105 protein-coding genes (2 of these 105 running past the window's edge) are annotated in these 115343 nt (G+C 51.2%); 62 read left to right on the top strand and 43 right to left on the bottom strand.

Going from position 1 to position 115343, the window contains the following annotated elements; all coding sequences use genetic code 11:
* Positions 1-115: the beginning of a M24 family metallopeptidase gene (locus ACO0LG_RS04365; protein ID WP_423023704.1), read on the bottom strand. 983 nt of this gene lie to the left of the window's left edge; 115 of the gene's 1098 nt are visible here — the first part of the coding sequence; its start codon is at positions 113-115; the stop codon falls past the left edge of the window.
* A gap of 18 nt (positions 116-133) precedes the next feature.
* Between ACO0LG_RS04365 and ACO0LG_RS04360 the strand changes: the two genes are divergently transcribed.
* Both ACO0LG_RS04360 and ACO0LG_RS04355 read left to right on the top strand, forming a co-directional pair.
* Positions 134-361: a hypothetical protein gene (locus tag ACO0LG_RS04360; protein ID WP_423023702.1), complete on the top strand. Its 228-nt coding sequence runs from the start codon at positions 134-136 to the stop codon at positions 359-361.
* A 302-nt stretch (positions 362-663) separates the two neighbouring features.
* Entirely contained in the window at positions 664-3474 is a 2811-nt protein-coding gene (locus tag ACO0LG_RS04355) for a TonB-dependent receptor (RefSeq protein ID WP_423023700.1), read from the top strand.
* A 54-nt stretch (positions 3475-3528) separates the two neighbouring features.
* Here the strand turns inward: ACO0LG_RS04355 and ACO0LG_RS04350 are convergent, their stop codons facing one another.
* Entirely contained in the window at positions 3529-4035 is a 507-nt protein-coding gene (locus ACO0LG_RS04350; RefSeq protein ID WP_423023698.1) for a helix-turn-helix domain-containing protein, read from the bottom strand.
* A gap of 428 nt (positions 4036-4463) precedes the next feature.
* On the opposite strand from ACO0LG_RS04350, the gene tagH reads away from it, so the two are divergent.
* The 4 genes from tagH to ACO0LG_RS04330 all read left to right on the top strand — a co-directional run bounded on the left by tagH (position 4464) and on the right by ACO0LG_RS04330 (position 8931).
* Entirely contained in the window at positions 4464-5789 is a 1326-nt protein-coding gene (tagH, locus tag ACO0LG_RS04345; RefSeq protein ID WP_423023696.1) for a type VI secretion system-associated FHA domain protein TagH, read from the top strand.
* Positions 5790-5822: 33 nt separating this feature from the next.
* Positions 5823-6587, top strand: a complete 765-nt coding sequence (locus tag ACO0LG_RS04340) for a PP2C family protein-serine/threonine phosphatase (RefSeq protein ID WP_423023694.1) — start codon at positions 5823-5825, stop codon at positions 6585-6587.
* A 79-nt stretch (positions 6588-6666) separates the two neighbouring features.
* A complete protein-coding gene (locus tag ACO0LG_RS04335) occupies positions 6667-8403 on the top strand; it encodes a protein kinase domain-containing protein (protein WP_423023692.1) in 1737 nt (578 codons plus the stop codon).
* A gap of 12 nt (positions 8404-8415) precedes the next feature.
* A complete protein-coding gene (locus tag ACO0LG_RS04330; protein ID WP_423023690.1) occupies positions 8416-8931 on the top strand; it encodes a TssQ family T6SS-associated lipoprotein in 516 nt (171 codons plus the stop codon).
* A 113-nt stretch (positions 8932-9044) separates the two neighbouring features.
* Here ACO0LG_RS04330 and ACO0LG_RS04325 read toward each other — a convergent pair whose 3' ends face one another.
* The gene (locus tag ACO0LG_RS04325) at positions 9045-10256 is read right to left on the bottom strand and encodes a M24 family metallopeptidase (RefSeq protein ID WP_423023688.1); all 1212 of its coding nucleotides are present in this window, start codon (positions 10254-10256) and stop codon (positions 9045-9047) included.
* Between the two features lie 513 nt (positions 10257-10769).
* The gene (locus ACO0LG_RS04320; RefSeq protein ID WP_423023686.1) at positions 10770-13541 is read right to left on the bottom strand and encodes a TonB-dependent receptor plug domain-containing protein; all 2772 of its coding nucleotides are present in this window, start codon (positions 13539-13541) and stop codon (positions 10770-10772) included.
* Between the two features lie 429 nt (positions 13542-13970).
* Between ACO0LG_RS04320 and ACO0LG_RS04315 the strand changes: the two genes are divergently transcribed.
* On the top strand, positions 13971-14885 hold the full coding sequence (locus tag ACO0LG_RS04315; RefSeq protein ID WP_423023684.1) for a collagenase: 915 nt from the start codon (positions 13971-13973) through the stop codon (positions 14883-14885).
* 83 nt (positions 14886-14968) lie between these two features.
* Here ACO0LG_RS04315 and ACO0LG_RS04310 read toward each other — a convergent pair whose 3' ends face one another.
* The 6 genes from ACO0LG_RS04310 to ACO0LG_RS04285 form a co-directional block, all read right to left on the bottom strand.
* Positions 14969-15640 carry a methylamine utilization protein gene (locus tag ACO0LG_RS04310; RefSeq protein WP_423023682.1) on the bottom strand — a complete coding sequence of 224 codons (672 nt, stop codon included), beginning with the start codon at positions 15638-15640 and terminating at the stop codon, positions 14969-14971.
* Positions 15641-15664: 24 nt separating this feature from the next.
* Positions 15665-16114: a group I truncated hemoglobin gene (locus ACO0LG_RS04305; RefSeq protein ID WP_423023680.1), complete on the bottom strand. Its 450-nt coding sequence runs from the start codon at positions 16112-16114 to the stop codon at positions 15665-15667.
* Between the two features lie 33 nt (positions 16115-16147).
* A complete protein-coding gene (locus ACO0LG_RS04300) occupies positions 16148-16996 on the bottom strand; it encodes a DUF3034 family protein (RefSeq protein ID WP_423024414.1) in 849 nt (282 codons plus the stop codon).
* Positions 16997-17165: 169 nt separating this feature from the next.
* Positions 17166-17621 carry a group I truncated hemoglobin gene (locus tag ACO0LG_RS04295; protein WP_423023678.1) on the bottom strand — a complete coding sequence of 152 codons (456 nt, stop codon included), beginning with the start codon at positions 17619-17621 and terminating at the stop codon, positions 17166-17168.
* A 10-nt stretch (positions 17622-17631) separates the two neighbouring features.
* Positions 17632-18525, bottom strand: coding sequence for a DUF3034 family protein (locus tag ACO0LG_RS04290; RefSeq protein WP_423023676.1), 894 nt, complete (start codon positions 18523-18525; stop codon positions 17632-17634).
* A 91-nt stretch (positions 18526-18616) separates the two neighbouring features.
* Entirely contained in the window at positions 18617-19786 is a 1170-nt protein-coding gene (locus ACO0LG_RS04285) for a tetratricopeptide repeat protein (protein WP_423023674.1), read from the bottom strand.
* 296 nt (positions 19787-20082) lie between these two features.
* Here ACO0LG_RS04285 and ACO0LG_RS04280 point away from each other — a divergent pair, with 296 nt between their 5' ends.
* The gene (locus ACO0LG_RS04280; protein ID WP_423023672.1) at positions 20083-21795 is read left to right on the top strand and encodes a diguanylate cyclase domain-containing protein; all 1713 of its coding nucleotides are present in this window, start codon (positions 20083-20085) and stop codon (positions 21793-21795) included.
* Positions 21796-21812: 17 nt separating this feature from the next.
* Here the strand turns inward: ACO0LG_RS04280 and ACO0LG_RS04275 are convergent, their stop codons facing one another.
* A complete protein-coding gene (locus tag ACO0LG_RS04275) occupies positions 21813-24215 on the bottom strand; it encodes an EAL domain-containing protein (RefSeq protein ID WP_423023670.1) in 2403 nt (800 codons plus the stop codon).
* Positions 24216-24271: 56 nt separating this feature from the next.
* Complete coding sequence (locus tag ACO0LG_RS04270; RefSeq protein WP_423023668.1) at positions 24272-24892, bottom strand: methylamine utilization protein; 621 nt, start codon at positions 24890-24892, stop codon at positions 24272-24274.
* A gap of 322 nt (positions 24893-25214) precedes the next feature.
* Here ACO0LG_RS04270 and ACO0LG_RS04265 point away from each other — a divergent pair, with 322 nt between their 5' ends.
* On the top strand, positions 25215-26264 hold the full coding sequence (locus ACO0LG_RS04265; RefSeq protein WP_423023666.1) for a GGDEF domain-containing protein: 1050 nt from the start codon (positions 25215-25217) through the stop codon (positions 26262-26264).
* A gap of 146 nt (positions 26265-26410) precedes the next feature.
* On the opposite strand, the gene yedA is transcribed toward ACO0LG_RS04265, so the two are convergent.
* Entirely contained in the window at positions 26411-27295 is an 885-nt protein-coding gene (gene yedA / locus ACO0LG_RS04260) for a drug/metabolite exporter YedA (protein ID WP_423023664.1), read from the bottom strand.
* A 125-nt stretch (positions 27296-27420) separates the two neighbouring features.
* Between yedA and ACO0LG_RS04255 the strand changes: the two genes are divergently transcribed.
* The 5 genes from ACO0LG_RS04255 to ACO0LG_RS04235 all read left to right on the top strand — a co-directional run bounded on the left by ACO0LG_RS04255 (position 27421) and on the right by ACO0LG_RS04235 (position 31905).
* A complete protein-coding gene (locus ACO0LG_RS04255; RefSeq protein ID WP_423023662.1) occupies positions 27421-27867 on the top strand; it encodes an Lrp/AsnC family transcriptional regulator in 447 nt (148 codons plus the stop codon).
* A gap of 4 nt (positions 27868-27871) precedes the next feature.
* Positions 27872-28810, top strand: a complete 939-nt coding sequence (locus ACO0LG_RS04250) for a LysR substrate-binding domain-containing protein (RefSeq protein ID WP_423023660.1) — start codon at positions 27872-27874, stop codon at positions 28808-28810.
* Positions 28810-29892 carry a sensor histidine kinase gene (locus tag ACO0LG_RS04245; RefSeq protein ID WP_423023658.1) on the top strand — a complete coding sequence of 361 codons (1083 nt, stop codon included), beginning with the start codon at positions 28810-28812 and terminating at the stop codon, positions 29890-29892. The genes ACO0LG_RS04250 and ACO0LG_RS04245 overlap by 1 nt, the downstream gene beginning before the upstream one ends.
* Positions 29889-30587 (top strand): LytR/AlgR family response regulator transcription factor, encoded by a 699-nt coding sequence (locus ACO0LG_RS04240; protein ID WP_423023656.1) that lies wholly within the window; start codon positions 29889-29891, stop codon positions 30585-30587. The genes ACO0LG_RS04245 and ACO0LG_RS04240 overlap by 4 nt, the downstream gene beginning before the upstream one ends.
* A gap of 118 nt (positions 30588-30705) precedes the next feature.
* Positions 30706-31905 carry an acyltransferase family protein gene (locus ACO0LG_RS04235; protein WP_423023654.1) on the top strand — a complete coding sequence of 400 codons (1200 nt, stop codon included), beginning with the start codon at positions 30706-30708 and terminating at the stop codon, positions 31903-31905.
* Here the strand turns inward: ACO0LG_RS04235 and ACO0LG_RS04230 are convergent.
* On the bottom strand, positions 31875-32357 hold the full coding sequence (locus tag ACO0LG_RS04230) for a DUF1348 family protein (RefSeq protein WP_423023652.1): 483 nt from the start codon (positions 32355-32357) through the stop codon (positions 31875-31877). The two genes, ACO0LG_RS04235 and ACO0LG_RS04230, sit on opposite strands and share 31 nt — an antisense overlap.
* A gap of 131 nt (positions 32358-32488) precedes the next feature.
* Between ACO0LG_RS04230 and ACO0LG_RS04225 the strand changes: the two genes are divergently transcribed.
* The 27 genes from ACO0LG_RS04225 to ACO0LG_RS04095 all read left to right on the top strand — a co-directional run bounded on the left by ACO0LG_RS04225 (position 32489) and on the right by ACO0LG_RS04095 (position 66060).
* Entirely contained in the window at positions 32489-33388 is a 900-nt protein-coding gene (locus ACO0LG_RS04225) for a LysR family transcriptional regulator (RefSeq protein WP_423023650.1), read from the top strand.
* 268 nt (positions 33389-33656) lie between these two features.
* On the top strand, positions 33657-34898 hold the full coding sequence (locus ACO0LG_RS04220; RefSeq protein ID WP_423023648.1) for an ABC transporter substrate-binding protein: 1242 nt from the start codon (positions 33657-33659) through the stop codon (positions 34896-34898).
* Positions 34899-35013: 115 nt separating this feature from the next.
* Positions 35014-35838, top strand: coding sequence for a carbohydrate ABC transporter permease (locus tag ACO0LG_RS04215; protein ID WP_423024412.1), 825 nt, complete (start codon positions 35014-35016; stop codon positions 35836-35838).
* Complete coding sequence (locus ACO0LG_RS04210) at positions 35835-36704, top strand: carbohydrate ABC transporter permease (RefSeq protein ID WP_423023646.1); 870 nt, start codon at positions 35835-35837, stop codon at positions 36702-36704. The genes ACO0LG_RS04215 and ACO0LG_RS04210 overlap by 4 nt, the downstream gene beginning before the upstream one ends.
* A 34-nt stretch (positions 36705-36738) precedes the next feature.
* On the top strand, positions 36739-37800 hold the full coding sequence (locus ACO0LG_RS04205) for an ABC transporter ATP-binding protein (RefSeq protein WP_423023644.1): 1062 nt from the start codon (positions 36739-36741) through the stop codon (positions 37798-37800).
* Positions 37801-37876: 76 nt separating this feature from the next.
* On the top strand, positions 37877-38905 hold the full coding sequence (locus ACO0LG_RS04200) for a LacI family DNA-binding transcriptional regulator (RefSeq protein WP_423024410.1): 1029 nt from the start codon (positions 37877-37879) through the stop codon (positions 38903-38905).
* 594 nt (positions 38906-39499) lie between these two features.
* Positions 39500-40954 carry a GH1 family beta-glucosidase gene (locus ACO0LG_RS04195; RefSeq protein ID WP_423023642.1) on the top strand — a complete coding sequence of 485 codons (1455 nt, stop codon included), beginning with the start codon at positions 39500-39502 and terminating at the stop codon, positions 40952-40954.
* 357 nt (positions 40955-41311) lie between these two features.
* The gene (locus ACO0LG_RS04190; RefSeq protein WP_423023640.1) at positions 41312-44011 is read left to right on the top strand and encodes a TonB-dependent receptor; all 2700 of its coding nucleotides are present in this window, start codon (positions 41312-41314) and stop codon (positions 44009-44011) included.
* Positions 44012-44088: 77 nt separating this feature from the next.
* Positions 44089-44919: a glycoside hydrolase family 16 protein gene (locus ACO0LG_RS04185; protein ID WP_423023638.1), complete on the top strand. Its 831-nt coding sequence runs from the start codon at positions 44089-44091 to the stop codon at positions 44917-44919.
* Between the two features lie 87 nt (positions 44920-45006).
* Complete coding sequence (locus ACO0LG_RS04180) at positions 45007-47577, top strand: glycoside hydrolase family 3 protein (RefSeq protein ID WP_423023636.1); 2571 nt, start codon at positions 45007-45009, stop codon at positions 47575-47577.
* Complete coding sequence (locus ACO0LG_RS04175; RefSeq protein ID WP_423023634.1) at positions 47574-48572, top strand: glucokinase; 999 nt, start codon at positions 47574-47576, stop codon at positions 48570-48572. The genes ACO0LG_RS04180 and ACO0LG_RS04175 overlap by 4 nt, the downstream gene beginning before the upstream one ends.
* An 86-nt stretch (positions 48573-48658) precedes the next feature.
* Positions 48659-49876, top strand: a complete 1218-nt coding sequence (locus ACO0LG_RS04170) for a sugar MFS transporter (RefSeq protein ID WP_423024408.1) — start codon at positions 48659-48661, stop codon at positions 49874-49876.
* Positions 49877-49983: 107 nt separating this feature from the next.
* Positions 49984-50445, top strand: a complete 462-nt coding sequence (locus ACO0LG_RS04165) for a hypothetical protein (RefSeq protein WP_423023632.1) — start codon at positions 49984-49986, stop codon at positions 50443-50445.
* A gap of 407 nt (positions 50446-50852) precedes the next feature.
* Entirely contained in the window at positions 50853-54470 is a 3618-nt protein-coding gene (locus tag ACO0LG_RS04160) for an indolepyruvate ferredoxin oxidoreductase family protein (RefSeq protein ID WP_423023630.1), read from the top strand.
* A 289-nt stretch (positions 54471-54759) separates the two neighbouring features.
* A complete protein-coding gene (gene icmF / locus ACO0LG_RS04155) occupies positions 54760-58038 on the top strand; it encodes a fused isobutyryl-CoA mutase/GTPase IcmF (RefSeq protein ID WP_423023628.1) in 3279 nt (1092 codons plus the stop codon).
* A gap of 330 nt (positions 58039-58368) precedes the next feature.
* Positions 58369-58755 carry a hypothetical protein gene (locus ACO0LG_RS04150; protein WP_423023626.1) on the top strand — a complete coding sequence of 129 codons (387 nt, stop codon included), beginning with the start codon at positions 58369-58371 and terminating at the stop codon, positions 58753-58755.
* A 169-nt stretch (positions 58756-58924) separates the two neighbouring features.
* Positions 58925-59164, top strand: coding sequence for a hypothetical protein (locus ACO0LG_RS04145; protein ID WP_423023624.1), 240 nt, complete (start codon positions 58925-58927; stop codon positions 59162-59164).
* Positions 59165-59230: 66 nt separating this feature from the next.
* Entirely contained in the window at positions 59231-59725 is a 495-nt protein-coding gene (locus tag ACO0LG_RS04140) for a nuclear transport factor 2 family protein (RefSeq protein WP_423023622.1), read from the top strand.
* A gap of 15 nt (positions 59726-59740) precedes the next feature.
* Entirely contained in the window at positions 59741-60037 is a 297-nt protein-coding gene (locus ACO0LG_RS04135; RefSeq protein ID WP_423023620.1) for a cupin domain-containing protein, read from the top strand.
* A gap of 84 nt (positions 60038-60121) precedes the next feature.
* Positions 60122-60595: a VOC family protein gene (locus ACO0LG_RS04130; RefSeq protein ID WP_423023618.1), complete on the top strand. Its 474-nt coding sequence runs from the start codon at positions 60122-60124 to the stop codon at positions 60593-60595.
* 155 nt (positions 60596-60750) lie between these two features.
* Positions 60751-61188, top strand: coding sequence for a hypothetical protein (locus ACO0LG_RS04125; RefSeq protein ID WP_423023616.1), 438 nt, complete (start codon positions 60751-60753; stop codon positions 61186-61188).
* Positions 61189-61366: 178 nt separating this feature from the next.
* A complete protein-coding gene (locus tag ACO0LG_RS04120; protein ID WP_423023614.1) occupies positions 61367-61867 on the top strand; it encodes a DinB family protein in 501 nt (166 codons plus the stop codon).
* Between the two features lie 37 nt (positions 61868-61904).
* Complete coding sequence (locus ACO0LG_RS04115; protein WP_423023612.1) at positions 61905-62279, top strand: GNAT family N-acetyltransferase; 375 nt, start codon at positions 61905-61907, stop codon at positions 62277-62279.
* Positions 62280-62464: 185 nt separating this feature from the next.
* Complete coding sequence (locus ACO0LG_RS04110; protein WP_423023610.1) at positions 62465-64507, top strand: PAS-domain containing protein; 2043 nt, start codon at positions 62465-62467, stop codon at positions 64505-64507.
* 74 nt (positions 64508-64581) lie between these two features.
* The gene (locus ACO0LG_RS04105) at positions 64582-64923 is read left to right on the top strand and encodes a zinc ribbon domain-containing protein YjdM (protein ID WP_423023609.1); all 342 of its coding nucleotides are present in this window, start codon (positions 64582-64584) and stop codon (positions 64921-64923) included.
* Positions 64924-64958: 35 nt separating this feature from the next.
* Positions 64959-65597 carry an SGNH/GDSL hydrolase family protein gene (locus tag ACO0LG_RS04100; protein WP_423023607.1) on the top strand — a complete coding sequence of 213 codons (639 nt, stop codon included), beginning with the start codon at positions 64959-64961 and terminating at the stop codon, positions 65595-65597.
* Positions 65598-65628: 31 nt separating this feature from the next.
* Positions 65629-66060, top strand: coding sequence for a nuclear transport factor 2 family protein (locus tag ACO0LG_RS04095; protein ID WP_423023605.1), 432 nt, complete (start codon positions 65629-65631; stop codon positions 66058-66060).
* Between the two features lie 72 nt (positions 66061-66132).
* Here ACO0LG_RS04095 and ACO0LG_RS04090 read toward each other — a convergent pair whose 3' ends face one another.
* From ACO0LG_RS04090 to ACO0LG_RS04065, 6 genes are all read right to left on the bottom strand, one after another.
* Entirely contained in the window at positions 66133-68055 is a 1923-nt protein-coding gene (locus tag ACO0LG_RS04090; RefSeq protein ID WP_423023603.1) for a M64 family metallopeptidase, read from the bottom strand.
* 255 nt (positions 68056-68310) lie between these two features.
* The gene (locus tag ACO0LG_RS04085; protein ID WP_423023601.1) at positions 68311-69798 is read right to left on the bottom strand and encodes a sulfite reductase subunit alpha; all 1488 of its coding nucleotides are present in this window, start codon (positions 69796-69798) and stop codon (positions 68311-68313) included.
* Positions 69799-69804: 6 nt separating this feature from the next.
* The gene (locus ACO0LG_RS04080) at positions 69805-70830 is read right to left on the bottom strand and encodes an FAD:protein FMN transferase (RefSeq protein WP_423023599.1); all 1026 of its coding nucleotides are present in this window, start codon (positions 70828-70830) and stop codon (positions 69805-69807) included.
* Positions 70831-70852: 22 nt separating this feature from the next.
* A complete protein-coding gene (locus tag ACO0LG_RS04075; RefSeq protein WP_423023597.1) occupies positions 70853-71662 on the bottom strand; it encodes a DUF4198 domain-containing protein in 810 nt (269 codons plus the stop codon).
* Between the two features lie 42 nt (positions 71663-71704).
* Positions 71705-72223, bottom strand: a complete 519-nt coding sequence (locus ACO0LG_RS04070) for a DUF2271 domain-containing protein (protein ID WP_423023595.1) — start codon at positions 72221-72223, stop codon at positions 71705-71707.
* Positions 72224-72287: 64 nt separating this feature from the next.
* The gene (locus tag ACO0LG_RS04065; protein ID WP_423023593.1) at positions 72288-72944 is read right to left on the bottom strand and encodes a PepSY-associated TM helix domain-containing protein; all 657 of its coding nucleotides are present in this window, start codon (positions 72942-72944) and stop codon (positions 72288-72290) included.
* Between the two features lie 195 nt (positions 72945-73139).
* Here ACO0LG_RS04065 and glmU point away from each other — a divergent pair, with 195 nt between their 5' ends.
* Positions 73140-74498 carry a bifunctional UDP-N-acetylglucosamine diphosphorylase/glucosamine-1-phosphate N-acetyltransferase GlmU gene (gene glmU / locus ACO0LG_RS04060; protein WP_423023591.1) on the top strand — a complete coding sequence of 453 codons (1359 nt, stop codon included), beginning with the start codon at positions 73140-73142 and terminating at the stop codon, positions 74496-74498.
* A gap of 72 nt (positions 74499-74570) precedes the next feature.
* Here the strand turns inward: glmU and ACO0LG_RS04055 are convergent, their stop codons facing one another.
* Positions 74571-75308: a hypothetical protein gene (locus ACO0LG_RS04055; protein WP_423023589.1), complete on the bottom strand. Its 738-nt coding sequence runs from the start codon at positions 75306-75308 to the stop codon at positions 74571-74573.
* A gap of 343 nt (positions 75309-75651) precedes the next feature.
* Between ACO0LG_RS04055 and ACO0LG_RS04050 the strand changes: the two genes are divergently transcribed.
* A complete protein-coding gene (locus ACO0LG_RS04050; RefSeq protein WP_423023587.1) occupies positions 75652-76701 on the top strand; it encodes a porin in 1050 nt (349 codons plus the stop codon).
* A gap of 72 nt (positions 76702-76773) precedes the next feature.
* Here ACO0LG_RS04050 and ACO0LG_RS04045 read toward each other — a convergent pair whose 3' ends face one another.
* The 3 genes from ACO0LG_RS04045 to ACO0LG_RS04035 are packed head-to-tail and all read right to left on the bottom strand — an operon-like array spanning position 76774 to position 78975.
* Positions 76774-77592, bottom strand: a complete 819-nt coding sequence (locus tag ACO0LG_RS04045; protein WP_423023585.1) for an SDR family oxidoreductase — start codon at positions 77590-77592, stop codon at positions 76774-76776.
* Entirely contained in the window at positions 77589-78344 is a 756-nt protein-coding gene (locus tag ACO0LG_RS04040; protein WP_423023583.1) for a class II aldolase/adducin family protein, read from the bottom strand. Before ACO0LG_RS04040 ends, ACO0LG_RS04045 begins: the two co-directional genes overlap by 4 nt.
* 40 nt (positions 78345-78384) lie before the next feature.
* Positions 78385-78975: an HD domain-containing protein gene (locus ACO0LG_RS04035; protein WP_423023581.1), complete on the bottom strand. Its 591-nt coding sequence runs from the start codon at positions 78973-78975 to the stop codon at positions 78385-78387.
* A gap of 129 nt (positions 78976-79104) precedes the next feature.
* Here ACO0LG_RS04035 and ACO0LG_RS04030 point away from each other — a divergent pair, with 129 nt between their 5' ends.
* The 3 genes from ACO0LG_RS04030 (at position 79105) to ACO0LG_RS04020 (ending at position 81561) form a co-directional block, all read left to right on the top strand.
* A complete protein-coding gene (locus ACO0LG_RS04030) occupies positions 79105-79773 on the top strand; it encodes a Crp/Fnr family transcriptional regulator (RefSeq protein WP_423023579.1) in 669 nt (222 codons plus the stop codon).
* Positions 79774-79853: 80 nt separating this feature from the next.
* The gene (locus tag ACO0LG_RS04025) at positions 79854-80678 is read left to right on the top strand and encodes a substrate-binding periplasmic protein (RefSeq protein WP_423023577.1); all 825 of its coding nucleotides are present in this window, start codon (positions 79854-79856) and stop codon (positions 80676-80678) included.
* A gap of 58 nt (positions 80679-80736) precedes the next feature.
* Positions 80737-81561: a substrate-binding periplasmic protein gene (locus tag ACO0LG_RS04020; protein ID WP_423023575.1), complete on the top strand. Its 825-nt coding sequence runs from the start codon at positions 80737-80739 to the stop codon at positions 81559-81561.
* A 16-nt stretch (positions 81562-81577) separates the two neighbouring features.
* On the opposite strand, the gene ACO0LG_RS04015 is transcribed toward ACO0LG_RS04020, so the two are convergent.
* Positions 81578-82048: an Lrp/AsnC family transcriptional regulator gene (locus tag ACO0LG_RS04015; RefSeq protein ID WP_423023573.1), complete on the bottom strand. Its 471-nt coding sequence runs from the start codon at positions 82046-82048 to the stop codon at positions 81578-81580.
* Positions 82049-82203: 155 nt separating this feature from the next.
* On the opposite strand from ACO0LG_RS04015, the gene glmS reads away from it, so the two are divergent.
* From glmS to ACO0LG_RS03990, 5 genes are all read left to right on the top strand, one after another.
* The gene (gene glmS / locus ACO0LG_RS04010) at positions 82204-84021 is read left to right on the top strand and encodes a glutamine--fructose-6-phosphate transaminase (isomerizing) (protein ID WP_423023571.1); all 1818 of its coding nucleotides are present in this window, start codon (positions 82204-82206) and stop codon (positions 84019-84021) included.
* A 455-nt stretch (positions 84022-84476) separates the two neighbouring features.
* Entirely contained in the window at positions 84477-85808 is a 1332-nt protein-coding gene (locus ACO0LG_RS04005) for a sensor histidine kinase (RefSeq protein WP_423023569.1), read from the top strand.
* Complete coding sequence (locus tag ACO0LG_RS04000; protein ID WP_423023567.1) at positions 85805-86563, top strand: LytR/AlgR family response regulator transcription factor; 759 nt, start codon at positions 85805-85807, stop codon at positions 86561-86563. Before ACO0LG_RS04005 ends, ACO0LG_RS04000 begins: the two co-directional genes overlap by 4 nt.
* Before the next feature lie 140 nt (positions 86564-86703).
* Positions 86704-87747: a S41 family peptidase gene (locus tag ACO0LG_RS03995; RefSeq protein ID WP_423023565.1), complete on the top strand. Its 1044-nt coding sequence runs from the start codon at positions 86704-86706 to the stop codon at positions 87745-87747.
* 305 nt (positions 87748-88052) lie between these two features.
* Positions 88053-88394, top strand: coding sequence for a YciI family protein (locus tag ACO0LG_RS03990; RefSeq protein WP_423023563.1), 342 nt, complete (start codon positions 88053-88055; stop codon positions 88392-88394).
* A gap of 57 nt (positions 88395-88451) precedes the next feature.
* On the opposite strand, the gene ACO0LG_RS03985 is transcribed toward ACO0LG_RS03990, so the two are convergent.
* From ACO0LG_RS03985 to leuC, 4 genes are all read right to left on the bottom strand, one after another.
* Positions 88452-89519, bottom strand: a complete 1068-nt coding sequence (locus ACO0LG_RS03985; protein ID WP_423023561.1) for an alpha/beta fold hydrolase — start codon at positions 89517-89519, stop codon at positions 88452-88454.
* 53 nt (positions 89520-89572) lie between these two features.
* Complete coding sequence (locus tag ACO0LG_RS03980; RefSeq protein ID WP_423023559.1) at positions 89573-90895, bottom strand: 2-hydroxycarboxylate transporter family protein; 1323 nt, start codon at positions 90893-90895, stop codon at positions 89573-89575.
* Positions 90896-91068: 173 nt separating this feature from the next.
* Positions 91069-91707 carry a 3-isopropylmalate dehydratase small subunit gene (gene leuD, locus ACO0LG_RS03975; protein WP_423023557.1) on the bottom strand — a complete coding sequence of 213 codons (639 nt, stop codon included), beginning with the start codon at positions 91705-91707 and terminating at the stop codon, positions 91069-91071.
* Positions 91704-93134: a 3-isopropylmalate dehydratase large subunit gene (gene leuC, locus ACO0LG_RS03970; RefSeq protein ID WP_423023555.1), complete on the bottom strand. Its 1431-nt coding sequence runs from the start codon at positions 93132-93134 to the stop codon at positions 91704-91706. Before leuC ends, leuD begins: the two co-directional genes overlap by 4 nt.
* Positions 93135-93246: 112 nt before the next feature.
* Between leuC and ACO0LG_RS03965 the strand changes: the two genes are divergently transcribed.
* The 3 genes from ACO0LG_RS03965 (at position 93247) to ACO0LG_RS03955 (ending at position 95787) form a co-directional block, all read left to right on the top strand.
* Positions 93247-94167, top strand: coding sequence for a LysR substrate-binding domain-containing protein (locus ACO0LG_RS03965; RefSeq protein ID WP_423023553.1), 921 nt, complete (start codon positions 93247-93249; stop codon positions 94165-94167).
* 230 nt (positions 94168-94397) lie between these two features.
* Complete coding sequence (locus ACO0LG_RS03960) at positions 94398-94952, top strand: hypothetical protein (RefSeq protein ID WP_423023551.1); 555 nt, start codon at positions 94398-94400, stop codon at positions 94950-94952.
* 7 nt (positions 94953-94959) lie between these two features.
* Positions 94960-95787, top strand: coding sequence for a hypothetical protein (locus ACO0LG_RS03955; RefSeq protein WP_423023549.1), 828 nt, complete (start codon positions 94960-94962; stop codon positions 95785-95787).
* Positions 95788-95875: 88 nt separating this feature from the next.
* On the opposite strand, the gene ACO0LG_RS03950 is transcribed toward ACO0LG_RS03955, so the two are convergent.
* Positions 95876-96679 (bottom strand): DUF6602 domain-containing protein, encoded by an 804-nt coding sequence (locus ACO0LG_RS03950; RefSeq protein WP_423023547.1) that lies wholly within the window; start codon positions 96677-96679, stop codon positions 95876-95878.
* A gap of 284 nt (positions 96680-96963) precedes the next feature.
* Between ACO0LG_RS03950 and ACO0LG_RS03945 the strand changes: the two genes are divergently transcribed.
* On the top strand, positions 96964-99162 hold the full coding sequence (locus ACO0LG_RS03945; RefSeq protein WP_423023545.1) for an OsmC domain/YcaO domain-containing protein: 2199 nt from the start codon (positions 96964-96966) through the stop codon (positions 99160-99162).
* Between the two features lie 181 nt (positions 99163-99343).
* Entirely contained in the window at positions 99344-99799 is a 456-nt protein-coding gene (gene arr / locus ACO0LG_RS03940) for an NAD(+)--rifampin ADP-ribosyltransferase (RefSeq protein WP_423023543.1), read from the top strand.
* Positions 99800-100060: 261 nt separating this feature from the next.
* Here the strand turns inward: arr and map are convergent, their stop codons facing one another.
* Both map and ACO0LG_RS03930 read right to left on the bottom strand, forming a co-directional pair.
* Positions 100061-100828, bottom strand: a complete 768-nt coding sequence (gene map, locus ACO0LG_RS03935; protein WP_423023541.1) for a type I methionyl aminopeptidase — start codon at positions 100826-100828, stop codon at positions 100061-100063.
* Entirely contained in the window at positions 100825-101040 is a 216-nt protein-coding gene (locus ACO0LG_RS03930) for a ParD-like family protein (protein ID WP_423023539.1), read from the bottom strand. Before ACO0LG_RS03930 ends, map begins: the two co-directional genes overlap by 4 nt.
* Positions 101041-101288: 248 nt before the next feature.
* On the opposite strand from ACO0LG_RS03930, the gene ACO0LG_RS03925 reads away from it, so the two are divergent.
* Positions 101289-101912, top strand: a complete 624-nt coding sequence (locus ACO0LG_RS03925) for a hypothetical protein (RefSeq protein ID WP_423023537.1) — start codon at positions 101289-101291, stop codon at positions 101910-101912.
* Positions 101913-101934: 22 nt separating this feature from the next.
* Here ACO0LG_RS03925 and ACO0LG_RS03920 read toward each other — a convergent pair whose 3' ends face one another.
* The 5 genes from ACO0LG_RS03920 to ACO0LG_RS03900 form a co-directional block, all read right to left on the bottom strand.
* Positions 101935-102540, bottom strand: a complete 606-nt coding sequence (locus ACO0LG_RS03920) for a response regulator transcription factor (protein ID WP_423023535.1) — start codon at positions 102538-102540, stop codon at positions 101935-101937.
* Positions 102537-103622: a sensor histidine kinase gene (locus ACO0LG_RS03915; protein ID WP_423023533.1), complete on the bottom strand. Its 1086-nt coding sequence runs from the start codon at positions 103620-103622 to the stop codon at positions 102537-102539. Before ACO0LG_RS03915 ends, ACO0LG_RS03920 begins: the two co-directional genes overlap by 4 nt.
* A gap of 115 nt (positions 103623-103737) precedes the next feature.
* A complete protein-coding gene (locus ACO0LG_RS03910) occupies positions 103738-104157 on the bottom strand; it encodes a globin family protein (protein WP_423023531.1) in 420 nt (139 codons plus the stop codon).
* Between the two features lie 45 nt (positions 104158-104202).
* Complete coding sequence (locus ACO0LG_RS03905) at positions 104203-104859, bottom strand: GGDEF domain-containing protein (protein WP_423023529.1); 657 nt, start codon at positions 104857-104859, stop codon at positions 104203-104205.
* A gap of 285 nt (positions 104860-105144) precedes the next feature.
* Positions 105145-106509: a PLP-dependent aminotransferase family protein gene (locus ACO0LG_RS03900; RefSeq protein ID WP_423023527.1), complete on the bottom strand. Its 1365-nt coding sequence runs from the start codon at positions 106507-106509 to the stop codon at positions 105145-105147.
* Positions 106510-106798: 289 nt separating this feature from the next.
* Between ACO0LG_RS03900 and ACO0LG_RS03895 the strand changes: the two genes are divergently transcribed.
* Positions 106799-107317: a globin domain-containing protein gene (locus tag ACO0LG_RS03895; RefSeq protein WP_423023525.1), complete on the top strand. Its 519-nt coding sequence runs from the start codon at positions 106799-106801 to the stop codon at positions 107315-107317.
* 9 nt (positions 107318-107326) lie between these two features.
* Here the strand turns inward: ACO0LG_RS03895 and ACO0LG_RS03890 are convergent, their stop codons facing one another.
* Genes ACO0LG_RS03890 through ACO0LG_RS03880 form a run of 3 tightly spaced genes read right to left on the bottom strand, consistent with a single transcriptional unit; the run spans position 107327 to position 109194 of the window.
* Positions 107327-108262 (bottom strand): DKNYY domain-containing protein, encoded by a 936-nt coding sequence (locus tag ACO0LG_RS03890; RefSeq protein ID WP_423023523.1) that lies wholly within the window; start codon positions 108260-108262, stop codon positions 107327-107329.
* Positions 108256-108834, bottom strand: a complete 579-nt coding sequence (locus tag ACO0LG_RS03885) for a hypothetical protein (RefSeq protein WP_423023521.1) — start codon at positions 108832-108834, stop codon at positions 108256-108258. The genes ACO0LG_RS03890 and ACO0LG_RS03885 overlap by 7 nt, the downstream gene beginning before the upstream one ends.
* Before the next feature lie 57 nt (positions 108835-108891).
* Positions 108892-109194: a hypothetical protein gene (locus tag ACO0LG_RS03880; protein WP_423023519.1), complete on the bottom strand. Its 303-nt coding sequence runs from the start codon at positions 109192-109194 to the stop codon at positions 108892-108894.
* A gap of 399 nt (positions 109195-109593) precedes the next feature.
* Between ACO0LG_RS03880 and ACO0LG_RS03875 the strand changes: the two genes are divergently transcribed.
* Positions 109594-111633 carry a hypothetical protein gene (locus ACO0LG_RS03875; RefSeq protein WP_423023517.1) on the top strand — a complete coding sequence of 680 codons (2040 nt, stop codon included), beginning with the start codon at positions 109594-109596 and terminating at the stop codon, positions 111631-111633.
* A 98-nt stretch (positions 111634-111731) separates the two neighbouring features.
* On the opposite strand, the gene ACO0LG_RS03870 is transcribed toward ACO0LG_RS03875, so the two are convergent.
* Positions 111732-112271, bottom strand: a complete 540-nt coding sequence (locus tag ACO0LG_RS03870; protein WP_423023515.1) for an SH3 domain-containing protein — start codon at positions 112269-112271, stop codon at positions 111732-111734.
* Between the two features lie 242 nt (positions 112272-112513).
* On the opposite strand from ACO0LG_RS03870, the gene ACO0LG_RS03865 reads away from it, so the two are divergent.
* Together ACO0LG_RS03865 and ACO0LG_RS03860 are read left to right on the top strand one after the other, a co-directional pair.
* A complete protein-coding gene (locus ACO0LG_RS03865) occupies positions 112514-113023 on the top strand; it encodes a hypothetical protein (protein WP_423023513.1) in 510 nt (169 codons plus the stop codon).
* Positions 113024-113110: 87 nt separating this feature from the next.
* A complete protein-coding gene (locus ACO0LG_RS03860; RefSeq protein ID WP_423023511.1) occupies positions 113111-113752 on the top strand; it encodes an ABC transporter ATP-binding protein in 642 nt (213 codons plus the stop codon).
* A 9-nt stretch (positions 113753-113761) separates the two neighbouring features.
* Here the strand turns inward: ACO0LG_RS03860 and ACO0LG_RS03855 are convergent, their stop codons facing one another.
* Positions 113762-114100 (bottom strand): cupin domain-containing protein, encoded by a 339-nt coding sequence (locus ACO0LG_RS03855; RefSeq protein ID WP_423023509.1) that lies wholly within the window; start codon positions 114098-114100, stop codon positions 113762-113764.
* Between the two features lie 77 nt (positions 114101-114177).
* Positions 114178-115101 carry a LysR family transcriptional regulator gene (locus ACO0LG_RS03850; protein ID WP_423023507.1) on the bottom strand — a complete coding sequence of 308 codons (924 nt, stop codon included), beginning with the start codon at positions 115099-115101 and terminating at the stop codon, positions 114178-114180.
* Between the two features lie 141 nt (positions 115102-115242).
* On the opposite strand from ACO0LG_RS03850, the gene ACO0LG_RS03845 reads away from it, so the two are divergent.
* Positions 115243-115343, top strand: partial view of an ester cyclase gene (locus ACO0LG_RS03845; protein ID WP_423023505.1) — the beginning only. It continues 439 nt past the right edge of the window; only the first 101 of its 540 coding nucleotides appear in the window; it begins with the start codon at positions 115243-115245; its stop codon lies beyond the right edge, outside the window.

Below are 115343 nucleotides of genomic sequence, written 5' to 3'. Positions count from 1 at the left end.
TAGTGAGATAACGCAGATTATCCAGGGAAAAAACCAGCAAGGCTTGCCGATCTTCGCTAAGCATGCGCTTGCGCAGTTCGCTGAGTCTTTGTTCAAATTCAGCTTTTATAAGCATGCATATGCCCCAGATCAAATGCGTGAGCTTAAAGAGCATATGGTTCACTGTCTTGACGTTTTTGCTGTGCTCACGCAGGGAAATTGGCACAGTAAAAACGATATTCATCTGCTCAAGATATGTGCAAATTTTCATGTATATTTAAAATATATTTATGATATATTAAAAAATGACATGGATAGATTCATGAAAAATGAATGGCTAGGTAGCGTTAAGAAACGGGACAAAGAAGCAGGGCCAGCTTGATAAAAGCATGCAGGGAAATGACTGAACTGTAGATTTTTATTTGGAGTAAGACCATCCCTTTTCATGTTAGCCCTGGCATTTCACAGCATCACCTGAACAAGCACGCAGTTTGAGATCCAGACGGTGTGTGCTGTACATCAGCTAATTCACATAATGGATTAGGGAAAACGGAAAAGCCACAACTTGCCGTGTGCTCAGGCAAGCCTGCAAGCATGTTTCAATTTATATGAAATATCCAAATCAGCAAGCAAGACAGCAAGCAAAAAAATCAAGAAATATTATCCAGATCCGGAGCAGACAAAATGAAAGAAAAAGTATTATCCCATTCACTGAGACTGATGTTCGCCAGCGGACTAGGCTTGAGTATTGTCGCGGGTGCCAGCCAGGCGCAAGATACGATTGCACCTATGCAGCGTGTGGAAGTGACAGGTTCATCCATCAAGCGCATTAATCAGGAAACGGCCTTGCCAGTGCAGACCTTGTCACGCGCTGACATAGAAAAAAGTGGCGCAACCAATGTAGAAAGCCTGATCGCCGCCCTGCCCAGCATGCAGGGTTTTGCTACTGCCAATCAGACCATCAATGGCGGTGGCGGCGGTTTGCAGACTGCGTCTATACATAATATTGGTGCGGCATATACTCTGGTCTTGTTGAATGGCCACAGGCTGGCTTCATATGGTGCAGGCAGTACCGTTAACCTGGCAAGTATTCCCTTGTCCGCGGTTGAGCGAGTAGAAATTCTGACTGATGGTGCTTCAACCCTGTACGGGTCTGACGCGATTGCTGGTGTCGTTAACTTTATCTTGCGGAAAAATCAAACGGATGCTGCCGTTGATTTCAGTTATACCCGTCCGCAAGAGTCCGGTGGAAAATCATATCGCATTGGAATTTCAAAAGGCTTTGGTGATCTCGAAAAAGATGGCTACAACGTTTTGCTGTCGTACAGCCATGATGAGCAGAGCATGCTCAATGCCAATCAACGTTCGTTTGCTGATACCGGTGTCAGAAGATTTTCAGCCAATGGAAAAAACTATGCGACCTGGTTTTTATCAGACAATTCCAGCCCCGCAATCGCACAATTGAATTTTAAGAGCGGTGCTGACCCCATCCTGTTTTCTCCCAATTATTTGAAAGACAAAGTCTGTGGGGCCAACACCTTTCAGGTAGAAAACCGCTGTCGCTACGATTATGCATCTACCGTGCAATTGATCCCGGAATCAAAACGCGACAGCCTGTTTTCTTCACTGAACTATAAGCTTAATAGCGACAGCACTATTTTTGCTGAAGCAGTGGTATCCAAATTCAAGCAAACCGGCCGCTATGCGGCGGCTGCACAACCCTTGAACCTGGGGCTGGACAGCCCCTTGTTCGCCAAATACGTGACACCATACCTGGCGGGTCTGGGTGTCAATCCGGCTGATCTTGATTCAGCAAGGATGCGTCTGCGCATATCTGATGCAGGTGGCCGCAATACTGCCTACACCACGGAAGCACAACATCTGGTGCTGGGTGCAGAAGGCAACGCCTTTGGATTTGACTATAACCTGTCTTACACACATTCCATCTCCAAACGCAGCCGTGATTTCGCCGGTGGGTTTTTGAGCAAGGACAAGTTTTATGCAATAGTCGATAGTGGCCAATATGATCCTTTTGCACCTGCCGGTTCTTCTGCTGCGATTTTAGCACCTGCTGTCTTGCATGAAAACTGGTCAAGCTCCAAGAGTACACTGGATGTATTTAGCCTGCGTGGTTCGCGTGAGCTGTTTGCGATAGGCAGCGGTAAATCGCAACTGGGCCTGGGTGTGGATTTCAGCAAGCAACGCTATGACTACTTTGCCACGCCTATAGGCATGGGCACCAATGCGCTGCAACCAAATTATACCGATGCCCCTTTGGGGGATTCTCCTGGTGATTTGCCGATTGCGGCCAGCCGCAAAAACTGGGGTAGCTTTGCCGAACTCTTGCTCCCAATCAGCAAGCAATTCGATGTGACTGCCGCCTTGCGCTACGATGATTACAGCGCCGTCACCAATACTGCCAATTTTGATGAACAGGGCAAGCCCATCGCCTCTGCCACGCAGGGTAACAAGGCTGACAAGCTGACTTACAAACTGTCTGCTGCTTACCGCGCATTTGATAATCTCTTGTTGCGTGCTTCGTATGGCACGGGTTTCAAGATGGCCAGCATGAGCGATATCACTTCGCCACTGACACACAGCGGCAATACCGGCGGCACTTACCCTTGCCCTGTCAAGTCACCTGATCCGCGTGCTGTGAATTGCATGGGATCTACCCAGTATGACGTGTTGACTGGTGGTAACCGCCTGACGGGTGAAAACGGTTTGAAGCCAGAAGAATCCAAACAAGCCAGCATGGGCATACGCATAGAACCCACATCCAGCCTCTCTCTGGGTCTGGACCTGTGGGATGTCAAGATGGCAAACCAGATTGCGCAATTGCCGGAAGCGATCGTCTTTGGTCACCCCGAGCGTTATCAAAACCTGTTTTCGACTTTCTATGAACCAGGCCAGGGCGGCAATATCCTGGTGGGAACCCTGCCTTCCTACAATATCGCCAATGCGCATTATCGCGGCATAGACTGGGACCATAGCTTCAAGACAGCGACGCCCTTGGGCAAGCTGGCTTTGAACTGGACCGGCACTTATATGCTGATGTCTGACTTTGATATTCCAGGTAGCCCGACGGTGCACAGTGTTGGTCGTTATGATGAAAACAACGCGGTGGCTTTCCGTGTCATCAGCAGACTGGTGGCGACGCTGAAGACGTCAGATATCTTCACCCATGCACTGACGATGAATTATCGCTCCGGTTATCACGATGCCTCGGCCTCTGTGCGTGAAGTGAATGCGAACGGCAGTTTTGGCGACTTTGTCACGGTCAAGCGCGATGTTGCGTCTTACACCACATTCGACTGGCAGACCCGGGCGCAATTGCGCAAGAACCTGGCATTGACTGTGGGCGTGCGCAATCTGTTCAATGTCAACCCGCCTTTGTCACTTAAAGAGGGCAATGGTGACCAGGTTGGTTACGATGGCCGTTATACCGATGCGCTGGGCAGGACTTTTTACCTGACCGGTTCGTATAACTTCTGATCAGGCTTAACTAATCCCTACCCTGAAGAATAGTTTGAGATAAGCAGGGTACGGTTAGTGCTGTAAATTGAAATAGGCGTAAGCCAGGGCTGCCGCAATAAACAGGCAGATATAAATACCCAATGCATAACCCTGGTTTTGCGTGGGGCTGCCAGGGCGGCGGGATTTATCTGTGTTCGCTGCTGCTTGCCGTTTTTTGTCCGTATCTACTGCCGTCAAGGCCAGGATAGGTTCGGGATCGAGTTTGACCAGCTTCGCATAGGCGCGTGTGAAGCCTTTGACTATCGCCGCCTCCGGCAGGGCGGGATAGTCGTCTTTTTCCAGCGCGATGATCTGACGCGGTGCCAATTTCAGTTGCGCTGCCACCTGTTCAATGGACCAGCCCAGGGCTGTGCGGCCAGCCGCCAATTGGGCACCGGGTGAGTTGGCCAGCCTTTGCGCCTCGGCCTCAATCAAATCGGTGGCAATTGGCTGACCCAAACGGGATTCAATCAATTCCTGATAATGAAATGTCCCCGTAACTTCTGACAGAGCAGGCTGACTATGCTCAGTATCTTTCATTACCATTGCCTCATATATAACAATCGTCCTTAAGCGCCACCATTTTGTCAATGGCAGCATACTATAACAGCAATAAAAAGCAGATCATGCTTAAGCTTGCACGGCGGCATCCAAGGTATTTGCCAAGTCTGGAAACCGATATTTAATTGATATCAAGTGTCGTACTTTGTCGCAATGTAAGCTGCAAACAGTAAAACTTGGCCTCCCCGAGTCGCCGATTTGATGATAATCGGGTAAGCTGCGAGTTCATGTTGACATGGCAAGATATTAACTTGGTGGTCATTGCGGCAAATAATCATGCATTTGCGCATTACGGCCATTCATGTTGCCAGGTTCAGCATAAAAAGCACTGTCGTAAGATTATCTCAAACTGCCTGTTCAGGATACTTATTTTATAGGCGATACAAAATGGTTTTGGAGTGCCACTAATGATTAAAATTGCCGTTGTTTCATACAATAACGAAGCACCAGCCGATCCGGTTTCTGCTGTATTCGGCCCGGAACCAGCTACGATGGGACGAAATGTAGAAAATTTCCTCGCACTGCCAGACCCCAAACACTTTGTTTCCCGTACCCAGGCCAATATCTGGAGTACCGGTAGCCGGCACTTTATCCATAACCTCAGCCTCGCCAATCCTGTTTCTATCAATGGAAAGGAAATAGTGGCAGAAACTGATGTTGAATTTCAGGCAGGGGACCAGCTGCAGGTAGGCTTGTATGTATTGCGTGCCGAAGCCGTAGAACATGCCGGAGAACATGCAAAAGAAGAGCAAGCAGTTGAAACTGCCGCTGATACCGTGCTTGGTGAAGCGCAGGCGCAGGACGAAACTGTCGTTGAAGTGCACAGCGATGAAGTAAGCGCAAATGACCAGGCCGACGCCTTGCCTGCCAGCCCCGCGGTGACACGTTTGCCTTCAGGCAAAGACATTCCCCCTGCGCAGCCGCCACAATTCCTGTTGCGTCCGGAAGTAGCCAGTGCGCCAGCAGATGTTGCTGGTACGGACAGCAAGCCCCTGGCTCAGGCTGAAGCTGTAGTTGTTGATGCCGAGCCTGTGCAAGCAAGTGCTGTGAAAGCTGAAGTTGCCAAACCTGTAAGTGCATCCGGTACGACAAATGCTACTTATGCTACTGCGGCCACATCCAGCCATGCCGCAGGCAACGCCAATGAACTCATGCAAGCCTTTTTGCAGGGCGCAGGTTTGCAGCAATTGAACCTCGCTTCTGGCCTGACAGTAGAATTGATGGAAACCCTGGGCAAATTCATGGCAACTTCAGTGCAAGGCGCGATGGAGGAGCTGTCCCAGCGCGCGCTGCTCAAGCGTGAAGTGAAAGCAGAAGTAACCATGGTTGTCTTAAGGGAAAACAATCCCTTAAAATTTTTCCCTGACAGTAAAACCGTGCTGACCCAGATGCTGCGTAAAAAGATGCCAGGCTTTATGGCACCGGCTGAGGCGATGGAAGATGCCTTTTTTGACATACGGACTCACCAGATGGGCGTAGCCGCAGGTACCCGCGCAGTGACCGATGCCATCCTGAAGACCTTGCAACCTGGTCATGTGGAAGCGCAACTGGGTACGCCTGGCCTGATGGACCAGATCAACCCTGGACGTCGCAAGGCTGCCATGTGGGATCAGTTTAATGTTTTGTACGAGGGTATTGCATCAGGCAAAAAGGATGAATTTCAGACAATGTTTGGCAAGGAGTTTTTGCTTGCCTATGAAAAAGAAGTAGAAAAAGCAGAGTCAAACCGCTAGTTTTTTGTGCATAACCCTAACTTAAGCATAGCCATGCGTCTGGACATTGCACAAATTACTGCCATCGGTACCCGGGAAACCAATGAAGATGCGCTGGCATGGGCAAATGAGGACGAACTTGCCTGTTTTGTGCTGGCTGACGGCACTGGTGGCCATTCTGGTGGTGAAATTGCGGCCAGGCTGGCGATTGATGCTGTCATAGAAAAATTTGTGCGTGAAGCCTCGTTCAGTTCCCGGGCCTTGCGCTCTTATCTGGACTGGGCCATCCTGAAAGTGGCACAAAGCAAGCGCGATCATCTTAGCCAGCGGCATATGAGCACCACCATCGCCGCTATATTGATAGACCAGACCAACCGTTGCGCCTTGTGGGCGCACATGGGAGACACCAGGGTTTATCAGTTTCGCCAGGGGCGGCTCAAGGCAGTCTCGAAAGACCATAGCCAGGCCCAGCGCCTGGTCGATGCCGGCATGGCCGATTACTCGCGCATACGCCAGCATCCCCATCGCAACCGTTTGTTTGCAGCCATCGGTGCAGAAGGCGATAGCACCCCCGAAGTGACGGCAGATGCCCTAGAATTACGTCATGGCGATGCTTTTCTCATGTGTACAGACGGCTTTTGGGAGTGGGTACTTGAGCATGAAATGGAATTTTGCCTGGCAACGACCAACAGTAGTGAGGCATGGTTGAGTAAAATGAATGCCATTGCAGAAAAAAATATTAGTACGTCAAAGGCAATTAACAGGGATAATTTCTCGGCTTTTGCAATTTGTCTGCATGATGAGCAGGTAAAACGCTGAATTAACCCGAACTGGAAGCCGCGAATGTGATCGACACATGGCTTCTGCTTCTATAAAGAAACTAAGATCCGAGTCAGCCTTGAACACAGAAAAAGTACTCGCCGCTGCAGCACCAACTGCATTCCATGCAGGTACCGAGAATTGTCTCGCTGTCGGCACGCGGCTAAATGACTTTGAAATCACCGGGGTATTGGGTGAGGGTGGCTTTGGTATTGTGTATCTGGCCTTCGACCATTCCCTGCAGCGTACAGTTGCCATCAAGGAATACATGCCGGGGTCCCTGGCCGGGCGTTCTGCCGATACCAGCGTGACTGTCAGGTCAGAGCGGCACAAGGCTACCTTTGAGGCTGGCTTGAAGAGCTTTATCAATGAAGCGCGTTTGCTGGCCCAATTTGACCACCCCTCGCTGGTCAAGGTGTACCGTTTCTGGGAAGAAAACAAGACTGCTTACATGGTCATGCGCCATTACGATGGCCATACCCTCAAGCAAATCGTCAATAAACGCCCCAAGCTGGTGACCGAGGCCTGGTTGCGGTTTATCTTCAAGCAGATACTGGAAGCACTCGATACCCTGTACCGTTCTAAGATACTGCACAGGGATATTTCACCTGACAATATCATCGTACAAAAGAATGGCGTAGCGGTTTTGCTGGATTTTGGCTCTGCCCGCCAGATCATTGGTGACATGACGCAAGGCATGACGGTCATCCTCAAGCCCGGTTATGCACCGATAGAACAATATGCCGACGACGTAGAAATGCCCCAGGGCTCATGGACAGACATCTATGCCCTGGCTGCGGTCATGTACTTTGCGATCATGAAATCACCGCCGCCGATATCAGTGGGCCGGGTCGTCAAAGATACCATGCTGCCCCTGCAGGATGGCGAGCATGCAGGTTTCAGTGCCAAGTTCCTCAAAGGCATAGACCATGCGCTGGCAATACAGCCGCAAGACCGCCCGCAAAGCATGGATGAATTCCGTCAGTTGCTGGGCATTAGTTCGTTTGCATCTGTGCGCAAAGCGCGCAAGGGTAGGGAGGAGCATACAGCAGGCATGGCAGAGGGACAGGAGCATGTGCATGCCTTGCCCGTCAAGGATACCTCAGCCGTTAAAACACACAGGCCGGAAGCCAGAACTGCAGAAGGTGCGGCAGCAGTGCCAGCAAAGTCCAGCAAGCTTTTAATGCCCCTGCTGGCGCTAGCCGCCGCATTGGTCGTAGTGATCGCTTATCTGGCCAGTCGTCAAGGGGCCAACAAGCCCGGGCAAACCTTGCTTGCTGCTCCAAGCCCTGCTTCCATTGCTGCATCAACAGCGCAGTCAGTGCCCACTCCGGCATCTGTGGCCGTAGCAGTGGCCGCAACAGCACCGGCTGAAAAAACTGCGACGGCGGCCAGCAATGTCGCGGCCGCACCTGCGAGCGTGGCAGAAGCTGCCGACAAACCAGATCCGGAAAAACTGGCATGGGACAAGCTCAAGGACGATAATACAGTGACGCCTGAGGCTTTGAACGCCTACTTGCAGCAATATCCGCAAGGCAAATTTACCGAGGCTGCACAGGCACGCCTCAAAGAAGTCAAGGCAGCCAAGGCTGCGGCGGCCAGCAAGCTTAACCTCAAGCTGGCCATCAAGCCCTGGGGCACGGTTTTTGTGGATGGTGTACAGCAAGGGGCCAGTCCGCCTCTCAAGCATTTAAGTCTGGCTGCAGGCAAGCATAAGATCAGAGTGACTAACCCTGGCTTCCCCGATTTTATTACCGAAGTCGAAGCCGGAAAAACCACTACTGCAACCATAGAACATGAGTTCACGAATAAGTAAAGTGTAATAAAAATGAATAAATTAGCCCAAACGCTGTCTGTGGCTGGCCTGATGGTGGCATGTGTCCTCCTGCAAGGCTGTGAAACGGCGCCCAAGCAGGCTCCGGCTCCCAAGCCTGTAGTGAAGCCAAAAGAACCGCCACCACCGCCGCCACCACCTCCTGTCGAGCCCACGGTTCCTGCGCTGAGTCCGGACGCGCAGGCATTGAAAGATGGTACGGTCCTGTACGACGGTGGTGACTACAATGGCGCCATTAAAAGACTGGGCGGCAATGAAATCTGGAGCGGTCATAACAAGGATGTGCAACTGGGCGCACTCAAGATCATGGCCTTCAGTTACTGCGTGACTTCCCGCACGCAATTGTGCCGACAGCAATTTGACAAGGCCCTGAAGCTGGATCCGACTTTCAATCTGTCAGCCGCTGAAATTGGTCATCCTGTCTGGGGACCGGTATTCCTCAAATCCAAGAATGCAGTCAAAACACCAACCCCTGCCAAGAAAAAAGAAAGTACCGCCGTTAGCAAGTAAGTTAGTACTAAGTGAGCAGATAAGTAAGCAGATAAGTAAGCAGATAAGTAAGCAGATAAGTGAGTAAATAAGTGAATAAATACTACCGGCAAGGAAGATGCCGGTAGCAGATATCAATTATGGCCAAACGGCGTATCAACTGCGTGGCTTTGGCCCGTGAACCAGCGTGGCCCTTGTTCGGTCATGTAGAAATGATCTTCCAGGCGTATGCCAAATTCGCCTTCTATGCAAATCATGGGTTCATTGCTAAAACACATGCCAGCCGCCAGCGGGCGCTGATTACCCTTGACCAGGTAAGTCCATTCATGGATGTCCAGGCCTATGCCATGGCCGGTACGGTGTGGCAGGCCAGGTAACTGATAATCTGGGCCAAAACCAGCTGCGGCCAATACCTTCCTCGCTGCCGCATCCACCTGTTCGCAAGGCACACCTGGCTGTGCCGCATCAAATGCGGCTGCCTGCGCGGCTTTCTCCAGTTCCCAGATATCACGCTGGCGCTGGCTGGGTGGGCCAAACACATAGCTGCGGGTAATGTCCGAGTTATAGCCATGCAGCTTGCAGCCGGTATCAATCAGTACCATGTCACCTTCACGCAGGAACTGCTCGGCATCCGGGCCATGTGGCATGGCAGTGGCTTCCCCAAAGCTGACAATACAAAATGTTGATGGGCTGCCGCCATAAGCGCGGTGTGCCTGGTCAATGAAGCGGGCAACTTCAAAAGAAGAAATCCCTTCATGCAAAATCTTCGCTGCCTTTTTTTGCACTTCCAGCGTCAGGTTCTTTACCTGTTGCATGATGGCCAATTCGGCAGCTGATTTGTGCATGCGGCACTCTGCCGTGATGCTGCTGGCATTGATGATCTGTGCCAGCGGCAAGGCGCGGCGCAATCCGTCGAAAATAAAAAAGGCGGCATTTTCATCAAGTGCGATGGTAGTACTTTTATAGCCGGAATCTTGCAGGAATGTTTTGATCAGCAGGCAAGGATCATTTTCTTCTTGCCACAGGCGGATATCAGCATCTGCACCCAGAGTTTCACGCAGTTTGGACTCTTCGAAATAGGGGCAGATATAAGTCAGCTTCGCATCTGACGTCAGTATTACTGCCGTCAGGCGTTCGCTGGGATACCAGCGCAGGCCAGTAAAATAATACAGGCTGCTGCCAGCAGGCAGGATCATGGCATCCACGCCATTTTGCTGCATCAGCCTGGCGGCTTTTTCTACCCTGGCCTGGCGTTCAGCCGCGCTGATAGGGCTGACATCGCTGAAGTCTGTCTGGATGCTGGCTAATTCTAGGGCTGCTGTGGAACCGCCTATGCCTGATGTCATGCTGGAACTCCGGTGTGGGTGTTGATGGATGCGGGGGAGGATAGTATAAAGCGGGGGCTTGGGTCTTGATGGTTTGTGTTTGTGGTTTTGACGAAATCGGCATAGTGATGGAATTTGCCAATTCCGCCGCGTGATAATCAGCCGTGTCCATATTTACGTCATTCCAGCATGGGGTTAGCTGGAATCCAGCGGCGTTCGTGGCATACTGTAATGCGAATTAATTTCAGATCCATCGTAATTGCGTGCCTGTTTTCTTAATATCCTCGTGCGTAATTTAAGATTGCCGGTCGGGGGTAGCCCGACAGCTACATACCTTTCTTGCGTCGCCAAGAAAGGTCCGACACATGGGAACTGCGGAAGGTCAAAATCAACTGCAACTGCAACTGCAAAGCAACTGCAAAGCAACTGCAAAGCAACTGCAAAGTCAAAGGCAACCACAACTTCAAAACCGGTTTGATTTACCTGTCTTGACTTTGATCTGATTGCCTTTGATTCTTCTTTTAAATTTCCGCCTTAAAACTTATGCTCCAACGACAATTTCAACACACGTCCACGCAAAGGCAATGGGCTGCCCGGACGCATTTGCATGACGGTGTCGCGGTTGAAGGCGTTGAACAGGTTCATGGTCAGCAGCGTGTTTTTCCAGCCTTTGTAATTGAGCGAAAAATCTACTGTCGTGTCGGCAGCAACCTTGCACTGATCGACGGCGACGCCACGGTCTATGCAACCTTGCTCAGTGTTGGCACTGTCGAGGTCGCCCCAGCTTAATGTGGTGCCGCTGGTGTAGTAGATGCGGGTGCCTGCGTTCCAGTCGCCGTTGGCCCAGCCGAGTTTGGCGATGGCGCGGATTTTTGGTACGCCACGTCGGCCTACATAGTTTTCGCTATAGTCATTGGTGAAGGAACTCCAGCTACGATAATCAGTCTGGTAATTCATTTCCAGACCGGTACTGAGTTTGCCTGCACCACCCAGATTCCATTTGCTGTTGACATCAACATCAACACCGGCAACTTTGGTCTTGGTCAGGTTTGCATATTGCGCACCGATGGTGGCGATAGGGCCGATGGCGAAGCCCAGGGGTTTGCCTGCCAGCTCGGATGCGCGCTGGGCCAGCTCTATGTCCTGGGTTGTCATGACGCCGCGTTCCACCAGACCGGCTTTTTTATCTTCATTCGCCAGGGTTTCATCGACACCGAGTACGGAAATTTCATCGCGGCGCTTGATGTTGTAATAGTCGATGGTGATGCTGGTGTCTTTGCTCGCTTGCAAGACCAGGCCGAGTGTGAAGCTGTTGGATTTTTCTGGTTTCAAATCCTTGTTGGGCAAGACGCGCGCCGGGAAGCTGACTGAGCAGCCGAGGTTATAAGCAACACTGGCATTCGCCTGATCAATGGCGTTGCCTTTTTTCAGGGCATCAGACATTTGTGTCGCCATGGCGCAGCGTTTGGGATCGAGGTAGCCATTGTTGAACCAGGATGCGCCGCCATTGCCTGTCTCTGGCAAGCTCGGAGCACGGAAGCCTTCTGCGGCTGTACCGCGCAACATCAGGAAATCCGTGGCTTTGTACGACAGTCCCAGTTTTGGAACTACCGCTGCTTCTGTGGTACCGGATTTGTCGGCGCGCAGGGCGAAACTGCCCTCCAGTTGCTTGGTGAAAGGTGCATTTAATTCAGCAAATGCGGCGCCGACATTGCGTGAGCCTTGTATGGAGACACCGCTGAACTGGACGATTTGCGCATTCAATACGTTGTCGCTGCTGGCCTGTTCAAAAGTTTCGTGACGCAGGTCGAAGCCGGTGGCCAGTTGCAGGGGGCCGCCACCCAGGGCCATCAATTCACGCGAGGCCTTGAAGTCCAAAAAGGTTTGGGTGGAGGTGCCGTGTGAACCCATTTCCGGGAACATCTTGTCGAGCACGGATTGTGGATTGACTGCGCCAAATTTGTATTCACCCTTGACGATGGCATCGTAGTAGCCATAGCGGTCACGGTACAGGTGCTGCTTCTGGGTTGCGGTAGAACTCATGCGGCCTATCGCACCATCCCATTCCCAACCCATGTGCGTGCCTTCCAGACCGACCAGCACGCGGTATTGCTTCGCTTCACCCACGTTCTTGAACATCTCGGGATTATCGGCAAAACGGTAGTTCAAGCCGACTGGGAAAGAATAAGGATTGAAAGCGTGACCAACTGGTAATTGCGGGTCGGTGAAATACTGCATCTGCCCCTTGATGGAGTCATACCAGGTCAGTGGCACGCCGGTGATATTTGAGCGAGGGACGGAGGTGTAGTAAGTACTCTTGGTATTCGAGAAATTGACTTCGGCGAAACCGGTCAGGTTGTCGCCCAGTTTTTTTCTACCCATGCTGAAGAAGGCAATGCGGTCAGCAGCAGGATTGGCGTCGCTGTCTTTCCAGTAGTCATAGCGGCACAGACCACCAACCAGCAATTCCGGTGCGCACCCTGGGGCAGCAGTCGTAAACGATTTTCCCGCGAGACTTGCGTCTGCATAATTAGCTGGATAACGCCCGGTATAGTTGCCGGGGTAGGAGCCAGTTGACAGGGTGGCGCGATCCGGATTCATTTTCAGGTACCAGTCTGGCAGTTGCGGAAAGATGTCGCGGTCTTTGTAAGCGCCACGGTGATAAGCTTCCAGGTGACCAAAGACATTGTAGCCATCTTTCTCCATGTCGCCAGCGCCCAAGGTGATGGAAGCCGTCTGGGATTTGTTCAGCATGCTGTTACGCAGCGATTGCTGGGCACTGGCATTCAGGGTCACGCCCTTGAAGTCTTTGCGGGTGATAATGTTGATGACACCTGCCACAGCATCGGAGCCGTATATCGCCGAGGCACCATCCTTGAGAATTTCTATGCGTTCTATCGCATTCGCTGGTATCGCATCGATATTCACGAAGGTAGCCTGCAAGCCATCAGCAAAGCCATAGCTGGGCAGGCGGCGGCCATTCAGCAAGGTCAGTGTTGCAGACAAACCGAGGTTGCGCAGCGATACACCAGATGCACCACTGGCCCAGGAGTTGGCGCCACCGAGGTCGCTGATGGCACTGCGGTCATTATTGCTAAGATTGTCGAGGATGTCCTTGACGGTATTGGCACCGCTGTCCATGATTTCCTGGCGGGTCAGGACTTGTACTGGCGACGCAGTTTCGCTGTCCAGGCGTTTGATATTCGAACCGGTCACGATCACTTTTTGTACCGGTGCAGCATCTTGCGCATAGCTGCCTTGTAGTCCGATCAATGCCAGGGAAATGGCCAGTGCGGATTTTTTCATATTGGGTAAAGTTTTCAACATATGCTCCATAGTTTTGAGGTCGCCCTCTGTCTCACTATTCAATCCCTCGAATGAACAGCCATTTCCAATTCACTTTGCATTTGCATGTGCATGGATATCTTCCGGGTCTGGTTCCTGCCTTTTTATGACAGGGCAAGGCCAGCCTTCTCTTTATTTGGTACCAGCTCGTGTCCGGGTTTTCACGCTGCTTTTCCTCTGGCAGCAGTGGAGTTTGCCAAGGGCATGCGCAGGCCATTTGCCACCAGAATCAGGACAGGAAAAAAGAAATCTGGATTCTGGCGGGACTCAAATGTACCAATATAAATATATTTAAGGTATATTTATAAAATATTTGCGGCGTATTTACAACGCGCTGATATCAAGATGTAATCTTGTTTTGCAGCAAAGAAATGGAAAAAGGAGACGGAGTTGAAATTCAGAAACAATGGGATGTTGGTCTTGCCTTTGCTGGCTTTGGGCCTGGTCGCTTGCAGCAGTAATCCGCAGCAGGTACGAGAGACGCGTGAACTTGCGCGTGACCAGGAAATACAAAAAGTACTGACGCATATACATCAGTGCAGCCCTACACTGAGCCTGCGTTCACAGGCGCTGACGCCGGAAGATGAGCGCAAGTCTTGCGAGATGCTGGGTGCGCTTGAACAACAGTTCCATGGAATTTTCGGGACCGCAGGCAAGCCGGTAAAGGATGATCATAACGGCAGCCTCAGAGCCAATATCTACCAGTCCAAAGAAGACTTCGTCAAATACGCGACCCAGCATTTTGATATGCCGACCAATAACGGTGGCATGTATCTGGAGGGTTATCCTGAGCGGCCAGGTAACCAGGCCGAGTTTGTTGCGAACCAGAAAAAAGATGGCAGCGTGCTTAATCTCGGCCATGAATATGTGCATTACCTAGACGGACGATTCAATCTGTATGGCGACTTTTGCGCGAATCTGCATGACTCGCATGCACCACCAGAAAACTGCGCCAAGCCTGCGCCACTGACACCTTATCTGGTGTGGTGGACGGAAGGCATTGCTGAGTATGTTTCCAAGGGCAAGGATAACCTGGCTGCCATCAAGGTCGCAGGAGAAAAGACTTACGCACTAAGCCAGTTATTCGACACAGGCTATGAAAACAATAATGGCACTGGCAGGATATATGGCTGGGGTTACCTCGCTGTGCGTTTCATGATGGAAAAACATAGGCCAGAGATAGAGCAAATGTTGATATTTACCCGTAGTGGTGATTACCCACGCTATCAATCCCTGGTCAGGTCATGGGGCACGGGCATGGATAAAGAGTTTGCAGCCTGGCTCGATAGTGTGAACAAGGCGTAGTGAGCTATTACAGTTCACCAGCCGCAAAAAAATGAAGCCGGGCACCCGCGCCCTGCTTCACTACTCGCTATTGGTTGCTGAATTTAGTAACCAGTAGATTTCGATTTTCTTGGAACAGGCACAAAATCAAACTGCCATTTGATGGGCGTCGTCTGATCATTGACTTTGACAGTCTGGCCCAGTGGCGGCTTGATACTGCCGAGGTTGGGGTGCCAGGCCTTGATTTCGTAATTGCCATCTGGCAGTTTATCCAGTATGGCTGCGCCGCTTTGATCCGTCTTGACGAAGTAAGGGGTGTCCAGCACCAGTACATAGGCACGCATCCAGTTATGCAAGAGGCAGTAGACGATGACGATACCGGGTTTGTCGAAGATAACGGGTGGGGGCACCACGCCGCGCTCGTAAGTCTTGATTTCAAATTCCTTGATGGCCGAGAAAGACTTTACATGATGTTCCATCTTGTCATAGTTGGGAAACTTGACTTGCGAGCCCGTGCGTATCGCTGTCACATAAGGTGAGAACTGCATATCGTTTTGCGATATCGTGGCCTCGGCTTTTTCTGAGGCTGGCAAGGGCGCACCTATTGGTGTCGCATATACGACGACATCGCTCATGGCATTGCCATTTTTATCAACTGCCTGAAAATTCAGTTTTGCCGCCTGTGCCAGCATGGGTGAACTTGTCACCAGCGTCAACGTCACCGTCAGCGCCAGGGTGAGCAAGGTACGATACTTTTGCAAAAATAATAGCTTCATCTTTTTTTACCGCCTTTTCATTGCTTACTTGGTCACGATGGGACGCTGCATTGGCGCCAGTTTGGCGATCAGCTTGTTTTGCACGGATGATGGTACATCATGTTTTTCCATGGCGATCTGCAAGTCTTCTGCCAGCGCATTGAAATGGGCATTGGTGACTTGCATGTCCTTGTGCGCCTCGGCCATGCTACGGCCGCTGTATTTGCAAGGGCCGCCACTGAGTTCACAGAATTGTTCTGTCAGCAGGCTGTTTAGTCTTTCAATATCCGTATCTTTGAATGCCTTGTTGATGCGCACATCATCCAGCACGATGGCGACGAAGGAATTGACGAAGGCACTGATGCCGGTTTTGCCACCCAGACTTTGATACAGGGCGTCATTGCCGGTTTGCGCATGGGCAGGCAGGCTGGCACATAAACTGCAAAACAAAGTGGAAGCAACGATGGTTTTGCACAGGCGGGAGAGAATAGTCATGATAGGTCTTTTTTATAGATTTTCAGAGGGCGCTCAGAATGCTGTTTGCAGGGACAAGTACCAGCCGCGCTGATTTTTGGGATTGAAGATAGTGATGTCGCCCAGCGTTGCATAAGCCGCCGTGACAGACACATTCTTGCTCGGGAACCAGGCGACAAACACGTCGTAATAATCTTTTTCATTATCCACGCCCAGATTACGCGGCTTCATGCGGTATTCAGCACCAACTGCCAGCTTGCGGTTGATCAGATAAGCAACTGAGGTTTCCAGCATGGGTTTATAACTGTCTTTTTTGTCACCACCAAAACCCAGTATGCCCATCTGGTTGGCCTTGGTCATGCGCACCGTACCATTCAGCAGCAGACTTTGTTCGAGCAGGATCTTGGTCGCAGAAAAATAATAATCAATGCCGCTATCATCCTTGGCACCGAGTTGTTTGACGTTCGTCACACCCAATGCGCCGAGGCCGCCTATACCCTTGTTGCGCTTGTACATGGCACCCACGGCAATCTGTGGCATCCAGCTGTCCTGGTCATATACCGCATCACCGGCGAGTTTGACTTTGAGGCCCAAGATATCCTGCTTGATATTCAAGGCATTCAAGGGAGCTAGCGAGCCTGTGAATTCCTGGCTGGCGAGCGACAGTTCTACCCGGTCGGCAATCCCGACCGCGACGCCATAGGTTTTCAGACTGTAGTCCTGGGTGTTGACTTGTGTGTAGTGGGCATTGGCACCATAACTGTCACGCGTACCGTAACCTGTGATTAATGCCCATGGGGTCAGGCCACCGCCACCTGCACCTTCAAGTTGGCTGACGCCGCCGGTGGCTGTCAGCTTACCCATATCAGGTTTCAGCATGTCCTGGGCCAAGCTGGCCTGCATGCAGAAGGCGCTACTGCCTGACAAGGCCAGGGCGACGAATTTTCTCTTCATTTGCATTATATTTCCTCTTGATCAAGCGGCAATTTCACACGGGAACCGTGTATCAGCTATTTGTACGAAGACTACTGAAAATCAGATTCAGATTTAATGCAAAAAAAAGATAAAAATATCAGGGTTGCGTCTTGGGGAAAACGATGTCGCGTTTCATCGGAGCCAGCAAGGCCATCAGGCGGTTTTGTGTAGCAGATGGAATGGCCAGTTTGTCCATGGCGATCTGTACATCTTCTGCCAGGGCATAAAATTGTGCGGCATTGATACCCAGACCCTGATGCACGGTTTTCATGTCATCCCCACTGTATTTGCAGGGGCCCGCACTGATGACGCAGAACTGTTCTTTCAGTAATTGCGCCAGCCTGGGGATATTGGTTTCCTTGAAGCTGGCCTTGATGCGCTCGTCCTGCAGGATGATACGCACGGCTTCATCCACGATCTGGCTGATGCCGCTTTCACTACCCAGAGCCTGATACAGGGTTTGCGGTGTCGTCTGGGCCTGGACTGCAGAAGTGTTTGTCATTACTGCAAACAGCAAAGAGGCAAGTGCGGGAGTGGGTGATATGAATTTCATGCGCTTAACCTCAATTGCCGATTTGCAGTGACAAGTACCAGCCACGCTGGTTCTTTGGATTGAAGATGGTAATGTCACCCAGATGGGCATAGGCCAGTGTCAGTGAAACTGATTTGCTGGGGAACCAGGCAAGGAAGGCATCGTAATAAGCCTTTTCATTATCGACCGCCAGATTTTGCGGTTTGCTGCGGTATTCGACGCCAGCGACGAGCTTGCGGTTGAGCAGGTAAGCGACCGACACTTCTGGCAATAACTGGTAATGGTTACGCTTGTCGCCGCCAAACCCCAGCAAGCCCATCTGGTTGGCTTTGCTCAGACGTAACGTGCCATTCAGTAGTAGGCTATGATCAAGTAGCAGCTTGGTGGCCGACAGATAATAATCAATGCCGCTGTCGTCGACTGCACCCAGCTGTTTGACGTTGGTGATGCCCAGGGCTTCCAGCCCTTTGACAGCGTGATTGCGTTTGTACATGGCACCCAACGCAACCTGAGGTTGCCATTGGTCCTGGTCGGTGACCAGGTCACCTGCCACTTTGAGTTTGATGCCGACAATATCCTGTTGCAATTCGAGTTTGTCCAGAGGAGCCAGGCTGCCTGTGAATTTTTGTGTTGCCAGTGACATCTCGAGTTTGTCGGCAATACCGATAGCGATGCCAGCAGTCTGCAGGCGATAGTCCTGGGTGCTGACCTGGGTGATATGGGCATTGACGCCATAGCTGTCTTCACTGCCATAACCGGTAATCGTCGCCCATGGCGTCAGACCACCACCGCCTGCGCCTTCCAGTTGTATTACGCCGCCGGTCGCCAGCAGTTTGCCCTTGTCCGGCAGGGGCAGACCTTGCGCCATGGTGATACTGGCGCAAGCGGGCAGAGCAATAACGAGGAGAGATTTCAGACGCAGCATGGGGGCTATTCTCACGGCAGTTCGTGGTAATCCAGCCTGTGGCTGGAGCTGGCTCCTTTATACAAGTTAGTCAGATGTTGCACAAGACCAATTAACGCTTTGCAACAAGTGTGTCAGGTTTGTGAATTATTGCTTCAGTACTCGCGGGTTTGAGTCTGGCCTGTGCCTTTGTCTGCCCTTGTCTGGCGGCTTCCTGCAAATCGGCTTGTTCCTGCGCACCTTGCAGCATTGCCAACTGACTGAACAGATTCAGCGCCAGGTGATAGTCACGCCTGTCCAGGGCAACGTCAGCGAGGACGCTGATGGTCAAGGCATAATTACGTGAGCCTGTCAGCCGTGATAACTGTTCGAGTGCTTCATGCAGCACCTGGTCTGCCGCATCGAGCGAACCCATTTTGCGCAAAGTGTCGCCTACTTGCATCAGGCAATTGCCTATGCTGGGTGCCCAGCCTGTGGGTTTGGCCAGCTTCAATGCTTTTTGCAGCCATTCCAGTGCAGCTTCAAAATCATTTGCCTTGCTATAGCAATAGCCTATATTGGCCGCGGTCAGGATGGCACGGCGTATCTGGCCAGAATCGAGACAGGCCTGATAAGCCTTGCTCAGGTAGGCGACAGAATCGTCGAGCTGGCCATTCAAACCTGTATACAAACCAAGAAAATCATCCATCAGGGCGGCCAGGCCAGGGTGGATTTCTTTTGGGCTATTCCTCGAGGAAAAATAGCGGTCGAAGTAAGATTTGGCCAATTTATCATCACGCAAGACCGCTACCCTGGCCAGTGCGGCGGCGGTACATTGCTTGCGCAAGACATCATCACCCTTGCTGGCCTCGTCTATGGAAATGGCCATTTCTATGTCGCATTCCACATGCTTTCCCTGGTCAGAGAAGATGAAGCCCAGCATGCGGTGTGCATCGCTGAGGCAGGCGGGGTCAAGATGTACATCAGGGTGGCGCAATATCGCCTGGATGATCGCTGCTGCGCTATCAAGATCAGCATGCAGCCACTTTTCTTCTGCCCTGATCAATTGAAGGCGCAGATAGACCAGGGCCTTGTCGGTGTCTGTCCGGCTGGAGGTATTGAGCAATTTACTGACTTGCTCGCAGAGGTTCAGGGCGCGGCCACTATCGCGCTGACGCAAGTGCCACGCCAGTGTGAGCAACTCGTCGAGTTGTTCTTGCACCACCGTTCCGGTCAAGCGTTGCTCTAACTGCATAACTTCGCTATCGGTGGCGTATAAGTCCATGGTATGTTGGTTGCTCAAAAGAAATTTTTCATCAGAGTAACCGATTCATTTTATAAAAGAGATGGATGAAATTTAAGCTGGGCCTTGTATTTTGCGTTGATCTGGCCAGTCCAATTACCACAATACGCAAGATTTAATCTCTGTGTTGTCACATAAGTTGGTTTTAACAATTTTTAACGGTATATACTAAAGCCCCCTGATTTTTTCTTCATGTATTTTGCCGCCTTGATGGCTTGAAATAGCGGGGGCGAGCAGCGCAGGATACCGGACCGGAATTTCCGATCGCTTTTTTTTGAGCCTGATTGAGCCCAAGTATGAGTCGTTCTTCTTTGCGTCGAGAATTGGTGATACCCATCATCGTCCTGGTGATAGGAGTGTCTGCCGCTATAGGCTGGGTCTCCATGAAGGCCGGGACTGATGCCGTCTATACACTGACGCAGCGCATACTTGGCGATATGGTCAACCGTATCAATCTGGCGACCGAAAAACATCTCGATGGTGCCCTGATTGCGCTGGAGTCAGTTGCCCCTAGCCCTGGCAATTTGCCTAAAGAACAAAATTTTTCTGCTGACATGAAAGCCCTGGAAGAAAAATTCTGGGCGGCCAGCGGCTTGTTCATGGATGTTAACAACTACGTGTATTTTGGCGGTAGTGACGGGCGCTTTGTCGGTGTTTACAGGGTGTCTCGTGAAATGGTGCAATTGTTCTGGCGTGAGCCCGATGGCGACAAACGCACAGTCTATCGTGTCAGCCATGTTGGTGACCGCTCGAACATCTTGCGCAGCGACGATTTTGATCCACGTTTGCGTCCCTGGTACAAGATTGCACAGACCTCGGAAAGACCAGTCTGGTCAAAAATCTATAATAATTTTTCTTTCCATTATCCGACCATCACGCTGGCAAAATCGGTCTTTAACAAGAACCATGAATTTGCCGGTGTGATGGCAACCGACCTGACGCTCAAGGAATTATCGAATTTTCTGCGCAAGCTCGAAATCAGCAAGAACAGTGTGGCTTATATTGTCGATGCGGATGGCTATATCGTCGCCACTTCTGGCCAGGAGCTGCCTGAGCGCACGGTGAATGGCGTGCCTGAACGCATGCGTGCCATCGACATGAAAACACCCTTGATCAGTGAGACTTTCCAAAGAGTTGGTGGCATGAAATTGCAGGCTACCCAGACGCAGTCCATGGAGCTCAGCAATGGCACCATTGATGTGGCGATCTCACCACTGGGCAACAAACAGGGCTTGAACTGGCTGACCGTCGTCGCGGTGCCGCGTGCTGACTTCATGAGCAGTATCAACCAGGGTTTCATGCAGAGCATGGTGATTGCGCTGGCCTGTATCATCTTTGCCCTCACCATAGGGCTGACCATCGTCGAACGTGTGATACGTGATATACGCAAGCTGACTTCTGCTGCTGAAAAGTTTGGCAATGGTGAACCCATGCCCAGCCTGCAAATCCGCCGTACGGATGAGATAGGCACATTGGCACAAACTTTCATTGAAATGGAAAACAAGCTGCGCTATGACAAGCTGACCCAGGTGGCGAACCGCGAATCCCTGTTCACCCAGATCAATTACCTGCAAAAGCAGGCCTTGGAAAATCCAGGTGCCAGCGAAGGTTTTACCCTGTTGTTTATTGATCTGGACCGCTTCAAGTATATTAATGATAACCATGGTCATGATGCAGGCGACAAGGCGCTGGTTGTCATTGCTGCCCGTTTGCGCTCGGCCATACGTGAGACGGATGAAGTCGCTCGCTATGGTGGCGATGAATTTGTGCTGCTGTTGAAAGATACCAAGAGTTCTATCGACATCAACAACACCGTCGAAAAAATCTGCAATATAGTCGAGCAGCCGATTGCGCTCGAAGACATCGTTGTCAGTGTTGGTGTGTCGGTAGGCTGGGCCAGCTTCCCAGAAGATGGCAGTGATTATGTCCGGCTCATCAAGATCGCGGACAGCCGCATGTATAACCGCAAGCGCGACCGTAAGTCAGGTCAGTTCGTGCACCTGGCCTGATCGTTCTGAATGCTGATTCATGCCTGGGCAGCTTGCTGGTTTTGCTCCTGCCATTTGGCCAGCCAGGCAGGCATGTCGGTTGAAGGCATGGGTTTACTGATGTAATAGCCCTGGGCCTGGTCGCAACCCAGATCCTTCAGCAAATGCATGACTTCTATATTTTCCACGCCCTCGGCAACGACCCGCAAGCCCATATTGTGCCCCAGGTCTATGGTGGATTTGACGATCTTGGTATCATCAATATCCTTTTCCATCTTGAGTACAAAAGATTTGTCTATTTTCAGCTCATGAACCGGCAGGCGTTTCAGGTAGGCCAAAGATGAATAGCCCGTACCAAAATCATCGATAGACAGTTCAAAGCCCATGGCATGTAATTTGTCCAGCGTCTGGAAGGCCCGTACCGGGTCATCCATGATGGCACTTTCAGTGATTTCCAGGCAAAACGAAGCCGCTTTTACTTCATGGTCTTGCAATATCTGGGCAAATTTGCCCGGCAAATCCTGGTCCAGCAAATCTCTGGTAGAAATATTGACCGAGATTTTCAGTTGTATGTCTTGCTGATGCCATAGGTGGCAGACTCGCGCTGCTTCGTTCATGACCCAGTGCGTCAGTTGGCGTATGAAGCCGGTTTGCTCGGCAAAAGGGATGAACTGATCGGGAAAGATAAAACCACGCTCAGGGTGTATCCAGCGTACCAGTGCTTCTACCGCAATCACCTTGCCCTGATCCAGCTCCACCTTTGGTTGTACATATAAACGGAAAGCCTGCTGTTCCAGTGCTGCCCGCAATTCGCTAAGCAGGGACAGGCTTTGCTGACTGGACTTGTCGATGTCAGGTGAGTAAATGACCGCACCGCTATTGCCCTGTTTTGCCGCATACATGGCGACTTCAACCCGGCTCAGCAAACTCTGGGCATCTCCTGCATGTTCAGGAAAACCAGCGATGCCTATGCCCGCTCCCAGATCAACAGTCTGGTCTTCTATCGAGATGGGTTTTTCCAGTGAGCGCAAGATGCGGTTTGCCAACTCTAGCGCATCTTCCTTCGCGCTATTTGGCAGCAGGATGGCAAATTCATCACCGCCGAGCCGGGCTGGTTTTGTGCCGCCAGCCCCCAGTTCGGCTGATAGGCGTATCGCAACCTGGTTCAGCAGGACATCACCAAAGCGGTGTCCCATGACGTCATTCACATGCTTGAAACGGTCGAGGTCCATCATTAGCACATAGCAGGATTTTTCATAGGAACGTGCACTGGCGATGGCTTCTTCCAGCATGTCGGTAAACAATGCACGGTTCGGCAGATTGGTCAGGGTATCCCAGTAAGCCAGCCGGCTGATTTCTTTTTCACGTTGTGCGATACCATCGCGCATGGTCATGAAGGTGCGCGCCAGATCACCAATTTCATCTTTTTGTTTGACGTTGATAGTGGCCGTGTAATCACCTGCACCCAGACTGCGGGCGGTTTCTGCCAGTTGTCGTACCGGCCCGGTAATGCGGCGCGCAGTGATGGCACTGATGATGGTGGCGACTACGGCCGCAAGGACTGTCAGTAGCAAGAGATTGCGCTGTAATTCCTTGTAAGGAGCAACCGCCTGGCTGATCGACAGTTGCAATACGGCGATGGTATTGAACTGCTCGTTCTGTGCCAGTTTGAGTATGCGGGCACTGTACTGGTCATCATCGATTTGCAGGGCTGGCAGGTAGTTGACCAGTTTGTCTGCGCTGGGTAATTGCTGGGCCAGCTTGTTGGCGTTGTCATCACTGAGACTGGAAACATTGGCGAGCCAGCTCCCCTGTTTTTCAGAAGTCAATAAACTGATTTGCATACGTGACAATGCATGCATATCGGTCACCAGGGCCTTGCCTATCGGGATGGCCATAATTACCCAACTGATGGTGACCGGTGCTTCGATAGGTACCACTACCATTTGATAGGGATTGCCATCGACGATCGCCGTGCTGGCAGCACTGCCGGTTTTCTCTGCGGTCTGTATCAGTGAGGCAACCGATTGTTGCAGGCTGTTGCTTAATTCATTGCTTGTACCATTGTCGCGGCTGGTTTTACTGGTATTCGAAAACGCTGTGATTTTCCTGTCTAGCCCGACCAGCATGGTCAGCTCAGAACCTATGCGGCTGCCATGATTGGACAGGGTAGAAACGATGGTTTCAGTATCATGTGTGCCTATGGCTTCGCGGAAGGCATAGTCTTTCGCAAGGAGTATGGCACCCTGTATGAGTTTTTGTGCATTCTGATCCAGCAGGCGCAGCAGGAATTTTTCATTGATTTTCAAATTCTCTTCAACTGCAGTGCGCGCATTTCTGTCTATCGCATTGCCAATGGCAAAATAGGCGGCCAGCTGTACCGTCAATAGCAAGCCTATGAAAAGAGTGACAACCCGGTTTTCCAAACTATGCAAACGCATGAACTTCCCTCTTGGTGTGCGTGGGAAAAGTATCTCCTGCTGACCCAGCCTTGTAATTAACCCGCCTTGTAATTCAATTTTACATTCAGGTTGGCGCCATTGCTGTCGATTTGTATATTTTGCTCTTGTATCGTTGCCGACGATGGTTGTTTGGGATGCCAGGTTTTCAATACATATTTACCAGCGGGGATGGAGGGCAGGCGGGCAGTGCCGTTAGCATCGGTCTTGGCAAAATAGGGTGTATCGACGATATGGATATAGGCAACCATCTGGTCATGGATATTGCATCCCACCACAACGGTGCCGGCTTTGTCGAATACCACGGGTGCAGCAGGTTTGCCTGAATATAGCTTCAATTCAAAAGGTTTAGCCGGAGAAAATGAATAGGCGTGATGCCTGACCGTGTCATTGTTGGGAAAGGAAACCGAGGTACCGGTTTGTACCACGGTCACGAAAGGCATGAATTTCTTGTCTTTTTGCTGGATTTCAGCCGTGGCTGATTTGGCAACTTGCGGGCTGCCAACAAGTTCTGCATAGACCACCGCATCAGGCACAGCCTGCCCACTGCTGTCCGTTACCTGGACGCTTGAGTTGGCATGTGCAGTTCCAGCCATGATCAGGCTGCTTGCGATACAGCCGAGGGCGAGGATGCAGGAATTGGTATGCGAACGTTTCATGGCTACACCCTGGCAAAAAAGTGGTTGAAATGAGTTTTGCCTATATTACTTTAGTTCGATTACTTTAGTTCGATACCTGCATGAATGCATACACTATTTGACAGTAGGATTAGACGCATATTTCGTGCAATTTTGTAAAAATATGTCTCTGGATGAATTGTTTGCAGAATATCAGGTAAAGCCAGCCCTGAATTGTTATACTATTGTATAAGGGCAATTTGCGCGCAGTGCTTGCGTGTGGTGAATTGTTGCTAGCGAGTTCGTACTGGTAATTTATGCAAGGATCGGCTGGAATCGGCAGGAAGATGCAGGAATACGGGGCATGGAATCAATCATTAAACACCTGGTAGAAATTACCGGGCATCGCGATCATGATTTACTGAATATTTCAGTAATTACTGCGCTGCGTCAATTGACCAACGCGGAGTCCGCGCGGGTACTCGATGTGGTTTCTGTTGGTCAGCAAGTGTTCATCAAGCCGCATATCAGCATAGAAAACGACAATGTCGCGATTGCTGACGAAACCCAGGCATCCCCTGCTTCTCATGATTCGATTGAGCTTTATCCTCATTTGAAAGAGGGTATTGCGCAAAAGCAGCAAATCATAGAGCAAGTCATAGAAGGTGGCAAAATTATCTGGCTGCCGATCTGGATCAATGACAAATTGCATACTTGTCTCGAAATCTACAAGCCCGCCAATTACACTACGACGGCGATGGAAGTCGTCAACGGCATGCTGATTGTCTATCGCAATTTCCAAAACCTGCTTGACTACAGCGAACGTGACTCACTGACAGGTTTGCTGAACCGCAAGACTTTTGATGATAATTTTTCCAAGGTCTTGCGCAGCAGTGCCTTGCAGCAGCAAGCCAGCACAGAAGCGGAGCGCGCAGAAGAAGAACGCCGCAGCCATGAGCCTGAGCGCCAGCACTGGCTGGCTGTGCTTGATATTGATCACTTCAAGCGTGTGAATGACCAGTTCGGGCATTTGTATGGAGATGAGGTGCTGATCCTGATCGCCAATCTCTTGCGCAGTTCTTTCCGCCCCTCAGACCGCCTGTTCCGTTTTGGCGGTGAAGAATTTGTCATCTTGCTGCGCTCGACTTCGCAGGAAGATGCAAATACCATTTTCGAACGTTTTCGCCAAAATGTGGAACAGCATTATTTCCCTCAGGTTGGCACGGTCACCATCAGCATAGGTTATGCCCGCATAGATCCATTTGAACCTGCCGTCGCTATCGTCGGCCGGGCTGACCAGGCGCTGTATTTCGCCAAGTCCAATGGCCGCAACCGGACGTGTTTTTATGATGAATTGGTATCTAGCGGTGATTTGAAGACCGAGGTATCCAACGATACCGCTGAATTCTTTTAAGACGGAGCTTAGCCTGGTCTTATTGGACTGCTCAATTGATTGATGACTTGATTATGGAAGTAATTTGTTGAAGTAATGCATGGCGTTGCAGTATTGCAGCGCCATTATTTTTTGTGCGGGACAGTTCTCAGGTAACGATCAATTTCTCAACTGGCAGTTTGTTCTTTATGCTTGTGCGCGCTGGTCAGCACAATCACGCTGCCAAGAATGATGCTCATCGCCAGCATTGCACGCATGGACAGATGTTCACCACCAAATACCACACCCAGACCTACTGCGATGACAGGATTGACGTAGGCATAACTGGCAGCCAGGCCAGCCGGCACTTTGGAAAGCAGATACATATAGGCAGTAAATGCCAGCAGCGATCCAGCCACCACCAGATAAGCCCAGGCAGCCACCGCATTGACGGTGACTTCACCGGTCAGTTGCTCACCCTTGCACAGGCTGATGATAAACAGGAACAGGCCGCCCACCAGCATTTCACTCGCAAAGCCCATGCCGCCGGCCGCCATCTTGAGTTTCTTTTGCGACAAAATCGAACCCACGTCCCAGCACAATATCGCCCCCAGCAAGAATAGTATACCCAGAGGTTGTGCCGAGAATTGGCCGTCAGACGCCAGCAACATGGCACCTGCAAATCCGCAGAATATGCCAGCCCATTCACGACGCTTGGGCCAGTCACCAAACATGCCCGACAAGCCAGACAGTATCATCGGTGAGCAGGCAATAAACACGGCAGTCAAACCGGAAGACACATATTGCTGCGCCACCGCTGTCAAACCGGTGCCACCACCCAACATCAAAATGCCGACGATACCGCCATCGCGCCACTCACGCAAAGTAGGGTTGGGCACACCGCGTGATTTTTGCCATGCATACAAGATAGCGCCGGCTACCAGAAAGCGCGTGCCTATCATCATGAAAGGCGGGAAAGCCTTCAAAGCCACCTGTATGGCAAAGTAAGTGGAGCCCCAGACGATATAGACGGTGAGCAGGGCAAATAAGACTTTACGTGGCAGATGGCGCATGGCAGGGGCAGCTTTGATTGATTTCAGGCAATCAGTGTATGTTAGTCAGTTTGAATTTTGAATGGATAATCAAAGGTAAATCAGGTACATTTCTTTTAATCTCAACGAAAAATCAGGTATTCCCCGTGAAAATAGAATTAGATATGATGGATGGCAAAATCCTGGAGATTTTGCAGGCCGATGCCAGGGTCACCATGGCTGAGATAGGACGCCGCATACATCTGAGCCAGCCTGCCGTAACCGAAAGGGTCAAACGCATGGAAGTGGCCAATATCATCACTGGCTATCACGCCAGGGTCGATCCTGAGGCACTGGGTTATGGCATTACCGCCTTTGTCCGCATTGCCAGTCGTGGAACGGATACGCCGGTTTTAAAAATTGCTGAACAAGTACCAGAAGTAGTTGAATGCCACGCCATTACTGGCGAAGATTGCGTGATCGTCAAAGTGGTCGCACCTTCGGTGCGCGAGCTGGAACGGGTGATTACCAGCCTGGCGCGTTGCGGTGTGACATCGACTTCCCTGATCCTGTCTTCATCGATAGAAAGACGGGCTATCAAGCCTGTGGAATAAAAAAATGGAATTGCGCCAGTTACGTTATTTTGTCGCCATCGTCGATCACGGTTCGCTGTCGCGCGCTGCGCGTGTGCTGCATATCGTGCAACCAGCCCTGACCCAGCAATTACAGCAACTCGAAGAAGAACTCGGTGCGACTTTGTTGCATCGTTCTGCTCAGGGCATGCAAGCGACCGACGCTGGCAAAATATTCTATGAACATGCACTGGCGATTTTGAAGCAAGTCAGCGACGCCAAATCGGCTGTCGCGCAATCCACCGACAAACCCAGCGGCACGGTGGCACTGGGCATACCGCAAAGTGCCTCTGGCGCGCTGGCCTTCCCTTTATTGAAAGCTGTACGTGCGGCCTACCCTGATATCGTCTTTCAACTGACAGAAGAATTGACGGGCAACCTGACCGAGCAGTTACGCTCAGGCCGTTTGAACCTGGCGATACTGTTTGATGATGGACAACTGGGTGGCTTTGCCAACAAACCGCTGGTTGAAGAAGAAATGATGTACATCACACGCAAGGATTCGCAGTTTGCCTGCAAACGCAAATCGATCACGTTGGCGCAAGCCTTGCAGGCGACCCTGATTTTACCCAGCATACAACATGGTGTGCGGCCACGCATAGAACAGGTGGTCAGGGAGCAGGGCAAGCACATAGAGAATGTCATCGACATCACCTCGATAGCGATTTTAAAATCTGCGCTGATGGCTGATATGGGGGCGACTATCTTGCCCGTATCACCCATGCTGGCAGAAATTGAACGCGGCGAAATGCGCGCCTGCCCTATCAGCGATGTACAGTTGTCGCGTACCGTAACACTGTGTGCATCCAAGAATATCCCTTTGACGAATGCGGCCATGGCAGTAGAAAAACTCGTGCTGGAACTGACGCGCGACTTAAGCCTGAGCGGTAAGTGGCTGGGCACAAGCAACCTGGTGGCACAGTAATGGACGGACTGGCGTATTGGGACAAGATCAAAAAACCAGTCTTCACGGGCTGGTTTTTGTTCTGGCTATTGATGGTGGCGGTTGCCGTGCAAGATCATCTCAAAGGTGGAGGCAAACATATCTGGGAACCGATCTTCTGGGAAAGCTCTTCTGCCCTCGTCGGCACACTGTTGCTCTTGCTGCAAAGGCGCAAGCTGACCGACAGGCACTTATTGCAGACACCGGCCAAATGGTTCTGGCAGCAAATCCTGCCCCTGCCTTTGTTCAGCACTGTATTTGTGGTGCTGGTATATAGCCTGCGTCACTCGGTGTATGCCATGTTGGGACTCAGCTACCAACATGATGGCTGGATCAAAGTGTATTTTTATGAGTGCAGCAAGATATTCATGTTTTTTGGCATGTTTTATGTCGTGATTTTTGGCCTGCAAGCCTATGCTTCTTTGCTCGAAGAAAAAGAGAATGCAGAAAAATCCCAGGCGCTGTTACGTGATGCACAATTGCATAGACTCACCCAGCAGATGCAACCGCATTTCCTGTTCAATGTACTCAACACTATTTCATCGCTGATGTACACCGATGTCAAATTGGCGGATACCGCCCTGAGCGAGATTGCCGCACTCTTGCGCGCCAGCATGGACCTGGGCCAGCACAGCGAGACCAGCCTCGCAGATGAGTTGAAGCTGCTGCAGGCCTATGCAAAACTGATGAGCCTGCGCTTTATCGACAGGGTCGAGATCAACTGGGCCATTGCCGACGATGTGCTAACCAGTAAAGTACCGGTCATGAGCCTGCAAACCATACTGGAAAACAGTTTCAAGCATACTGTGGAAAAACGCAGCCAACTTACTCACATCAAGATCAGTGCATATAAAGAAGCAGGGCAAGTCATCTTGCACATTGAGGATGACGCAGGCCATTTGCAGGAGAACGGGCAAGGCTCAGGTGTAGGCATCAGCAATTTGCGCCAGCGCCTGCAAGTCCTGTATCAGGATAATGCCAGCCTGCAATTAACCGGTCTGAAGCCATCAGGTGTCATGACCGAACTGCGGCTGCCCATTGATGCCGGGAGTAAAGCTCCATGAAAATCCTCATCGTCGATGATGAAGCCTATGCAAGAGACAAGCTCAGACGTTTGGTAGCTGAGCATGTGGCAGATGCCGTCGTATCAGAAGCCAGGGATGGCAGCGACGCACTGGACTGCATACAAAAGCAGCGGCCCGATCTGGTTTTCCTTGACATACAAATGCCGGAGATGGATGGTATTACCGTCGCCAGTCAACTGGCAGCACCTGTGCCACTGATCGTTTTTGTCACCGCTTATGACCAGTTCGCCCTGCAGGCTTTTGATGCGAATGCAATAGATTACCTGCTCAAGCCTTATGATGAGGCGAGGTTCTTGCGTGCCCTGCAAAGAGTGAGTGAGCGCAAGAGCAGCGCGAAAAAAATTCAGGCAGAACAGCATTTGCTGCTGAGCGAAAAAGGTCGCGTTACCGTCATTAAACTGGTCGACATCATACGGCTGGAAGCTGCTGATAATTATGTGATGATCTTTACCAACCAACAGCAGCATATGATGCGCCAGACCTTGTCGGGTTTGCAGGACAGGCTGGGGCAGGACTTTGTGCGTTGCCACCGCAGCCATATCGTCAGGCTGGACCAGATTACCCAGGTTTTGCCAGCGCAAAAGGGCGATGCTGAACTGCTGCTGCAAGATGGCCTGCGCCTGCCATGCAGCCGTCAGCACAGAGACGAGGTTGTGCAGGCGCTTGCCAACTGAGTCAGGGCTGATTTCCATTTCACCCCTGCTCACATCCAGTCCGCCACATTTTTCTGGAGTGAATTTGACCATGCTTTTAGTATCGCGTCTGTGTTCATCAATGACCAGAAAAAGAGCCATGTCAAATTCAAGCATAGCAGTGCCAGGTTTGCCGTCCCAGCGTTTATATTTTCTCGACTGGGTCAGGATCATCGCTTTCTTCCTGCTTATCTTGTATCACGTAGGCATGTACTATGTGGAGTGGGGCTGGCATGTCAAAAGTCCGCACGCCAGCAGTGCGATACAGCCTTTGATGATGCTGACCAATCCCTGGCGTCTGAGCCTGTTGTTTTTTATCTCTGGCGTGGCATCTGCCTTCATGCTGGAAAAAATCGCCACTGGCAAATTCTTGCGCAGCCGCAGCCTCCGTCTTTTGCTGCCACTGATCTTTGGCATGTTCGTCGTGGTGCCGCTACAGGCGTATCTCGAGGTGGTAGAAAAACTGGCCTACGCCGGTAGTTATAGCGAATTCATGCAGCTCTACCTGCATCGCTATCGCGGTTTCAAGATAGAAGGCAAGGTATTGGATTTGCCAACCTGGAATCACCTGTGGTTTGTTGCCTACCTGTGGGTATATAGCGTGCTGCTGTGGTTCTGGCTGGCTTTCAAGCCTGCGTGGTTCCAGGCCGCCCGCAACTGGTTACAAAAGCAGATGAAGGGTTGGCGCATCCTGGTTTTGCCTGTTGTTTACCTGGCGCTGGTACGCATGGGTTTGTTCAGTTCTTACCCGCCGAATAATGGCCTGGTGGCTGACTGGTATAACCATGCCTGCTATTTGTTCATCTTTACATTCGGTGCACTGATTGCTAATTCCCAGACATTCTGGCAAGAGCTTGCCAGCATGCGCTGGCTTGCACTCAGGATAGCCATATGTGGCTGGCTGTCTTTGATTATCTATTTCAGCTTTGAGTATGATGCGACACCAAAATGGCTCATCATGTTCCAGCGCGGTGTCTGGGTTTGCATGGCCTGGTCAGCGATTATTGCAGCCTGTGGCTATGCGAAGCAGTACCTTAACTTTGACAGCCCGGCAAGGCGGTATCTGACACAGGCGGTGTTTCCTGTGTATATCCTGCATCAGACTTACATCGTCATTATGGCGCACAGCATGAAGCCGCTGGCCTTGCCTGCCCTGCCAGAAGGCATCTTGCTGGTGGCGCTGACAGCAGCGACTTGCTTCCTCAGTTACGAGATCATACGCCGGGTGTTTTTCCTGCGGCCCCTGTTCGGGCTGGATCTCGGTTTGACTTATAAACCAAAAGCGCTGAGCCCGGGATGATCATCTGGCCTGCGACCCTGGGGCCAGTGGAATAAACGCTGATCTGCGCTGATGCGCAGATCATTGATGCTGGCAAGCCGTCTATGCATGAGGCCATTCTCAGCAAATTCCCAGTTCTCGTTGCCATAAGAACGCGTCCAGTTGCCTTCATGATCGCAACTCTCATAGGCAAAGCGCACGGCAATGCGGTTCTCGCTAAAAGCCCAGATTTCCTTGATGAGGCGGTATTCACGTTCTGCTGCCCATTTGCGCTGTAAAAATTCCCTGACCTGCTCACGTCCCTGCGGGAATTCATGACGGTTGCGCCAGACTGTATCTACCGTATAAGCCAGTACCACCTTGTCAGGGTCGCGGGTATTCCAGCCATCTTCTGCCATGCGTACTTTTTGTATTGCCGTCTCCAGCGTGAAGGGTGGTAAGGGTGGTCGTGCGATTTCCAATGATTTATCCATATCCATTTGTCCTCAAGCAATTATTGTGTGTCGGGTTATTGACACTCAAATTTACGCAATATCGTTTGTCTGAAGAATGCCTATCATTTACAATTAATTATTGTAAATAGTGGAATAATCGACTGAGCTCCATGGATAAGCTACATCTGATGACTGTATTTGTAGCCGTCGCCGAAGAAGAAGGCTTTGCCGCTGCCGCCCGTCGCCTGGCCATGTCTCCACCGGCAGTAACACGCGCCATCGCTGCGCTGGAAGCACGGCTCAGCGTCAAGCTGCTGAATCGAAGTACCCGCTTCGTCAGGGTCACAGAAGCTGGTCAGCGCTATCTTGATGATGCCCGCCGTATCATTGCCGATGTCGAGGCTGCCGATGAAGCCGCGGCGGGTATCAATGCCGAACCGCGTGGCCATCTGGCAGTCACTGCGCCCGTCATGTTTGGCAAAATGTTTGTCATGCCCGGCATCGTTGAATATCTGCAGCGCTATCCGGCCATGGATGTTTCCGCGCTTTTCCTCGACCGCGTCGTGAATTTGCTGGAAGAAGGCATTGATGTCGGTGTGCGGATAGGTGAGTTGCCAGACTCCAGCATGAAGGCAATACGGGTGGGGCAGATACGCCGGATATTGTGTGCGTCGCCCGCCTATCTGCAAGCGCAAGGTACGCCAGCCAGCCCCGATGAATTAAGCAGGCATAGCATTATTGCCGCTACAGGTGTCACACCCATGGTTGAATGGCGTTTTACCCATGCAGGGCAGAATATGGCGATCAAGGTCAAGCCACGTCTCACGGTCAGCAGCAATGACGCCGCCATAGAAGCAAGCCTGGCAGGCCTGGGCATCAGCAGGTTGTTGTCTTACCAGGTGGGTGGGTATTTTGACGACGGACGATTATGCCGCCTCATGCAGGCATACGAGACTGCCCCCCTGCCCGTGCATGTCGTGCACAGGGAAGGCCGCTATGCGAATGCCAAGGTGAGGAGTTTTGTTGATCTGATCGTTGCGCAATTGCGTGCAGCCATGGTGCAGCATTGAATACTTTGGGTGATTTGTGATGAAATCCAGTGGCGATTGCTACCCTGTTGTTTTTCATATTGACAATATGTTGACACTGGAAAACCCTGGGTGTTATATTTTGCCTGGATTTATGGGAACGTTTCCAATTTTACTCGGTCGACGCGACTGGATATGATCAGAGGCGAGAGTTTCCATGGATGCCGTAGCAGGTATTGCTATGAGATAGCAGAAAAATTGCAGACCACGATCTGCCATCTGCACCCGTGGAAACTTAGGCGGAGACAAAATGTATAAAACCAATCAACCGGTGCTTGCCCTGTTGCTGAGCAGCCTGGTAGTAGTCAGCACGTCTGCACACGCGGCAGGGCCCAAGGCAGAAGTTCTTCACTGGTGGACATCCGGCGGTGAATCTGCCGCTGTCGCCAAGTTTGCCGATGCCTATCGCGCCGCTGGCGGTGCCTGGACAGATACCGCCATTGCCGGTGGTGACCAGGCGCGTTCCGTCGCCATCAACCGCATGGTGGGCGGTAATCCACCCACTGCTGCACAATTCAATATTTCCAGACAATTCCAGGACGTTGTCGAACAAGACATGCTCAACAATGTCGATGATGTCGCCACCAGGGAGAACTGGGACAAGACCCTGCCAGAACCCATACGCAATGTCCTGAAGATCAAGGGACATTATTATGCTGTGCCCGTGAATATCCACATGCCAGGCTGGATATGGTATTCAAAATCCGCATTCAAAAAGGCCGGCATAGACAAAGAACCGTCCACGCCAGATGAACTGTTTGCCGCACTCGACAAACTCAAGGGTGCCGGCCTGATACCATTGGCACATGGTGGCCAGGCCTGGCAAGAGACTATCGTCTTCATGGCCATGCTGGCAAATGTAGGCGGCAAGGAGCTTTACCTGAGCGTGATGCGTGACCGTAATGTCACCGCCATGAATTCAGAAGCCTTTCGCAAGGTCTTGCTGAGCTTCAAGCGCTTGCGCTCCTATATTGATACCGCATCACCAGGTCGCAACTGGAACGACACCACTGCCTTGCTCATCAAAGGCACGGCAGGTATGCAAATCATGGGTGACTGGGCGTTGGGCGAATTTGTCGCGGCAAAACAAGTCGCTGGTCGCGAATACGGTTGCATGCCTGGACTGGGGCCAAAAGCACCTTACCTGATACAGGGCGATGCTTTTGTTTTTCCAAAAACCAGCAATCCAGAAACCATCAAGGCGCAGAAGCTGCTGGCCAGCATTGTGGTGGCACCTGGCCCGCAACTGGACTTCAATAAACTCAAGGGTTCCATCCCCATACGTAATGACCTGGATGTCACACAACTGAACCTGTGCGCCCAGATGGGTCTGGAAATAATGAAAGACAAAAGCCGCCATGCAGGCATAGGTGAGATTTACCTGACGCCAGACCAGAATGGTGCTTTGACGGATGTGCTGACAGCCTACTGGAATACCAATATGGCGGTAGAAAAAGCACAAAAGAATATCATCGCTGCGTTGAAAAATTAAGTGCCATACTGATACCCTGCCAAGCGCCATCTCATTCATGCCAATCTATCCGTCCAGCGCCAGATACAAAGGCAAGCTGCATACCAGGCTCATCCCTCACGCGGCATTGCTACCTATGAGCCTGACTGTGGTGTTCGGCTATCTGGCGACGCTGTGTTGGACACTGAAAATCTCGCTGAGCAGCTCGCGTACACTGCCCGTCAATAACTTTGTCGGCCTCAGTCAATATGAACGATTGTTTGACAATGAGCGCTGGCTGTTGTCACTGAATAACCTGGCTATTTATGGCGTACTGTTCATCCTGGCTTGCGTCATCATTGGTTTCTTGCTTGCCGTATTCATAGACCAGAATGTGACGGGCGAAGGTGTCTTGCGCACTATCTTCCTGTACCCGTATGCCATGTCATTCGTCGCCACCGGCCTGGTGTGGCAGTGGATGCTGACGCCGGGCGCAGGCATACAAGAAGGCATACGGCAACTGGGTTTCAAGGATTTTCAATTTAACTGGATAGTCGATCAGGACATGGTTATCTATACCATCGTCATTGCCACCGTCTGGCAGGCTTCCGGCCTGGTCATGGCGATGCTGCTGGCGGGTTTGCGTGGCATAGATGAAGATATCTGGAAAGCTGCACGCATGGATGGCATACCTGCCTGGCGGGTTTACTTGTCCATCATCATCCCCATGCTGGCACCCAATTTCGCCACAGTATTCCTGTTGCTGGCAACGGCCGTCGTTAAACTTTTTGATGCAGTCGAAGCCATGACACAAGGTGGCCCCGGTACGGCCAGTGAAGTGCCAGCAAAATTTATCATGGATCACTTGTTTGGCCGCGCCAATCTGGCATTGGCATCTGCCGGTGCCATCATGATGTTATTGCCAGTGCTGGCGTTGTTGATACCCTATGCTTATGCAAGAGCGCGCAAAGGTAAAATATGAGCTTAAACGCCAAGCGTACATGGACGCCGGCACGCATAGGTATCTACGCCTTTTTGCTGACTGCTGCGGCATTCTTTTTGTTGCCGCTGTATATCATGCTGGTGACTTCCTTCAAGTCCATGGAAGAAATCCGTCTGGGTAATATCTTTGCGCTGCCCATGCACATGACGGTAGAACCATGGCGGCAAGCCTGGAGCACGGCCTGCACAGGCGTGGCCTGTGAAGGTATCAGCAGCGGTTTCTGGAATTCTGTGGCGATCACTTTACCCAGTACGGTGCTGGCGATTTTTCTGGGTGCGCTGAATGGCTATGCCTTGTCATTCTGGCGGCCTCGTGGCTCGCAACTTCTTTTCGGCATTTTGCTGGCGGGCGCTTTCATTCCTGTGCAAGTCATGATGTTCCCGCTGGTGCGTGTGCTGGCGGCCTTGAATATTTTTAGCACCCTGCCTGGCATCGTCCTGGTGCATGTGATCTTTGGCATGCCCATCATGACCCTGCTGTTCCGCAATTATTATCTGGGCATACCGCAAGAATTGTTTCATGCAGCGCGCATAGACGGCGGTGGATTTTTCCGCATCTTTGTGCAATTAATGCTGCCCATGTCCCTGCCCATGATCGTCGTGGCCGCGATCATGCAGGTCACCGGAGTGTGGAACGATTACATTCTCGGCCTGGTATTTGCGGGGCGCGAACATTTGCCGATGACGGCACAACTGAATAACGTCATCAATACGACGACCGGTACCAGAATGTATAACGTCAATATGGCCGCAACGATATTGACGGCCTTGCTGCCGCTGGCTATCTATTTCATTTCAGGCCGATGGTTCGTGCGTGGCATTGCCGCTGGCGCGGTCAAAGGTTAAAGATTAAGTGTAGGTTTAGGCTAAGGACGGGTGCATGGCATATGTAAGTCTCAAGAATCTGGGTGTACAACTGGGTGGACAAAAGATCATCGATCAACTGGATCTGGATGTGGAGGAGGGCGAATTCCTCGTCTTGCTGGGACCGTCCGGCTGTGGTAAATCGACCCTGTTGCACAGCATAGCCGGGCTGATTGATATTGCAGCAGGCAGTATAGAAATCGCAGGCAAGGATGTCAGCTATGCAGAGCCCAGTGACCGGCAGATAGGCATGGTGTTTCAATCTTATGCACTCTACCCGACCATGACGGTAGAAAAGAATATGTCTTTCGGCTTGCGCATCAACGGTATTGCCAGGCTAGAAATACAGACGCGCATCACCAGGGTGGCAGAGATGCTGCAATTGCAGACGTTATTACAGCGCAAGCCAGCGCAGTTATCCGGTGGGCAAAGGCAGAGGGTGGCGATAGGCCGAGCCCTGGTCAGGGAAGCGAGAGTGTTTTTGTTTGATGAGCCACTATCAAACCTGGATGCCAAGTTGCGTACAGAATTGCGCCGTGAACTCAAGCTGCTGCATCAGAATCTTGGCTCTACCATCCTGTATGTGACGCATGACCAGGTAGAAGCCATGACCCTGGCCAGCCGTATTGTCGTCATGCGGGCTGGCAAGATACAACAACTGGGTACGCCTTCCGACGTATATGAGAGACCGGCAAACCTGTTTGTAGCAGGGTTCCTTGGGGCGCCAGCCATGAACTTTATTGCCGGCAAGCTGAACGCAGATAAGCAGTTTGACAATGCAGCGATGAGCCTGGACTTATCGGCTTATGCGTTCCAGAAAGAATCGGCAGTGCAGGATGTGATTCTGGGTATCCGGCCAGAACACATGCAGGTAATGGAAAATGGCGCATACAGTGGCAAGCTCAGCCTGGTTGAACCCATGGGTAATCACCAACTGCTGTGGTTGAACATGGGCAAGCAGCAATTATGTTTACTGGATCATGAGAACCGGCAGTTTAAGCTGGGCGAGACGGTGCGCTTTGATATTCACACTGACAGGGTTTCCCTGTTCGATGCAAAAACAGAGTCACGTTTGTGATTGAAGAAGATAATTCACGATAGTCGGGACAAATTTTTAATATACTGGCCGGATGATAAACATGGAAAAGAATCAAGTGGCGACTATCAAGGATGTGGCCCGCCTGGCGGGCGTGGGACTGGGCACGGCTTCACGCGTGGTCAGCGGCAAAGGGTCGGTCTCTTTAAAGACGCAGGAGCGTGTGCGCAAGGTGATTGCTGAACTGGATTTTCGTCCCTCTCATGCGGCACGCAGCCTGTTGTCGGGCAATTCGCAAATGATAGGCGTGTATATTCCTGTGCTCAAGGGTACTTTTTACATGCCCATCCTGCAATCTATCGATACAGAATTGCGCCTGGCCGGTTTGCACATGGTGGTTGCGTTTGGCGTTGGTATAGGTGATGAACGGCGTCAAGGTGTAGAAGGCATAGAATTTTTGATGGAACGTGGGTGTGATGGCCTCATCGTCATGAGCAATGTGCTGACGGATGAGGATTTCTCTATCCTCGGCCCAAAACGTGACCGTCTGGTTGTTTTGAATCATGATTCAAAAACCATCGCTGACCAGTGCTTTGCTGCTGACCATGTGCAAGGCGGTGTCATGGCTGCGCGCGCCCTGCTTGAATACAAGCATAAACATATCGCTGTCATCGCCGGCCCATCGACGGCGCCGGATAATGTGGAACGCATTAATGGTTTCCTTGGTGAACTCAGTCACGCAGGAATTGACACAGGCAAGATGTGGATAGCCGAGAGCGATTTTTCACCTCAAGGCGGCTGGAATTGTGCCAAAGAATTATTGGAATCAGGCCGTCCCTTCACTGCCCTGTTTTGTGCGAATGATGAAATGGCGCTGGGAGCCTTGTCCTTCTTCCAGCAAGCTGGTATTTCCGTGCCACACGATGTTTCCGTCATCGGTTACGATGACACCATGAGCGCCGCCTATGCCGCACCGCCACTGACGTCCGTACATATTCCATGGCGCGATGTAACACTGAGTGCACTGAATGAATTATTGAATCGTTGCTATGCGCTAAAAAGACCGGTCATACGTGATTACCCGATCAAGGTGACCATGCGGGCATCCTTGGCGAAACCAGTCCAGCAGCGGAACAAGGCTGGCTGATGACAATGATGATGAGTTTTTAGCTTTAGAATTCAGACAAAACAGCAGATCAACGTGCTTGAGTCTGGTTAAATTTGCGGTGTGAAAGTCTGTTGTAGAAATAGCGCAAATAAGTGTAAAAAGAATGAATGGTTTTCTTGACTATTCATTTTTTTTATGAAATTATGGAAACCTTTCCATGTAATGAAAAATTGAATAGTATTTCATCCGTATCTGACAAGCTGTATCAAATATTTGTGGATGGCAGATGCTGAAATTCAAGTAATTTCCAGTCTGTAGGATCAGAGAGTAGCAGTGCCTTAGTGATTAAGCTTGGACTGATGCAAAGTGCACTCTGGTGCATGCTACGGGATGTGGTGGGTCCTGTAAATGTCCGGGTTAATGTCTGCAAATGGCCTAGGCATAGGAGGGCGTAGTCAGCTCATCCACTTTTGATCTATGGAGCAGACAGCAGTTGGTGGGGACACAGGAAAGAGTTTGCAATAAGCGAATATAAAAATTCTGAGTAGTAAATACTCAAAATTTTTTAATCGTAATTGGAAACGTTTCCAAATAATTTTAATTTGAATCAACTTTAGATTGAGCAAGCAAAATATGAGCAAACATCTTCTTCATGCAGTTCCGTCACTTGCTACGCAGTTGCAGCGCACAGATTTTAACAGCGACTTTTTATGGGGTACAGCAACCTCTGCCTATCAGATAGAAGGCGCAGCAGCGATAGATGGCCGCGTTCCATCCATCTGGGATAGTTTTTGTGAGCAAGCAGGGACCATACGTGATGGCAGCAGCGGCGCGGTAGCCTCTGACCATTACCATCACTGGGCTGAAGACCTGGATATTGCTCAGAGCCTTGGCAGCAATGCTTACCGTTTCTCTATTTCCTGGCCACGCATATTTTCCGGGCCAGACAGAAAACCAAATCCTGAGGGACTGGCCTTCTATTCGCGTCTGGTTGATGGCATGCTGGAACGCGGCTTGCAACCTTGGGCCACTCTGTACCACTGGGATTTGCCACAATACCTGCAAGACCAGGGCGGCTGGACATCACGCGATACCGTGCATGCCTTTGTTGAATTTGCCGATGTCATCACTGAACATCTGGGTGACAGAGTCAAACACTGGATCACCCATAATGAACCATGGTGTACAGCCATGCTGGGTCATGCTGATGGCATCCATGCACCCGGCATCAAGGACTTCAAGACAGCAATCCAGGTTTGTCATCATGTCTTGCTGTCGCACGGTCTGGCAACACCTGTCATCCGGGCCAATGTTGCTGACGCCAGGATAGGCCTGGCGCTGAATCTGCATCCTATCTCTGCCGCCAGTGACAAGCCTGAGGATTTTGCCGCCGCGCGCCTGCATGATGGCTTGCGCAACCGCTGGTATCTCGATCCGCTGTATGGCCGTGGTTATCCTCAGGATGTCTGGCAGGCGCTGGGACATTATGCCCCGGTGGTGTACGAAGGCGATCTGCAGGCCATGGCAGTTTCCACTGATTTTCTGGGTGTGAATTTCTACTTCCCTGAAATCATAGAACACGCACCCGGTGCCTCGCCATTGAACACGCGCCTGGTTGATGCGGTAGGAGTAGAACGTACGGCATTCGGCTGGGAAATTGCACCAGAAGGCATGACCAGTTTGCTCAAGCGCATACAGGACGATTACCAGCCGCATGCCATGTACATCACCGAGAACGGCGCAACCTATGATGATCATCTTGATGATGACGGTCAGATCAGGGATGAATTGCGCCGTGATTATCTGATACGCCATCTGCTGGCTGTCAAAGAGGCAATACGCCTGGGTTGCCAGGTCAAAGGTTATTTCCTCTGGAGCTTGCTGGATAACTTTGAATGGGCAGAGGGCTGTTCGCGCAGATTCGGCATTGTATATGTCGATTTTATCACGCAAAAACGCACGCCAAAATTGAGTGCGCATTGGTACCGCGACTTTTTGCTGGAGACAGAAAAAGCAAAAGACGCAACGACCACAGCGAAGACAGCAACTGCTGCAACGCAGCAAAGCCAGGAATCTTCAGCGGCATAGGTAAAAACACAGATCAAAAGACAGACCAAAAGACAGACGCGATCAATATGCCTGCTACCTTGCAGGATAAAGCGGCCTGTATCTGATTTACATTTTCATTGACAAAAAGAAACGGGGGTAGCACTATGTTTTTTCGATAAAATTGGAAACCTTCCCATTGAAAATATTTGATTGCGAATATTTCATCTTGGGTAATGCAGGACAGTGTTTTCAGCAGTATATGTGCATGGCGCAAAGACGCCAGCCGAAACAAAAAATACCAGTAAGACGCGCATGCAAGATCATGTGCGGACCACGGCGACCGCTAGTGAGGCTCACTACAGTCAACCGATAACTGAAAAAAATATGGGAGACATGATGTTTCATCAAATAACCAAGCGTACCCTGATTAGCCTGGCTGTCGCCAGCGCCTGCGCGCAACTGACAACTTATGCATGGGCACAAGATCAGGAAAGCAGCAAAACGGCAGAAGTAGAGAGTAAGTCAAAAGCAAAAAAATCAGATGCAGATAAGTCTGAAGTACAAGAAATCACGGTTACCGCCACTCGCCGCGCCACATCATTATTGAAAACACCCTTGGCCGTCACTGCCTTCAGCCAGGAAAAACTGAGCAAGCAAGGTATCACCAATTTGTCTGGCATCTCTGGCGAATTGCCGAACGTGCAGATGGATGGTCAGGCCAATGACTCAGCAGTCAAGATAACCATACGCGGTATTACCGCCACCAACTTTACCGAGATTGGTGATCCATCCGCAGGCCTGCATATCGATGGCCTGTACTCGCCACGCCCACAAGGCGCTCAGGCCTTGATGTTTGACCTGGACCAGGTAGAAGTCTTGCGTGGCCCGCAAGGTACTTTGTTTGGCCGTAATTCGACGGCAGGCAGTATCAATATTATCCCGGCCAAGCCAGAGTTTGGTTCTACCTACGGCAGCGCATCTTTTGAAACCGGCAGCCTGAATTTGCGCAATCTCAATGTCATACAGAATATTGCAGTCGGTGATAATCTGGCCCTGCGTGCTACCTTGATGAAAGTCACCAGGGACAGCCCGTTCAACCAGATGCAGGATTTCTCGGAAGCGAATATCCCGGCACTGGGCTGGAAGCCCGATGGCATACCTGACGTGACTCAGCGCTTTAATAGCAAAGTATCCAAGGCAGATGGCTACAATAACCAGAACCAGTGGGCAGGTCGCCTGGCAGCCAGGCTGAAAGTCAACAGTGACCTCGAATGGCAACTCGCGTATGAACACTTCCAGGATTCTGGCGCTGGCTATATAGGCATGCGAGATTGCGATCAATCTGCCGGTACGCGCTGGGCCTGTGTGCGTGGTCAGTACGATGTGCTGATCAATGTGCCGGGCAAAGTGGATATGTCGATAGACACGCTGCGTTCCAAAGCACTGTGGAACGTCAACAAGAATACATCTCTGGAATATGGCTTTGTCTATGCAAACCAGAAACGCAGCCAGGTGCACGATGATGATGGTGGTATCTCGCCCTATGATTTCGAAGTCACGGGTCGCAACCCTGTAGATGGTAACTGGTCAGTCTGGCCTATCTCGGATAACCTCACGCGCACCTTGAATTCCAAATACCTGTCCACTGTGCATGAGCTGCAACTGAAGCAGAACTTTGACAACTGGCAGTATGTGGCTGGCGCGTTCTGGATGCATGAAAAGAATGCCATCAACTTTGGCCAGGAACAAATGCATTACGGCCCCAACAATATCCCTATCAGCCAGTTCTACGCACAGCCTGACCGTCAGATAGATTCCAAAGCCCTTTTTGCACAGGCAGACTGGAAATTCACACCTGTCTGGACAGCCACTGTAGGCGCACGCTACACGCGTGACACCAAGACCGACGTAGGTGGTATGAACTACGGCGGTAATAGCTGGGGTGGACAAAGCTATGGCTATTACAACGGCATGTTTGATTATGGCATCCCAGGTACAGACAGTTATCGCACTCCAAACGGCAACCAGATCACGCCGCAAATGGGTACGCTGGGTGGTGCAGCCGCTTACGCAGGTTATGGTCCTGGCACCAATAATGACCATAGTGACAGCTGGAGCAAAGGTACTTACCGCCTTGGCCTGCAGGCACAACTGACACCAAGCGACATGGTGTATGCAGCTTTGGCAACCGGCTATAAATCCGGCGGCTTTGGTGACCGTACCAATAAGTGTGGTCAGACAACTTGCGTATATGGAGATAATAAAAAAGAGCAGATCACCTATCTGACTTATAAGCCAGAAACTGTCACCAATTTTGAATTGGGATACAAAGGCAAATTGCTGGATAACCGTCTGGCCTTGTCTGTGGTTCTGTTCGCCATGCAGTATAAAGACATGCAGCAGACCGGCAGCAACTTCCTGGCCAAGGTCACGACTCCAGACAACCTGCCTTGTCCTTCATGGGCACCAACTTGTGATGTGGCAACCGCGTGGCAAACCGTCAACGTCGCCAAGGTCAATTTGTCGGGTATAGAAACCGAGTGGGATTATCGCCCGTGGCCGGGTGCCAAACTCGGTGGATTCTTCAGTTACCTGAAAAGCGTGATCCATGATTATGACTCTTATGATGATGGCTATGCCTGTGACCAGCGTGCAGAATTTGGCGCAGTTCCCTGCCCGGCAGTTTATCTGGGTACCGATGACAGATTGCGTGGTCGCCGTGCCTATAACCTGGAAGGCAATCAAATGCCGAATGCGCCCAAGTTCACATTTGGCATGAACTTCTCGCAAGAGTTTGCACTCGACAATGGTTACACGCTGACACCATGGATAGGGATGCGCTGGCAAGACAAGGTGTATTTTGATTTGCGCAATTTCGATAACGCCCATATCGGCCTGACGCAAAAAGCCTATGCCAAAGGCGATTTGTCGTTGAAGCTGGTAGCGCCAAACGACAAATGGTTTGTCGAAGCCTATGTACGTAACTTCAGCGATGCCAAGGCCAAGACCAATGGCTGGAATGCAGGTGGTGGAAAAATGGGAGCGAGTTATATAGACCAGCGCTCTTTTGGTATCAAGGTAGGTGCAAGTTATTAAGCAATGAAGACCTGATGGGTGCAAGCACCATCCATCAGGTTTTTTTGATTTTGCAATCTGCAAAAACGGCAGACAACATGAAAAAACAAATTTCCTTGCCAGCATGCCTGACTTACCTGAGTTTGTTGCTGCTCACGGCTTGCGGTGGCAGCAGTAATCTCGTGCAAATGCAAGTTGCACCCAGTTTGCAGCACGGCTGGGAGCTGGTCTGGGCCGATGAGTTTGCCGCTGATAAACTGGACTTGCAAAGCTGGCAGATAGAAACTGGCGCGCATGGCTGGGGTAATCATGAACTGGAAAACTATACCGCCCGCAAGGAAAATCTCAGGCTGGAAAATGGCATGCTGGTCATCGAGGCCAGGCAAGAAAAATTTGGTGGCAGTGACTATACCTCGGCACGCATCAAGACCGCTGGTTTGCGCGAATTTACTTATGGCCGTTTCGAGGCACGTATCAAGATACCGGCAGGCCAGGGTGTCTGGCCTGCATTCTGGCTGCTGGGTGCGGAGGCTAGTGCTGCTGGCTGGCCAGAGCGCGGTGAAATCGACATCATGGAAAACATAGGCAAGGAAGCCGCCACCAGCTACGCTACTCTGCATGGGCCGGGCTATTATGGCGCCACTGGCTTTGGTGGTTCAAAAAAACTCGCGCAGGGCAATCTGGCTGATGATTTTCACATTTATTCCGTCGAGTGGGATGCGACGCAGATACGCTGGTATCTCGATGGTCAGCTATATCATCAGGCCAGCCCCGCGACCGTGCCGGGCAAGTGGGTATTTGACCACGGATTTTTCATCATCCTGAACCTTGCCATAGGTGGCGAATGGCCAGGCGCGCCAGATGCAAACACCACATTCCCGCAACAGATGCTGATAGATTATGTGCGCGTATATAAAAGAAAAACATGAACGTAAAAATTCGACGTATAAACCAAGTACCATCAATAAAGAGACAAAAGCGAATCGGCAGATTCCTTCCATAATAAAGAGCACACCATGATGAAATTGAAGCATAAGAGTATACAGATCGTTTCTGCCATCCTGGCATATGGAGCAAGCCACGCCTTTGCGGGACATACGGCAAACCAGTATGGACCGGGCAAGATGCCTGACAAGAATCTGGCAGCGTGGCCGCAAGTCCAGAGCGTCATCAGCAAAGACCCGGCTATCGAGACAAAGGTCGCGGCCATCGTCAAAGGTATGACGCTGGAACAAAAAATAGGCCAGATGACGCAACCAGAAATCAAGGCCATTACACCGGATGATGTACGCCGCTATTACCTGGGCTCGGTCCTGAATGGCGGCGGTAGCTGGCCAGACCGCAATAACAAGCATGGCACGGCGGCTGACTGGGTCGCCCTGGCCGACATATACTATGAAGCCTCAATGGCGACTGACATGGCAGTCAACGTGCCCGTGGTCTGGGGTATAGATGCGATACATGGCAATAGCAATGTGTATGGTGCGACCCTGTTCCCGCACAATATCGGCCTCGGTGCGGCACACAACCCGCAACTGGCTGCGCAAATAGGCCGTGCCATGGGCAAGTCTGTGCGGGCTACCGGCATCGCCTGGGTGTTTGGCCCTACGCTGGCGGTAGTGCGTGATGACAGATGGGGGCGCACTTATGAAAGTTTTTCGGAAGACGGTGCTCTGGTGCGTCAGTATGCGGGTGAATATGTCAAAGGCTTGCAGGGCTCCTTCATGGATGATGGCAATGTGATTGCCACGGCCAAGCATTTCATGGGCGATGGCGGCACTGACCAGGGCAAGGACAGAGGTGTGAATTTGTCCACCAATGCGCAGATGCTCAATACACATGGGCAAGGCTATCTGACAGCACTGGCAGCAGGCGCACAAACCGTGATGGCATCCTACAATAGCTGGAACGACAAAGCCTCAGGCGCTGATTATGGCAAGCTGCATGGCAGCAAGGCCTTGCTGACTGACGTACTCAAAACAAAAATGGGTTTTGATGGCTTTATCGTCACTGACTGGAATGGCATAGCAGAAGTACCCGGCTGTCGCAATGACAGTTGCGCGCAAGCGATCAATGCCGGCATAGACATGGTCATGGTACCGGATGACTGGAAAGCCTTCATCAGCAACACCATTGCCCAGGTCAAGTCTGGCGAGATACCCATGAGCAGGATAGATGATGCAGTGACCCGCATCATCCGTGTCAAATTGCGCACAGGTCTGTTCGGCAAAAAACCTTCTGACAATACCTACGCAGGCAAGCAGGATGCCCTGCAAGACCGCGGGCTGGCCAGACAGGCCGTGCGTGAATCCCTGGTCTTGTTGAAGAATGATGGCGCGACTTTGCCACTGGCAAGTAACAAGAAAATCCTGGTGGTCGGCAAGACTGCAGACGATATCTCCAACCAGACTGGGGGCTGGTCACTGACCTGGCAGGGTACGGACAACAAGAATGCAGACTTCCCGAATGCTGACTCTATACTGACAGGTATCAAGGCTGCTGTGGGTGATGCCAATGTTGAGTTCAGTGCCGATGCCAAGGGTATTGATGTCAGCCGCTTTGATGCCGTGATTGCCGTCATCGGTGAAACCCCATATGCAGAAATGTATGGCGATATCGGCCCCTCCGGTAATTTGCGTCATAGCAGCCGCTACCCGGAAGACCTGGCGGTGCTGCAAGCAGTGTCTGGCAAGGGCAAGCCGGTAGTGACCTTGTTTGTCTCCGGCCGCCCGCTGTACGTCAATGACCTGTTGAACTTGTCTGATAGCTTTGTCGCAGCATGGTTACCAGGTTCTGAAGGCAAGGGTGTGGCCGATGTCTTGTTCCGTGCTGCAGATGGTAAAGTGGGGCATGACTTCAAGGGTACGCTGTCATTCTCATGGCCAAAATCTGTCTGCCAGACCAAACTGAATTTTGATGAGACTAACTATTCACCTTTGTTCAAACTCGGTTATGGCCTTAACTACGCCAGCAAGACAAAAGTTGGCAAGCTCGACAGTCAATATCCATCTGGTGGCTGCGGCTTGACTAATGCGTATCCAGTATTCAACCAGGCTGACCGTGCAACTTATCCTCTGTATGTGGTCAGTGGCAGCGAACAGCAGGCAGTGGGATCAGACCTGAACCGTGTATTGAATATGAAAGGCATCAGCGTAGAAACCTCGCAAGTGAATAGCCAGCAAGATGCCAAGCTGCTTAGCTGGAGTGGTGCAGCACGCGTGGAAGCCCGCGCAGCGCAAGGTAAAGCCATACCTGCCTTCGCCACAAAAGATGGTGCATTGAGCTTTGACACTATCGTGGCTACTGCACCTGCAGGCACGGTCAGTTTGTCCATGCATTGTGGTAGTCATTGCAGCGCCAGTGTGGATGTGACCGAAGCCTTCAAACGCCTGGCTGGCAAAAAAGAAAAACAGACAATCAAAGTTCCCTTGTCCTGCTTCACGGCCAAAGGTGTCAAGCTCAACAGCGTGGATGTGCCATTCAGCATCAGCAGCACAGCGGCCTTCAGCGCTGCCTTTACGAATATACAGATAGTTGGTGGCGCAGCCAAAGAACCGGACGCCTTGAATTGCGCCGAGCTGAAATGATGCCCAGTCAGAAGATCAACCTGATTTACCCACGCCTGCTGGCAGATATAGGTGGCACCAACGCCCGCTTTGCACTTGAGACCGCAGAGCGTCAGTTTGAGGTGGTCAGCGTGCTGGCCTGCGCTGATTATCCTGGCTTGCCGGACGCAATTAACAGCTATCTCGCCAGTACAGCGGTTGGGAACGAGGTAAGGATAGGAGGTATAAAAAACGCTGCCATCGCTATCGCCAATCCCATCGATGGCGATAGCGTGCGTATGACCAATCATCACTGGAGTTTTTCCATCTCTGCCGTGCGCGCGCAACTTGATTTCAGCAGCCTGCTCGTCATCAATGACTTCACCGCACTCGCGATGGCCTTGCCTTATCTCGACGCCAGCCAGTTGCAGAAAATTGGTGGTGGTGCAGAGATGCCGGGTGGCACCATCGGTTTGATCGGTGCTGGCACAGGCCTGGGTGTGTCTGGCATTATCCCCGCTGGCAATTCCTGGGCACCCTTGTCCAGTGAAGGCGGGCATGCCAGCTTTGCGCCAGCCAACCGCGAAGAAATGCGTATACTGGAAACGCTGTGGCAGCAATATGAACATGTCTCGGCAGAACGTCTGCTGTCAGGCAAGGGCCTGGAATTGATCTGTGCCGCCATCTCTGGCAAGACGATGGATGCGGCAGACATCACGCGCCGCGCGCTTGATGGCAGTTGTGGAGATTGCCTGCGCACGGTTGAGCATTTCTGCGCCATCCTTGGCAGTATGGCAGGCAATGTCGCGCTCACCCTTGGGGCGACTGGTGGCATGTATATAGGTGGTGGCATCGTCCCCAGGCTAGGTCCCTTGTTTGCTGCATCGGCATTTCGCCAGCGTTTTGAAGCCAAGGGACGACTCAGCAATTTCCTGGCACAGATACCGACTTATCTGATCACTGAAGAATATCCGGCCTTTCTCGGTGTGTCAGCCATGCTGGCAGATCATCTTGGTAAGCAAGAAAAAATTAAATAAGGAGCTATATCTTGGAAACTTCATTACCGACAACTGCTGTCCTCACATCTGATGGCAATGCCAGAAGCCAGAAAAGCTCCCTCGTCATTGTGACGATTTTGTTTTTCATGTGGGGTTTTTTGACTTCACTCAATGATGTGTTGATCCCGCATTTGAAATCGATTTACACTCTCAGTTATGTGCAAGCGACGCTGGTACAGTTTTGCTTCTTTGGTGCTTACTTTATCGTCTCTTTACCTGCTGGCATGCTGATCAAAAAAATTGGCTACCAGCATGGCGCAGTGACAGGCCTCGTCATTGCCGCCACTGGTTGCGCCATGTTTTACCCGGCCTCCATGGGAAGCTATGCGCTGTTCTTGCTGGCTTTTTTTGTACTGGCGTCCGGTATCACTATTTTGCAGGTCGCAGCCAATCCTTATGTTACGGTGCTTGGTGAAGCCAAGACCGCCTCCAGCCGCCTGACGCTGACTCAAGCCTTTAATTCCCTGGGAACTACAGTAGCGCCCATCCTCGGGGGGATATTAATTTTATCTGGCGCTGCATTGACCGCAGTAGAGATCAATCAATTGCCAGCGGCAGAGCAGGTCACTTATCGTGCCAGCGCCGGTGCAGCGGTACAAATGCCCTACCTGATGCTGGCGGGGGCACTGTTGTTGCTGGCAGTCTTGTTCGCCTTTGCCCGTCTGCCCAAGATTAGACATGCAGAAGAAAGCAACACTAACGTTAGCAGCACCAGGACATCGGTGTTGTCGCACGGCCATCTGCTCATGGGGGCAATTGGTATCTTTTTATATGTCGGTGGGGAAGTCAGTATAGGCAGTTTTCTCATCAATTTCCTTGGTGAGGCAGATGTGGGTGCTTTGCCACCTGCGGTTGCGGCGCACTACGTGAGCTTTTACTGGGGCGGTGCGATGCTGGGCCGCTTTATCGGCTTTGCCGTCATGCGCAAGGTCAGCCCAGGCAAGACGCTGGCGTTTAATTCAGCTGCCGCCATCATCCTGATCCTTACGGCTATCTACAGCCATGGCACATTGGCGATGTGGGCGATCTTGGCGGTGGGACTGTGCAATTCCATCATGTTTCCGACCATTTTCAGCATGGCTTTGAACAAGCTTGGGCCTTTGACAGGTCAGGGCTCCGGTATTTTGTGCATGGCCATCGTCGGCGGTGCTCTCGTGCCTTTCCTGCAAGGCTATCTGGCTGACAGCATAGGCCTGCATGTCTCATTCTATGTACCTGCCGCCTGCTATACCTTCATCTTGTATTTCGGCATACGCTATGCCAGTATGTATGCCAATAAATAGGTCGAAGCAAAAAAATCGAAACAAAAAACAGCTTAGTTTTTTCTTCGTTACAGGAGATTGCGGGAGCTTCATGCTCCCGCTTTTTTGTCTGTGTTAAGCTGGTTCGTATGAAAAAAATCAACAATCCCTATCTGTTCGGGTCGGGCATAGTTCTGGTGCTAGGTGCATTGCTGCATCTGGTCACCATAGTTGGAGGTCCAGACTGGTATGCCTATATTGGCGCACCGGATGGTATCGTAGCGATGGCGAGGGCGGGCAAGCGATACCCAGTCCTGGCCTGCATCATCATTGCCAGCATCCTTTTTGTGTGTGCCGCTTTTGCATTTTCTGGCGCAGGACTGATCTGGCGCTTGCCGTTCAGGCGCAAAGTGCTGGCCCTGATCGCTTGCGGTTTCATAGTCAGGGGTGTGAGCTTTATTCCTTTCGCCATCTGGAAGCCAGAAGCTCTGGCTTCTGTCACTAATATCCGTAGCGTGAATGCCTTGCTGTTGATTACCTCGGCAATTTGCCTGTTCACTGGATTGGGCATCGCCCTTGGCCTCCGGCAACTGATGAAATCACCTGCCTGAAACGGTGCTCAGGAAGAGTATCATTTATTATGATACCCCTATTTTAATTCCATATTTTCCATCAAGACATTTTCCACCTACACTGTGAACACAGCAGATTTCAAAGGAAGTCGAAGAAGCGCTGCAGCGGAATTTCGAAAGCTTCTTTTGATGTCTCTTTGATCCGGATAAAAGGAAATACAGACGCTGTCAGCCGTAGTTGATGTAGTTTTGACGTAGTCAAATGCGACAGACGTAGTGTCTTGACATCGAATTTTGTCCAGGATTCGAATAAAATGGTAGTTATCACTACCAACGCAACGAGAGCCTATCTCTGATACCTCGCTATAGGCTCCGAGCAAAATTGTGTCTTACCGGATACAACGCATGCTCTTTGCGATCTAAATCACAAATTTTGGAGCCACCTTATGTCATCCGACACCACCATGGAGTCTGCTGGACTCTCGTCCCTTGCCAGAACAGGCTATAGTAATCAAGAAGCTTCTAGCGATGTACTTGAAGCCAGCCAGATCACCAGCCCCCCGCAATTAAATGATGTGCAACTCGACGATAAATATACGTCGAATAGCGGCACGATCTTCCTGTCCGGTATCCAAGCCTTGGTAAGACTGCCCATGATGCAACGTCAGCGTGACCTGGCTGCGGGGCTGAATACAGCAGGATTTATTTCCGGTTATCGTGGTTCCCCTCTGGGTGGTCTGGATGAAACATTGTGGAAAACCAAAAAACTGCTGGAGCAAAACCATGTACAGTTCGTGCCCGGCGTCAATGAAGACCTGGCCGCCACCTCAGTGTGGGGTTCGCAAACGGTGGACCTGATCGGCCCGGCCAAATACGATGGTGTATTTGGCATGTGGTATGGCAAAGGCCCGGGCGTCGATCGTAGTGCTGACGTATTCAAGCACATGAACCATGCAGGCACGTCGAAACACGGTGGCGTCTTGCTGGTGGCCGGTGATGACCATGGTGCTTATTCCTCAACGCTGCCGCATCAGTCCGACCATATTTTCTCTGCCTGCATGATCCCCATGCTGTATCCCAGCAATGTGCAGGAATACCTGGACCTGGGTTTGCATGCCTGGGCCATGTCGCGCTTTTCTGGCTGCGCAGTTGGCTTCAAGGCACTGGCGGATACAGTGGAATCCACTTCATCTGTCGATGCTGACCCTTTCCGCCTGCAAATCAAGATCCCGCAAGACTTTGTCATGCCTGAAGGCGGTCTGAACACGCGTTTGTCATTGGATACTCTTGGCATACAGGCACGCAAGCAGGAAGCCTTGATGCAGGATTACAAAATCTATGCAGCCCTGGCTTATGCACGTATCAACAAACTCAATCATGTCACCATAGACAGCCCGACTGCACGTCTGGGCATTGTCGCCTCTGGCAAGTCTTATCTCGATGTACTGGAAGCGCTGGAGGAACTGGGCATCGATGAAAAGTTCGCTGCCGAGATAGGCATACGCCTGTTCAAGGTATCCATGCCATGGCCACTGGAACCTGATGGCGTGCGTGAGTTTGCCCAGGGTCTCGATGAAATTCTGGTCGTCGAAGAAAAACGCCAGATGGTCGAGTACCAGCTCAAGGAACAGTTATACAACTGGCGCGACGACGTGCGCCCGCGCGTCATCGGCAAGTTCGATGAAAAAGGCGAATGGGTACATCCGCGTGGTGAATGGTTGCTGACTTCAAAGGCTGACTTTTCGGTAGCACAGATTGCGCGCGTGATTTCCTCACGCATCGCCCGCTTCCATACCAGCGACCTGATCAAGGCGCGTCTGGCGTTTCTGGAAGCCAAGGATGTCGTGCTCAGCAAGCAAGTCAATACACCTGCACGCCCAGCTTACTATTGCTCCGGCTGCCCGCACAATACCTCGACCAAGGTGCCAGAAGGCAGTCTTGCACTGGCAGGCATAGGTTGCCACGTCATGGCGACGGCGATTTACCCCGAATTCAATAAACTGACGACACACATGGGTGGCGAAGGTGCGCCGTGGATAGGGCAGGCGGCATTTTCGACTTTGCCGCATGTGTTCCAGAATCTCGGTGATGGTACTTATTTCCATTCCGGTTATCTGGCAATACGCGCAGCAGTCGCTGCCAAGGTCAATATCACCTACAAGATTCTATATAACGATGCAGTAGCGATGACAGGTGGTCAACCTGTCGATGGCATCATCAGCGTACCGATGATGGCGCAACAAATGGCGGCAGAAGGTGTCAAACGCATCGCTTTGGTCACTGAGGATTTGTCACGTTATACCGACAGATCCAACCTGCCCAGCTTTTTAACTCTGCATGACCGCAAAGACATGGATGCGGTGCAACGTGAATTGCGCGAGATACTTGGCGCGACCGTTCTCATCTATGACCAGACCTGTGCAGCCGAGAAACGCCGCCGCCGCAAAAAAGGCGAATTCCCTGACCCTAGCCAGCGCATGTTTATCAATGAAGCAGTCTGCGAAGGCTGTGGGGACTGCGGTGTGCAATCCAACTGTACGTCCATCATGCCAGTGGAAACAGAATTTGGCCGCAAGCGTAGTATAGACCAGTCGTCCTGCAACAAGGATTATTCCTGCGTCAAGGGTTTCTGTCCGAGCTTTGTCACGGTAGAAGGTGGCAAGCTGGTCAAATCCAAAACCGGCACGGCAAAGACAGACGTTTTCGGCGCACTGCCAGAGCCACAATTGCCAGCCTGTGAAAGCTCATACAATATCTTGCTGAACGGCATAGGCGGCACCGGCGTCATCACGGTCGGTGCCCTGCTGGGCATGGCTGCGCATCTGGAAGGCAAGGGCGCATCGGTACTCGATATGACAGGCATGTCGCAAAAAAATGGCTCGGTGACTTCGCATATACGCATCGTTAACCAGGCTGGCAAATTGCGTGCACAGCGTATAGCGACGGGTGAAGCAGACCTGATTTTGGGCTGCGATATTTTGACAGCCGGCGCACATGACGCCATTTCCAAAATGCGCGCAGGCCGTACTCGTGCTGTCATCAATACCCATGAACAACCGACCGGCCCGTTTGCCAAGAACCCTGACTGGCAATTCCCGCTGGAGTCAGTTGAGCACCTGATTTCTGAATCAGTCGGTGGCAATGTTGATTTCATCAATGCCACCAAACTGGCAACCGCTTTGATGGGTGATTCTATCGCCACCAACCTGTTCATGCTGGGATTTGCTTATCAAAAAGGTGCGATACCCGTATCTGAAACCGCCTTGCTGCGCGCCATAGAACTCAATGGCGTGGCGATCGAGGCCAACAAGAAAGCCTTTCTGTGGGGCCGCCGTGCTGCGGTAGATTTTGCCCGCGTGGAAAAAATCGCCATTCCTGGCCAGCCTGTCGTCATCCAGATGCCGCAAAGCCTGGATGCCCTCATCAAGCGCCGCATTGCCGTATTGACGGATTACCAGAACGCTGCCTACGCCCAGCAATATGCTGATCTGGTCGACAAAGTGCGCAAGGCGGAATCTGCATTGAATGCCGGTAACAAGTTCAGCATGGCAGTCGCCAAATATGCGTTCAAACTCATGGCCTACAAGGATGAGTATGAAGTCGCACGTCTGTACACCAATGGCGATTTCACGGCAAAACTGAAGCAACAGTTTGAAGGCGACTTCAGCCTGAAATTCAATCTGGCTCCGCCTATCTTCTCAAAGAAAGACGGGCAGGGTCATCTGGTCAAGGCGCAATATGGTTCCTGGGTCTGGCAGGCATTCAAGCTGCTGGCTAAACTCAAGGGCTTGCGTGGTACGGCACTGGATATCTTTGGCCGCACAGAAGAACGCAAGGCTGAACGTACCCTCATCGTTGAATATACTGCACTGATGGAAAAGCTGGCTGCTGGTTTGAATGTAGACAATCTGGAGCAAGCTATTGCTCTCGCGGGCCTGCCTGAAAAGATACGCGGTTATGGCCATGTCAAAGAAAAGGCCATGCAGGCGTATCATGTAGAGAAAGCAGTTTTGCTGAACCCGCAAAATACAACACTGATCAAGGAAGTGTCACGCGTAGCGTAATTGCTTAATGGGCAATCTGGCAAGTCGGGCGGTAAGCCTGGCTTGCCAGCTTGGCGTCTGTCGTCTTATGTTGGTAATTGTATGAATAGTTGGTATTTTTTAAAACCCAATGTTCATGAAGCTTTCCAGACATTTTGCTGCCATAAGCCACGCCCAGCCTCAGATCGCCGTTTTACATTTTCATATTGACGTTTACGTTAACGTCATATAACTTAGCCTAACCCAAACATAATGAGAATTTGCTAAATAGCAATAGTCATTGTGATAAAACAAGACCGATGAGGAAGACATGACTGACCTGTCCGTTGCCCAGAACCTGACTGAATACAAACCTGCTAACAAAGTGCGCTTTGTTACCGCTGCTTCCCTGTTCGATGGCCATGATGCCTCGATCAATATCATGCGCCGCATTCTGATGGCGAATGGGGCAGAAGTGATCCATCTGGGTCATAACCGTTCGGTAGAGGAAATTGTCACTGCGGCCCTGCAGGAAGATGCCCAGGGCATCGCCATTTCCAGTTACCAGGGTGGTCATGTTGAATACTTCAAATACATGATAGACCTGCTGAAGCAACGCGGCGGCGCACATATCAAGGTATTTGGCGGTGGCGGTGGCGTTATCGTGCCGGAAGAAATAGCCGACCTGCATGCCTATGGCGTAACGCGTATTTTCAGTCCTGAAGATGGCCAGCGCATGGGCCTGGTGGGCATGATTTTGTCGATGATACAGGCTTGCGACAGTGACCTGTCTGGCTATGCACCGACGTCGCTGACAGTATTGCAGCAAGGCGATATCGCCGACAAACACCGCCCGCTGGCGCAATTGATTACCGCGCTGGAAAACGACAAGGTCGCGCCGGAATTGCGCACGCAATTGATGGATGCAGCAAAAGCCAGCAAGACACCTACCTTGGGTATTACGGGTACTGGTGGTGCCGGTAAATCTTCGCTGACAGATGAATTGATACGCCGCATACGCCTGGACCAGGATGACCACCTGAACATCGCCCTGATTTCCATCGACCCATCGCGCCGTAAATCTGGCGGTGCCTTGCTGGGTGACCGCATACGCATGAATGCGATCAACCCATGGAAGGGCAAGCTCAAGGTTTTCATGCGTTCATTGGCAACCCGCGAAGCAGGTTCAGAAATTTCGCAAGCCCTGCCAGATGTGATCGCTGCTTGCAAGGTCGCCGGTTTTGACCTGGTCATTGTCGAGACTTCGGGCATAGGCCAGGGTGACGCAGCGATTGTGCCGCATGTTGATGTCTCCATGTATGTCATGACACCAGAATTTGGTGCGGCATCGCAGCTGGAAAAAATCGACATGCTGGACTTTGCCGATTTTGTCGCCATCAATAAATTTGACCGCAAAGGTGCACAGGATGCCTTGCGCGATGTCGCCAAACAATACCAGCGCAACCGCGAATTATGGACGCAGAAGCCAGATGAAATGCCAGTCTATGGCACGCAAGCCTCACGCTTCAATGATGATGGTGTGACTGCGCTATACCAAGGCATCTTGCCCGCATTGGTGCAACGTGGTTTGCTGGCCAAGCCCAGCAAACTGGCAGCCATCAGCGTCAAATATTCCAGCGCCAAGAATGTCATCGTGCCGCCAGCCCGCAGCCGTTACCTGGCTGAGATTGCTGATACGGTACGCGCCTATCACAAGAACACCGGCAAGCAGGTCTTGATCGCCCGTGAACGCCAGCAACTGCAAGAAAGCAAGCGCATGCTGTCAGTCGCAGGTAAGTCTGCTGATTTTGATGACTTGATTACCGACCGTGAAAACCGCCTCGATGGCGAATCCAAAAAACTCATCAGCATGTGGCCAGACATGCAGGCTGCTTATGCTGGTGATGAATATGTCGTCAAGATTCGCGACAAAGAGATACGCACCCGCCTGGTACAGCAATCCCTGTCAGGCACCAAGATACGCAAGGTGGCTTTGCCACGCTTTGTCGATCACGGTGAAATCCTGCGCTGGTTGTTGCTGGAAAACGTGCCCGGTTCTTTCCCTTTCACTGCCGGTGTGTTCGCCTTCAAGCGCGAAGGCGAAGACCCTACCCGCATGTTTGCCGGTGAAGGTGATCCTTTCCGTACCAACCGTCGCTTCAAGCTGGTGTCGCAAGGCATGGATGCCAAGCGCCTGTCGACTGCGTTTGACTCTGTGACTTTGTACGGCGCAGACCCAGCCATACGTCCGGACATCTACGGCAAGGTCGGCAATTCCGGTGTGTCAGTCGCGACGCTGGAAGACATGAAGGTCTTGTATGATGGCTTTGATCTGTGCGATCCGGCGACATCGGTATCCATGACCATCAATGGCCCGGCACCGACTATCCTGGCTTTCTTCATGAACACCGCCATCGATCAACAGATGGAAAAATTCCGCGTCGATAACAAGCGCGAACCGACTGCCGATGAATCCGCCAAGATACGCGCCTGGGTATTGCAGAACGTGCGCGGCACGGTGCAGGCAGATATCCTGAAAGAAGACCAGGGCCAGAACACCTGCATCTTCTCGACAGAATTCTCCTTGAAGGTCATGGGCGATATACAGGAATATTTTGTCCATCACCAGGTGCGCAATTTCTATTCTGTCTCCATCTCCGGTTACCACATTGCAGAAGCAGGTGCGAACCCGATTTCTCAACTGGCGTTCACCCTGTCGAATGGCTTCACCTTTGTAGAGGCCTATCTGGCACGCGGCATGCACATTGATGATTTTGCGGCCAACCTGTCCTTCTTCTTCAGTAACGGCATGGACCCAGAATACACGGTACTGGGCCGCGTCGCCCGCCGTATCTGGGCAGTGGCCATGCGTGACAAATATGGTGCGAATGACCGTAGCCAGAAACTCAAATACCATATCCAGACCAGTGGCCGTTCCCTGCATGCGCAAGAGATCGATTTCAACGATATCCGCACTACGCTGCAAGCCCTGATCGCAATCTACGACAACTGCAATAGCCTGCACACCAATGCCTATGATGAGGCGATCACCACGCCTACTGATGAATCTGTACGCCGTGCTTTGGCGATCCAGCTCATCATCAATCGTGAATGGGGCCTGGCGAAAAACGAGAACCCTATCCAGGGCAGCTTCATCATCGAAGAACTGACTGACATGGTGGAAGAAGCCGTCATGCAGGAGTTTGAACGCATCGCTGAACGCGGTGGTGTACTGGGTGCCATGGAAACCGGCTATCAGCGCGGCAAGATACAAGAAGAATCCATGCACTATGAACACCTGAAACATGACGGCACTCTGCCTATCATCGGTGTGAATACCTTCCGCAATCCGAAAGCCAATGACACGCCGCAGAAGATAGAACTGGCGCGTTCTACTGAAGAAGAAAAACAATCGCAATTGCAACGCCTGGCGGACTTCCATGGCCGTCATGCGGACGTGGCACTGCAGGCCTTGGCGGCTTTGCAGCAGGCGGCGATCAATAATGAGAATGTGTTTGCCAAACTGATGGATGCGGCTCGGGTTTGTTCGTTGGGGCAGATTACTACTGCACTTTTCGAAGTAGGTGGACAATACCGACGCAACATGTAGGAAGCTTCAAAAACCTTTTAATCGGGCGCATAGCTGCGTTGTAAATGCTCGCAATACCGACGTATTGCTGCGCTTTACGCCTTGCTCTGCATCCCGATGAAAAGGTTTTTCGAAGCTCCCTGACGGTAGTCGGAAAAATCTGGGCGCCAATTAGCGGGCGCATAGCTGCGTTGCATCCCGCGAATTGAATTTCTCAGCGCGCCACGGATACGGTTTGCTGGCGGCGCTGCGCGCACCTGTGTAAAACTTGATGCCTATTGAATTTCTTGATGCCCTTCGAAGTTCAGAGAAATTTCATTCGTTCAAATATGAAATTTTGAGGATTCCTATATGGATTTCGAATCAGTTTTCAAAGTGTGGTTAGGATTATCTCTTGCAGAAACTACTTCAGTTGAGATCAAAGCATACTCATTTAATTTGTTTGAAAATGCCAAAAATCAAAATTCGAAATTTGGCATTGAGTTGATTGGCGCTGGAAGTTTTGATTCTGCTGACGCCGACTGGGCTTGCGATGAAGTGTGGCAGCCAGAAACAAGGGCAATTGATATACCTTTGTCTTTTTCAGGTCCAGAATGGAAAATTTGTTTATCCCGGATTGAAATTCTTATCAGCACCTATCTCAAGGACGAAATGGAAGCTAAAGTCTTGTTGCATAGTCGCGCTGTAAGTGTTGGTTTTGTAGATGGTGACCTATCACTTTTGTGGCAGTCGCAATAATTCTTACGCGCGAGTGCTAAATGCTATCAGCAACAAACAATACGTGTGATTTATCAAAGCCCGGAACTTTCCGGGCTTCTTTGTTTTTGCTCAGCGCTATTTATTGCTAGAATACTTATCTACATTTAATCTGGTCATGGCTGCGGCCTGCGGCTTTCAGGAGTATTTCATGCGTACCATTCTCGTTTTAGCTTGCGTTTCTATTCTTGCTGCCTGTAACAAACCTCCAGAACCCAAGGTGGAGCCTAGTGCTTCGGCTAATTTTCTTTCCGAGCAGAAAGCGCAGCTGGATAAGGCAAAAGAAGCGGCGCAGTTGATGCAGCAGAAGGCGGATGAACAAAGGGCGGTTGTTGAGGTCCAAACGGGTGGGGCTGTTGCCAAGCCTGCGAAGGGTGATGCGGGTAAGTAGCATTATTTGTGAGGTACTTCGCAGCAGGTTGGTAAGCAGAATATGTTTTTCCTATAGGGAGCATTCATGTTGATTTCTTTTCGTCGTTTTGCCCTGGTTTCCTGCCTTAGCCTGCCTTTACTTGCTCATGCGCAACTGCCTGTGCAGGCCAATCCTGATCATGACGCCATGTTGTCCAGTGCGGATGCGCGGCTGACTGCGAACAAGCGGCTGGTGTATGACTTTTGGCGAGAAGTGTTTGAAGGTGGGCATATGGAGCTGGCAGACAAGTATCTGGCTGAGTCCTATATACAGCATAACCCCGGTGTAGGGACGGGGCGTGCGGCATTTGTCGAGCTGTTCAGCAAATTCGTCAAACCCAAGGACATACAGGCCAGGGTCAAGGCGCCGCTGGTGGCGATTACTGCTGAGGGCGATAAAGTGATTTTGAGCTTTGTCAGTACCGTGCCAGATCCCAAAGATGCCAGCAAGAAGTACACAACGACCTGGTTTGACATGTTCCGCATAGAAAATGGCAAGATTGCAGAGCACTGGGACCCGGCTTTAAAAGACAGTCATTGAGAGGTTTGCAGACAGATGTTGCATAAAAATTTGATTTCAGAGGCGGCATCTTTGCCAAGCGCCTGGCGGTCTGCCATCATGGGCAAGGTCGGTGGTGCGCAAGTCAAGGTCTTGCGCATGGATGAATGCGATTATCCTGATGAAACGCATGATTTTACCGAGGCCTTGCTGGTGATCGACGGGCAAATGAATCTGGATATCCACGGCGAGATTGTCGCTGTCAAAGCGGGTGAGCTGTATCTGGTGCCTGCGCACACACCGCACGCGGTTGCGGCTGGCAGCAGGGGTACCCTGGTTATCATTGATCAATAATGCAGCATTGCAGCAATGCAGAATTGAGTTTTGGCTGTAGCTTGTAAATCCTCTTGAATCTATATTTAAAATGGAGACGACATCATGCAAAAAATCACCCCTACCCTCTGGTTTGATCATCAGGCTGAAGAAGCAGTACATTTTTACCTCGACATCTTCAAAGATGCAAAAATCCTAGATGTAGTCCGCTATGGCGAAGGTGCCCCTCTGCCCAAGGACACGGTGTTGACGATCAAGTTCACCATGGCGGGGCAAGAATTCGTCGCGCTGAATGGTGGGCCTGTGTATAGTTTTACTCCTGCCATTTCCTTCGTCATCGATTGTGAAACGCAGGAAGAGGTGGATTATTACTGGGACAAATTGTTGGCGGGCGGTGGTCAGGAAAGCCAGTGTGCGTGGCTCACTGACAAATATGGCCTGTCCTGGCAAGTTGTACCCCAAGCATTGATCCGTTATCTCAGTGATCCCGACCAGGAAAAGTCGCAAAGAGTCATGATGGCCATGTTCCAGATGAAGAAAATTATCATTGCCGACCTCGATAAAGCCTATGCCGGATGAGTTTGTAAAAAATGTAAATTTTGTAAATATTTCTACCTATATCCAAGTTTTGATTTTATTTATGTAAGATTGCCAGACCCAAAATTCAGCGTATGCATTGCTATGAATCGCTGATTGCCAGTCTATAAGCCACTTACATCCAAAGGTAAATAAAATTGAAACTACCAAAGCCATTGATTGCTGCGTCTTTTTTATTCGCCATGGTGGGGTTTGCCATGGCTGATACCGTCGTCATGAATCCTTACGGTAAATACCTCGAAGGTGAGGATGTGGAAGTGGAAATGGCGCAATTTGCGGGCAGAAATCCAGATGGTTTGTATGATATCTTGCTGAAGATGAAGGGGGCTGCCGCATTCAATGCCGGTATCGATGGTAAGACCATCAAATACCGCGCGGTACATGGTGGCTCTGGTGTGGATTACCAGCTCAATGGCAAGACTCGTATGTCGCTAAGACAAAATTCAGGCGGCTCAGCTTCGACTTATCAAGTGTTTTTGGATGGCAGGACTATTTCCATCAATGAGGTAAAGTCCAAATCGCAAGAAGTGCGCCCCCTGCATTTGCTGACAGCTTCGACAGAAGCTGCAAAATAAGTCGCTTTAGATGATCTACATCCACGCTTGACTATGAATGCCTGTCCAGACGACAGGCTTTTTTTTTGCCCGTATCATTCAATGACCCGTCCAACACACAAATGCATAAATAGCTAAAATAGCTGTAGTTTTGCAGCACATTATCGATGCGCAAGTAAGTGCGTTTCAACGGAATCATATGCATACCAAAAAACTTTTACTGAATTTGTTCGAATACAAAGCATGGGCTAATACTGACTTATATCAACTCATGGGTACTGTTTCGCCAGGCGAACATGCGCGTGAATTGCATGATGCAATAAGGATACTCAACCACATCTACGTTGTTGACCAGATTTTTATCGCCAACTTGCAAAGCGAGCTGCATGGCTTTACTGCGTTGAACACCAAAGAAACACCCACACTGGCTGATTTGCAGCAAGGTGTGCAGCATGTTGACCGTTGGTATATAGACTATGTCGCAGCACAGCATGAAACCAGATTTGCAGATGACATACGCTTTACATTTGTCGATGGTACTGCTGGTTGCTTGTCACGCGGCGAGATGTTATTGCACGTAGCGACCCACGGTAATTATCATAGGGGTGCCGTTGGCCGTATCCTGTTCCAGATCGGCAAACAGCCGCCAAAAGATACCTTGACTGTGTTCTTGAGCCAGCAAGCTGCGGGTAAGTCTTGACTGTGATACGGCTTGCCAGTGACAAGGTGCAGCCTCATTGCAGGAAATTTACCAGCTCTGCATCATCGAAGCGGCATGGCAAATCCGCCCACCCGTGACTATTCCTGATTTTACGGCGGTTTCCTGCGGTGAAACCATCCGGGTGGCGGTAGATGCCAGCGACAATGTGCCAGCCTTGCTGGCAGTGCAGGAAGCGCATGCCTATATCCACCCTCAATATGTGCACCCTGGCGCGCAGGACCAGGGACTTGGCCGGGCTTTATTGCAGCATTTGCATCTGGCATTTCCTTGGCAGCGCAAATGTGTAGCAAACAATCAAGCCGGCATGGTGTTTTACCGCGGCCTGGGTTGGCGTGAACTGGAAATAGCGACGGCAGAAGACGCTTCTTATTGCTTGCTTCAATTTGCTTGAATACGAGAGGTCAGGCGTAGAGCAGGGTTTATATTGCTGAGTGGCACGACTGCGTCAGATACTGTTATTCTGTTGCCCACAGGATTTGCTGCTTGTAGTCTGGGCAGGTTTGATGAATACTCGAATATGCGCCGTATTTTAGCAGAGCACTGTTGACACTGTTTTTAAATCAGTCGGGGACGCCTATGCCAGGCCAAGTGGAATTATCCAGAATTGCCTTATACCGCGCCATGGTAGAACAGGCTCTGGATGCGTTACTGGTCATGGAAGGTGGGGTCTTCATTGATTGCAATCCCAGTGCTGAGAAAATGTTTGGCTTTTCAAGAGCGAAATTGCTTTCCAGCGCCCCTGTGGATTTGTCTGCGGCCACGCAATTTGATGGCCGCGATTCCCTGACTGCCGCCAACCGCTACATAAAGTTGACCATGGCGGGTCAGCCCCAGCGCTTTGAATGGGCTTCACGCCGGGCTGATGGTAATTTATTCACTTCTGAAGTCGCTCTCAATCTCCTTGAAGACCATGGCAGGCGATGCATTATTGCTGCGGTACGTGATATTTCTGAGCGCAAACAGGCTGAGCTGACGGCGCGCAAGAAAAATGAAAAGTTGCGTGTTTTACTTGAAAATTTCCCCGGCGGCGTCTCCCTGATTGATGAGAATCTCAGGTTCGTCGCCTGGAATGAAGAGTTGCTGCGCATGCTGGATTTGCCCGCTGCCTTGTTCGAGGCCAGGCAACCTCTGGTCAGCGAGATATTCGAGGCTAATATCAAGCGCGGGGAATACGGTGAGTTCAGTAGTGCCAGCGATGAAGAAAAACTGGCCAATCTCATGGCCATTATACAAAGTGATCAACCGTATTCCTATGAACGTATACGTTCTGATGGCAGCATCATTGAAGTGCGTGGTGTTCCGGTAGAAGGTGGCGGCGTGGTCACTACCTGTCTGGATGTGACAGCCAAACGCCGCATAGAAATAGAATTTCATAAACAATCATTATTCCTTAAGGCAGTACTGGAACACATGCCCCAAGGTCTGAGCGTGTTTGATGAACAACTGAAACTGTATTTGTGGAACCAGGGCTTCCTCGATGTTCTCGACTATCACCCAGACGCGATCTACCAGGGCGTGCCATTTGAAGATTTATTGCGCATCATGGCTACCCGTGGTGAGTATGGTGACGGTGATATAGAAGAGCTCATCAATACCCGCCTGAGCCTGGCAAGGCAATTTCAGGCTCACCAGTTTGAGCGGGTAAGGCCAAATGACCATACCCATCTGGTGCAGGGCAGACCTATCCATGAAAACGGCAAGCTGCAGGGCTTTGTCACCACCTATACCGATATCACTGAACTCAAAAAAGTACAGACCGCCTTGTCGAAAGCCAACGCGCTGCTGGAACAGAATATCGCAGAGCGCACCACAGAGCTGCGCCATACCCAGGATGATCTGATGCGCAGTGAGAAACTGGCTGCGCTGGGTTCGCTGGTGGCAGGTGTAGCGCACGAGCTCAATACACCCATCGGCAATAGCCTGCTGACGGCCAGCACCCTGCAAGCCAAGACCCAGGAATTTGCCCAGAAGATTGGCGATGGCAATATCCGCCGCTCGGACCTGACCGCCTATCTGCAGGCAGCACAACATGCCAGTGAATTGATAGAACATGGTTTGAACAATGCGGCTGATCTGGTTGCCAGCTTCAAGCAGGTAGCGGTGGACCAGGCCAGTTCCAAGCGCCGCCGCTTCCAGCTCAACAAGGTTTGCCATGATGTGATTGCCACCATGATGGCCAAGATACGCCAGGCGGGTTTGCGTATCAACATGGATATACCCGAACAAATAGAGTTGGACAGCTTTCCAGGGCCGCTCGACCAGGTGATTTGCAATCTGGTCGACAATGCCATCCTGCATGCCTTTGAAGGCAAGCCTGATGGGCAAATCTGGATCAGCGCCACCTTGCTTGGGCAAGACAGGGTCGAGTTGCGTTTTGATGATAATGGCCTGGGCATACCCGCAGAAAACCTGGGCCGCGTATTCGATCCTTTCTTCACCACCAAACTCGGGCAGGGTGGTACCGGACTGGGCATGAATATTGTCTATAACATCGTCACCAGTTTGCTGGGCGGCGATATCCGCATAGACAGCGAGGAGGGCGCAGGCACCAGTTTCGTCATGCAAATCCCTTTGGTTGCTCAGCTTAATGATGCCAACTCTCTTGACTCTACCCACTGATCTGCTCAGGTACTACCAGTTTCAGGCAGGTGGTCGGCTATACTGTCTTTCTTTTTGCATCAAGAAAGTCGTTCATGTCAAACTCCCCCGTCTGCCCTGTCTGCTCCATGGAAAACACTTATCCAGACGGCGACAATTACATCTGCGCCGATTGCGCGCATGAATGGCCCATACAGGTTGTCGCTGGTGTGAACGATAATGATGAACGCATCGTCAAGGACTCAAACGGTAATGTGCTGGCAGATGGCGATGCCGTTGTCCTCATCAAGGACTTGAAAGTCAAAGGCTCGTCCACCACGCTGAAGATGGGGAGCAAGGTAAAAAGCATACGCTTGGTCAGCGGCGACCATGAAGTCGATTGTAAAATGGACACAGGCAATTTCATGTTGAAAGCCTGTTATCTGAAAAAAGTCTGATACGGATCAAACATACATTTCATCGGGAGCAAAGCATGCGGCACATACTGGTCTATGGCGATTCCATGTCCTGGGGCTTGATCCCGACAACGCGCAAACGCCTGAATTTTGAAGAACGCTGGCCCGGTGTGCTGGAGATTGGCCTCAATAGCGCCGACCAGCATGTGCGTGTGGTCGAAGATTGCCTGAATGGCCGCCGCACCGTATGGGAAGACCCCTTCAAGCCAGGGCGCAATGGATCACAGGGCCTGGCGCAGCGTATAGAAACCCTGACGCCTTTGTCGCTGGTTATAGTGATGCTTGGTGTAAATGATTTCCAGTCCATGCACCAGAATAATGCCTGGCTGTCTGCGCAAGGTCTGGCCGTGATTGTCAATACCATACGCCAGGCACCGGTAGAGCCTGGCATGCAAATCCCGCCCATACTCATTGTTGCTCCCCCGTCGCCATATGACCCCAAGGGCATGATTGCGCCCAAGTTTGCTGGTTGTGAAGAAAAGTGTGAGGGCCTGGCCGACGCTTATAAAGAAGTGGCTGCCGCTGCGGGATGTCATTTTTTTGATGCAGGCAGTGTTGTGACATGCAGTGAATATGATGGCGTGCATCTGGATGCTGACCAGCACCTTATCCTGGGCTGGGAACTGGTCGGTGTTGTTTCTTCTATGTTGAAATAAAGTTTGAAAAATAAGTTTGAAATGAAATTCTATGAGTGCTGATCTGCATGCCATACAAAACCTGCTCGCGAGGTTTGCCAATAGCTTTGACCTGAAAGACTGGGATGCCTTGAGTGCCTGCCTTGCCAGTTCCATTCATACAGATTACTCGGACTTGCGCGGTACGGCACCTGAGCAGATGAGCAATCAGCGTTATGCAGAATTACGCCGTATCGCACTGCAAGACTTACAGACGCATCATCTGAGTGGCAATACTGAAATTGAATTAGTCGGCGATACTGGCAGGGCAAAAGTCTCTACTGTCATTTTTCGCAAGAATGCAGAAGGCCAGACCCTGCATACGCATTGCCTGTATCAATTTGGCTTGAGCAAATCCAGTGGGCAATGGTTGATTAATTCCATCGTCCAAAAAGTGTTCTGGAGTGATGGCCAGACTACGATACACGCCGGTATCGTCAAATAACAAAGCCACTCTGGGGTGGCTTTGTTATTGCGCTATAAGGTCAGATGTGTCTGGCCAAATGTAAGGTGTTGATCAGGCAAATTGTATCTGTCCGTCGTAAATACCTACGAGTGCAATCGCTACCGATGTATCAGTGGCCGTGACTGCAGAGGCAATCGCGATCCCATTGGTGATGGATGCCTCAGGCGTCAGGAAATTCAAGCCCCATTCCACGGCGAACTGGTTGGCTACCTTGATTTTATTATCGAGCAAATTGACGACCCAGCCCCAGGTCGCATCACCCGTGAAAGCGCGTGCCCCTGCCAGTACGGCACTCACCATGGAGCCACGGCTTTGTATGCCGGTATCGAGTTCATTGAGCCAGTATTTGAGGCCTGCTGCATCAGCACCATCGGTTCTGCCCATGGCATTCTTGTAAATGATATTGATGAAATCGGTATTGCTGAGGCTGGCGCTGTAACCAGTCTGTGCCGGGAATTGCGCAGCCGCCAGGAAGAAGGCATCACCTATCTGCTTGAAGCTCATGCCTGACTTGAATTGAGTGATCCAGTAATCCAGGCCATCCGCATCAGGCACACGGTTGAAATAGGCCACATATAATTCTTCCAGCGCCTTCAATTCCCCAGTCTTGATGGTATGCGCATTGTCATACACGGTAGTGTTCACGATGTAGTCGGTGAACTGTATCTTCTCTACATTGTGTGCAGCCCAGTACGCTGCATTCTGGTTACCCAGTAACACAGTATTATTGCCAATTTCATTGACGAAATAACTGCCACCGCCTGTGCCGAGTTTGGCGCTGATGACCAGCGTATCAATACCGGCACCGCCATCAATATAGTCATAACGCACAGACTCAGGCGCACTCAGGCCTATCGTATTATTGCTGCCATCAAACTGGAAAATAGTGTTGTTGCCATTCAGGCTGCTGGCGGCACCGCTGACATTGACGATAGTTTTGTCCAGCGTGGTGGTTTCAGTTTGCTGTGTGGTGTTGAGGTTTTTGCGTATGTAGCCGGTATTGTCTATGGTCGTCAGGCTGAGGCTGGCACCCGCCTTGTAGGCACCAGAGCCATAGGCATCAAAATAGACTTTACTTGTGGTATTGACAGTGTTACCGCCTATTTTCCAGGTATAGGCCAGCAAGCTGCTATCCGGCACCGACGGTTGATAAACGCCAGGTATGCTGGAATACAGATCAAGATAGTCACCGATGGCAGCATAATATTTCAGCGCAAAGGCTTCTTTTTCGGGCGCACTGAACGCCACGCCCAGGTGATTCATTTTTGAATCCTGAGTTGCGCGCCAGATACCCGAGCTACGGTAATAACCGCCCTGATAAGTGCCAACTACACCGAGATCACCATCCTGGTAGCCCAGCCATGCGGACCAGGGTATGCGGCTGAGCGAATCAGTGACATGGGGGCTGGCCAGGAAACCGGGATCGGTCAATGGGTAATTGCTAGATATGGATGTATCGACATATTCATCCTGCAGACCGGCAAAGCTGTGGCCAATTTCATGCAGCACCACTTCAGCAGATGACAAATTGCCGGCAGATGCCCAGGCGATGGAGCCGCCAGCACCACCGTACAAGGCGGTATTTACCAGCACCACCACCAGTTCATGCGCATTACTGGCGACGGCACTGTTGACGACAGTATCCACTTTGGAAAAGTCACCATACAGCAAACGGCCATCACTGCCATGCTGGGTCGCATCGAAATAAGTATTGACGCTGATATTCTGGTTTGGCTGGTCAGTGCCTGATTGTGCCGATGCGACAAAAATGGCGCTGGCATTGAACAGGTTTTTGTACGACGAGAATGGTGCATTCAGTTTGGCATTCGAATCACCCAGCATACTGTCGAGAAATTTTTGTGCGTCCGCCAAGAACTTGGCTCGCTCGGCTGAGGTATAACCTTCCGCAACAAAGACAATGTCAACGCGGTTCTTGCTGCTGCCAGTATTGAGTATGGTGGTGACGTCTGCCATGATGGGGGAGCCCTGTGATGAATACGGATTTCAGCAACACGATAGACCTATCGCCTAATATTGCCATGTCAAAAATAATCCCGTAAATATATTAGCAAAAACGGGCAAACGCTATCGTACAACAATGTGTATGAAAAAAGACATGTATTTCATGTAGGGATTTGCAACAAGTGTTGCAAAATTAAATTCTGACAGCTTGCAGCTCAGTTCGTGGCAGTGCAGGTTTGATGAAGAGCATCGGTATCTCTGTACATCCTAGTACACATCCCGCCTGTACAAACCGGACTCCGCCATGCTTTCCATTTTATCCAGCCCCAGCAGATTACTCAAGGTCTGGTGCACATCTTCTGCCATGCCTTGCAGGCTGCCACAGACAAGTATCGCTGCGCCTTGTTCCACCCACTGCAGGATGTCTGCCTGCTGCTCTTGTAGGGCATGTTGTACATAGCGCCGATCCGCCTGGTCGCGAGAAAAGCACAGATTCACTTTACTGAGCATGCCACTGGTTTGCCAGGCCACGATGTCATCGCGGTGGAAAAAATCATGCGCCTCATTTCTTTCGCCAAAAAACAACCAGTTGTGCACATGACCATTCGCTGCACGGGCCTTGATGTGCGCGCGCAGGCCAGCCAGGCCGGTGCCGTTACCAATCAGTATCAGCGGGCAATCATGTGGCGGCGTGTGGAAATTGCGGTTCTCACGTATTCGTAGTTTGATGGTCTGCCCAATTGCTACATGGGCAGTCAGCCAGCCAGAACCTATGCCCAGGCTGCCATCAGGGCGGCGCATTTGCCGCACCAGCAGTTCCAACTTGCCATCGGCAGGCAGGGATGAAATCGAATATTCGCGATGCGGCAGGGCTGGGCGCTCATCAGTGGTATTTTCATTCGCTGTCTGGAGTGGATAGTCAGGGCCAATTTCTGCGATATCACCGGCTTGCCAGATATGTTCACTGCTACCTGCGTCTTGCGCTGGGATACAGGCTATGCGGTAAGCGGGGCCGCCGAGGCTGCCAGGATTGAGCAATTCTCTCTCGGTTAATATCCATTCCTGATAAGCTGGTTTGCTCCAGTCCGCCATTTCTGTATGGCCGCTGAGCAGGCCCAGATAATGCTGCCAGTGTCGTAAAGCTGCTTCATCACCATTATCGATTTCTATCATGTCAAACAGGCTATGTGCGTGCTGGTGCTTGAGCCACAGATCTACCCTGTGGGCAAAAGCGCAGAACTGCTGATAATGCCTGTCACCCAGCGCCAGTACGGCGAAATGTAAATGCGATAAATCCATTTTCTGGCTCATGAGCAGACGTGTGAATGACGCTGCATTGTCAGGCGCATCACCTTCACCCGTAGTGCTGAGTATGAATAAGATGCGGCTGGTCTTGCTTAAAGTCTCAGCTTTGATGGCAGCCAGGCTGCTGAGGTCAACACTCATACCGGCATCCTGCAAATGCTGCGCAGTCTTGACGGCGATTTGTTCCGCAAAACCAGTCTGGCTCGCATAGACGATCATGATACTTTGTGCATTCGCCTGATTCAGTTCATCACTAAAGCCATGATGTTGCGTGGCCAGTTCGTCTTTGTGCCTGCGCACTGTTTGCAGGCAAAAACTCAGGTAGCTAATAGCGACCAGTGCAGTGCTATATTGTTTTTGTGCTGGCAAGGGAAGAAAAAAGCTGGCGACGCACAATAGCGTCAGAGCCAGGCTGATACGGTTCATCCAGCTAAAAGAGGGCAGGCGCATACGCGATCAATCCAGCATGGCACGCAGGGCCTTGCTCATTTTTTCTTCGAAACCAGCAGCGCTTCTTTGCAGGAACAAGGCAGCGATCTGATGTTGATCTGCATACGCCAATCCTGCTGCGCAACCCAGCACCGTCAGTGCGGTTGCCATGGCATCTGCCACCATGCATTCAGGGTGCAATACCGTGACTGAGGCAAGATCATTCCCTACCGGATAACCAGTGCGTGGATCAAGCGTATGCGCATAGCGTCGGCCATCCTGTTCAAAATACTGGCGGTAATCACCGGAAGTCGCAATCGATAAGCCGTGCAAGGCGACCAGATATTCCTTATCCAACTTTTCATGCGTGGTGTCGTGACTGCCATCAGCCGGGCTTTCTATCCTGACCCACCAAGGCGACTGGTCTTTTTTCATCCCCAGCCCACGCAACTCGCCACCCAGTTCTATCAGGTAACTGGTGATTTTATGTGCATCGAGATAGCGGGCAATCTGGTCAAGTGCGAAGCCCTTGGCAATGGATGATAAATCAAGCGCGATGCTGCTGGCGCCCGTCTGACGCAAGCGCTGGTTCACATGGTCAAGTTCCAGTGACTTCCAGTTGCCAGCTTGCAGGGCAGTGCGGATGTCAGTTTCCGTGGGTGCACTGTCGTGCTTGCCTGAGGGGCCAAAGCCCCACAGATCAACCAGCTTGCCTGCTGTTATATCGTAAGCGCCGGCAGTCTGTTGCGACAGGTACAAACTGTAGTCCACCAGCTTGAAAAATTCTGGCGGCAAGGATTGCCAGCTATGCACCGGTGTGTGGTTGAACTCGCATAAATGTGAGGTTGGGTCCCAGGTACTCATTTGCATGACGACCCTGTTCAGTTCTGCCTCTATCCCCGCCTGCAATTCTTGTGCGTCGTGATGCGGCAAGACAAGTAACTGCACTGTCCAGCCGGTGCCCATGCTTTTGCCACTGAGTGTCTGGCTGACGGCATGGGCAGGTGGAATTTGAGGTTCCGCCACATCCAGTGGTATAAAAACACGACGCATATTCACAAGGTATTGATCACTATTATTGCGGCAAGACTTCCAGTGTCACTACATAGCTGGCCACCCGGGATTTGGCCGGAGCTTTGACTTGTTTGTCATCCTTGATTTCTGCTTCCATCCAGTACAAACCAGGATTGGTCCAGGTAATACTGAACTTGCCATCGCTGTCAGTGACGAACGTTTTTTCATCGAGCTTTTGACGATAACGCAAGCCGCCGGCAATCAGGGTGACACTGACTTTGGCTGCGGGTTTACCATCCAGCGTCAGGCGGAACTGGGCAGTTTCGCCAGCGACCAGATCGTTAGGATGTGTGGCACCGCTCAACTCCAGGCCATTGCCAGTGATATCCATGGACTTGCCACCGGGTTTGCCGTTGGTGACAAAAGTTTCAACGCGGCCACTGCGTTGTGTGACTTGCAGTTCTTCAGCGTTAGCAGGTACTTCCTTGGCAAATGTTTCTGCCGTACCGCGCCAGCGTTTGACTTTACCTTCTTCTTTATAACTGGCGAACAGGCCTTCATTCAAAAGACCGATTTTATAGCTACCAGTCTGGCCGAGCTTGACATCAAAACTGCTGCGGAATTTGCCTGTGCTGGCATTTTCCGGTTTTAAGGATGTGCCATCCGGTGCAGTAATGAACAGGTTATCTAGCTTTAATGCATTGTGATCAAAAACAAAGACATCGGTAGCCGCCGCTGCATCAACGGTGACCCATGGCGTATTGCCAGCAACGATGGTTGAAGAGGGCACCAGAAATGCACGATGCGCCTGGGCGGTGAAAGCTGCGCACGCCAGAGCTGAAAAGAGGGCGATTTTTTTTAAATTTTTCATGACGGTCCTTGGGCCTTGTTTACGCGTTTATTAGCGTATCTATTATTTAATGGTGACAGCAATCGCGCCCAGTTCACTGGTGCCTTGTGCTTTCAGGTTTTGTTCACCTTTGGCTTGCCACTGGAATGGCACCTTGACCACTTCACGGCCACCACCCTCACGCGCAGCTTCTACGATGAGTTGGTAATCACCGGCGGGCAATTTGGCCAGTACACCTTTGTCGCTCGCAAAACTCAGGGTTTGCTCGCCCGTAGTACGGGTAGCACCGCTGACGCCTTCCACCGGCATCTGCAATTCACGGCCACTACGGCGCCACCACTGGCGCATATCCTTCAACCACTTTGTGCCTTCATTGTCGCGTTTTTTCAAGTCATACCAGACTGCCAGGTTGCCAGCAAATGTCTGGTCTGGTTTCTCCAGCCAGATTGCCACATAGGGTTTGTGATATTCAGCCACATTCAGGCGCGGCACTTCGACTTTCAAAGTCAGGTCAGCCGCAACAGCATTCAAGGCTGGGACACCCAGCAAACTGGTGATGGCAAACGGGAGCAATTTACGCATGGATATACAACCTTATTAAGAACAAAGAGTGAACGGTTTTAAAGAGTGAACGGTTTTAAAATAATTAGTGAATAAATATCAGGGCAAGTATCAGTGGCAGCACCAGGCCAAACACTACCACCGGCCAGGTGCTCGGGCGTTTGCCTGCATGCATCTTCAGCAGGAACAAGCCAGTCACACAAAAAATCAGGCAGACCACTGCAAACACGTCAATAAACCAGTTCCAGGCAGTGCCGGTATTGCGGCCTTTATGCAAGTCATTAAAGTAGGCAATCCAGCCGCGGCTGGTCAGCTCATATTCAATCTCGCCATTGTCCAGGGCTATGCGCAACCAGGCGTCACCACCTGGACGGGGCAAACCTACATACACTTCTTCTGGTGACCATTCCGGCACCTGTCCATTGAGCTTGATACCCAGGTCTTGCGCCAGCCAATCACTGACGTTGCCTGGTATCGGCGCATCATCGGTATTTTTCAATGCATTCAATTGCGACAACAAGGCAAATGGCAATTTGCCTTCTTTCTTGCTCACCACAGGGTGTGCTTCTATCTGTGCAGAGTGATTCAGGGTGATGCCAGTGGCAGCAAACAGGATCATGGCAATCAGGCAAAGTGCTGAACTGATCCAATGCCATTGATGTAAATGGCGCAACCAGAAAGCCCTGCTTTGGTGTTGCGATAAATTGTCTGAACCGGCTTGCATGAATTTATTCTTGTTCATTCTAAATGATAACTATTCTCAATTGTACATGGAGTTACACCCTAAAAGCAGTGGGAATTGTACATTTTTGTTTCCAGCACAGAGCGCAATAAGCAAATTGGCAAATCTTTGTTGAATCTTTGCCAAGCCTTTCATAAAGTCCTGCAAAGCTGCGCGTGATAAACTTTTAATGATTTCAACTTATATTTACCCATTATGAACGTCGTCATTCTTGCTGCAGGCATGGGCAAACGCATGCAGTCTTCTCTGCCCAAGGTGTTGCATACGCTGGCAGGCAAGCCTTTGCTGAGCCATGTGATCGCAACTGCTCGTGAGCTTCAGGCCAGCAATATTTGTGTTATCTATGGTCACGGTGGCGAACAGGTACCAACAACTGTCGCCGCCAAAGACTTGCGCTTTGCACTGCAAGAACCACAACTCGGTACCGGCCACGCCGTTGCCCAGGCTTTGCCGGTGCTCGATGTCAATCAGCCTAGCCTGGTCTTGTATGGCGACGTGCCCTTGACGACACCAGCCAGCCTGGCCCGCCTCATCACCGCGGCAGGCAAAGATAAGCTGGGCATATTGACGGTGGACATGGCTGACCCTACAGGTTTGGGCCGTATCGTCAGGGAGGAAGGCATCATCAAGCGCATCGTCGAACAAAAAGATGCCAGTGAGACTGAGCGCCAGATCACAGAAACCAACACGGGCATCATGTCCATACCAACTGCGCATCTGCAAAAATGGCTGAGCAATCTATCCAACAAGAATGCACAGGGTGAATATTATCTGACCGACATTGTCGCCCAGGCAGTTGCCGATGGCGTGGAGGTGGTCTCTGCTCAGCCCGATGCAGTCTGGGAAACCTTGGGTGTCAATAGCAAGGTGCAACTGGCTGAGCTGGAACGCACCCATCAAAAAAATATCGCCCTCAAATTGCTGGAGCAAGGCGTGGGCCTGTATGACCCGGCGCGCATTGATGTGCGCGGCAACCTGCAATGCGGGCGCGATGTCTCTATTGATGTGGGTTGCGTCTTTATCGGCGAAGTGCAACTGGAAGATGGCGTGACGATAGGCCCGAACTGTGTTATCAAGAATGCGCGCATTGCCGCAGGCAGTGTGATCAAGGCCTTTTGCCACATAGAAGATGCCATCGTCGGCGCCAAATCTCAGATAGGCCCCTATGCCAGATTGCGCCCCGGTACCGAGCTGGCAGAAGATGTGCACATCGGTAATTTTGTTGAAGTAAAAAATAGCCAGATCGCTGCACACAGCAAGGCCAACCACCTGGCGTATATTGGTGACGCTACCATAGGCAGCCGCGTCAATATTGGTGCCGGCACGATTACCTGCAATTATGATGGCGTGAACAAGTCACGTACCATCATCGAGGACGATGCTTTCATCGGCAGTGATACACAACTGGTGGCGCCAGTGCGGGTAGGCAAGGGCGCGACGCTGGGCGCGGGTACGACCCTGACGAAGGATGCACCAGCAGGCAAGCTGACCGTATCACGCGCAAAACAAATCACGATCGATGGCTGGCAGCGTCCAGTTAAAATCAAGAAGTAAATATTCATGGTGTAGCGGTCAGCCATGTCAGTCATATCGGCTGGCCGCCACACAGTAATACACATCAAAAAATCAGGATAATGTTTGCAATAACTGCGCAGCTTTCTGGGCTTGTGGCGCATTGTTCTTGACTATCTCGTTCAGATATTTTTTCGCTTCATCTGCACGGTTTTTCTCTTCTGCCAAAGTCGCCGCACGCATCCACACAGCGCCACGGAAGTTCACATCAATCTGGGCAAACTGCTGGGCATCAATGACATCTTTCAGCAATTGCTCACCCTTGTCATGACGGTTCATGATTTTTGGCATAGCCAGATAAGTGCTTGCTGCAACAAAGCGCACTTCCAGTGCAACCGGCACGCTGCCATGCATGGTCTGGCTATCATTGGACAATCGCAAAGCCTTTTCCACCATCGTCGTGCCATCTTCAAGTGCCGTTGCTTTTTCACCTTTGGCCAATTTATCCAGTGAGGACTTGGCAATTGCCGCACCAGCATAGGACCTCAGCAAAGGGTTGCCAGGTTCCTGTTGCAACATGTTGTTGAAAGTGCTGGCGGTCTGCTGGTTAGCTGTGCGGTTTGCATCAATCTCTGCTTGCTCCAATGAATTGATGTAATCCTGATTCAACCAGGCACTGACAGCATTGGCGACATATTGCTCCTGGCTGATGGTCGGTGCCGTCACCAATTGTTTAACTGCAGTCTTGAATTCAGTTTCAGAAAAAGCCATGGCATTACTGGCAGAAAGTGTAGCGATGCCTGTGGCAAGCAACAGGGTTTTGATGGTGGCGGTAGCAAAAATATTTTTCATGATGGACTCCATTAATATAAGTAAATGAGTAAATAATTTGTATGTTGTTGGGGGAAAGCAATGACAGATTAAGACCTGTCTGCGCAGGTCACTAGCTGTATGAGATCAGCGGCATGAATCTGGTGTGAAGCGCAAAGAAACTGGCGCGAAAGGAAAATTGGTCACCTGCAAATTTATAGTGCCATCATGTCAGGCAGAGAGGCAATTCTGCAACACCATGGTGAAGCTTGCCGCAGCAATCCTGGCGTAGAAAGGCAACTGAAAGCTTGAACTCCTTAGCATGTGACCTGACTACATGACACGCATGTTGTCTGCACAACAAAAAATCTACAGGAGAACACCGATGAAGAAGTTACTCGGCGCGGCCACGCTGGCTTGCATGGCAACCGCGGCGCATGCGCAAACCAGCGTCACAATCTACGGCCTCATTGATGCCAATATCACTTACAACAATAATGCAGATGCCAATAAAGGCAGTCAGTTCAAACTCAATAGTGGCGGCATGAATACCTCGCGTTTTGGTTTGCGCGGTAGTGAAGACCTGGGTGGTGGCCTGAAAGCCATCATGCAGCTCGAAGGCGGTATTCTGCTCGATACCGGTGCTTCTGATGGTGACATCTTTGGCCGTCAGGCCAATGTCGGCCTGCAAGGAGATTTTGGCCGCGTCGTTGCAGGCCGCTCTTACAGCACTACCTACGATTTCATTTTGCCATTTGACCCCATGGGTTATGCGCCGCAATATTCCTGGGCAACATCTGCCGGTGCCACTGGCAACCGCAAAGACGGCATGCTGACGACAATTTCCAATCTGGTTAAATACCAATATGACGGCAAGGGTTACAAGCTGGGTGCGACCTATGGCTTTGGTGAAGTGGCAGGCAATACATCAGGCAATGCCAAATACATTGTTGCGGCAAGTGCATTCGATGGCCCATGGGCGGCAGTCATTACGTACGAGCAAAACAACAGTGCACCGATAGCCAGTGGTTCTTATGATCAGGCCAAGGTACTGCATCTGGCAGGCTCTTACGAACTGGGTGACATCAAGCTGTTTGCTGGTTACCGCAATTTCAAAAAGACCCTGGCAACGGGTGCAGCAGACCAGCGCAGTGACACATTGTGGCTGGGTGCCAATTATTCAATTGCACCTGCATGGACTTTGACAGGTATCTACTACTACCAGGACATCAAGAATGTTGCGCCAGGCGCAGATGCTGACCCAGGTTTGCTGGTGCTGCGTGCCAGATATGCGTTGTCAAAACGTACTGACCTCTATGTCGCCACTGGCTATGCCAAGGCCAGCAATAACAAGCTGACGGGTGTGTCGCGTGATGATGCAGGGTTTGCGACGAACCAGGCATCGGCAACTGTTGGTATCCAACACCGCTTTTAATAACATGATGTTATAAAACCGAAAGCCCTGAATTGCCAAGCAGATCAGGGCTTTTTATCGTCGATGGACAATTCACTGCGGCCTGACTTCTTTCTTCAAAGCCGCCATCGCCATCTTCTCGACCAGGCCAGGTGCAATCAGTTTCAACCAGCGCCCCAGCTTGCCCTTGAAGCTCATGACCACTTCGCGGTCACCGCGTTCATAGCCACGTATGATCAGTGATGCACATTCTTCTATCGACATCGCATCATCTTCTTTCAAGCCACTCTTGCCTGCTGCTTCTCCAGCCGCGTTGTAGCCGTTATAGCGTATCTGGGTAGCCACCACGCCAGGATAAGCCAGCGTTACCTTGACGCCTGCTTCTTTCACTTCTGAACGCAGGCATTCAAAAAAACCGCCCATGGCAAACTTGCTCGCGCTATACGCGGTGCGGCCCGGTACACCGATCAGGCCTGCCAGGGAAGATACCGCGACAATAGTGCCGCGTGATTTTTTGAGATGTGGCAGGGCAGCATGGGTGCACCAGACACTGCCCCAAAAATTGATACGCATGAGTTCCTGGTACCAGCCTAGGTTATCTACCTCTTCCAGCAGCGCCTGGGCAGATTTACCCGCGTTATTGATGAGCACATCAATACTGCCAAATTGTTCTACCGCTGCATCTATCAGATGGCGGCAATTGGCTTCCATGCCGACATCGGTTTTTACCACAAGTGACACGGCACCAAAGCCCTTGCATTCGGCAGCGACTTTTTTGAGTGCATCTTCATTGCGCGCCGCCAGCACCAGTGCCAGGCTGGGGCCATATTTCCTGGCCAGTTGCCGCGCAATTTCTGCTCCTATTCCATCTGAACTGCCGGTAATGACAACGACCTTGTGTTTTGCCTTCATAGTTTGTAGCTTTCATCCGTTCGATCAAGTTTGCGTATCAGGGAAGGCCAGACAAAAGCACCACCCAAACCACCAGTCTGTACGCGCATGGCTTCTGCCACCCCTTTGACGATAAGGGGATTTACATGTACCAGTTCACCACCAGCCTGCGCCGCCAGTTGTATCTGGCAAGTCGCCTCAAAGGTGTACATGGACAGGAATGCATCGGCGATCGACTTGCCTGCTGTCAATAAGCCATGATTGCGCAACATCAGGAAGTTAGCCTGTCCCATGTCAGCTTGCAAGCGCGGTTTCTCATCTTCCCTGAAGGCAACGCCCTCATAATCATGATAAGCCAGCGATGCCAGCACAAAAGTTGACTGCTGCGACAGCGGCAGCACGCCACATTTTTGTGCACTGACGGCAACACCGGCCCGTGTATGCGTGTGCAAAACACATTGCACATCTTCCCGTGCAGCATGTACTGCACTATGAATGACAAAACCAGCCGGGTTCACCGGAAAGGGTGAATCAATCACCTTATTGCACTGCTGATCCACCTTCACCAAAGAGGAAGCCGTGATTTCATCAAACATCAAACCATAGGGGTTGATGAGAAAATGATGCTCAGGCCCGGGGATGCGTGCACTGATATGGGTGAACACCAGGTCGCTCCAGCCATACAATGCCACAAGGCGGTAACAGGCGGCCAGGTCGACACGCACTTGCCATTCTTCTGCGCTGACTTGATCTTTGACTGAGGGGATATGCATATTGTCTCCGGTGTTGTTTTTTTGTGAATCGGGTTGGTGATTATTGATCGTTGTTGCCGCTGACAGCAGCTTTATAGATCGTGTTTCGCGGCTGACTAAACAGCTTGGCCAGCATGGGTTCAAATTCCACCAGCGGGAAAGTCTCTGCATGCGCATCAAAAGACGGGTTGTCATACAGCGCGCAAAATTCTGCCGTGCGTTCAAAATGTGGATGACCGCGGAACTGCTCGCGCATATCCCTGTCCATGCCTATGTGATGGAAAAAATAATTGCCCTGGAAAATGCCATGGTGTTGCACCATCCACAGGTTTTCTTCACTGACAAAAGGTTTCAATATGGCTGCCGCAATATCCGGGTGATTGAATGAGCCCAGGGTGTCGCCTATGTCATGTAGCAAGGCACAACAGACATATTCATCATCACGGCCATCGCGCAAGGCGCGCGTGGCGGTTTGCAGCGAATGAGTGAACCTGTCGACCGGAAAGCCGCCGTAGTCCCCCTCCAGCAAACGCAGGTGTTGCAAGACCCTGTCCGGCAAAGCCTTGGCAAACTCCTTGAATTCGCCACCGATCAATTGCCATTCTTGCTGTGTACTGTCCTCCATGCGGACAAATTGCGCACGATGTTGCATTTGGATACTCCCTGAAGTTTTGCATTCACGTACCTTACTACGCGTGTTTCACCCCAAACTGTCAAATCTTTTACAATTGGCCGTATCTGATCACGCGGGGTATTCTTTATGGTGTCACAAGCAAATTTAATGGCGATCCTGCTGGCCGACCCCTGGTTCGCCAGCCTGCCTGTGGCTGACCGCAAGTCCATGTTAGCCGGATGTGAGCATTTGCGCTTGCGGCCTGGTGAAATGTTGTTTCGGCAAGGCGACGACCCCCATGGCTTTTATGCCCTGCTCAGCGGCAGCGTCAAGATGTCCACCCTTAGTGCAGAAGGCCGCGAAGCCATCCTTATTTTTCTGGAAGCGGCAACCTGGTTCGGTGAAATTTCTCTTATTGATGACCAGCCCCGCACCCACGATGCCACCGCACTGACCGAGGTGGAGCTGTTAGTGCTCGATCCGCAAGTTTTCCGCAGTCTCATGCAGCGCAACTCTTTTGCCACGGCGATCGCCCGTATGCTGGCGAGGCGCATACGATTGCTGTATGGCATAGTCGAAGATGCCAGCCTGCGCTCAGTACGCGCCAGGGTGGCGCGTCGCCTGCTGTTGCTGGCAGAAGTAGCCAGCCAGCAGGAAGACGGCCATGCCATCGTGCCTGTAACACAAGAAGCACTCGCCATGATGCTGGGCATGACACGCCAGACCCTGTCGAAAGAATTGAGTTTTTTCAAGCAACATGGTTTGATCAGGCTTGCTTATGGCAAGATAGAAATCCTGTCAGAAAGCAGGCTCGAAGCTTTATGTGACAAAGAGTGACTTTCTTGACTGCAATCTTGCTTGCCGTTAAGCATCATAATGATCTATCGTGTACAGGTTCATGTTCAAGGTGAATCTTGATGAATATGCTGATAAAGTGCCACACCATGCGTGTCGTTCTGATCTTATTCCTGAGCCATTTTTCCTGGCAGGTTCAGGCGGCTTGTTCGCGTGTCATCAATGCGCCTGTGGCGTCGCTGGGTTTTAGCGTGATCGTTAATGGCGACAGCATCAGCGGTATTTATCCCGATATTTTTCGTAACCTCTCTTCCAAAGAAACTTGTCAGTTTCATTTTTCAGCAGTCCCCCGTGCCCGCCTTGAACTGATGTTTGAAAACGGCCAGGCAGACCTTCTGTTCCCGGCCATACGTACCGCCAAACGCGATGAGCATGGTTTTTTCGTCCCTCTCATTTATACCCGTGCCATACTGATTTCTTTGCAGTCTGCCCGGCCCACTATCCATAGCCAGCAAGAACTGCTGGAGCAAAAAAACCTGAAGGTAGTGGTCGTGCGTGGCTATGACTATGGCGAAGCCTATCAGGCCATCCTCACTGAATTACAAAAACAGGGCAGGCTGATCATAGAGGCGGACACCGTCTCTGCCGCCCGCGTCTTGAAAGCCGGGGTCGCAGATATCTCCATCATGGCACCCTATATTTTTGCCGGAGCAGTGCAGGGCGATGCCAGGGTGGAAGACATGGCCGACAAGCTCAGGTTTGATGCCTTGCCAGAATTGAACTGGAGCGACAGCGGCATCTACCTCTCCAAAAAAAGTCTGAGCCAGGATGACCGCAACGCCCTGCAAGACATGATGGAACGTGCCGCCCGTTCCGGCATGGTCTGGAAAGGTTTTTTACGCTACTACAAACCAGACGTGTTAAAAGAAGGAAACCGCCCCCGCTAAGCGGCTTGGCAGCGTAGGTATTCAATGTTCAATATGGCTATAATCAAGAAAAATAGTGATGGGTTCCCAGATGCAGATTGCCGTATTACCTATGATATTGTTTGTTGCTCTGCTGGCATCCGCCCCGCAGATTTTTGCAGCCTGTTCACGCATCATCAATGTGCCAGTCGCTGTTACTGGCCGCAGTGTCATCATCAACGGTGAGCAAATCGATGGCATCTACCCTGACATCTTGCGCAGCCTGATGGAAAAAGACACCTGTAAATTTGCCCTGTCCGCCGTGCCCAGGGCCAGGATGGAATTGATGTTTGAAACCGGCAGGGCAGACTTGCTCATCCCCGCCAGCCGTACCCCCAAGCGCGACGAGCATGGCATTTTCGTGCCCATGATCTACAACCGCGCCACCCTCATTTCGATAGAAAGCAACCGCCCTGTCGTCACCTCAGTGCAAGACCTGCTCGATAAAAAAGACTTGAAGGTCGCCCTGGTGCGCGGTTTTGATTATGGTCCTGCCTATCAGGACCTGATCAAAGAGCTGACCAGGCAAAAGCGGCTGTACTTTGACACCGACCCGCTGTCAGTCGCACGCCTGCTCAAGGCCGGTATTGCCGATGTCACCATCATGGCCCCCTCCATCCTCGCAGGTGTCATCATGGATGATGCACGCGTACAAGACATGCTGGAGAAATTACGTTTCGAACCTATCCCCGAACTGCCTTGGGGTGACAGCGGTGCCTATATATCCAAAAAATCGCTGACTGCAGAAGATACAGCGGCACTCAAGGACATACTGGAGCAAGTCGCCAAATCCGGCATGGTATGGAAGGGCTTTCAGCGTTATTATCCGGCGAATGTACTAAAAGAAAGCATACGCCCTCGCTAACGGGCTTGCCCAAAATCTACAATGCAATAGCTGTCTCAAACTTGCTACGCAAGATAGAAAAAAAACTACGCACATTGCGCACATTGGCATGCGTAGCAAACAGCCTGTGGGCCAGCGCATGATAAGCCGCCATGTCTGCCACCTGTATCACCAGCACAAAATCAGGCCCCTGCGACACGCGGTAACATTGTTGCACCGCCCCTTCCCGCGCCACCAGTTGCTCAAATTCCACCAGCTTCTCAGTCGCCTGGTGATCCAGCGTGATTTCGACTATCGCAGTCAAGCCCGCCCCCAGCTTGCTGGCATCCAGCAACGCCACCTGTCGGCTGATGATGCCTTCTTCCGTCAGCCGTTTGACACGGCGCAGACAGGTGGGGGCAGACGCATGCACCCGCAAGGCCAGCTCATGATTGGTCAGCGAGGCATCTTTTTGCAATTGCTGCAAAATGCGTTTATCGAGTTCATCCAGCTCATTGACAGTCAACATATGATCGATAATTCCAAATTTTCTTATATATTGAAATAATAGTTCAAGTAAAGAATTGATGTTCTATAAATTTCAATAATAGATTAATTTTGAAAGAAAATATCAAGCCATCTGCTTTAGCATGAACACATATTCATTCTTTATCAGAGGTTACCATGTGCGGTATCGTCGGCGCAGTTGCTCAACGCAATATCACCCCCGTCTTGCTTGAAGGCCTGAAGCGGCTTGAATACCGCGGCTATGACTCATGCGGCATCGCCCTGCATATCGATGGCCACTTGCAGCGCTCACGCAGCACCTCCCGCGTGGCAGACCTGCAGGCACAGATCGACCAGTCCGGCCTCGCTGGCTTCACGGGTATCGCCCACACCCGCTGGGCCACGCATGGCGCACCGTCTTCATCAAATGCCCACCCGCATTTCTCGCGTGAACGCATCGCCCTCGTACACAACGGCATCATAGAAAACCATGAAGAACTGCGCGCAGAACTCACGCAAGCTGGCTATGTGTTTGAAAGCCAGACCGACACCGAAGTCATCGCCCACCTGATAGACCACCTCTATAGTGGTGATTTGTTCGAGACCGTGCAAATCGCCATCAAGCGTCTGACAGGCGCATTTGCGATTGCCGTCTTCTGCCGCGACGAACCTCACCGCGTCGTTGGTGCTCGCCAGGGTTCCCCGCTCATCGTCGGCGTAGGCCAGGGTGAAAACTTCCTCGCATCCGACGCCATGGCACTCGCAGGCACCACCGACCAGATCATCTATCTCGAAGAAGGTGATGTCGTCGATCTGCAACTGCAAAAAGTATGGATAGTCGACAGCGAAGGCAAATCAGTCCAGCGCGAAGTAAAAACCGTGCACGCTCACAGCGGCGCAGCAGAGCTGGGCCCTTACCGCCACTACATGCAAAAAGAAATCTTCGAGCAACCGCGTGCGATTGCCGACACGCTCGAAGGTGTCATCAGCATCATGCCCGAGCTGTTTGGCGATGGCGCCTACAAAGTCTTCAAGCAGATAGACTCTGTACTAATACTCGCCTGCGGCACCAGCTATTACGCTGGCCTGACGGCCAAATACTGGATAGAAGCGATAGCAAAAATCCCCGTCAATGTAGAAATCGCCAGCGAATACCGCTACCGCGAAAGCGTGCCCAACCCCAATTCACTGGTCGTCACCATATCGCAAAGTGGCGAGACCGCAGACACCCTGGCCGCATTGAAACATGCACGCAGCCTCGGCATGCTGCACACCCTCACAGTCTGCAATGTCGCCACCAGTGCCATGGTGCGCGAATGCGCCTTGTCATACATCACCCATGCGGGTGTAGAAGTCGGCGTCGCTTCCACCAAGGCTTTCACCACACAACTGGCAGCACTCTTCCTGCTGGCACTGTCCCTCGCGCAAAGCAAAGGCCGCCTCAGTGAGACTGATGAAGCAGAACACATACGCGCCCTGCGCCACCTGCCCGTCGCCATCAGCGCCGTGCTGGCACTGGAACCGCAAATCATTTCCTGGGCAGAAGAATTCGCCCGCAAAGAAAATGCACTCTTCCTCGGCCGCGGCCTGCATTATCCCATCGCACTTGAAGGCGCATTAAAACTCAAAGAGATTTCCTACATCCACGCCGAAGCCTACCCCGCAGGTGAACTCAAACACGGCCCCCTGGCCCTGGTCACCAAGGAAATGCCCGTCGTCACCGTCGCCCCCAACGACACCCTGATAGAAAAACTCAAATCCAACATGCAGGAAGTCCGCGCCCGCGGCGGCGAACTCTACGTCTTCGCCGACGCCGACTCCCGCATCACTTCCAGCGAAGGCGTACATGTGATACGCCTGCCAGAACACTACGGCCAGTTGTCACCAATACTGCACGTAGTGCCACTGCAATTGCTGGCTTATCACACAGCACTGGCGCGGGGGACTGACGTTGATAAACCACGTAACTTGGCCAAAAGTGTCACTGTTGAATAAAGCAAGTGTGAGTCGGTGACTAGTTGTTCTCGTAAATTAAAGTTCTAAACATTCCCTTAAAGTCGTAAACCGGATATTACTGCCAAATCAAAGGCGAGCAGTGCCAGAAAGTATCTGAAAAAAATACAGAAACAATAGAATTCCTGATGAATCGAAATTATTGCTGATGAGGTATGGATATTGAGGGAGGGCTATGCCATTTTTCAATTTAAACGGTCGAATTCTGCTGACACTACCTCAGAATGAAACGCTTTACAGCCTGTCGCGCCTCTCCAGTCAAATTTGAGCACACGCTTGTATCCTTCAAAATCGCCAGGCCCGGGCAGCGATTGGGTCGGCGGCATTCATCCTGCCAGCGCCGGTTTCCTTCCCGATTTGCGGGCATTTATCGCATGGGCGAAAACACGCGCACCCTAGCCGTTAGAATAGCGGGCAAGTTCTACACGAGGAATTTAATGAGTTCTCCCCCATTTCTGCCATTCAACGAGCCTCCCGTACCGGAAGTCGAGCACGACCGCAGCTTGGTGCGCCGCTACCTGCTGCAGTCGGCGCTGCGCTTCAACGCTGGTTCGCTGTTGTTCCTGTCGCTGGCGATCGCGTTGCTACCGCTCTGGCTGAACTTCGGTCCGGATGCGCCGGGCGAAGTAGAGCACCACAAGCTGACTCTGTACATTGTCGGTGGCGTTGCGCTGGCGGTGATGGCCTGGCTCGCGCTGATTTCGAGCGGGATCGCCCGCAGCTTTCTTGCCCGGCTGGGCGATGAGGGCCGGGCGCTGTGTGCGGAGGCGATGGCTTCCTCGGTGACGCGTCGCATCGATGCGCCGTTCAATACCTATACTACCTTTGACCTGTGCACCGAGTCCTTGTCGGGGCTGGCGCTCGGCACGGCACTCGGCTACTCTGGCCCGCCGGCGTTCATCCACGACCCTTTCAAGGGCCGGATCGTGCTGGGCCGCTGGCGTCCGTTGGCGCTGGGGCGCCATGTCGAGGTGAGGGTGTCGTCCGATTTGGGCCCCAGCTGCCGCATCGAGCTGCGCTGCCACCCGGGCCTGGCTTGGTTCGCGATCCAGCAGGGTGAGTCGCTGAGGACCGCCGAGATAGTGTCTGCGCAACTGCGCCAGCACCTCGCGCGCCATGCAAACGCACTGAACGCGGCTCGGCGTGAGCGCGAACTGGAACGCACCTCGCTGCAGGCGCGCCTGTCAGCCTTGCAGGCCCAAGTAGAGCCGCACTTCCTGTTCAATACCCTGGCAAATCTAAAGTACCTGATCCGCACCGACCAGCAGGCCGCGCAGGACATGCTCGACCACCTGGTCGGCTACCTGCAGAACGCGATGCCGGATATGCGCTCAGTGTCCTCGACCCTGGGACGAGAGATGGACCTGGTTAACGACTACCTGGCGGTGATGCGCATCCGCATGGGCGCGCGCCTGCGCTTCGCAGTCGAAGTGGCCGAGGAAATGCGCAGCCTGCCGTTCCCGCCGGCGATGCTGATCTCGCTGGTGGAAAACGCCGTCAAACACGGATTGGAGCGGGCCAGCCGACCGGGCCTGATCACCATCAGCGCAAGGCATGAGAGCGACGGGAAGGACGAGCTGCTGAGCGTGTCTGTGGTCGACGACGGCATCGGCTTGACCGAACAAGCCGGGCAAGGCACGGGGTTGGCGAATATCGCAGAGCGCTTGCTGCTGCTATACGGGCGCAAGGCCAGCCTTTTCGTGGAGCCGGGCGACGTACAAGGCGTACGCGCATTGTTGACCGTGCCTGTTGTTGGGAGCCACGTATGATGCTACGCGCCCTGATCGTCGAAGACGAGCCTCTGCTGCGGGCAGAGCTGATGGACCAGTTGCGTGTCTTGTGGCCCGAACTACAAATCGCCGGCCAAGTCGAAAACGGCATCGAAGCGGTGGCAAGCATCGATGCGCTGAAACCAGACATCGTCTTCCTGGACATACAGATGCCCGGCCTCAACGGCATGGAGGTGGCGCGCCATATTCCCGAGTCGTGCCAAGTCGTGTTCGTTACGGCGCATGCGGAGTATGCCTTAGCCGCTTTCGATGCCGGCGCGTCCGACTATCTGGTCAAGCCGTTGACGACCATACGCCTGCTGCAGACGATCCGCCGTCTGAAGTCGCGCACGACCGCAAGCCCGCCACCGACCGTCTGGAAACAGGTTTTTGAACAGGAGAGTGCACCGGTGTACCTCAAGTGGATTAAGGCTTCGAGCGGCAATTCGGTGCGGCTGGTGATGGTGAGCGAAGTGCTGTACTTCCAGTCGAACGAAAAGTACACGCGGGTGGTGACGATGGACGGCGATGCGCTGATTCGCTTGCCTCTCAAGTCCCTGCTTGAGCAACTGGACCCGCAGCTGTTCGCGCAAATCCACCGCAGCGCCATCGTCAATCTTCAGGCTATTGACCGGATCGAACGCAGTGAATACGGCGCGCGCGGCGGCGGCGGCGGGCTAGAGGTAATCCTGAAAGGCCGGACCGAGCGCTTGAGCGTTAGTGAGGCGTTTACCAAGCAGTTCCGCCAGATGTAGCAGGGTGGACCGGGGTTTCGAATCGAGCAGCGCAGGGCTGTTGAAACCCTTCTGCTGAACGGCCGCAATCTTGCCAACGGCGCGTTTTTTGGTTCAGTTCGCAATTAATCGTTTCCACATATTAATCTGAAAGGAAGATAATGAAAAAGAAATGGATAGTCACACTGTCTTTGTTATTGCTGACCGTGACAGGGGCAATCGCCGGCCCGCTGTCAACAGGGGAGATCGATAGCGCTACCCGGTTGGAGGTCATCGATACGCTGATCGCCAAGCTGAATGCCCACTACGTTTTCCCAGACAAAGCCCAACAAGCCGAGGTCGTCTTGCGCCAGCACCAGCGCGAAGGCAAGTACGATGGGATCACGGACGGCAAACAGCTGGCTAAACAGCTGTCGGATGATATTGAGGGCGTTGTCCACGATAAGCATATGGCGGTATATGTCAGCACCCGCCCGGTGCCGCACGATGATGCAATGCCGCCGCCACCCCAGACGCGGGCGGAGTGGGAAAAACAGGTGCCGCCTGCCGCTCTTGAAAAGATTCTCGCATCAAACCTTGGCGTGGAAAAGGCTGATCACCTTAGTCCCAATATTGGCTACCTGCAGATTTCCTCTTTCGGGCCAGTTTTCCTCATATCCGACAAGTTCGCCGCAGTGATGAATAAACTCGCTGACACCGATGGCCTCATCATCGATCTGCGCAACAACGGCGGTGGCGGGGGAGACTCAGTGGCCCTACTGATCAGCTATCTGGTTGACGAGCGCACCCGCCTCAACGACACCTGGGAACGTACGACCGGCATCACCACGCAGTATTGGACGCAGGATAATCTTGATGGCAAACGCTATGGTGGCAAGAAGCCGGTTCTCATCCTGGCAGGCCCCAACACGAAGTCCGCCGCCGAATCCTTCGCGTACCAAATGCAGGCATTGAAACGCGCCACGGTGATCGGCGAACGCACTTGGGGCGGCGCTAACGCTTCGCGCCCATATCGTCTCAGCGAGTATTTTGCTGCCTTTATACCAAGTAGACGCTCAATCAGCCCAATCACCCATACAAACTGGGAGGGCACGGGCGTCATCCCGGATGTTGCGGCAAAGGTGGACGATGCACTCGCGGCGGCCAAAGATCTGATGCAGCGCCAACTTAATGGCGGCGCACCACCTGTTGCGACGGGTCGCTAAAACTACGGGTCACTAAAACCTCATATCAACATGCTGCGTGTAAAATTCATGTTTGTCACGATGAGGTCGAAACACCCCAACGCAGTCTTTAAGGTCGTGAAATGCTTCATCTCTACGGTAAGAACTTCGCCCGGTGTCCGTTTCCTGAGATAGGAGACGAAGGCGGACAAACACGGCTAGAACGGATGCAGAAGGTTTGGCTTAGTGTTGATTGACAGGTTTTATAGAGTTAAGTTTACGGCTTTAATGACCGGGAATAATTACCATTGTCACCACGCCCTCAATTTTTTTGGAGAAAGTAAATCATGGCAAAGTATCTCATTTCATTTCCCAGCGCTGCAATGAAAGTCCCCGACAGTGAGATGGAGGCGGTAGGACGAGACGCCCATGCTGTGATACGCGAAACCAAGGAAGCAGGCGTCTACGTTTACGCCGGTGGCATTGATGAAACCGCGCCACCCGTTCTGGTATCAGCCAGTGGCATAGTCTCTGAGGGCGGCTACCCCTGGGCACCGCCACTCAATGGCGGCTTTACGGTACTCGAGCTGGCTTCAAGAGAAGACGCCATCGCCTGGGCCGCACGTATCGCCGAAGCTTGTCGCTGTGATCAGGAGCTTAGGGTATTTGGGTTTGATCCGGAATCCTGAAGTCGGAGTGTTGCAGGCCCGATTAATTTATTTGATGTAATCAAAACCACGCAAAAACTATCCCTCAGCTTTCCGGAAAAAGCGCAGAAAGGCATTCAGGGTCTGTTCTGGTGCTTCTTCTGGCAGATAATGTCCACAAGACAGCGCGCCACCGCTGACTGCGCCATCGACAGATTTTTCTTGCCAGGTGTTGAGCACATCATAGGTATTGCCGACGACACCCTTGTTTCCCCACAATACCAGCAAGGGTGACTGGATTTTTTTGTCGGCGTCGGCGGCATCATGTTCAAGGTCTATCGATGCTGCGGCGCGGTAATCTTCGCAGACTGCATGCAGGGTTTCGGCGGTGTAGCAGCGACGATATTCTGCATAGGCTGCGGGGGTGATTGCGCCGGGGGTCTTGTTTTGTTTGTTGATATGGTGTTCCAGATAAAATTCCAGGTTGGCGCCTATCAATTTTTCTGGTAAGGGTGCTGGCTGTATCAGGAAGAACCACCACACATAACGGCTGGCAAATGCCATGTTCGTCGATGCATACATGATGGCAGTGGGGGCAATGTCCAGGAGGGCTGCGCGTTCTATGGCGTCTGGATGATCGAGCAGCATGCGGTGCACGACGCGCCCGCCACGGTCATGACCAGCCACCTGGAAACGAGAAAAGCCCAGTTGCTGCATGACTTCAACCTGGTCTTGCGCCATGAGCCGCTTTGAATACCCTATGTGATTTTCACCACCTTCTGGTTTGCCAGAGTCTCCGTAGCCGCGCAGGTCGGTCAGCACGACCGTAAAATGCTGCGCCAATGCCGGTGCGATTTTATGCCAGCAAGCCAGGGTTTGCGGATGACCATGCAATAGCAGAAGTGCAGGGCCCTGGCCACCCACCAAGGTGTGAATCGTGGTGCCGCTGGTGTTGAGCGTGCTGCTTTTGAAGCCCGGGAACATGCTGGCAATTGCTGATCCTTGTGGAGGCGCGGGTGTATTCACAGGGTATCCTTTACTGGGTAATGTCAGCGTTGCCGCCGATACTGCACCGGCAAGCAGGCTTCTTCTGCGAGTATTGATTTTACTCGCTTCAGTGCTTGCTTTAGCGGTAGTTGCTGCTATTGTTTTTGGGGATTCTGGCATGGCGTTCTCCTGATTTTTTCTTATCTGCATCTGTCAACGATTTCTCCAGCGTTTCAGCCAAAAATCTTCATCAATATCGTCGCCATGACTATCATTGATGCACCGCCTATGCGGGTAGAAATTTGCGCGAAAGGCATCATCTCCATACGGTTCGAAGCAGACAGGATCGCTACGTCGCCTGTGCCACCAAGCCCGCTATGGCAGGCAGTAACGATTGCTGATTCAACAGGGTACATTTTCATCAAAAAGCCTATACCGAAGCCACTTGCCACCATCGCCAGAACGATGGAAGCGCAGATCACGAAATAAGACAAACTCAGCGAATTGACCATCTGGTTCCATGGAACAAACAAAGTCCCCAGCCCCACCAATATCGCAAATGTCAGATTGTTCGTCATGAAGCGGTACATCTGGTAAGCGCCAAGTTCCATATCCGCTGGCATGATCTTGCTGACCTTGACCAAGGCTGCGCCGATGATCATCAGGATAGGGCCAGGGATACCTGTCACTGGTGCCAGTACCGAACCCAGAATAAAGAATGCACAGGTCAGCAACAGGCCAGCCCCCATCAGGCTGATGTTGAGCGGCGCTTCGTTCTGTTTAGCCAGCAATTCCTGGTCATTGCCATTGCGTACCAGGGTGCCGTTACCGCTATATTGCGGGCGCTTCTTGCCAAACCAGCTCAGCGCACCAGCCGACAAAATTGCCACCACATTGCCGATCAATGCAGCCGGGATCAGGGTCGCAACAATTTGCGCTTGTGGCGTCGCCGTGATCTCTGAATAGGCAATCGACAAGGGCAGGATGCCTTCACCAATACCGCCACCAAGAATAGGAATGATGATGTAGAAGAACACATGTTTCATCTCATAACCCAGCAACATGCCAACGGCAAGGCCCGCGCCAACTGCGGCGACAGTACCAACCAGCAGTGGGATAAACATGCGTATGAACCCCTGAACCAGCACCTTGTGGCTCATGCCCAGTATGCTGCCGACCACCAGGCAGGCAATGTACAGATATTGCAGGTTCGCCGTCTTCATCGCTGTCGTCAGCGCCTTGTGCATATCCTGGTCAAACAGATTATAGCCAAGCAGAGCCGAAGGCACGAACAGGCAGAGTATGGCTGATCCGCCTATGTGTTTAAGTAGCGGGATTCTGCTGCCCAGATCACCAAGCAAAAAGCCCGCTAACATCATGACCGCCAAGCCGCCGATCAAGTCATTCGGCAGACGATGGTTGATGGCGGCTGCGATAGTGATTACAGCCAATACGATATACACGGGTAATGGTAATGGCCCGATACGGATCGCCATCAACCTGTTCCAAAAACCTGCGCCTGCTGGTTCGGCAGGTAAAGCTGTTTCTATATGCATTTTTGTCTCCATTATTTTTTAGAAGCTGCCGGGAAATTAACCTGGCGTTGTTGCGCCTCCTTGCCGTACTAAAGTACTGTCTGCGTCGGCGACGCCTAGCCATCTTAATTTCCCAGCAGCCTCTCTATATCGCGCCGCACGAACGTCCGGTCGCATTGCCTGTTATGGTTTGTTCAAACCAGGCTGTCTCTGGTCTTGCTTGCCAGATTTTTTAGCCATGGGCGTTTCTGCCAATGACCTGTTGCAAAATCATTGATCTGCTCTTGCATGGCCAGTGTTGCACCGACCATATCCAAACCTTCAAGGAACATGCGGCGATGGCGTTCAGACAGAGAGAAAGACGCTGTCAGACTGTTGCTGCGCACTGTCATGCTCTCAACATCAATCAGCACATGCTTGTCTGAAGGACTGCTGATATCAGCAAGCAGCAAGTCAATCTCAGCTTGGGCAAGTGCCACCAGCATGAGCTTGTTGTTCATGGCGTTGGAATAGAAAATTTCTCCAAAGCTGGGGGCAATGACAGCATCAATCCCATACTGTTGCAGACCCCAGACCGCATGTTCACGGCTGGAACCACAACCAAAATTGGGACCGCCCACCAATATCCTGGTGCCAGCGTATTCAGCCTGGTTAAGCACACATTCAGGGCGGCTGTTTCCATCCAGATCAAAACGCATATCGTAGAGCAGACCCTTGGCGAGACCAGCCTTGTCGATACGCAGCAAAAATTGCTTGGGCATGATTTGATCAGTGTCGAGGTTGGCGACTGGCAAGGGTGCCGCAATACCTTCGATTCGGGTTTGGATAGTCATGCCTGTGCTCCTAATTTGCGCACATCAGTAATGCGGCCAGTCACAGCAGCCGCAGCAGCCATCGCCGGGCTCATCAGATGGGTGATCGCACCGCGACCCTGGCGGCCTTCAAAATTGCGGTTGGTGGTAGATGCACAGCGCTGGCCCGGGCTCAACACATCGTCGTTCATGGCCAGGCACATCGAGCAACCGGGTTGACGCCATTCAAAACCGGCATCGATAAAAAGCTGGGCAAGCCCCTCTGCTTCTGCCTGCCGCCTGACTTCGCCCGAACCCGGCACAATCATGGCGCGAACGGCAGGGGCAACGTAGCGGCCTTTGACAATCGCGGCGACTGCGCGCAGGTCTTCGATACGTGCATTGGTACAAGACCCAATAAAAACAACATCGACTGGCAAGCCTTCCACGCCATCACCTGCATGCAAACGTGTGTAATGAAGTGCGCGTTCCATGGTGTGACGCAGGGCATTACCACTGTCTGCTGGCATTTGCGGGATACGGGCCGTAATGGGAATTGCCTGGTCAGGGCTGGTGCCCCAGGTGACATAAGGCTCTACTTCATTTGCATCAAAATGCAGTTCAAGGTCAAAGCAGGCATCTTTGTCGCTATGCAGATCAGCCCAGTCCGTTTGTGCCATGGCCAGCATATCGCCTACCAGATCAGGGCAATGCGCTTTCACATAAGTTATGGTCGTCGCATCTGGCGCAATGAGCGCGCCGCGTGCACCTGCTTCGACAGCCATATTGCACAGCGTCATGCGCGCTTCCATGGACAACGAGCTTATTGCTTCACCACAGAACTCAACAACATAGCCCCGCGCACCTTGCGCACCGATTTGCCCAATGATCAGCAAGATCAGGTCTTTTGCCGTCGTGCCTGTGGGCAAGCGGCCCGCGACATGTATGCGCATGTCCAGCGCAAGTCGATAGACCAGCGTCTGCGTAGCCAGCACATGCTCCACTTCTGAAGTGCCAATGCCAAAACCCAGCGCACCAAACGCACCATAGGTGGTGGTATGGCTGTCACCACAAAGTATCACCATGCCGGGCCTGACCATGCCAAGTTCAGGGGCGATGACATGCTCTATGCCCTGGTAGCGGTCATTGGTATCAAACAAGGGTATGTCATGGAAATCACAATTGCGCTTCAGGTTCGATGCCTGCAAGGCAGAATGTGGCTCGGTAATCGTGCGTATCGCCAGCGGGTGAGTAGGGATAATATGATCGACCACTCCCAGGTTCTGGCCAGGCTGGGCAGCTTTCCTGCCGGCATGGGTCAATGCGGCAAATGCCTGGGGGCTGGTGTATTCGTTCATGATATGCAGATCGGCATACAGCAACACGTTTTGCGCATCCAGGCGGGCTACGGTGTGGGTTTCCACCAGTTTTTGGTATAGCGTTTTTGCTGTACCTGGCAATTCAGTCATGCATGTCTCCTTAGTTGAATTTGGCTCAATTCCCTATGGAAGACAAGTTAATTTATTGCGAATTGATTTACAATGACTTGAAAATCAAACTGTTTTTAACTTAAACGCAAAAATGAGCTCAGTATCTGATGTCGCTTTCTTCACCGAAGTAGTGAAAGCTGGCACGCTCTCAGGGGCCGCGCAGGAGCTTGGCGTATCCACTGCCGCCGTGAGCAGGCGGCTCGCCAATCTGGAAGCGCGCCTCAGCATACGCCTGCTGAACCGCACCACCAGACGGGCCGTTGTCACGCCAGAAGGCGAGCTATACCTGGCTGAGGGCCAAAAAATCCTGGCCGCACTGGAAGAGTTGGAGCAACGCCTGTCCAGCAGCAAGGCTGTCCCCAAAGGCCTGCTGCGTGTGAACGCCAGCTTTGGGTTTGGCAGACAATTCATTGCCCCCGCCATCGCAGGCTTTGTAGAAAACTATCCGGATGTGGAAGTGCAGATGCAACTGACGGACAGACCCGTCAACCTGTCCGACGATGGCTTTGATGTCTGCATACGATTTGGTGAAGTCCCTGACGCCAGGGTCACCTCAAAAAAAATCGCCAGCAACCGCCGCCTCTTGTGCGCATCCCCCATCTACCTTGAACGCCACGGCACACCGCTGACACCAACTGACCTGCAACGCCACCGCTGCATCGTCATTCGCGAAAGTGATGAGACTTACGGCACCTGGCATCTGCACAACGCAAATTCGCAGGCAACGGTAAAAGTACGCGGCACGGTATCAACCAACGACGGCGAATCAGCAGTCAGCTGGGCCTTGCAGGGCCAGGGCATCTTGCTGCGCTCAGACTGGAACGTCGCACCCTACCTGCAATCTGGCCGGCTGCGCGAAGTGCTAAGCGACTGGAAGCTACCCAATGCAGACATTCACGCTGTGTATCCCATGAAGAACAACCTGTCTGCCAAGGTGCTGGCATTTGTGAGTCACCTGGAAAAATATTTCAGGCAATACCGTTCGCAGGATGGGGTTAATACTGGATGGTAGAAGGGGTTTGAATGGGCAGACTCACCTTGATTCTTAGAGGATTACCGTAATCGTATCTTATACGACACGGACTATCGTTTGAAAATCCGCTACTTGTATTCGTAAAACTTAATTAAATCTGTCGTACTTCAGGGCATAAAAATCACGTATTTTATAGATAGGTAAGATGCCATCCTAATAGTTACCAGCCGAGTTCGGTTAAGAACAATCCCTACTGGAGAAAAAATTCCATGTCTAACATCGCAAAATTTGGTCTCAAGTCTCCCTACGATTTATATGAGAAATTAAAATATGATGCTCAATTGCTGTTGCGACGGCGGCGAGAGAATGCTGAGGAATATCGCCAAGAAGAATTTGAAGCATTCAATTTTTTTGTTACGGCATGGCATCTATACTACGATTGGTTACAAGGCGTGAGCAAAGATAAACCTAAGCATTCGCTTGAGAAAATTCAAAAAGCAACTTCGGAATTCAGAGAAATCAAAGATGTCATGAAGAACATTGCCAACGGCAGCAAGCATTTTGAACTGAATGCACCCGCTAAGGTTGCCGTGGGTGACCGCGAAATTAGCTCTTATTATTCATATTTTTTCGGACCTCAATTTTCCATTGATACGAAATCGTTTCATTTTCTGATGTACGAATTGGTGGGGGTAATAATGACATACTTTGAATGGATTTTTGACGATTCAAAGCCGGTATTGGTACCATTGGAGATAATTGAGAAGCTAAAAAAAGCGCGTGAACTTCGTACTGAACGAAAGAAATACACCTCAATAAAATGATTTTGATATGACTAATTCTGCTGCTTCTGTACCAGTCGTAACTTCTGCGTGGATGATATATGTGCCGGTAATTTGCGCGCTTATTGCTTCATCCGTAACGATTATAGGTATCGTCCTAAATAGCTATTTTGCTCGTAAACACAAGAAGGAAGAGCAAGAGCATGCGATTAAAAAAGAAATATTTTTAGGATTTGCTGAATATATTTCCAATTCAATGGCGTTGTTGCAAGCGGTGGTAAATCCGAGTTTAGAAGTGCAGGCTGTGCTTTCCAAGTACAGTGAGCAGGCCGGAGTGATAGGGAAAATGTACGTAGTTGCTGAACCAAATCTGTTGCTAGCAGCGAGGGCTCTAGTAACAGAATTAGAGACATATGGTTCTGAATTGGTGGCAATGCGTCGAGGACTGGATAATATTAACTTAAAGGTCGCCAACTTAAAAGAGTCGCATACTGAAGCTTCAAAAGCTCTCGACAATCTGAATGAGCATCGCCTATCGCTCTTTAGGTCCGGAACAATTCCGACAGAGAGTGTTCAGTCAGCCCATCAATGGGAGTGCGATTTTATTATAAAGCGATTAGATGAACTTACTGACACGCTGTATAAAGCGGAAGTTGAGGCATATCACTCTGCATTAAGTCTTTTTGAAATAGGTATCACTGCTTCTCAACAAGTGGAAGAGAAGACATTTATTGTGCTGCGATTAATAAAGGAGCAATTAAAAATTCCACATCAAGCTTTCACCTATGAAGAAGCGGTCAAAACACAGCATAAAAAGAGGGCCGAATCTGCGAAGAAGTTGATTCAAATACGGAAGGAAGCTACGGCTAAGAACTGACATCTTAGGTTAAGCATACTTCACATGCTTGAATTTCATTGCTCACCTAATGAAATTCCGTTAAATAATGAATGGTGTATTTGGTCACTTAAAGTCTTCTGATTTTTTCGTAGATGGCTTTATAAGAGAATAATATATGTGTGGATGCATTAGCATTATTTTGAATTTCGTCTAACGTGTGGGTCATTGCTTGGACATCAGAATTGTCTGCATCGTCAATCCGAATGTATGTTCCTTCAGGTACTGCTACAGATGTGCCTGTTGCTTTATCATGAAGTAGTTGTCCCAATCCTGCCCGCAAGATGTAATATTTCCCTATAACATGAATAAGATTCACTCTTCTGCCAACCGGTATATGGCCATTATTCTCGTAGTACTCGTTTAAATGGCAAGTGAGTGTGTCAGACCTGATAGCATCCGACGCATAAATCACCTTGAATGGCCAATCGTCATACTTTCGAAGTATAAATAATTGATGCACTCTTTCGCCGAGTGGTTTTGTCAGTGGAATTGAGGCCAATCCTTCAAGTGCATCGTGAAGTTGTTTTTTATCAAGTGTTGATTTAACTGAGATAACAGCCAAAGTTCCTTCTACCGGAGAGAAGCTTTTCCCGGATCCATCATTTACATCAAATTTCGGAGTTGTATCTGTTGTAATCAAAATGTCTAGTTGCTTGGATTCATTTCCGTTTTCATCAAAAAGAAATCCTCCTAATCGAACGTTACATTTTTGTGGCGCATGATTCTCTAGAAAACGCACATATGCCATTTCACGAGTGACGCCTATGTCCGAAGTGTTTGGGAATATGGACGCCTTCTCCGCGTCAGCTTTAAGCCCAACCCCTATATCTGCGTAATACTTTTTAAGCCTTTGAAAAATATCTTTTGTCATATCTATCCCTTGACTTTTATTTTATGGTACTAGTGCGTTAGTCGTATTGTAGTAACAAGATTAGAGTAAAAAACAGACGAAATCGTTAATCTTTATTTAATGTATCAATTTCACCTGTATGCGTGCCAGCAAACAGCACCGACCTATATCGCAGAAAATTGTCTAGTAAAACGGGCCAAATTCAGCGCCAATTATTAGGTTGTTCAACAAGCCTTCCCCGCCATCCAAGAAAAACACGGATAATACCGCCTACACGTTTTCGTACACTATTCTGGAACTCCCCCATGGAAATTAAGGTTAACTTTCTCGATAAGCTTCGTCTTGAAGCCAAGTTCGATGATTTTACGGTGGTGGCTGATCAGCCTATCCGTTATAAGGGGGATGGTTCTGCGCCTGGTCCTTTTGACTACTTTTTGGCTTCGTCGGCCTTGTGTGCGGCTTATTTTGTGAAGTTGTATTGCAATACGCGCAATATCCCTACTGAAAATATACGGCTGTCGCAGAATAATATTGTTGACCCTGAAAACCGTTACGCGCAGATTTTCAAGATACAGGTGGAGTTGCCTGCGGATATTTCTGCCAAAGACCGTGAAGGTATCCTGCGTTCCATCGACCGTTGCACGGTCAAAAAAGTGGTGCAGGCGGGGCCGGAGTTTGTGATTGAAGAGGTCGAGAACCTGGATGCGGATGCACAGGCTTTGCTGAGCTTGAATCCCACTACGGATGCTGCTACCTATATCCTTGGCAAGGATTTGCCGCTGGAGCAGACTATTGCGAATATGTCTGGCTTGCTGGCGGGGCTGGGTATCAAGATAGAGATTGCTTCTTGGCGCAATATTATTCCTAATGTGTGGTCGCTGCATATACGCGATGCGCATTCGCCCATGTGTTTTACCAATGGCAAGGGCGCGACCAAGGAAAGCGCGCTGGCATCGGCTCTGGGTGAGTATATCGAGCGCCTGAGTTGCAACCATTTTTATGCGGGTTCGTTCTGGGGTGAAGACATCGCCAATGCGGCCTTTGTGCATTACCCGGAAGAGCGCTGGTTCAAGCCAGGCAAGAGGGACGCTTTGCCCAAGGACATACTGGATGAGTATAGCCGGGAGATTTACAACCCCGATGGCGAGCTGCGCGGCTCGCATCTGATCGATACTAATTCCGGCAATGCAGAGCGTGGCATTTGCTCGCTGCCTTATGTGCGTCAGTCAGATGGCCAGGTCGTTTATTTCCCTTCCAATCTCATCGAAAACCTGTACGCCAGCAATGGCATGAGTGCCGGTAATACCCTGGCTGAAGCGCAGGTGCAGTGTCTGTCTGAAATTTTTGAACGCGCCGTCAAACGTGAAATTCTGGAAGGTGAAATCGCTTTGCCGGATGTGCCGCAAGAAGTGCTGGCGAAATATCCTGGCATTGTGGCGGGCATACAGGGGCTGGAAGAGCAGGGCTTCCCGGTGCTGGTGAAGGATGCATCGCTGGGTGGTCAATATCCTGTCATGTGCGTGACTCTGATGAATCCGCGCACGGGTGGTGTGTTTGCCTCTTTCGGCGCGCACCCCAGCCTGGAGGTGGCGTTGGAACGTAGCCTGACAGAATTGCTGCAAGGCCGCAGTTTTGAAGGCCTTAATGATTTGCCTCAGCCTACCTTTGTCAGCAATGCGGTGACTGAGCCAAATAATTTTGTTGAGCACTTCATTGATTCAAGCGGTGTGGTGTCCTGGCGCTTTTTTAGTGCCAAGGCTGATTACGAATTTGTTGAATGGGATTTCTCAGGTCAGGGCGAAAACTCGAATACGGATGAAGCCGCGACCTTGTTTGGCATACTCAAGGAGTTGGGCAAGGAAGCCTACATGGCCGTGTATGATCACCTGGGTGCGACTGCCTGCCGTATTCTGGTGCCAGGTTATTCTGAAGTGTATCCGGTGGAAGACCTGATCTGGGATAACACCAACAAGGCCCTGCTGTTCCGTGCTGATATCCTGAATCTGCATACGCTGGATGATGAACAAATGGAAGACTTGCTGGAACGTCTGGAGAATAATGAGCTGGACGAATACAGCGACATCGCCACCCTGATAGGCATAGAGTTTGACGAGAACACGATCTGGGGCCAGCTCACGGTCGTTGAATTGAAGCTGCTGATCAATCTCGCCTTACAGGACTTTGAAGAAGCAAAAGAGCTGGTCGAAACCTTCTTGCAATACAACGACAATACGGTTGATCGCGGCTTGTTTTACCAGGCCTTGAATGTGGTGCTGGAAGTGACGCTGGATGATGAGCTGGAACTGGATGATTATGTCGTCAACTTCCGCCGTATGTTTGGCAATGAACGTATGGATGCGGTATTGGGTTCAGTCGATGGCAGCGTGCGCTTCTATGGTCTGACACCAACCAGCATGAAACTGGAAGGGCTGGAAAGACACCAGCGCCTGATCGACAGCTATAAGAAATTGCATGTGGCGCGTAGCAAGGCGGCATCCAGCTGAAGATGAGGGCGCTTTTCATCAATAAGGGCGAGACCGTTTTACTCATATGCCAGACTGGCTATGGTAGAGCAATGGTTTTCGTGGAATCTGGTGCACGCCTGAGCATGCCGCCTGCATTACCAATCCAATGTTGACCAACACCTGGCGCCTGAGCAAAAACGTAATTTAAGGAAATATACACATGAGTGATTCAGCGTGGCAGGCAGTTACCCATGAAAACTGTGGCAATGTGAAAGGACCGTTTTATCACGGTACCAAATATGATCTCGAAATAGGTCAGCTGTTAGTGCCAGGTTTCGTCTCCAACTTCGAAGAAGGGCGGGTTTCAAACAACGTGTATTTCACGGCGCTTTTAGAGCCTGCAATCTGGGGTGCGGAATTATCCACCTCACTTACTGGCGCAGAAGGTCGTGGTTACATCTACATTGTTGAACCCACTGGCACCTTTGAAGATGACCCTAACCTGACCAATAAACGTTTTCCCGGTAACATTACGCAATCCTACCGGACTCGTCAGCCTCTGAAAATAGTGGGCAAGGTGAATGACTGGACGGGGCATGCGCCGGAAGTGCTTCAGCAGATGATTGATGGTCTCAAGGAAAAAATGCGTAATGGCCTAGCCGTGATTGAAGACTAGTCGATGACTTTTGAAAATCTCATCGAAATCCATATTCGTTTTACCTAAAGACGGATTGTATCCACATGCTCGCTTGAGCCAACAATTTCCCTGAACAATTGGTGACTGTTATTTAGCAAGTCCGATAGTGATGCAAACCAGATGTCACTGAGTAGTTGATGAATAACTCAGCGACAATATGTCGGGCGGCGCATATGGCAATGCAAGTGGGCAAGGGGGCTTAAGTGGTGCAAGATAGCTGACTGGACACGAAGTGTCAGATTAGCACAAAGCTCTTTCTCCAGGCCGCAAGGTTAATACCTGTACACCGGTTTTTGTAACGGCGACCGTATGCTCAAACTGGGCGGATAATTTGCCGTCCATGGTGACGACTGTCCAGCCATCATCTTCTGTGCGTACGGCGTGGTGGCCCTGGTTGATCATGGGTTCTATGGTGAAGACCATGCCTTCTTTTAATATCATGCCGGTGCGGGGTTTGCCCCAGTGCAGTACCTGCGGTGGTTCGTGCATTTCACGGCCTATGCCATGGCCGCAATATTCCCTGACAACGGAATAACCGCTGCGTCTGGCGTGCCGTTCTATGACATGGCCTATGTCTCCCAGCCTGGCACCGGGGCGCACGGCTTTAATGCCTTTCCACATGGCTTCATAAGTTACTTGCACGAGCCGCTTGGCTGATGATGTCACTTCGCCAACGAGATAGGTCTTGCTGGAGTCGGCGATGTAGCCATTTTTTTCGAGGGTGATGTCAAAATTGACGATGTCGCCATCATGCAGGATTTCTGCTGGAGAGGGCACGCCATGGCAAACAGCATTGTTGCGTGAAGAGTTCAGGGCATAGGCATAGCCGTATTGCCCCTTGCTGGCCGGGCGCGCCTTGAGTTCATTGACGATGTAGCTGTCGACCAGGTCATTCACCTGCATGGTGGACATGCCGGCCAGGTTCAAGGTGTCGAGGTGGGAAAACACGCTGGCCAGCAATTTGCCCGACTCTGCCATCAGGGCGATTTCTTCAGGGCGCTTGGTCATGCTACTGCCGCCCTGAAAGACTGCGCCTCATCCACCCCGGCGGCGCGTAGCTCGCGCACGACGATTTCGTTAAAACTCAAGGTAGGATTCATTTCGCACAACATGCCTATCTTGATCCAGAAAGCGGCTTGCGCATTGATGGAGCGACAAGCTACCGCGCTTGCCTTGCGTAACTGGTCGTGCAGATCGTCGTCGATGTTGACTATGCCCATGTGGCACCTTTATATATGAAACATATATGAATTATATATACTTCATATGCAAGGATGCAAGCAGTTTTTGGGTGCAAATCTTGCCATGGATGTGCTGCTGTGTGATTTTGTCATTGCACTCTGGTCAACAAAGGCACTTGCCGATATAGTCTGGTATAGCAGTTCTGGTGTTTTACTGGCAAGTTGACTGGCAATGAGTTGACGAGAATTCTGTTACCTCCTGCATCCATCAAAAAAAGGAAGAGAATATGGGACCGACCAAGATCATGATCATCCGCCATGCAGAAAAGCCTGGCACTTATGGAGCAAGTGTTTATGGTGGCGTTAATTTGCTGGGGGCCAGCGATAACGAGTCTTTGATTACGCTGGGCTGGGAAAGAGCAGGTGGTATCGTCAGTTTGTTCAATCCCACCAATGGACAATTCCAGAATGCAGAACTGGCTGTACCCAATTTCATTTACGCGTCCAATCCCGCGACTGCTGGTGGCAAGGAGCCTAGCCAGAGGCCGTATCAGACTATCACTGCACTGGCTGCCAGGTTGAACCTGACGCCGAATACATCTTTCGACAAAGATCACTATCAACACAGTGATGGCATGGTAGCCAGTGTGCTCGCGCAATCCGGTACGGTGCTCATCTCCTGGCAGCATGAGGACATCTGGCAGGGGCCAGGTCAGGACTCGGTGCTGAACGAATTGCTCAAAAAGACAGGCACGGCCAACTTCTCGAATTTGCCGACACAGCCATGGCCTGGATCGCGTTACGACATGGTTTTCGTGCTGGACAGGCCAAGTGGCACGGGTGTGTTTACCTCTTTCACCCAGGTGCCGCAAATGCTGCTTGCGGGTGATAGTACTGCACCGTTTAAATAGCTTCAGTTTGTTATGTAGCTTGTTACAGCCAGCCTGCGTCACTGGCTATTCTGTAAGCCTCACCGCGGTTCCTGACATGCAGTTTGCCGATGGCATCTGACAGGTAATTACGTACTGTGCCTTCAGATAAATGGATTTTCCTGGCGATGTCGGCATTGCCAGCACCTGAGCCTGCCAGGCGCAGGACCTGGCGTTCGCGTTCTGACAAGGGGTCGTGCGGGCCGTTCCAACCTTCCATGGCGAGTTCAGGCGCAATCACGCGGCCACCTGACTGCACGGTGCGTATTGCTGCTGCCAGGCTGTCTGAGGGCGAGTCTTTAAGCAAATAGCCGCGCACACCGCTGGCGGTGGCACGGCGCAAATAGCCTGCGCGGGCGAAGGTCGTCAGCATGATGACTTTACATGGCAGCCTTTGCTCTGCAATGCTCGCGGCCAGCTCCAACCCTGTCATGATGGGCATTTCTATATCCGTCAATACTATGTCAGGGTATTCTTGCTGACAGGCTTCCAGCGCTTGCTGACCGTTTTTTGCGAGGGAGATGACTTGCATGTCAGGCTCAAAGCGCAGCAACGCGGCAAGCGCGCCAGATACCAGCGCATGGTCTTCCGCAATCACGATGCGTATCATGCCGCACCTTTGACAGGTAGTGAAATTACTATGCTCAGGCCATTTGCCTGATGGAGATTGATGCTGCCCTTCAAGGCGTGTATGCGTTCTGTCATGCCGCTCAGGCCACAGCCTTTCCTGATTGCTCTGTTTGCCTGGACGGTGCCGTCATCTGCGATAGTGAACCTGATATTTTTTGCGTCCGACGACAGGGTGATCTTGCATTTGCTTGCCCCGGCGTGACGGATAATATTGGTGACGGCTTCGCGCAAGGCAAGTGCGATGACATTTTCCAATGATGGCGGGATGCTGCATTGTTCTATCAGGGCCGTCATGTTGACACCGGCTGCCTGCAAGTTTTTTTTTGCTGCATTTAATTCCGCATTCACACTATTTGTGCGACAGTTATGCACTGTTGTACGTACTTCTCTCAAGATGTTACGCGCGCTGTGTTCTATGTCGATCAATTCATGGGCGCATGCACCCAAATCATTGTTGATCAGTTTGCGCGCCAGGTCGGCCTTCAAGACGATGACGGACAAGGTATGGCCCAGCACATCATGGATATCGCGGGAAATTCTTTCGCGTTCAGCAAGCCGGGCCTTATTGGCTATCTCTTCATGCTTCATGAATAATTGAACGTCAGTTTGGCTATTCTTTTCGAGCAGGATACTGACCAGGCCAACCGGGATGCAAAACAGCAGCGCTGGCAACAGAAAATCAAACGGTAACTCCAGGGCGGCATTTGCCATCAGCAAAATTGCACACACTATCGACAAGGCAGTGCAGGCAGCGCGGGTATTCTCCAGGCGCTGGCACATGCCAACACCGACCATGACAAATGCGGCAGCACCGGCATTATAAGGTGCCCACAAAATACCTGTCATGGCGGCAGCGATGATGCAGGCCAGCAGGCGATTGCCATTCACCTGCAAGCTGTATTCAAACAAGATGATAAAGCCAGCCAGTGTGGCGATGACCAACAGCAGCTCGCCCGTTTGCGGGACAACTCGGGTGTATTTCAATAAAAAGAAGGCAGGGAGGATCAGCCAGAAAAGGGATGATGTTTTACGCTTGTCAGTGCTGACATTTGTATTGCTCATCTCATTCTCTTTCTCCGGCAAAGGCATTGCTGAAGCAGGGCTAAAGTTGTCGGTTTTCTTAAACGCTAAGTTCACTTTGGCATTCCTTTTAAAGCGCACGCAAAAAATACATGGCTCAGGCTGCTACTATCGCGCGTGAGGCAGTGATCATGACATTGGACATCACGCCATAGACGGTGGCCCATGCATCCCTGGTTTCGCTGGTGAAGCGATCGCCCAGGCCCTGCCCCAGTGTTTTAAGCAATGCAGCGCCGACTGTTTGATAATGCGATTCTTTGACGCCGTAGCCGTCATGGCGCACGGCCAGGCCTTGCAGTACTGGTACCAGATTATCCAGGTCATTGAGCTTGCTAACTGCAGCACCGATCATCTGCATGAGTTTTTTACCTTGCTCTGTCATGTCACCGCGGAACATGGGCTGGAGTGATGGATCCGCTATAAACAGGTTTTGATAAAACAGGGCGGCTGCCTGCGGGGCGATAGTGGCGACTTGTTTCCACGAGTCTTGTACGAGTGTGATGGTGTGTTGATTCATTTTTTTCTCCGGTTGAAATGATTGTTGGATTTGCTGGAACCTAGCCTAGTCTGCCGTGGCAGCCTTGCTTTGGTACATCTGCAAGTCAGCAGCTTGCAGCCAGGCCTTGGGTGGGCCCTGGGATGTATTCACTTCAGCAAAACCAAGCGCAAATTCCAGGGGAATGGCTACCTGTTCCTGTGAAAAATTCATTTGTAATACAGGTGTGGCCTGCAATAATTTATTGATGATGGTTTGCGTTTCCTGGGCATTGGTATGCGGCAAAATTACGGCAAACTCATCACCACCAAGTCGTCCCAGTATGTCAGTGGATCGCAAATTGTTTTGCAGATACACAGCAACCAGTTTCAATGCCTTGTCACCAGCCTCATGTCCATAATTGTCATTGATCTGTTTAAAGCGATTCATGTCCAGCACGATCAGCGTGGTTGGTACTGCATAACGTACCCATCTATCCCATGCCGTATTTAACTCAGCGATAAAACCACGGCGGTTCAACAAGCCTGTCAATATGTCGGTACGGTTTTCAATTTCTAGATCAGAAATAAAGCGCTTCAGGCGCGATATTTCTTCCATGAGTGCCGCGGTATTCTTGCTGTCATCTTTAGCGTGGCGCGTATATTCTTTGCCACTGCAAACGGGCGCTGCACAATTGGCATGTGGTGTATGTTTTTTATAAATGAGTCTTTGCGTAACTTGCATACAATTTCTTTTCATAAGCGATGAATGATGACCTGCCAAGTATTGGCTAAGGGCAGATGCATTGTTAGATACAAGGCTGTGCTTTCCGCATGAATACAAGAAATTTTCAGAAAGTACGGCGTGCTCAAGGATTGTTCAGTAGAGGCTGATCATGCCTCAGCATGGGACGAAGTATGTTGGAGAGGGGATTTTGCAGATAGATACAAGCACTGCTTTTGTCGGTAGATACAAAATAAAAAAACGGGGATTGCCCCGTTTTTTTGTGCGTCATCTTATGGAAAAGCGCTAATAGAAACCACGCAGGTAAAAACAGAATGCAGTCAATGACTGGCGCAGCGGATCAGTCAGCGGAATGGACGTATTCACACAAACACCATTCGAGACCAGTGCAATCTGCGGAGTATCTGCTTCGTCCAGCAAGGGCCAGTTGGCGCGGATTTGTGTCTGTATTTCTTCTGCACTGACCTTGTTTGGAAGGGGTAACCAGTAGCTGTAGCCGCCTGGCATATCCGCAAGTTTAACGGTATTGCCCAACACCAGCCGTAGTATGGATAAATATTCACCAGTGCGTGTTTTTAATTGCTGACGGTATTTGCGCAAGTGCGGCACATGGCTGCCCTGCGCCAGGAACTCTGCCAGGACAAGCTGTGATAATTCATTGACGCTGCTGGCAGATGCGCTTTTCAAATATTCAATACGTTCACGCCAGCTACCCGCGGCCAGCCAACCTATGCGCAAGCCGGGTGCCAAAGTTTTGGAGCAAGAATTGACGTAGATGACATTGCCTTTGAGATCAAAGGATTTCAGGGTCAGTGGCCGTGCGCCATCGTGTTGCAGGTCGCCATAGACATCATCTTCTATGATGGTGACGCCATGCTTTTCTGCCAGCCTCAAGAGATTGCGCTTGACTGGCAAAGGCATCAACGCGCCAGTAGGAAAATGGTAATTGGCGACCAGTAAAAAAACCTTGGGTGGATCTTCACCTTCCAGTATCGCCTGTACCTCAGCCAGAAATTCTGGTGCATCAACACTGCTGTGCACGGTCACCGGTGTCAGGGTGAAGGTTTCCAGCAGGCGGCTATACAGGACGCTGACCGGTGCCTGCACCAATACCTTGCTGCCAGCCTCACTGGTTGCACGCAAGGCCAGCAGCAGAGCTTCTGTCGCGCCCTGTGTCACGATCAATTCATCTTCCTTGAGGAAGCAGCCATTCTCTGCACTGCGCTTGGCCAACTCGGCACGCAGGCGTGGGTGACCATAGGCCTGTGCGTGGCGGGTAGACAGGAAAGGATGACGGCGTATCACGCTGCCCAGCAGGCTTTGCCAGCGTTGCTCAGGAAACAGGTCTTCCGCCGGCCCCCATTTCAACACATTGGCAGACATGTTTTGCAAATCTGCCTGGGTATGGGGTGCGGCGATAGCTGTATCTTGTTTCGCAGGCGGCTTAACAAAGTAGCCTGCCTTGCCACGCGGCTCAACCAGGCCTTTTTCTTCCAGTGTGTGCAGGGCATTAGTCACAGTGGCGAGACTGAGCTGGTGCTGCTGCATGAGTTCACGTACTGAAGGCAGGCGCGCGTTGACCGCTAATTTTTTGCTTAATATCGCATTAGCCAGTTCATCTGCCAATATTTGATACTTGTTCTTTGTCACAAAAAATCCTCATTTTTGCAGGAATTTACCAGGCTGCACACTGATGTACTAAGGGAGGGGCGGCAATGGAGTCTGATGAAATCGTGCTGCAATATTGCCAGCGATACTTATAACATATCCGGTATGGGCTTGCGTATCAAATCGTACTTCTGACCGTGCATACTGAAGTATGTATTGGCCTGTGCCAAAGCGCTGGTTTCTTCTACATCTGTGAGGATAAGGGATATACTAGCTGGCGAATCCGGTCAAAGTCCGCAGACTATTTATCCAACAACGCCAGAATTTACTAATGACTAAAGCACCAGCAGAAAAACCTGCAAAATCAGGCCCTTCTTCCCGCGCACCCAATAAGGCACAGCTCGCTGCGGCTGAGCAATGGTTGATGACTATTCAAGATGATATTGCCGGGCTGATCACATCGGGCTGGGCTGCGGCAACTGCTGCGCCTGGTGACCTGGCGGTTGATTTTTACCGTAACCTGTTTGCTGCTGCGCCTGCGGTGATCGAATTGTTTGCTGGAGACATGACTGAGCAGCAGGGACGCCTGACTCACACGCTGGAAGAAACCGTGGCGCTGGTGCATCAGCCTGAACATCTGCTTTTACTGTTACGTGCGTCCGGTGTGCGCCACCATCACTATCAGGTGCAGCAAGCTTATTTTGGTGTGATGCGCAATATTTTGATTGATACTCTGGCGACCCGCGGCGGTGCCGGGTTTACTGCAGCGCATCGCAGCGCCTGGGAAGGGTTGTTCGATAATATGGCGACAGTCATGCAGCATGGCATGGCCAGCGCTGCAAAAAGCTAGTGTGCGTTATTATGATGGCGCTTTGATACGTTCGCCAATATGGTATTGCCCGTTTTTATCTGTCGCATCGATCTTGCCGTCAAAACGTTCAAGCATGGCAAAACTGGCAGCATCTGCACCTTTGATCAATTTCCCGTAATAGAATACCTGACGCGAGGTTTTTGCATATCCCATCGCCAGATACTGCAATGAGGCAGCATCTTCTTTGCTGATGACATCGCCACGGTAATAGGCCTTATTGCCATCAAGGGCATAGCCTTGTTCTATCACTTTGAAGCTATCGTAGCTGACGCCTTTGAGACTTCCACCTACGGTAAAGCCGTCGACATAATAAATTTTTGTGCGGTCTTTGGCATAGTGTGCATCTATGGGCGTGAAGGTCAGCCCGTCACTGCCTGCAATTTCACTTTCACGGTAATAGCCACGTAATTTATCTCTGGCGAAGAAGTGATCCAGTAGAACGAAGCTGTCAATATCCCGCACCGGTACGATCTTGTCTTGCCTGAACAGATGCGATTGATCCCTGGCAAGATAGCCATCGCTCATCATGCGGAAGCTGGCTGGGTCCGCATCCCGTATCTTTTTGATGACCGTGCGTTTGATACTCCAGTATTCTTTGCTGTCGCGCTCGGTATCGCAAAAAAATACCATGGACTTGTCCTTGGCATAGTATTTACTCAGTACCTGGAAACTGGCACTGTCGCTGGCATCGTTGCCGTTAAAAATAGGCGTGCCACGGTAATAAGCATAACGTACATCTTTCGCAAAATAGTCGTCTATGGGCGTGAAGTTGATGAGCTCATGCTGGCTGTCAATGACCACACCGTCGTAATGCCATTTGCCCTTCTTTTTGTAGTAGGCGGATTCATTACCGCAACCGAACAGGAAAGAGATGATACCCATGAGGATGACCCAGGGTGGATATTTTTTGAGCTGCCTTAACATCTGCCTGAATCCGGGTTCAATAAACTACGCAGATAATTCGAGTACCTTGCCAGACTGCTGAAACCAATGAAATCAAGCGTCTGGGCAAGTGTGTTTTCATTGGTAGGTGAAACCTGCAATTGCGTGTACACAGTATCAGGATCGATCTGGCAGCAGTAGCGAAAGAACAGGTTTGGTTGCTGCCCTGCAAAGTGCTGCGCAACTCCTACCGACGCATCTATCGTGACGCGCGGTTCCTGCCACTGCTGGGCCAGCACACCTATCGCCCTGATCTGGCTTCCTGAGGATTCTATGACCCAGGTCGCCTTGTCACCGCTGATGGAGGGCAGAAATTTCGCCATGCGGATTTTTTCGAGCAAGGCGGCCAGGCTGGTGTTGGCAGGAACGGCAATATTTTCTGCATGCGACACAGTGTCATCGCCTGCATGTACGCTGTCCCTGTCTATACGTATAAGCAGCATGGTTGGTTCTGCCTGATTGCGCGGCTTGTGTTGCTTATGCGTTTTATGTCTCCAGCCATAGGCCAGGCCCAGGATAGCGAGACATGTTACCCAAAATGCCCAGTCAGACATCGTGTTCTCCTTATTGATAGAGTAGTGCGTGACGATGCCTGATCCTGGCAAGATGGATCAGAATGCCGCAGAGACGCCGTCAATACGGTCCAGACGGATGACGATGCGGCTGGCTTGTTGATTGCGTCCTATGACGTATTTTTCATCCAGCGCAGTAACGACCATGGCAACATTGGTGCCACTCGCATGCACGGTAACACCCTTGTTTTTCTCTTTGCTTTCCAGCAGGGTGGCGCGCAGCGGGTCTTTTTCGCTGGCAGCACCCGGGTCGGCAGCACCAGCGCTGCCAGTGGCGACGACAGACGTAATTACCAGCGCTTGCAGCAGGCGAGTCAGTGTCAGACGGGTCGGTTTGATCATGATATGTCTCTTTCTTGGTTGCTTGATATGGTTTGAATGAAAGCCTGGCAAGTGTGCACCTGGCCTGTGGTTAGCGATAGATACAAGCCTTGGTCTAGTGAATAGATACAAGGGAGTTACTGGGGAACTATAAGTTAAAAATAATGTTTTCTTTCGTATATTTCTTGAGCAAATCTGCAAGACAACCTTCTCAGGGCAACTGCGCTTGCCAGATAGAGTCTTTCACAGACCGGGCCAGAACTCAATATGCTTAATGTCATATAAAAAACTGACGGATGACACTTACTTGACAAATCCAGGCCTGTGATGATGCTTGCCAGATTTTAAATTCGTATCTTCATTTTATTGCGGCAGGGTGCACTTCTCATGTGTTCATGTCGCTTCGTCAGGAGGAATAGTATGAAACTGCATCAAAAACTACTTCAAAAACCAATTCAAAAACTGGGCCGGGCACTGGCCTTTGGCTTTTATCTGGCTGTCACTTCAGTCACCATGATCTCGCTATCCGCACAGACCGCAAACGCGGTTACTACTCCTGCGCGTATAGGTTTCTCGTCCAAGACCGTGGGTTTTGAAGCCAGCAATGCGCGCAATGCTGGTTCTATGGAATATGCGCTCATCGAATTTATAAGTGAGACCGGTACGACAGACCCATCAGTAGCTATCACGGTCAGCAGCAGTAATCCTGCGCTGATTACAGTCAGCAAAGTTGCGGTCGCTAATACATTAGGCAATTATTTGCTGGCGGTGCCAGCCAATGCGCCTTCAGGCAGCGCCACCATCGCGGCCAGCGCCACCGTGGCGGGTGTGACTTATACCCGTTCACGGGTATTTGTGATTACGGCCGCCAGCACCGGCACCCCTCCTGTTTCTGGTTCATCCACCATCACCAGGGCGACTACGCCGACCATGAATGCTGATCAGTCTGGCTGTGCTGCCATCAATTATTATGATGTAGGCGTGGGCAAGACTTATACCGCATTGGGCCAGTTACCCTGGAGCCAGTTGAAAGGCTGCGACACAGTCAGGATTTATGCCAAGCCAAACAACCTGCCTTACCATGAAATGATCTTGATTTCAGCGGGTGCCAATCTGACGCCAACTGCACCAAATAAATTCATGCGTGTGATCGGCATGCCTGATCCTGTGACGGGTGTGCGGCCTATCATTGATGGTGCGCCAGATGCCCAAGGCAAGCTGGCAACACAACTGGAGACATTGCCCGGACAGGCTGCCCGTACCCTGCAATATCATGACAATGCCAGCACTACGCGTGCGCTGTACAAATTGGGTTTGGTGATGGTAGGGCCTCAGGCTGGTTACAACTATAATAACGGGCCAGTGGGTTATATCGGTATTGAGAATCTGGATATCCGTAACTCTGTGTATGGCAATTCATTTTCTGATGCACAAGGCAAGAAAACAGATAGCTATGCTGCCTTTGGTACTTGCCTGTTTGTTGAAGCCGCAGCACATCTGGTAGTGAAAAATAATGTCATGCACAATTGCGGTAACGGCCTGTTCATTAATTCAAAAAATGGTACGCTGGTTGAGTTGTCACAAGATGTGCTGATCGAAGCTAATACCTTTTACAACAACGGCAATGCACCTATCGCCAATGTAACTAACGGCTACTCCGAGCACAATAGCTATACGGAAGCGCGCGACATCATCTTCCAGTACAACTATTTTGGTGATGTGCGCCCGGGTGCTTTTGGCGATTGTTTAAAAGACCGCTCATCTGGATTGATTGTTCGCTACAACACCTTTGCATCCAGCTGCGGATTGCAATTGCATTTGATGGATTCTACCGGCGGCAATGCGCTCATCTACGGTGAACCTGCCTATGCTTCTACCTACGTTTATGGCAATCTGTTTGATGTGACGCCAGGCAGTAATAGCACCAACCTGGTCAATTATGGTGGTGATAGCGGACTGACTGCAAATTATCGTCAGGGCACCTTGTTCTTCTACAATAATACGATGGTGGTGAGAGGTGATGCAACCCATGGCATTTATCCAGAGACACTGATGTTTAATCTGGGCATGCCCAATGCTGTTGCCGATGTCAGGAATAATCTGTTTTATGCACTGCCAGTCACTCCGGGCTCGCCAGGCAAAGTACAGGCAATGGCACTAGGCAAAGGCACCGTCAATATGACAAACAACTGGGTCTCGCCAAATGCTGCACAGTATTGGGTAGGGCATCTGACAGGTGCGGTGGTGAACGGCTGGAACACCAATCTTGGTGCCAATAATAATCCTGTGTTGGCGAATGCGGCACAGCATGATTATCGCCCGGCAGTTGGCTCACCCCTGATCAACGCGGGCAATGGACTGGGTAACCTGACATCCAGTTTGCTGCCAGTGGCACAACCTGGTGCCGTGATATTGCGCAAGCAGGATGGCATGATAGACATTGGTGCGTTTGAATTTTGATTAGTTGGTTGTTCAGTAATAGCTGAAATTGAAAATGTAAAAAAGCCCCCTGCTTGCAATGGTCGCTGCAAGCAGGGGGCTTTTACCTTGCGCTCATTTTATGAACAGGTTGTCACCGGGTTGCCGCAATATGAACCAGGCTGCATCCATCCCTTCGTGTTTTTATATTGTATCTCCAGCCATTCACCATTGCAGCTTTGTACTGAGGCGCCTGCATCGGCAGGGATTTTTCCGGTCATGGCACTTTGTGCAAACGGGCCAGCGCGCAGGCTGACGCTTATCCGCGCATTGATACCTGTCAAGGGCGCGAATACCCAGCCTTCACCTTTGAAATAAATCTCGCCACCCACGCCGCTGACCTGGTGAACACGCAACCATTTTCCGGCAGAGCCGGTGATTTCCATTTGTGAGTCACTGTCTTTGATGGTGGCCAGCACCTTGTGTTCAGACCCCGGGCCGTTGCGGATATTGCTGCCTTTAAAGTCAGGATCAATGGAAAAAACTTTGAGCTTGCATGCAGTCACTTCAGGCTCGGCATGCGCCACATTGGCGTACAGCGCGCCAGTCATGAGCAGTAGATTGCAAAAGCTGCCAAAACTGCAGATTGCAGTTTTGGAGAGGGAGAATAGTGTATTCATAATCACCACGACCGGGTGCAAAGAGATTCAGTGGATGGATATCAGCTCAAAAAAGTCTAGCACGCTTTACCCAATGCAAGACAGAGATTGCAATGCATAAGGCAAATGAAAATCAGGATATGACATCAGTCATACATTCTTGTGACAAGGGGCACTTACTGCAGTGCATGAACTCTGTGACCATGCGAAGTACTCGACTGCTCACGTCACTCATTCATCTATTCATCTCTCTGGACACTCCAATGTTGAACAAACTTAAATGCCTGTTATTGGCAAGCACCCTTTATCTTCTTTCCAGTCCGACTTTACAGGCGCAGGAACTGACACATCTTGGCGTACCCGCCGCCCGCATGATCGCCATCAACGGCAACAAATCTTTTTATGGCGGCGGTATTGCACAATGGAGTGTGTGGCAAGGTGGTCAATTGCCACCCGGAACAACCAGTTCATATTCTGTCCCTAACGGCTATTCATTGGTGATACTGGAGATAGAAACGATACAGAACCCACTGACTCTGGCTGGCACGGCCACCTTGTATCTGAGCCCGCCCGGGCAAGCGAGTTCTGGCATTGTTACTCTGGCACGGATTCCTTTAGAGGCCAGCACAGGCTATCCAATGAAAACCCAGTTGCTGGCTGCTGGCATACGTGTTCCTGGTGGTTATGGCATGTTCTGGAGTAGCTATGTCCCACCAAACGGTGGTAACGCCGCACTCAGCTGGATCATAAGGGGTTACCTCGTCAAAGAGTAAATGTTATACGAGTCTCCATGTGCATAGTGTCTTTGCCTGATGACCGCTTATACTATGCGTCATCACCAAACAAATAGTGCCTGCGCAATGACAACCACGAGTAACCAGAAAAAAACTATCCTGCAATCCACTGAGTTGACGTTCCATTATCCCGGCCGGTCCTTATTCACCAACTGGTCTTATGACATACCAGCAGGCATGACGCTGGTGCTGGGGGGGGATGGCCGTGGCAAGACCAGTTTGTTGCAATTGCTGGCAGGTGAATTGCGTGCACAAAGCGGGCAATTGCAGATTGAGGATATATCTTTGCGGACGCAGCCTGATGCATACTGCAGACAGGTATTCTGGGTAGACCCGCGTACGGATGCATTTGATCAAATGCCGGTGCCGGAATATTTCGCTACAGTGCGCAAGGCATATCCCGGTTTTGATGATGCCATATTGGCACAAGCCATAGCAGGTCTCGGCTTGACACCGCATATCAGCAAGCAGATGTTCATGTTATCGACAGGTAGCAAGCGCAAGGTCTGGCTTGCTGCGGCTTTTGCTGCGGGAGCGACAGTCAGTTTGCTTGATGATCCCTTTGCGGCACTGGACAAGTCATCGATAGAATTTATCACTGCCAAGTTGAATCAGTTTTCGGCGGATGCATCAAGGGCCTGGGTGCTGGCAATGTATGTCACACCGCAAGGCTTGACCTTGTCTGGAGTGATTGATCTGGGTGATTGATTTGGGCGGTTAATTTGGGTAGCTGACAATAATGCTCAGGGCTTCAGTGCCCGTTTGTTTTATACCCACAACGGCACCCTTATATAAGTAAGCGGCCATGCCAGCTTTTAAAGCTGCTGTCTTGCCGTCAGAAGTAACTGTACCTTCACCAGACAGGACGTCATAAATTTCGTCATGAGCAATTGGGTGCAAACCTATCTCTGCCTTGGGATGCAGAATGCGTTTTCTGAATTCCATACAGCGCGGTGCTGGTGCTGCATCACTGATGCGGTAAGCGGTTGATATGCCTATCGCACCGTGCGGTGGCGGCTCATCCCGTTTGACATCCTCTTCATTGATAACAACCATGGCGTGCGCAGTATTTGCAGCCATGCATGCATGAGCGCACATCAAAAGTGTGCCAAAAAATAATGTGGTGGATATATTCATTTATTCCTCCGTAGTATTTTGTTCTCTGCAGCAGAAAATTCTGCTACCAGCAAGTCGATGAACAAACGTGTGCGCAGCGGTAGATAGCGGCGCGATGGATACATGACTTGTATCGGTGCGCTGACATCTGGCCAGTCTGCTAAAACTTCTATCAACTGGCCGCTTGCCAATGCTGTTGTCACATCCCATACAGAGCGCCTGACCAGACCCAGGCCTGCTATCGCCCAGTCGTGGGCCTGTTCGCCATTATCGGTGAGCCAGTTGCCGTGTACTCTGATAGTTTGCTCTTCTTGTGATGAGAGCGAATGAAAATGCCAGTCTGCATGCATGGCGCTAGATGAATGCATGAGTATGCAACTGTGCTGCAATAAATCGGTTGGCGTTTCTGGTTTGCCGTGTCTGGCGATATACGCGGGAGCTGCACAAATGACGCGGCGGTTGGCGGCCAGCGTGCGGGCGACCAGGCGTGAATCATTGTTCGCGCCGATCCTGATGGCGCAATCGAAACCGGATGCAAGCAGATCAATCAACTGGTCGCTGAGCGAAAGCTGTACTTGCAGTTCTGGATACTGACTGGCAAATCTTGCCAGCGCCGGGCCTATGTAATGCCGGCCCAGGGCAACTGGCGACGATACGCGGAGCATACCGCGCGGTGCTGCATGGCCTTGTCCCAGTTCAGCTTCTGCATTGGCGACATCCAGCAAGATGGCCTGGCAACGTTCGAAATACAGTGCCCCTTCTTCCGTCAGGCTCAGGCGGCGCGAGCTGCGTTGCAGCAGGCGTGTGCCCAGGGCAGCTTCCAGCCGGCTCATGCGCTTGCTGCCTACGGCTGGCGAAAAACCCAACTCACGTCCTGCCGCAGACAGGCTACCACTCAGCACAGCCTGGACAAACAGCTGCATATCCGCCAGTTCTATCATGCGCAAATACCTTATCTTTTCTAAATTGGAATAGATGCTTTAATTATGAAGCCCATTTTCAATCATTTGAAATGGTAGCACAGTAGTGTTCAGGCGAATTTCGCTTTACAACTTAGTCAGCCAGCAATGAAAGGAAATATCATGCATGCCAAATTTTTAGCAAGTCTGGGTTTATTATTAAGCATTAATACTTATGCAAGCGCAACTGATGCACAAGACGACTTGCCAGTACCGCGTAACAT

It is taken from the genome of Undibacterium sp. Ji42W (assembly GCF_049340405.1).
Taxonomy (GTDB): Bacteria; Pseudomonadota; Gammaproteobacteria; order Burkholderiales; family Burkholderiaceae_D; genus Undibacterium.
Note: the sequence above shows the minus strand (reverse complement) of the source record. Positions and strands in the feature narration are given on the sequence as shown.

Excerpts from the sequence above, each read along its gene's own strand:
- ACO0LG_RS04360 (WP_423023702.1), top strand. The coding sequence starts at position 134 with ATGCGTGAGCTTAAAGAGCATATGGTTCACTGTCTTGACGTTTTTGCT.
- ACO0LG_RS04355 (WP_423023700.1), top strand. The coding sequence starts at position 664 with ATGAAAGAAAAAGTATTATCCCATTCACTGAGACTGATGTTCGCCAGC.
- ACO0LG_RS04350 (WP_423023698.1), bottom strand. The coding sequence starts at position 4,035 with ATGAAAGATACTGAGCATAGTCAGCCTGCTCTGTCAGAAGTTACGGGG.
- tagH (WP_423023696.1), top strand. The coding sequence starts at position 4,464 with ATGATTAAAATTGCCGTTGTTTCATACAATAACGAAGCACCAGCCGAT.
- ACO0LG_RS04340 (WP_423023694.1), top strand. The coding sequence starts at position 5,823 with ATGCGTCTGGACATTGCACAAATTACTGCCATCGGTACCCGGGAAACC.
- ACO0LG_RS04330 (WP_423023690.1), top strand. The coding sequence starts at position 8,416 with ATGAATAAATTAGCCCAAACGCTGTCTGTGGCTGGCCTGATGGTGGCA.
- ACO0LG_RS04325 (WP_423023688.1), bottom strand. The coding sequence starts at position 10,256 with ATGACATCAGGCATAGGCGGTTCCACAGCAGCCCTAGAATTAGCCAGC.
- ACO0LG_RS04320 (WP_423023686.1), bottom strand. The coding sequence starts at position 13,541 with ATGAAAAAATCCGCACTGGCCATTTCCCTGGCATTGATCGGACTACAA.
- ACO0LG_RS04310 (WP_423023682.1), bottom strand. The coding sequence starts at position 15,640 with ATGAAGCTATTATTTTTGCAAAAGTATCGTACCTTGCTCACCCTGGCG.
- ACO0LG_RS04305 (WP_423023680.1), bottom strand. The coding sequence starts at position 16,114 with ATGACTATTCTCTCCCGCCTGTGCAAAACCATCGTTGCTTCCACTTTG.
- ACO0LG_RS04300 (WP_423024414.1), bottom strand. The coding sequence starts at position 16,996 with ATGCAGGCCAGCTTGGCCCAGGACATGCTGAAACCTGATATGGGTAAG.
- ACO0LG_RS04295 (WP_423023678.1), bottom strand. The coding sequence starts at position 17,621 with ATGAAATTCATATCACCCACTCCCGCACTTGCCTCTTTGCTGTTTGCA.
- ACO0LG_RS04290 (WP_423023676.1), bottom strand. The coding sequence starts at position 18,525 with ATGCTGCGTCTGAAATCTCTCCTCGTTATTGCTCTGCCCGCTTGCGCC.
- ACO0LG_RS04280 (WP_423023672.1), top strand. The coding sequence starts at position 20,083 with ATGAGTCGTTCTTCTTTGCGTCGAGAATTGGTGATACCCATCATCGTC.
- ACO0LG_RS04275 (WP_423023670.1), bottom strand. The coding sequence starts at position 24,215 with ATGCGTTTGCATAGTTTGGAAAACCGGGTTGTCACTCTTTTCATAGGC.
- ACO0LG_RS04270 (WP_423023668.1), bottom strand. The coding sequence starts at position 24,892 with ATGAAACGTTCGCATACCAATTCCTGCATCCTCGCCCTCGGCTGTATC.
- ACO0LG_RS04265 (WP_423023666.1), top strand. The coding sequence starts at position 25,215 with ATGGAATCAATCATTAAACACCTGGTAGAAATTACCGGGCATCGCGAT.
- yedA (WP_423023664.1), bottom strand. The coding sequence starts at position 27,295 with ATGCGCCATCTGCCACGTAAAGTCTTATTTGCCCTGCTCACCGTCTAT.
- ACO0LG_RS04250 (WP_423023660.1), top strand. The coding sequence starts at position 27,872 with ATGGAATTGCGCCAGTTACGTTATTTTGTCGCCATCGTCGATCACGGT.
- ACO0LG_RS04245 (WP_423023658.1), top strand. The coding sequence starts at position 28,810 with ATGGACGGACTGGCGTATTGGGACAAGATCAAAAAACCAGTCTTCACG.
- ACO0LG_RS04240 (WP_423023656.1), top strand. The coding sequence starts at position 29,889 with ATGAAAATCCTCATCGTCGATGATGAAGCCTATGCAAGAGACAAGCTC.
- ACO0LG_RS04235 (WP_423023654.1), top strand. The coding sequence starts at position 30,706 with ATGTCAAATTCAAGCATAGCAGTGCCAGGTTTGCCGTCCCAGCGTTTA.
- ACO0LG_RS04230 (WP_423023652.1), bottom strand. The coding sequence starts at position 32,357 with ATGGATAAATCATTGGAAATCGCACGACCACCCTTACCACCCTTCACG.
- ACO0LG_RS04225 (WP_423023650.1), top strand. The coding sequence starts at position 32,489 with ATGGATAAGCTACATCTGATGACTGTATTTGTAGCCGTCGCCGAAGAA.
- ACO0LG_RS04220 (WP_423023648.1), top strand. The coding sequence starts at position 33,657 with ATGTATAAAACCAATCAACCGGTGCTTGCCCTGTTGCTGAGCAGCCTG.
- ACO0LG_RS04215 (WP_423024412.1), top strand. The coding sequence starts at position 35,014 with ATGAGCCTGACTGTGGTGTTCGGCTATCTGGCGACGCTGTGTTGGACA.
- ACO0LG_RS04210 (WP_423023646.1), top strand. The coding sequence starts at position 35,835 with ATGAGCTTAAACGCCAAGCGTACATGGACGCCGGCACGCATAGGTATC.
- ACO0LG_RS04205 (WP_423023644.1), top strand. The coding sequence starts at position 36,739 with ATGGCATATGTAAGTCTCAAGAATCTGGGTGTACAACTGGGTGGACAA.
- ACO0LG_RS04195 (WP_423023642.1), top strand. The coding sequence starts at position 39,500 with ATGAGCAAACATCTTCTTCATGCAGTTCCGTCACTTGCTACGCAGTTG.
- ACO0LG_RS04190 (WP_423023640.1), top strand. The coding sequence starts at position 41,312 with ATGTTTCATCAAATAACCAAGCGTACCCTGATTAGCCTGGCTGTCGCC.
- ACO0LG_RS04185 (WP_423023638.1), top strand. The coding sequence starts at position 44,089 with ATGAAAAAACAAATTTCCTTGCCAGCATGCCTGACTTACCTGAGTTTG.
- ACO0LG_RS04180 (WP_423023636.1), top strand. The coding sequence starts at position 45,007 with ATGATGAAATTGAAGCATAAGAGTATACAGATCGTTTCTGCCATCCTG.
- ACO0LG_RS04175 (WP_423023634.1), top strand. The coding sequence starts at position 47,574 with ATGATGCCCAGTCAGAAGATCAACCTGATTTACCCACGCCTGCTGGCA.
- ACO0LG_RS04165 (WP_423023632.1), top strand. The coding sequence starts at position 49,984 with ATGAAAAAAATCAACAATCCCTATCTGTTCGGGTCGGGCATAGTTCTG.
- ACO0LG_RS04160 (WP_423023630.1), top strand. The coding sequence starts at position 50,853 with ATGTCATCCGACACCACCATGGAGTCTGCTGGACTCTCGTCCCTTGCC.
- icmF (WP_423023628.1), top strand. The coding sequence starts at position 54,760 with ATGACTGACCTGTCCGTTGCCCAGAACCTGACTGAATACAAACCTGCT.
- ACO0LG_RS04150 (WP_423023626.1), top strand. The coding sequence starts at position 58,369 with ATGGATTTCGAATCAGTTTTCAAAGTGTGGTTAGGATTATCTCTTGCA.
- ACO0LG_RS04145 (WP_423023624.1), top strand. The coding sequence starts at position 58,925 with ATGCGTACCATTCTCGTTTTAGCTTGCGTTTCTATTCTTGCTGCCTGT.
- ACO0LG_RS04140 (WP_423023622.1), top strand. The coding sequence starts at position 59,231 with ATGTTGATTTCTTTTCGTCGTTTTGCCCTGGTTTCCTGCCTTAGCCTG.
- ACO0LG_RS04135 (WP_423023620.1), top strand. The coding sequence starts at position 59,741 with ATGTTGCATAAAAATTTGATTTCAGAGGCGGCATCTTTGCCAAGCGCC.
- ACO0LG_RS04130 (WP_423023618.1), top strand. The coding sequence starts at position 60,122 with ATGCAAAAAATCACCCCTACCCTCTGGTTTGATCATCAGGCTGAAGAA.
- ACO0LG_RS04120 (WP_423023614.1), top strand. The coding sequence starts at position 61,367 with ATGCATACCAAAAAACTTTTACTGAATTTGTTCGAATACAAAGCATGG.
- ACO0LG_RS04110 (WP_423023610.1), top strand. The coding sequence starts at position 62,465 with ATGCCAGGCCAAGTGGAATTATCCAGAATTGCCTTATACCGCGCCATG.
- ACO0LG_RS04105 (WP_423023609.1), top strand. The coding sequence starts at position 64,582 with ATGTCAAACTCCCCCGTCTGCCCTGTCTGCTCCATGGAAAACACTTAT.
- ACO0LG_RS04100 (WP_423023607.1), top strand. The coding sequence starts at position 64,959 with ATGCGGCACATACTGGTCTATGGCGATTCCATGTCCTGGGGCTTGATC.
- ACO0LG_RS04095 (WP_423023605.1), top strand. The coding sequence starts at position 65,629 with ATGAGTGCTGATCTGCATGCCATACAAAACCTGCTCGCGAGGTTTGCC.
- ACO0LG_RS04090 (WP_423023603.1), bottom strand. The coding sequence starts at position 68,055 with ATGGCAGACGTCACCACCATACTCAATACTGGCAGCAGCAAGAACCGC.
- ACO0LG_RS04085 (WP_423023601.1), bottom strand. The coding sequence starts at position 69,798 with ATGCGCCTGCCCTCTTTTAGCTGGATGAACCGTATCAGCCTGGCTCTG.
- ACO0LG_RS04080 (WP_423023599.1), bottom strand. The coding sequence starts at position 70,830 with ATGCGTCGTGTTTTTATACCACTGGATGTGGCGGAACCTCAAATTCCA.
- ACO0LG_RS04075 (WP_423023597.1), bottom strand. The coding sequence starts at position 71,662 with ATGAAAAATTTAAAAAAAATCGCCCTCTTTTCAGCTCTGGCGTGCGCA.
- ACO0LG_RS04070 (WP_423023595.1), bottom strand. The coding sequence starts at position 72,223 with ATGCGTAAATTGCTCCCGTTTGCCATCACCAGTTTGCTGGGTGTCCCA.
- ACO0LG_RS04065 (WP_423023593.1), bottom strand. The coding sequence starts at position 72,944 with ATGAACAAGAATAAATTCATGCAAGCCGGTTCAGACAATTTATCGCAA.
- glmU (WP_423023591.1), top strand. The coding sequence starts at position 73,140 with ATGAACGTCGTCATTCTTGCTGCAGGCATGGGCAAACGCATGCAGTCT.
- ACO0LG_RS04055 (WP_423023589.1), bottom strand. The coding sequence starts at position 75,308 with ATGAAAAATATTTTTGCTACCGCCACCATCAAAACCCTGTTGCTTGCC.
- ACO0LG_RS04050 (WP_423023587.1), top strand. The coding sequence starts at position 75,652 with ATGAAGAAGTTACTCGGCGCGGCCACGCTGGCTTGCATGGCAACCGCG.
- ACO0LG_RS04045 (WP_423023585.1), bottom strand. The coding sequence starts at position 77,592 with ATGAAGGCAAAACACAAGGTCGTTGTCATTACCGGCAGTTCAGATGGA.
- ACO0LG_RS04040 (WP_423023583.1), bottom strand. The coding sequence starts at position 78,344 with ATGCATATCCCCTCAGTCAAAGATCAAGTCAGCGCAGAAGAATGGCAA.
- ACO0LG_RS04035 (WP_423023581.1), bottom strand. The coding sequence starts at position 78,975 with ATGCAACATCGTGCGCAATTTGTCCGCATGGAGGACAGTACACAGCAA.
- ACO0LG_RS04030 (WP_423023579.1), top strand. The coding sequence starts at position 79,105 with ATGGCGATCCTGCTGGCCGACCCCTGGTTCGCCAGCCTGCCTGTGGCT.
- ACO0LG_RS04025 (WP_423023577.1), top strand. The coding sequence starts at position 79,854 with ATGAATATGCTGATAAAGTGCCACACCATGCGTGTCGTTCTGATCTTA.
- ACO0LG_RS04020 (WP_423023575.1), top strand. The coding sequence starts at position 80,737 with ATGGGTTCCCAGATGCAGATTGCCGTATTACCTATGATATTGTTTGTT.
- ACO0LG_RS04015 (WP_423023573.1), bottom strand. The coding sequence starts at position 82,048 with ATGTTGACTGTCAATGAGCTGGATGAACTCGATAAACGCATTTTGCAG.
- glmS (WP_423023571.1), top strand. The coding sequence starts at position 82,204 with ATGTGCGGTATCGTCGGCGCAGTTGCTCAACGCAATATCACCCCCGTC.
- ACO0LG_RS04005 (WP_423023569.1), top strand. The coding sequence starts at position 84,477 with ATGAGTTCTCCCCCATTTCTGCCATTCAACGAGCCTCCCGTACCGGAA.
- ACO0LG_RS04000 (WP_423023567.1), top strand. The coding sequence starts at position 85,805 with ATGATGCTACGCGCCCTGATCGTCGAAGACGAGCCTCTGCTGCGGGCA.
- ACO0LG_RS03995 (WP_423023565.1), top strand. The coding sequence starts at position 86,704 with ATGAAAAAGAAATGGATAGTCACACTGTCTTTGTTATTGCTGACCGTG.
- ACO0LG_RS03990 (WP_423023563.1), top strand. The coding sequence starts at position 88,053 with ATGGCAAAGTATCTCATTTCATTTCCCAGCGCTGCAATGAAAGTCCCC.
- ACO0LG_RS03985 (WP_423023561.1), bottom strand. The coding sequence starts at position 89,519 with ATGCCAGAATCCCCAAAAACAATAGCAGCAACTACCGCTAAAGCAAGC.
- ACO0LG_RS03980 (WP_423023559.1), bottom strand. The coding sequence starts at position 90,895 with ATGCATATAGAAACAGCTTTACCTGCCGAACCAGCAGGCGCAGGTTTT.
- leuD (WP_423023557.1), bottom strand. The coding sequence starts at position 91,707 with ATGACTATCCAAACCCGAATCGAAGGTATTGCGGCACCCTTGCCAGTC.
- leuC (WP_423023555.1), bottom strand. The coding sequence starts at position 93,134 with ATGACTGAATTGCCAGGTACAGCAAAAACGCTATACCAAAAACTGGTG.
- ACO0LG_RS03965 (WP_423023553.1), top strand. The coding sequence starts at position 93,247 with ATGAGCTCAGTATCTGATGTCGCTTTCTTCACCGAAGTAGTGAAAGCT.
- ACO0LG_RS03960 (WP_423023551.1), top strand. The coding sequence starts at position 94,398 with ATGTCTAACATCGCAAAATTTGGTCTCAAGTCTCCCTACGATTTATAT.
- ACO0LG_RS03955 (WP_423023549.1), top strand. The coding sequence starts at position 94,960 with ATGACTAATTCTGCTGCTTCTGTACCAGTCGTAACTTCTGCGTGGATG.
- ACO0LG_RS03950 (WP_423023547.1), bottom strand. The coding sequence starts at position 96,679 with ATGACAAAAGATATTTTTCAAAGGCTTAAAAAGTATTACGCAGATATA.
- ACO0LG_RS03945 (WP_423023545.1), top strand. The coding sequence starts at position 96,964 with ATGGAAATTAAGGTTAACTTTCTCGATAAGCTTCGTCTTGAAGCCAAG.
- arr (WP_423023543.1), top strand. The coding sequence starts at position 99,344 with ATGAGTGATTCAGCGTGGCAGGCAGTTACCCATGAAAACTGTGGCAAT.
- map (WP_423023541.1), bottom strand. The coding sequence starts at position 100,828 with ATGACCAAGCGCCCTGAAGAAATCGCCCTGATGGCAGAGTCGGGCAAA.
- ACO0LG_RS03930 (WP_423023539.1), bottom strand. The coding sequence starts at position 101,040 with ATGGGCATAGTCAACATCGACGACGATCTGCACGACCAGTTACGCAAG.
- ACO0LG_RS03925 (WP_423023537.1), top strand. The coding sequence starts at position 101,289 with ATGGGACCGACCAAGATCATGATCATCCGCCATGCAGAAAAGCCTGGC.
- ACO0LG_RS03920 (WP_423023535.1), bottom strand. The coding sequence starts at position 102,540 with ATGATACGCATCGTGATTGCGGAAGACCATGCGCTGGTATCTGGCGCG.
- ACO0LG_RS03915 (WP_423023533.1), bottom strand. The coding sequence starts at position 103,622 with ATGAGCAATACAAATGTCAGCACTGACAAGCGTAAAACATCATCCCTT.
- ACO0LG_RS03910 (WP_423023531.1), bottom strand. The coding sequence starts at position 104,157 with ATGAATCAACACACCATCACACTCGTACAAGACTCGTGGAAACAAGTC.
- ACO0LG_RS03905 (WP_423023529.1), bottom strand. The coding sequence starts at position 104,859 with ATGCAAGTTACGCAAAGACTCATTTATAAAAAACATACACCACATGCC.
- ACO0LG_RS03895 (WP_423023525.1), top strand. The coding sequence starts at position 106,799 with ATGACTAAAGCACCAGCAGAAAAACCTGCAAAATCAGGCCCTTCTTCC.
- ACO0LG_RS03890 (WP_423023523.1), bottom strand. The coding sequence starts at position 108,262 with ATGTTAAGGCAGCTCAAAAAATATCCACCCTGGGTCATCCTCATGGGT.
- ACO0LG_RS03885 (WP_423023521.1), bottom strand. The coding sequence starts at position 108,834 with ATGTCTGACTGGGCATTTTGGGTAACATGTCTCGCTATCCTGGGCCTG.
- ACO0LG_RS03880 (WP_423023519.1), bottom strand. The coding sequence starts at position 109,194 with ATGATCAAACCGACCCGTCTGACACTGACTCGCCTGCTGCAAGCGCTG.
- ACO0LG_RS03875 (WP_423023517.1), top strand. The coding sequence starts at position 109,594 with ATGAAACTGCATCAAAAACTACTTCAAAAACCAATTCAAAAACTGGGC.
- ACO0LG_RS03870 (WP_423023515.1), bottom strand. The coding sequence starts at position 112,271 with ATGAATACACTATTCTCCCTCTCCAAAACTGCAATCTGCAGTTTTGGC.
- ACO0LG_RS03865 (WP_423023513.1), top strand. The coding sequence starts at position 112,514 with ATGTTGAACAAACTTAAATGCCTGTTATTGGCAAGCACCCTTTATCTT.
- ACO0LG_RS03860 (WP_423023511.1), top strand. The coding sequence starts at position 113,111 with ATGACAACCACGAGTAACCAGAAAAAAACTATCCTGCAATCCACTGAG.
- ACO0LG_RS03855 (WP_423023509.1), bottom strand. The coding sequence starts at position 114,100 with ATGGTTGTTATCAATGAAGAGGATGTCAAACGGGATGAGCCGCCACCG.
- ACO0LG_RS03850 (WP_423023507.1), bottom strand. The coding sequence starts at position 115,101 with ATGATAGAACTGGCGGATATGCAGCTGTTTGTCCAGGCTGTGCTGAGT.